At 65.8% G+C, this 115,343-nt stretch carries 100 protein-coding genes, 2 tRNA genes, 3 rRNA genes and 3 pseudogenes (1 of these 108 running past the window's edge); 70 read left to right on the top strand and 38 right to left on the bottom strand.

From position 1 onward, the window contains the following. The 3 genes in view from JQT59_RS03235 to JQT59_RS03225 are tightly spaced (at most 25 nt apart) and all read right to left on the bottom strand, a layout consistent with a single transcriptional unit that may run on beyond the window. Positions 1 to 528, bottom strand: partial view of a type 1 glutamine amidotransferase gene (locus tag JQT59_RS03235; RefSeq protein ID WP_213574523.1) — the 5' portion only. Its footprint begins 183 nt before the window's first position; the window shows 528 of its 711 coding nt (coding positions 1-528); it begins with the start codon at positions 526 to 528; its stop codon lies off the left edge, out of view. Beyond that, complete coding sequence (locus JQT59_RS03230; protein ID WP_109326273.1) at positions 521 to 1,774, bottom strand: Mur ligase family protein; 1,254 nt, start codon at positions 1,772 to 1,774, stop codon at positions 521 to 523. The genes JQT59_RS03235 and JQT59_RS03230 overlap by 8 nt, the downstream gene beginning before the upstream one ends. Positions 1,775 to 1,799: 25 nt before the next feature. Next, positions 1,800 to 2,717, bottom strand: a complete 918-nt coding sequence (locus JQT59_RS03225) for an EamA family transporter (RefSeq protein WP_213574521.1) — start codon at positions 2,715 to 2,717, stop codon at positions 1,800 to 1,802. A 72-nt stretch (positions 2,718 to 2,789) separates the two neighbouring features. Here JQT59_RS03225 and JQT59_RS03220 point away from each other — a divergent pair. After that, positions 2,790 to 3,683 (top strand): annotated as a pseudogene (locus JQT59_RS03220) (LysR family transcriptional regulator). Positions 3,684 to 3,738: 55 nt separating this feature from the next. Here JQT59_RS03220 and JQT59_RS03215 read toward each other — a convergent pair. From JQT59_RS03215 to leuA, 3 genes are all read right to left on the bottom strand, one after another. After that, positions 3,739 to 4,116, bottom strand: a complete 378-nt coding sequence (locus tag JQT59_RS03215) for an SHOCT domain-containing protein (RefSeq protein WP_109326276.1) — start codon at positions 4,114 to 4,116, stop codon at positions 3,739 to 3,741. 153 nt (positions 4,117 to 4,269) lie between these two features. Next, on the bottom strand, positions 4,270 to 9,756 hold the full coding sequence (locus JQT59_RS03210; RefSeq protein ID WP_213574519.1) for an ATP-binding protein: 5,487 nt from the start codon (positions 9,754 to 9,756) through the stop codon (positions 4,270 to 4,272). 445 nt (positions 9,757 to 10,201) lie between these two features. After that, the gene (gene leuA, locus JQT59_RS03205; RefSeq protein WP_213574517.1) at positions 10,202 to 12,010 is read right to left on the bottom strand and encodes a 2-isopropylmalate synthase; all 1,809 of its coding nucleotides are present in this window, start codon (positions 12,008 to 12,010) and stop codon (positions 10,202 to 10,204) included. Between the two features lie 230 nt (positions 12,011 to 12,240). Here leuA and JQT59_RS03200 point away from each other — a divergent pair, with 230 nt between their 5' ends. Both JQT59_RS03200 and JQT59_RS03195 read left to right on the top strand, forming a co-directional pair. Beyond that, a complete protein-coding gene (locus JQT59_RS03200) occupies positions 12,241 to 13,257 on the top strand; it encodes a hypothetical protein (protein ID WP_213574515.1) in 1,017 nt (338 codons plus the stop codon). Between the two features lies 1 nt (position 13,258). After that, positions 13,259 to 13,609, top strand: a complete 351-nt coding sequence (locus tag JQT59_RS03195; protein WP_213574513.1) for a DUF8021 domain-containing protein — start codon at positions 13,259 to 13,261, stop codon at positions 13,607 to 13,609. 60 nt (positions 13,610 to 13,669) lie between these two features. Here the strand turns inward: JQT59_RS03195 and JQT59_RS03190 are convergent, their stop codons facing one another. Both JQT59_RS03190 and JQT59_RS03185 read right to left on the bottom strand, forming a co-directional pair. Next, complete coding sequence (locus tag JQT59_RS03190) at positions 13,670 to 14,635, bottom strand: pirin family protein (protein WP_213574511.1); 966 nt, start codon at positions 14,633 to 14,635, stop codon at positions 13,670 to 13,672. A gap of 156 nt (positions 14,636 to 14,791) precedes the next feature. After that, complete coding sequence (locus JQT59_RS03185) at positions 14,792 to 15,199, bottom strand: DUF732 domain-containing protein (protein ID WP_213574509.1); 408 nt, start codon at positions 15,197 to 15,199, stop codon at positions 14,792 to 14,794. A gap of 261 nt (positions 15,200 to 15,460) precedes the next feature. Here JQT59_RS03185 and JQT59_RS03180 point away from each other — a divergent pair, with 261 nt between their 5' ends. Next, complete coding sequence (locus tag JQT59_RS03180) at positions 15,461 to 16,231, top strand: putative protein N(5)-glutamine methyltransferase (protein ID WP_213574507.1); 771 nt, start codon at positions 15,461 to 15,463, stop codon at positions 16,229 to 16,231. Positions 16,232 to 16,317: 86 nt separating this feature from the next. Then, the gene (ggt, locus tag JQT59_RS03175) at positions 16,318 to 18,303 is read left to right on the top strand and encodes a gamma-glutamyltransferase (RefSeq protein ID WP_213574505.1); all 1,986 of its coding nucleotides are present in this window, start codon (positions 16,318 to 16,320) and stop codon (positions 18,301 to 18,303) included. A gap of 6 nt (positions 18,304 to 18,309) precedes the next feature. On the opposite strand, the gene JQT59_RS03170 is transcribed toward ggt, so the two are convergent. After that, positions 18,310 to 18,465, bottom strand: a complete 156-nt coding sequence (locus tag JQT59_RS03170; protein WP_249354089.1) for a hypothetical protein — start codon at positions 18,463 to 18,465, stop codon at positions 18,310 to 18,312. 146 nt (positions 18,466 to 18,611) lie between these two features. Between JQT59_RS03170 and JQT59_RS03165 the strand changes: the two genes are divergently transcribed. After that, positions 18,612 to 18,845 carry a hypothetical protein gene (locus tag JQT59_RS03165; RefSeq protein ID WP_213574503.1) on the top strand — a complete coding sequence of 78 codons (234 nt, stop codon included), beginning with the start codon at positions 18,612 to 18,614 and terminating at the stop codon, positions 18,843 to 18,845. Between the two features lies 1 nt (position 18,846). Next, positions 18,847 to 19,046: pseudogene (locus JQT59_RS37970) on the top strand (alpha/beta fold hydrolase); the annotation flags it as partial. A gap of 253 nt (positions 19,047 to 19,299) precedes the next feature. Here JQT59_RS37970 and JQT59_RS03160 read toward each other — a convergent pair. Continuing rightward, on the bottom strand, positions 19,300 to 20,142 hold the full coding sequence (locus JQT59_RS03160) for a hypothetical protein (protein WP_249354087.1): 843 nt from the start codon (positions 20,140 to 20,142) through the stop codon (positions 19,300 to 19,302). Positions 20,143 to 20,672: 530 nt separating this feature from the next. On the opposite strand from JQT59_RS03160, the gene JQT59_RS03155 reads away from it, so the two are divergent. From JQT59_RS03155 to JQT59_RS03120, 8 genes are all read left to right on the top strand, one after another. Next, positions 20,673 to 21,542 carry a MurR/RpiR family transcriptional regulator gene (locus tag JQT59_RS03155; RefSeq protein ID WP_213574499.1) on the top strand — a complete coding sequence of 290 codons (870 nt, stop codon included), beginning with the start codon at positions 20,673 to 20,675 and terminating at the stop codon, positions 21,540 to 21,542. A gap of 148 nt (positions 21,543 to 21,690) precedes the next feature. After that, on the top strand, positions 21,691 to 22,860 hold the full coding sequence (locus JQT59_RS03150; RefSeq protein ID WP_213574497.1) for an ABC transporter ATP-binding protein: 1,170 nt from the start codon (positions 21,691 to 21,693) through the stop codon (positions 22,858 to 22,860). Continuing rightward, the gene (locus tag JQT59_RS03145; RefSeq protein ID WP_213574495.1) at positions 22,860 to 24,218 is read left to right on the top strand and encodes an extracellular solute-binding protein; all 1,359 of its coding nucleotides are present in this window, start codon (positions 22,860 to 22,862) and stop codon (positions 24,216 to 24,218) included. The genes JQT59_RS03150 and JQT59_RS03145 overlap by 1 nt, the downstream gene beginning before the upstream one ends. Before the next feature lie 31 nt (positions 24,219 to 24,249). Then, a complete protein-coding gene (locus tag JQT59_RS03140) occupies positions 24,250 to 24,999 on the top strand; it encodes a tyrosine-protein phosphatase (protein ID WP_213574493.1) in 750 nt (249 codons plus the stop codon). 25 nt (positions 25,000 to 25,024) lie between these two features. Continuing rightward, a complete protein-coding gene (locus JQT59_RS03135) occupies positions 25,025 to 25,888 on the top strand; it encodes a phosphodiesterase (RefSeq protein WP_213574492.1) in 864 nt (287 codons plus the stop codon). After that, a complete protein-coding gene (locus JQT59_RS03130; RefSeq protein ID WP_213574491.1) occupies positions 25,888 to 26,841 on the top strand; it encodes a carbohydrate ABC transporter permease in 954 nt (317 codons plus the stop codon). Before JQT59_RS03135 ends, JQT59_RS03130 begins: the two co-directional genes overlap by 1 nt. An 8-nt stretch (positions 26,842 to 26,849) precedes the next feature. Then, positions 26,850 to 27,740 (top strand): carbohydrate ABC transporter permease, encoded by an 891-nt coding sequence (locus JQT59_RS03125; RefSeq protein WP_213574490.1) that lies wholly within the window; start codon positions 26,850 to 26,852, stop codon positions 27,738 to 27,740. A gap of 30 nt (positions 27,741 to 27,770) precedes the next feature. Then, positions 27,771 to 28,613 carry a metallophosphoesterase family protein gene (locus tag JQT59_RS03120; RefSeq protein WP_213574488.1) on the top strand — a complete coding sequence of 281 codons (843 nt, stop codon included), beginning with the start codon at positions 27,771 to 27,773 and terminating at the stop codon, positions 28,611 to 28,613. A gap of 116 nt (positions 28,614 to 28,729) precedes the next feature. Here the strand turns inward: JQT59_RS03120 and JQT59_RS03115 are convergent, their stop codons facing one another. Beyond that, positions 28,730 to 29,740, bottom strand: coding sequence for an LLM class flavin-dependent oxidoreductase (locus JQT59_RS03115; protein ID WP_213574486.1), 1,011 nt, complete (start codon positions 29,738 to 29,740; stop codon positions 28,730 to 28,732). A gap of 110 nt (positions 29,741 to 29,850) precedes the next feature. On the opposite strand from JQT59_RS03115, the gene JQT59_RS03110 reads away from it, so the two are divergent. The 3 genes from JQT59_RS03110 to JQT59_RS03100 all read left to right on the top strand — a co-directional run bounded on the left by JQT59_RS03110 (position 29,851) and on the right by JQT59_RS03100 (position 33,213). After that, entirely contained in the window at positions 29,851 to 30,042 is a 192-nt protein-coding gene (locus JQT59_RS03110; RefSeq protein ID WP_109326290.1) for a hypothetical protein, read from the top strand. Between the two features lie 10 nt (positions 30,043 to 30,052). Next, positions 30,053 to 32,440 (top strand): glutamate--cysteine ligase, encoded by a 2,388-nt coding sequence (locus tag JQT59_RS03105; RefSeq protein WP_213574484.1) that lies wholly within the window; start codon positions 30,053 to 30,055, stop codon positions 32,438 to 32,440. A gap of 473 nt (positions 32,441 to 32,913) precedes the next feature. Further along, positions 32,914 to 33,213, top strand: a complete 300-nt coding sequence (locus JQT59_RS03100) for a DUF4193 domain-containing protein (RefSeq protein WP_109326292.1) — start codon at positions 32,914 to 32,916, stop codon at positions 33,211 to 33,213. A 64-nt stretch (positions 33,214 to 33,277) separates the two neighbouring features. Here the strand turns inward: JQT59_RS03100 and JQT59_RS03095 are convergent, their stop codons facing one another. From JQT59_RS03095 to JQT59_RS03085, 3 genes are read right to left on the bottom strand one after another with little or no spacing between them, the layout of a single operon-like run. Further along, the gene (locus JQT59_RS03095; RefSeq protein ID WP_502939838.1) at positions 33,278 to 34,273 is read right to left on the bottom strand and encodes a crotonase/enoyl-CoA hydratase family protein; all 996 of its coding nucleotides are present in this window, start codon (positions 34,271 to 34,273) and stop codon (positions 33,278 to 33,280) included. Between the two features lie 23 nt (positions 34,274 to 34,296). After that, positions 34,297 to 35,934 carry an acyl-CoA dehydrogenase family protein gene (locus JQT59_RS03090; protein WP_213574480.1) on the bottom strand — a complete coding sequence of 546 codons (1,638 nt, stop codon included), beginning with the start codon at positions 35,932 to 35,934 and terminating at the stop codon, positions 34,297 to 34,299. Beyond that, complete coding sequence (locus JQT59_RS03085; protein ID WP_213574478.1) at positions 35,931 to 36,542, bottom strand: TetR/AcrR family transcriptional regulator; 612 nt, start codon at positions 36,540 to 36,542, stop codon at positions 35,931 to 35,933. The genes JQT59_RS03090 and JQT59_RS03085 overlap by 4 nt, the downstream gene beginning before the upstream one ends. A 79-nt stretch (positions 36,543 to 36,621) precedes the next feature. Here JQT59_RS03085 and JQT59_RS03080 point away from each other — a divergent pair, with 79 nt between their 5' ends. From JQT59_RS03080 to JQT59_RS03070, 3 genes are all read left to right on the top strand, one after another. Beyond that, a complete protein-coding gene (locus JQT59_RS03080) occupies positions 36,622 to 37,413 on the top strand; it encodes a crotonase/enoyl-CoA hydratase family protein (RefSeq protein ID WP_213574476.1) in 792 nt (263 codons plus the stop codon). Between the two features lie 135 nt (positions 37,414 to 37,548). Then, complete coding sequence (locus JQT59_RS03075; protein WP_502939836.1) at positions 37,549 to 38,460, top strand: phosphatase PAP2 family protein; 912 nt, start codon at positions 37,549 to 37,551, stop codon at positions 38,458 to 38,460. 37 nt (positions 38,461 to 38,497) lie between these two features. Continuing rightward, complete coding sequence (locus JQT59_RS03070; RefSeq protein ID WP_213574474.1) at positions 38,498 to 39,646, top strand: alpha/beta fold hydrolase; 1,149 nt, start codon at positions 38,498 to 38,500, stop codon at positions 39,644 to 39,646. On the opposite strand, the gene JQT59_RS03065 is transcribed toward JQT59_RS03070, so the two are convergent. From JQT59_RS03065 to JQT59_RS03050, 4 genes are read right to left on the bottom strand one after another with little or no spacing between them, the layout of a single operon-like run. Continuing rightward, positions 39,643 to 40,320 (bottom strand): TIGR04282 family arsenosugar biosynthesis glycosyltransferase, encoded by a 678-nt coding sequence (locus tag JQT59_RS03065; RefSeq protein WP_213574472.1) that lies wholly within the window; start codon positions 40,318 to 40,320, stop codon positions 39,643 to 39,645. The two genes, JQT59_RS03070 and JQT59_RS03065, sit on opposite strands and share 4 nt — an antisense overlap. After that, positions 40,317 to 40,991 (bottom strand): glycosyltransferase family 2 protein, encoded by a 675-nt coding sequence (locus JQT59_RS03060; RefSeq protein WP_213574470.1) that lies wholly within the window; start codon positions 40,989 to 40,991, stop codon positions 40,317 to 40,319. Before JQT59_RS03060 ends, JQT59_RS03065 begins: the two co-directional genes overlap by 4 nt. Continuing rightward, positions 40,984 to 42,051: an NAD-dependent epimerase/dehydratase family protein gene (locus JQT59_RS03055; protein ID WP_213574468.1), complete on the bottom strand. Its 1,068-nt coding sequence runs from the start codon at positions 42,049 to 42,051 to the stop codon at positions 40,984 to 40,986. The genes JQT59_RS03060 and JQT59_RS03055 overlap by 8 nt, the downstream gene beginning before the upstream one ends. Then, a complete protein-coding gene (locus JQT59_RS03050) occupies positions 42,048 to 42,854 on the bottom strand; it encodes an S-methyl-5'-thioadenosine phosphorylase (RefSeq protein ID WP_213574466.1) in 807 nt (268 codons plus the stop codon). The genes JQT59_RS03055 and JQT59_RS03050 overlap by 4 nt, the downstream gene beginning before the upstream one ends. Before the next feature lie 19 nt (positions 42,855 to 42,873). Between JQT59_RS03050 and JQT59_RS03045 the strand changes: the two genes are divergently transcribed. Beyond that, on the top strand, positions 42,874 to 44,286 hold the full coding sequence (locus JQT59_RS03045) for a hypothetical protein (RefSeq protein ID WP_213574464.1): 1,413 nt from the start codon (positions 42,874 to 42,876) through the stop codon (positions 44,284 to 44,286). A gap of 42 nt (positions 44,287 to 44,328) precedes the next feature. On the opposite strand, the gene JQT59_RS03040 is transcribed toward JQT59_RS03045, so the two are convergent. Continuing rightward, on the bottom strand, positions 44,329 to 45,534 hold the full coding sequence (locus JQT59_RS03040) for a low temperature requirement protein A (protein ID WP_213574462.1): 1,206 nt from the start codon (positions 45,532 to 45,534) through the stop codon (positions 44,329 to 44,331). Positions 45,535 to 45,680: 146 nt separating this feature from the next. On the opposite strand from JQT59_RS03040, the gene JQT59_RS03035 reads away from it, so the two are divergent. After that, positions 45,681 to 46,685 (top strand): ROK family glucokinase, encoded by a 1,005-nt coding sequence (locus JQT59_RS03035; RefSeq protein WP_213574460.1) that lies wholly within the window; start codon positions 45,681 to 45,683, stop codon positions 46,683 to 46,685. Continuing rightward, the gene (locus JQT59_RS03030; protein WP_109326306.1) at positions 46,670 to 47,005 is read left to right on the top strand and encodes a WhiB family transcriptional regulator; all 336 of its coding nucleotides are present in this window, start codon (positions 46,670 to 46,672) and stop codon (positions 47,003 to 47,005) included. The genes JQT59_RS03035 and JQT59_RS03030 overlap by 16 nt, the downstream gene beginning before the upstream one ends. 12 nt (positions 47,006 to 47,017) lie before the next feature. Here JQT59_RS03030 and JQT59_RS37965 read toward each other — a convergent pair. From JQT59_RS37965 to JQT59_RS03010, 4 genes and pseudogenes are all read right to left on the bottom strand, one after another. Then, positions 47,018 to 48,797: pseudogene (locus tag JQT59_RS37965) on the bottom strand (protein kinase domain-containing protein). A 52-nt stretch (positions 48,798 to 48,849) separates the two neighbouring features. After that, entirely contained in the window at positions 48,850 to 49,077 is a 228-nt protein-coding gene (locus tag JQT59_RS03020; RefSeq protein ID WP_109326312.1) for a DUF8691 family protein, read from the bottom strand. 110 nt (positions 49,078 to 49,187) lie between these two features. Further along, the gene (locus JQT59_RS03015; RefSeq protein WP_249354085.1) at positions 49,188 to 51,854 is read right to left on the bottom strand and encodes a winged helix-turn-helix domain-containing protein; all 2,667 of its coding nucleotides are present in this window, start codon (positions 51,852 to 51,854) and stop codon (positions 49,188 to 49,190) included. Between the two features lie 162 nt (positions 51,855 to 52,016). Beyond that, a complete protein-coding gene (locus JQT59_RS03010; protein ID WP_213574458.1) occupies positions 52,017 to 53,135 on the bottom strand; it encodes an AI-2E family transporter in 1,119 nt (372 codons plus the stop codon). A 159-nt stretch (positions 53,136 to 53,294) separates the two neighbouring features. Between JQT59_RS03010 and JQT59_RS03005 the strand changes: the two genes are divergently transcribed. The 5 genes from JQT59_RS03005 to JQT59_RS02985 all read left to right on the top strand — a co-directional run bounded on the left by JQT59_RS03005 (position 53,295) and on the right by JQT59_RS02985 (position 57,982). After that, positions 53,295 to 53,732 (top strand): DUF7144 family membrane protein, encoded by a 438-nt coding sequence (locus JQT59_RS03005; RefSeq protein ID WP_159918950.1) that lies wholly within the window; start codon positions 53,295 to 53,297, stop codon positions 53,730 to 53,732. Positions 53,733 to 53,853: 121 nt separating this feature from the next. Further along, the gene (locus JQT59_RS03000; protein ID WP_213574456.1) at positions 53,854 to 54,822 is read left to right on the top strand and encodes a hypothetical protein; all 969 of its coding nucleotides are present in this window, start codon (positions 53,854 to 53,856) and stop codon (positions 54,820 to 54,822) included. Between the two features lie 95 nt (positions 54,823 to 54,917). Continuing rightward, positions 54,918 to 56,183 carry an aspartate kinase gene (locus JQT59_RS02995; RefSeq protein WP_159918953.1) on the top strand — a complete coding sequence of 422 codons (1,266 nt, stop codon included), beginning with the start codon at positions 54,918 to 54,920 and terminating at the stop codon, positions 56,181 to 56,183. Positions 56,184 to 56,186: 3 nt separating this feature from the next. Then, positions 56,187 to 57,218 carry an aspartate-semialdehyde dehydrogenase gene (locus tag JQT59_RS02990; RefSeq protein ID WP_213574454.1) on the top strand — a complete coding sequence of 344 codons (1,032 nt, stop codon included), beginning with the start codon at positions 56,187 to 56,189 and terminating at the stop codon, positions 57,216 to 57,218. A 98-nt stretch (positions 57,219 to 57,316) separates the two neighbouring features. After that, the gene (locus tag JQT59_RS02985; protein ID WP_213574453.1) at positions 57,317 to 57,982 is read left to right on the top strand and encodes a GAP family protein; all 666 of its coding nucleotides are present in this window, start codon (positions 57,317 to 57,319) and stop codon (positions 57,980 to 57,982) included. Here JQT59_RS02985 and JQT59_RS02980 read toward each other — a convergent pair. Then, complete coding sequence (locus JQT59_RS02980) at positions 57,929 to 58,834, bottom strand: hypothetical protein (RefSeq protein WP_213577382.1); 906 nt, start codon at positions 58,832 to 58,834, stop codon at positions 57,929 to 57,931. The genes JQT59_RS02985 and JQT59_RS02980 overlap by 54 nt on opposite strands. Before the next feature lie 86 nt (positions 58,835 to 58,920). Then, a complete protein-coding gene (locus tag JQT59_RS02975) occupies positions 58,921 to 59,859 on the bottom strand; it encodes a formylglycine-generating enzyme family protein (protein WP_213574451.1) in 939 nt (312 codons plus the stop codon). Between the two features lie 138 nt (positions 59,860 to 59,997). Here JQT59_RS02975 and JQT59_RS02970 point away from each other — a divergent pair, with 138 nt between their 5' ends. The 9 genes from JQT59_RS02970 (at position 59,998) to JQT59_RS02930 (ending at position 69,813) form a co-directional block, all read left to right on the top strand. After that, on the top strand, positions 59,998 to 61,782 hold the full coding sequence (locus JQT59_RS02970; RefSeq protein WP_213574449.1) for a multicopper oxidase family protein: 1,785 nt from the start codon (positions 59,998 to 60,000) through the stop codon (positions 61,780 to 61,782). A 158-nt stretch (positions 61,783 to 61,940) separates the two neighbouring features. After that, on the top strand, positions 61,941 to 62,465 hold the full coding sequence (locus JQT59_RS02965; protein WP_213577381.1) for a TetR/AcrR family transcriptional regulator: 525 nt from the start codon (positions 61,941 to 61,943) through the stop codon (positions 62,463 to 62,465). Further along, positions 62,462 to 63,952: a flavin-containing monooxygenase gene (locus tag JQT59_RS02960; RefSeq protein ID WP_213574447.1), complete on the top strand. Its 1,491-nt coding sequence runs from the start codon at positions 62,462 to 62,464 to the stop codon at positions 63,950 to 63,952. The genes JQT59_RS02965 and JQT59_RS02960 overlap by 4 nt, the downstream gene beginning before the upstream one ends. Next, the gene (locus tag JQT59_RS02955) at positions 63,949 to 65,661 is read left to right on the top strand and encodes a GMC family oxidoreductase (protein WP_213574445.1); all 1,713 of its coding nucleotides are present in this window, start codon (positions 63,949 to 63,951) and stop codon (positions 65,659 to 65,661) included. Before JQT59_RS02960 ends, JQT59_RS02955 begins: the two co-directional genes overlap by 4 nt. Further along, positions 65,645 to 66,307 (top strand): hypothetical protein, encoded by a 663-nt coding sequence (locus JQT59_RS02950; protein WP_213574443.1) that lies wholly within the window; start codon positions 65,645 to 65,647, stop codon positions 66,305 to 66,307. The genes JQT59_RS02955 and JQT59_RS02950 overlap by 17 nt, the downstream gene beginning before the upstream one ends. Positions 66,308 to 66,355: 48 nt before the next feature. After that, on the top strand, positions 66,356 to 66,796 hold the full coding sequence (locus tag JQT59_RS02945; protein ID WP_159918961.1) for a Fur family transcriptional regulator: 441 nt from the start codon (positions 66,356 to 66,358) through the stop codon (positions 66,794 to 66,796). Positions 66,797 to 66,845: 49 nt separating this feature from the next. Then, entirely contained in the window at positions 66,846 to 68,315 is a 1,470-nt protein-coding gene (locus tag JQT59_RS02940; RefSeq protein ID WP_213574441.1) for a catalase, read from the top strand. Positions 68,316 to 68,379: 64 nt separating this feature from the next. Beyond that, positions 68,380 to 68,853, top strand: coding sequence for a Dps family protein (locus tag JQT59_RS02935; RefSeq protein WP_213574439.1), 474 nt, complete (start codon positions 68,380 to 68,382; stop codon positions 68,851 to 68,853). 156 nt (positions 68,854 to 69,009) lie between these two features. Further along, positions 69,010 to 69,813: a metal-dependent hydrolase gene (locus JQT59_RS02930; RefSeq protein ID WP_213574437.1), complete on the top strand. Its 804-nt coding sequence runs from the start codon at positions 69,010 to 69,012 to the stop codon at positions 69,811 to 69,813. A gap of 6 nt (positions 69,814 to 69,819) precedes the next feature. Here the strand turns inward: JQT59_RS02930 and JQT59_RS02925 are convergent, their stop codons facing one another. From JQT59_RS02925 to JQT59_RS02915, 3 genes are all read right to left on the bottom strand, one after another. Beyond that, a complete protein-coding gene (locus JQT59_RS02925; RefSeq protein WP_213574435.1) occupies positions 69,820 to 70,827 on the bottom strand; it encodes an ABC transporter substrate-binding protein in 1,008 nt (335 codons plus the stop codon). 119 nt (positions 70,828 to 70,946) lie between these two features. Next, positions 70,947 to 71,020: transfer RNA gene (locus JQT59_RS02920), tRNA-Pro, on the bottom strand. A gap of 54 nt (positions 71,021 to 71,074) precedes the next feature. Continuing rightward, entirely contained in the window at positions 71,075 to 72,046 is a 972-nt protein-coding gene (locus JQT59_RS02915) for a metallophosphoesterase (RefSeq protein ID WP_159918965.1), read from the bottom strand. A 113-nt stretch (positions 72,047 to 72,159) separates the two neighbouring features. Here JQT59_RS02915 and JQT59_RS02910 point away from each other — a divergent pair, with 113 nt between their 5' ends. Further along, positions 72,160 to 72,627, top strand: a complete 468-nt coding sequence (locus tag JQT59_RS02910) for a GatB/YqeY domain-containing protein (protein ID WP_159918966.1) — start codon at positions 72,160 to 72,162, stop codon at positions 72,625 to 72,627. Positions 72,628 to 72,675: 48 nt separating this feature from the next. Here JQT59_RS02910 and JQT59_RS02905 read toward each other — a convergent pair whose 3' ends face one another. Continuing rightward, positions 72,676 to 75,021 carry a penicillin-binding protein gene (locus JQT59_RS02905; RefSeq protein ID WP_213577380.1) on the bottom strand — a complete coding sequence of 782 codons (2,346 nt, stop codon included), beginning with the start codon at positions 75,019 to 75,021 and terminating at the stop codon, positions 72,676 to 72,678. Between the two features lie 258 nt (positions 75,022 to 75,279). Between JQT59_RS02905 and JQT59_RS02900 the strand changes: the two genes are divergently transcribed. After that, on the top strand, positions 75,280 to 75,603 hold the full coding sequence (locus tag JQT59_RS02900) for a WhiB family transcriptional regulator (RefSeq protein ID WP_005248496.1): 324 nt from the start codon (positions 75,280 to 75,282) through the stop codon (positions 75,601 to 75,603). A 69-nt stretch (positions 75,604 to 75,672) separates the two neighbouring features. Here JQT59_RS02900 and bagB read toward each other — a convergent pair whose 3' ends face one another. Together bagB and bagA are read right to left on the bottom strand one after the other, a co-directional pair. After that, entirely contained in the window at positions 75,673 to 76,812 is a 1,140-nt protein-coding gene (gene bagB / locus JQT59_RS02895) for an ATPase BagB (protein WP_213574433.1), read from the bottom strand. After that, the gene (gene bagA, locus JQT59_RS02890; protein ID WP_213574431.1) at positions 76,809 to 77,825 is read right to left on the bottom strand and encodes an ATPase BagA; all 1,017 of its coding nucleotides are present in this window, start codon (positions 77,823 to 77,825) and stop codon (positions 76,809 to 76,811) included. The genes bagB and bagA overlap by 4 nt, the downstream gene beginning before the upstream one ends. A gap of 54 nt (positions 77,826 to 77,879) precedes the next feature. Here bagA and sp36 point away from each other — a divergent pair, with 54 nt between their 5' ends. Genes sp36 through JQT59_RS02875 form a run of 3 tightly spaced genes read left to right on the top strand, consistent with a single transcriptional unit; the run spans position 77,880 to position 79,321 of the window. Then, the gene (gene sp36 / locus JQT59_RS02885) at positions 77,880 to 78,044 is read left to right on the top strand and encodes a Sp36 family protein (RefSeq protein WP_005248493.1); all 165 of its coding nucleotides are present in this window, start codon (positions 77,880 to 77,882) and stop codon (positions 78,042 to 78,044) included. Positions 78,045 to 78,048: 4 nt separating this feature from the next. Then, positions 78,049 to 78,525, top strand: a complete 477-nt coding sequence (locus JQT59_RS02880; RefSeq protein WP_213574429.1) for a RidA family protein — start codon at positions 78,049 to 78,051, stop codon at positions 78,523 to 78,525. Positions 78,526 to 78,529: 4 nt separating this feature from the next. Then, complete coding sequence (locus JQT59_RS02875; RefSeq protein WP_213574427.1) at positions 78,530 to 79,321, top strand: MBL fold metallo-hydrolase; 792 nt, start codon at positions 78,530 to 78,532, stop codon at positions 79,319 to 79,321. A 58-nt stretch (positions 79,322 to 79,379) separates the two neighbouring features. Here the strand turns inward: JQT59_RS02875 and JQT59_RS02870 are convergent, their stop codons facing one another. Next, on the bottom strand, positions 79,380 to 80,054 hold the full coding sequence (locus JQT59_RS02870) for a Crp/Fnr family transcriptional regulator (protein WP_005256089.1): 675 nt from the start codon (positions 80,052 to 80,054) through the stop codon (positions 79,380 to 79,382). Between the two features lie 209 nt (positions 80,055 to 80,263). Next, positions 80,264 to 80,536 carry a hypothetical protein gene (locus JQT59_RS02865; protein WP_109334827.1) on the bottom strand — a complete coding sequence of 91 codons (273 nt, stop codon included), beginning with the start codon at positions 80,534 to 80,536 and terminating at the stop codon, positions 80,264 to 80,266. An 81-nt stretch (positions 80,537 to 80,617) separates the two neighbouring features. Between JQT59_RS02865 and nth the strand changes: the two genes are divergently transcribed. From nth to JQT59_RS02845, 4 genes are read left to right on the top strand one after another with little or no spacing between them, the layout of a single operon-like run. Next, positions 80,618 to 81,403 carry an endonuclease III gene (gene nth / locus JQT59_RS02860; protein ID WP_159918972.1) on the top strand — a complete coding sequence of 262 codons (786 nt, stop codon included), beginning with the start codon at positions 80,618 to 80,620 and terminating at the stop codon, positions 81,401 to 81,403. 12 nt (positions 81,404 to 81,415) lie between these two features. Continuing rightward, on the top strand, positions 81,416 to 82,072 hold the full coding sequence (locus JQT59_RS02855) for a TlpA family protein disulfide reductase (protein WP_213574425.1): 657 nt from the start codon (positions 81,416 to 81,418) through the stop codon (positions 82,070 to 82,072). Beyond that, positions 82,069 to 82,830, top strand: a complete 762-nt coding sequence (locus JQT59_RS02850) for an NUDIX hydrolase (RefSeq protein ID WP_213574423.1) — start codon at positions 82,069 to 82,071, stop codon at positions 82,828 to 82,830. Before JQT59_RS02855 ends, JQT59_RS02850 begins: the two co-directional genes overlap by 4 nt. Then, positions 82,827 to 84,017 (top strand): MarP family serine protease, encoded by a 1,191-nt coding sequence (locus JQT59_RS02845; protein ID WP_213574420.1) that lies wholly within the window; start codon positions 82,827 to 82,829, stop codon positions 84,015 to 84,017. Before JQT59_RS02850 ends, JQT59_RS02845 begins: the two co-directional genes overlap by 4 nt. 7 nt (positions 84,018 to 84,024) lie before the next feature. On the opposite strand, the gene JQT59_RS02840 is transcribed toward JQT59_RS02845, so the two are convergent. The 3 genes from JQT59_RS02840 to acs form a co-directional block, all read right to left on the bottom strand. Then, positions 84,025 to 84,963 (bottom strand): alpha/beta fold hydrolase, encoded by a 939-nt coding sequence (locus tag JQT59_RS02840; RefSeq protein WP_213574419.1) that lies wholly within the window; start codon positions 84,961 to 84,963, stop codon positions 84,025 to 84,027. Between the two features lie 9 nt (positions 84,964 to 84,972). Continuing rightward, entirely contained in the window at positions 84,973 to 85,497 is a 525-nt protein-coding gene (locus JQT59_RS02835) for a phage holin family protein (protein WP_213574417.1), read from the bottom strand. 270 nt (positions 85,498 to 85,767) lie between these two features. Next, entirely contained in the window at positions 85,768 to 87,732 is a 1,965-nt protein-coding gene (gene acs, locus JQT59_RS02830; protein WP_213574415.1) for an acetate--CoA ligase, read from the bottom strand. Positions 87,733 to 88,017: 285 nt separating this feature from the next. Between acs and JQT59_RS02825 the strand changes: the two genes are divergently transcribed. The 5 genes from JQT59_RS02825 to JQT59_RS02805 all read left to right on the top strand — a co-directional run bounded on the left by JQT59_RS02825 (position 88,018) and on the right by JQT59_RS02805 (position 94,122). Next, positions 88,018 to 89,634 (top strand): peptide ABC transporter substrate-binding protein, encoded by a 1,617-nt coding sequence (locus JQT59_RS02825; RefSeq protein WP_213574413.1) that lies wholly within the window; start codon positions 88,018 to 88,020, stop codon positions 89,632 to 89,634. Positions 89,635 to 89,701: 67 nt separating this feature from the next. Further along, positions 89,702 to 90,628, top strand: coding sequence for an ABC transporter permease (locus JQT59_RS02820; protein ID WP_213574410.1), 927 nt, complete (start codon positions 89,702 to 89,704; stop codon positions 90,626 to 90,628). Continuing rightward, positions 90,621 to 91,598, top strand: a complete 978-nt coding sequence (locus JQT59_RS02815) for an ABC transporter permease (RefSeq protein ID WP_213574408.1) — start codon at positions 90,621 to 90,623, stop codon at positions 91,596 to 91,598. Before JQT59_RS02820 ends, JQT59_RS02815 begins: the two co-directional genes overlap by 8 nt. Continuing rightward, a complete protein-coding gene (locus tag JQT59_RS02810; protein ID WP_213574406.1) occupies positions 91,595 to 93,340 on the top strand; it encodes an ABC transporter ATP-binding protein in 1,746 nt (581 codons plus the stop codon). The genes JQT59_RS02815 and JQT59_RS02810 overlap by 4 nt, the downstream gene beginning before the upstream one ends. A 32-nt stretch (positions 93,341 to 93,372) precedes the next feature. Then, the gene (locus tag JQT59_RS02805; RefSeq protein ID WP_109326370.1) at positions 93,373 to 94,122 is read left to right on the top strand and encodes a Fic family protein; all 750 of its coding nucleotides are present in this window, start codon (positions 93,373 to 93,375) and stop codon (positions 94,120 to 94,122) included. 389 nt (positions 94,123 to 94,511) lie between these two features. Here JQT59_RS02805 and JQT59_RS02800 read toward each other — a convergent pair whose 3' ends face one another. Next, complete coding sequence (locus JQT59_RS02800; protein ID WP_208962821.1) at positions 94,512 to 95,348, bottom strand: HAD family hydrolase; 837 nt, start codon at positions 95,346 to 95,348, stop codon at positions 94,512 to 94,514. A 404-nt stretch (positions 95,349 to 95,752) separates the two neighbouring features. On the opposite strand from JQT59_RS02800, the gene ssd reads away from it, so the two are divergent. The 7 genes from ssd to JQT59_RS02765 are packed head-to-tail and all read left to right on the top strand — an operon-like array spanning position 95,753 to position 100,381. Further along, positions 95,753 to 96,844, top strand: a complete 1,092-nt coding sequence (gene ssd, locus JQT59_RS02795; RefSeq protein WP_213574404.1) for a septum site-determining protein Ssd — start codon at positions 95,753 to 95,755, stop codon at positions 96,842 to 96,844. Next, the gene (locus tag JQT59_RS02790) at positions 96,841 to 98,046 is read left to right on the top strand and encodes a TadA family conjugal transfer-associated ATPase (RefSeq protein ID WP_502939772.1); all 1,206 of its coding nucleotides are present in this window, start codon (positions 96,841 to 96,843) and stop codon (positions 98,044 to 98,046) included. The genes ssd and JQT59_RS02790 overlap by 4 nt, the downstream gene beginning before the upstream one ends. After that, positions 98,043 to 98,834 carry a type II secretion system F family protein gene (locus tag JQT59_RS02785; protein ID WP_249354080.1) on the top strand — a complete coding sequence of 264 codons (792 nt, stop codon included), beginning with the start codon at positions 98,043 to 98,045 and terminating at the stop codon, positions 98,832 to 98,834. The genes JQT59_RS02790 and JQT59_RS02785 overlap by 4 nt, the downstream gene beginning before the upstream one ends. Beyond that, positions 98,831 to 99,412 (top strand): type II secretion system F family protein, encoded by a 582-nt coding sequence (locus tag JQT59_RS02780; RefSeq protein ID WP_213574401.1) that lies wholly within the window; start codon positions 98,831 to 98,833, stop codon positions 99,410 to 99,412. The genes JQT59_RS02785 and JQT59_RS02780 overlap by 4 nt, the downstream gene beginning before the upstream one ends. A gap of 50 nt (positions 99,413 to 99,462) precedes the next feature. Next, complete coding sequence (locus JQT59_RS02775) at positions 99,463 to 99,666, top strand: DUF4244 domain-containing protein (RefSeq protein WP_213574399.1); 204 nt, start codon at positions 99,463 to 99,465, stop codon at positions 99,664 to 99,666. Further along, positions 99,666 to 100,034, top strand: a complete 369-nt coding sequence (locus tag JQT59_RS02770; RefSeq protein WP_213574397.1) for a TadE family type IV pilus minor pilin — start codon at positions 99,666 to 99,668, stop codon at positions 100,032 to 100,034. The genes JQT59_RS02775 and JQT59_RS02770 overlap by 1 nt, the downstream gene beginning before the upstream one ends. Next, complete coding sequence (locus JQT59_RS02765; protein WP_213574395.1) at positions 100,031 to 100,381, top strand: Rv3654c family TadE-like protein; 351 nt, start codon at positions 100,031 to 100,033, stop codon at positions 100,379 to 100,381. Before JQT59_RS02770 ends, JQT59_RS02765 begins: the two co-directional genes overlap by 4 nt. Before the next feature lie 9 nt (positions 100,382 to 100,390). Here the strand turns inward: JQT59_RS02765 and JQT59_RS02760 are convergent, their stop codons facing one another. After that, positions 100,391 to 102,739, bottom strand: coding sequence for a DEAD/DEAH box helicase (locus tag JQT59_RS02760; protein ID WP_213574393.1), 2,349 nt, complete (start codon positions 102,737 to 102,739; stop codon positions 100,391 to 100,393). A gap of 398 nt (positions 102,740 to 103,137) precedes the next feature. On the opposite strand from JQT59_RS02760, the gene JQT59_RS02755 reads away from it, so the two are divergent. The 11 genes from JQT59_RS02755 to rrf all read left to right on the top strand — a co-directional run bounded on the left by JQT59_RS02755 (position 103,138) and on the right by rrf (position 115,287). Next, positions 103,138 to 103,341 (top strand): cold-shock protein, encoded by a 204-nt coding sequence (locus tag JQT59_RS02755; RefSeq protein WP_005248460.1) that lies wholly within the window; start codon positions 103,138 to 103,140, stop codon positions 103,339 to 103,341. Positions 103,342 to 103,488: 147 nt separating this feature from the next. After that, positions 103,489 to 104,073, top strand: coding sequence for a hypothetical protein (locus JQT59_RS02750; RefSeq protein WP_213574391.1), 585 nt, complete (start codon positions 103,489 to 103,491; stop codon positions 104,071 to 104,073). A gap of 136 nt (positions 104,074 to 104,209) precedes the next feature. Beyond that, entirely contained in the window at positions 104,210 to 107,134 is a 2,925-nt protein-coding gene (gene topA, locus JQT59_RS02745) for a type I DNA topoisomerase (RefSeq protein ID WP_213574389.1), read from the top strand. Between the two features lie 52 nt (positions 107,135 to 107,186). Then, complete coding sequence (locus JQT59_RS02740) at positions 107,187 to 108,401, top strand: DNA polymerase III subunit delta' (protein WP_109326390.1); 1,215 nt, start codon at positions 107,187 to 107,189, stop codon at positions 108,399 to 108,401. 31 nt (positions 108,402 to 108,432) lie between these two features. Beyond that, positions 108,433 to 108,505 (top strand) — tRNA-Thr (locus tag JQT59_RS02735). A gap of 142 nt (positions 108,506 to 108,647) precedes the next feature. Further along, on the top strand, positions 108,648 to 109,079 hold the full coding sequence (locus JQT59_RS02730; protein WP_213577378.1) for a DUF2752 domain-containing protein: 432 nt from the start codon (positions 108,648 to 108,650) through the stop codon (positions 109,077 to 109,079). Between the two features lie 41 nt (positions 109,080 to 109,120). Then, positions 109,121 to 109,243 carry a hypothetical protein gene (locus JQT59_RS37625; protein WP_257792467.1) on the top strand — a complete coding sequence of 41 codons (123 nt, stop codon included), beginning with the start codon at positions 109,121 to 109,123 and terminating at the stop codon, positions 109,241 to 109,243. 48 nt (positions 109,244 to 109,291) lie between these two features. Next, a complete protein-coding gene (locus JQT59_RS02725; protein WP_159918994.1) occupies positions 109,292 to 109,489 on the top strand; it encodes a hypothetical protein in 198 nt (65 codons plus the stop codon). Between the two features lie 517 nt (positions 109,490 to 110,006). After that, positions 110,007 to 111,524, top strand: a 16S ribosomal RNA gene (locus JQT59_RS02720). A 360-nt stretch (positions 111,525 to 111,884) separates the two neighbouring features. After that, positions 111,885 to 115,019, top strand: a 23S ribosomal RNA gene (locus tag JQT59_RS02715). Positions 115,020 to 115,170: 151 nt separating this feature from the next. Continuing rightward, a 5S ribosomal RNA gene (gene rrf, locus JQT59_RS02710) occupies positions 115,171 to 115,287 on the top strand. The 16S, 23S and 5S rRNA genes sit together here, the layout of an rRNA operon. Positions 115,288 to 115,343 lie beyond the last annotated feature (56 nt).

Genomic DNA, 115,343 nt, shown 5'->3' with positions numbered 1-115,343 from the left:
GACCCCGTTGCCGACGCCGTGAGTCACGCGGGCGAGGCCGCGCGCGCCGGGGCCGAGAGTCGTTCCGCCGCGGTGATTTTCGAAACCCGTGAGCGGCAGAGTCAGGCCGTCGAGGTGGGGCTTGGTGATCACCTCGCCGATGGACCGGGTGGCCTGCGGGGAGGTGGTGACGTCGAGCATCGACACACCGTCGACGCGTTCACCGCTCGATGTCTCGTACCAGTTGCCCAGTACCTGGATGGCGGCGCAGATCGCGAGCACGGGGGCACCGCGTTCGGCGGCCTTCTGGAGTCCGGGATACTTGGTGAGGTGGCGGGTCGCGAGCCGCTGGGCCGAGTCCTCGGCGCCGCCGAGGGTGTAGGCGTCGAGCGATTCGGGGACCGGGTCGTTCAGCGTGATTTCGACGATCTCGGCGTCGTATCCGCGCATGCGCAGTCGCTGCCGCAGGATGAGCGCATTGCCGCCGTCGCCGTAGGTGCCCATGACGTCGGGGAGTACCAGTCCGATGCGCACCGTGGAGTCAGACATTGCGCGCCTCCTTCGCGATGGCGTTGTTCAGGTCGCGGAATGCGGTGTAGTTGGCGAGTACCTCGACACGTCCCGGCGGGCAGGAAGCGATGGCGCGCAGAGGATTCGGTTCGAGGGTGTGGTCGACGCCCGCGTAGGTGAGGCGCACGGCGAGGTCGGTACCGCGTTCGCCGGCGGCCACCACCTTGACGCCTTCGAAGTGCTCGAAACGCACGTCCCACAACCACGAGAGGTCTTCACCGTCGGGTACCTGACCGTTGACGGCGATCACCAGTCCGTCGACGGTGGGGTCGATCATCGACAGCGCCTCTTGCCAGCCGGCCGGGTTCTTGGCGAGCAGCATGTGGACCGAATGGGGCCCGACTTCGACGGTGCTGTAGCGGCCGGCCACTTCTTGCACGGTGGCTGCGGCGGCGACCGCGTCCTCCGCTTTCGCGCCCATCGCGACTGCGGCGGCCACTGCCTGGGCAGCGTTGCCTCGATTCGCGCGGCCGGGTAATGCCAGCGTCATGGGAATCTTCAGGCCCTCCGGCCCGTAGAGGTTCTCCTCGTCCAGCCACCAGTCGGGGGTGGGGCGCGCGAAGTCGGAACCGGTACTGCGCCAGTGCGGTCCTTCCCAGACGATCGGTTCACCGGTGCGCGGACAGCTGGCGGCGTCGCTGGCCCAACCGCCGCCCGCTGCCACCCAGACGACGTTCTTCGCGTCGTAGGCCACCGACGTGACGAGAACGTCGTCGCAGTTGGCGATGACGGTGGCCTCGGGATGCGCGGCGACGCAGGCGCGGAGTTTCCGCTCGATCATGTTGATCTCGCCGACGCGGTCGAGCTGGTCGCGGCTCAGATTGAGGAACACCAGGACCTCGGGATCGACCGCGTCACTGACATGGGGGACGTGCAGTTCGTCGACCTCGAGTGCGGCGAGGGGTGCGTGCACCCGGTTGCTCAGGGCCGCGACGATCCCGGCGTCCATGTTGGCGCCGTCGGCCTGGCTGGCCACCTCGCCGAGGGTCGAGAGCGCGGCGGCCGTCATCCGGGTTGTGGTCGACTTGCCGTTGGTGCCGGTGATCACCGCGGTGCGGCGGCTACGGCCGAGTTGTTCCATCAGCGTGGGGTCGATCTTCAGGGCGATCAATCCGCCGATCATCGAGCCCTTGCCGCGTCCCGCCTTCTGCGATGCCCAGGAGGCGGCCGCTGCTGCCCGGAGGGCGACCTTGCCGCGTGTCGTGATCCCAGTTCCAGTACTCACTCCGCGAGTTTTGCACAGGGTCCGGTCAGACGCCGACTCGCGCCGGTGGACGGACGTGCGGAGATGGGTCCTGGCGTGCCTTGCCGCTCACCTGGGTGGCTGCCGCACCGGCGATGACCACCGCTCCACCGATCAGCGACACGACGCTCGGTTCCTCGTGCAGCACCAGCCACGCTGCCCCGATGCCGACAACGGGAACGAGGAGGGACAACGGCGCGACGGTGCCGGCCGGATAGCGGCTGAGCAGAGCCGTCCAGAGGCCGGAGCCGGCGATGGTGCCGAGGATCACGATGTAGGCGAGTCCGGCGAGCGCCAGCGGGCCGTCACCGTGCAGCGAAGACGTCAGCGCGTCCCAGCCGGACGAGGGTCCTTCGACCGCGAACGAGAGTGCGAGCATGGGCAGCGGGGGAATGACGCACATCCACAGCATCAGCCGCATCGGCTGGTCGGAGGCCGCCTTCCGGTTTCCGAGGTTGCCCAGCGCCCACGACAGGCCGGCGAGCAACGTCAGAACCACGGGGAGGAGGGCGGCGTGCTGGGACCGGTCCCAGCCGATGAGCGCCATCCCCGACATCGCCACGAGGAGCCCGCCCACCTGCACCGGCCGCAGTCGCTCGCGGAGCAGGATTGCACCCAGTACGACGGTGAACGGCGCCGACGACTGCAAGACCAGTGACGCCAGCCCGGTAGGCATCCCGACGTGCATGGCCCAGAACAGGAACGTGAATTGCCCGACTCCGAAGCCGGTGCCGTAGAGCAGCAGCCATTTGGTGGGGACCTGCGGCCGCGGAACGAACAAGATCACCGGGATCGCGATGAGGAGAAAGCGTACTGCCGCGAAGAAGAACGGCGGGAAGTGATCGAGACCGGCGCGAATGGCGAGAAAGTTGAGACCCCACAACACGACGACGGTAAGTCCGAGGAGCCGATCGCGGGTGGTCATGTGCTCCATCGTGAGTGTGCCGAACCATCAGAACAAGCACTTTATAGTGCATTGTCCATGTAGTTTTACTTTATGGATGCGACCCGCTTGCGAGTTCTGCGTGAGCTGGCGGACCGAGGGACGGTGGCCGCCACTGCCGCGGCGTTGTCGATGACTCCGTCCGCCGTATCGCAGCAATTGAAGATCCTGGGGCGGGAAGCAGGCGTGACCCTGCTCGAACCCGACGGCCGGCGCCTGAGGCTCACCGACGCCGGACAGGCCCTCGTGGTGCGGGCCGACGACGTCCTGGCCGCCCTGGACCGGGCAGCAGCGGAGATGGACGCCTACCGAGGGTCGCCGCGAGGCCGCGTCCGGGTGGCGCTGTTTCCGTCCGGCGCCGCGTTGCTGCTGCCCCGGCTGCTCGACGTCCTCGCCGGAAGCGGCGTGGACGTGCAGCCGCGCGACGAGGATTTGCCGTCGTCGGCAGTGCCGACGCTGCTCGCCGACTACGACGTGGTTCTCACACACCGGGACGAGCGTGCCGTCGACACGTCGTCGCCGCGGGTGACTGCCGAACCGCTCATGCGTGAGCCGATCGATCTGATCCTGCCGCCCGGTCATCGTTTCGCGGGGTAGAACTCGGTGCGACCGGAACAGTTGGCCGACGAGAGCTGGATCAGCGTGCGCGGCGGATTCCCCGTCGACGACGTCCTGATGTCGGTGGCCGCGGCAACCGGAGTACAGCCGCGGGTGGTGATGCGTATCAACGACTTCCGGGTCATCGAGGAACTGGTGGCCGGCGGGCACGGCGTCGCGCTGCTGGCCCGCCATGCCGTGACCCACCCGTCGGTGGTTCGGTTGCCCCTCGCCGGTGTCCGGGCGGCCCGCATCTACGAACTGGCTCGTCGCCCGGCGGCCGATGCCATTCCTGCCGTCGCAACGGTGCTTCAGGCGTTCCGGGACGTCGCGGCGGAGGTCACGGACTGACACGACAAAAGGGACCCGCTCGAAAGCGGGTCCCCCTCGGGAAGTGGGCCAGTGGTCAGCCCAACGCCTTCGCCTTCAACGTCTCGTACTCCTGTTGGTTGATGGTTCCGGCATCGAGCAGAGCTTTCGCGTCCGCGATCTGCTCCGCCGACGACTTGCCTGCGACCTCGCGAATGTAGCTGTCCTGCGCCTGTTTGACCTGTTGAGCCGCGGCCATCGACCGCTGCGCCATGCCGTCGCTCTTGACGATCAGGTACACCAGCGCGGTCAGGAACGGGACGATGAACAGGAAGATGATCCAGATGGCCTTGGCCCAGCCCGACGATTTATGGTCGCGGAACAGGTCGGTGATGATGGAGAACAGCAGGATCAGGTAGGCCACGAAGGCGAACGTGGTGATGATTACCCAGAGGAAGTCCCAGAACGAGTCCATTGCAGCGCTCCATTTCACACAGTCGAAGGAAGTCTGCGCCGACTATCGCAGCTTCCGGCACCGCCCGCGTCATCCGAAACAGGTGAAATGGGTATGGCCCAGTACACGAAACGGCCGCGACACCGGAAGGTGCCGCGGCCGTGTCGCGTCGTTCTAGCTCGCTGATTCCACCGCTCGTCGCATACCGCGCTCGACGGCACCGATGATGTAGGGGCGGAGTTCGACGGCGGGGATGACCGCGTCGACGGAGCCGACCTGCTGCGCGCGCTGGATGTTGTGCACGGCCTCGAACTCGGCGGCGACTTCACCGAGTTTCTCGTTGCGGACCGCAGCCTGCTGGGCGGCCAGCTCGACGCGCAGGTGAGCCTGCTGGGCGTCGGTCTGGGCGCCGGCCAGGTTGGCCTCGAGTTCCCGGATCGTCGGGTCGGCGGCCACCCGCGAGTTGACCTCGCGGGTGAACACCACGGCCGCGGCGGGCGCGCCACCGAGCACCGACGCGAAGGAACCCTCGACGGCGAGGACTTCCATGTTGTCGTTGAGCGCCCCGGAGAACACGACGAACGCGCCGCCGTGGTAGCGGGAGATGACGCAGAACACGATCGGGCCGTCGAAATTGACGATGGCGCGGCCGATTTCGGCGCCGTACTCGAGCTGGATGTGCCGCAGCGAGTCGGGGGACCCGTCGAAGCCGGACAGGTTGGCCAGCACGACGAGGGGACGGCTTCCGCTGGCGGCGTTGATTGCCCGCGCCGTCTTCTTCGACGACTGCGGGAACAACGTTCCGGCGGTCCACTGGTCGGGGCCGTTGGCCGGCGACCATCCCTTACGGGCGATGGCCCGCGACTCGATGCCGATGACACTCACCGGGTAACCGCCCAGGTGCGCGTCCATGACGACGGACGTGTCCGCGTCCGCCATGTCGGCCCACCGCTCCAGCACCTGGTGGTCCTGGTCGACGAGCGCCCGCATCACGGTGCGAATGTCGAACGGCTTCTTGCGTTCCGGGTTCGTCTCTGCCGAGAAGATGTCACCGACCGTGGTGAAGTCGCTCGACGGGTGGACGTGCGGGAAGGTGCGCACGTCACGGCCGATGGGGTCGGCCGTGTGTGCCCGACGCGGGAATCGTTCCCCGGCAACCACATACGCATGGTCGTAGTGGGCGAACAGGATCTGGCAGGCCGCGGGCAGGTTGGGAGCCCAGTACTGCGCCTCGCCGTTGGGTCCCATGACGCGGTCGTAGCCACCGATACCGAAGTTGTCCTCGGCCGAGACACCACCGGAGTAGTCGAGCGAGTTCTTACCGGTGAGCACCATGGCGCTGTCGGGCGTCATCACGAGGATGCCCTTGGTGTGCATCAGCATCGTGGCTTCGGCGTTCCAGTAGGGCTGCGCGCCGACGTTGATGCCGGCCACGATCACGTTGACCTCGCCACCGTTCTGTGTGAACGTGATGATGCGACGCAAGCCGCGGGACACCCAGTCCATGTTCTCGGTGCCGCTGTCCATGGAGATCGTCGCCCCGGACGACAACGCGAACCACTCGACCGGCACACCCAGCTCCTCGGCCAGGTCGACGCCCGCCACGAGACGCGCGCACTCGGCTTCGGCGACGGTGCCCAGCGCCTTGGTCGGATCGCCGAAGAGCGCGACCCGGGTCATGCCCTCGGGGTGCCGTTCGGTGCGGGCGGTGACCAGACCGACGATGAGGCCGGCGCGGTTCTGTCCGTACGGACGGTCCACCGGAACCAGTCGGCCCGACTCGTCCAGGTCGTGCTCGACGAAGGTTCCGTCGCGACCTGTGAGCAGGGGAATCAACTCGTACGGGTAGACGGTGCCGCGGGCGCGGGAACTGCGGACCTTCTGGGTGTACGCGTCGAGCGGCTGCAGCGGCTCGGTCGGCGGGTCGGTGACCTTGACGACGACGCCGCTGCCGGTGCGGTAGGAGAATCGCAGTGCCTTCTCCTGCGACTCCGTTCCGGCCGGGCCCTGGAGCCGGGCGATCACGGTGATCTCCTCGAGTCCGGCGCCCGCGGTGAGCGGGGCCGCGACCCGCGCGAATTCCTGCAGGTCTTCCACCGGAGCGTCGATCTTCGGCCACACGTACAGCACGACGCGGTTGGCGTCGAGCTTGCGCTTGCTGCCACGGGCCGCCTGAGCTCGCCGGATGCCGTCGAGGCAGGACTGGAGCACGCGCTCGGCAGCGGGAACGCCGATCACCTGGCCGTCTTCGTTGCGGACGGGGGTGATGTCGCGGATTTCGGCGAGTGCGATGAGGCGCTCGTCGGTGGGGTTCTCGGGCGACACCAAGTGGAACAGGAACGTGTCCGCCGCCGCGGGCAGGCGGGTGCCTTCGAAGTTCTTCAGGCGCCACAGATCGAAGCGCTGACCGGTGAGCGGGTGCATGTCCCGGATCAGTGTCTCTTCCGCGAGCACACCCGCGTCCGGCCGGTAGGTGAACTTGCGGACGTCGATGCCGACGCCACCGAAGACGGACACCGTGACTCGGCGGCAGGAGGCGATCAGGGGCAGCGTCGCCAGCGTCTTGCGCAGGTCCTCCGACATCGTGTCGGGATCGGCCGGCGGCTCGGACCACGACAGGTACAGGTCGAGGACGAGATTGTCGGGGGTCTCCGAGGCGACGTCACCGATTTCGGTGAGCGCACCGGGCAGTTCGGCGTAGTCGGCGACGGCCGACACGAGGTGCAGACGCTCCCCGAGCAGGTCGAAGTTGCCGGTGACGAAGTGCCGTCCGCCACGATCGAACGCTGCGACGTCTTCTAGCGTGCGGATGTCGTAGTAGCGGCGGGTGACCACCTCGAGCAGCGGGCCCACGGTGGCGCTCTTGCGGGCGATGCGCTGTCCGAGCAGCTCGGTCAGCGACTGCGGGGTGGCGACCAGCGCTTCGAGACGTTCCTGGTAGTCGTCGGCGCCGGGATGCTCGGCGAGGTACTCGAGGCTGCCGCGGACACCGTCGTACACCTGTTCGCGGGCCTTGCGGATCTGCGGCTCGTCGAAGAAGCGGAAGCGGACGTTGCGGGCGACGTTGCCGATCACCGGGTAGCGGACCTGGGTGGCGACGATCAACCGGTCCAGCACCTCACCGAGTCCGCTCGGGGCGCGGCCGGGTGCGTTGCCGTCGTTGAGCCAGCGGTCGAGCAGTGCGGCGATGACGGGAACCTGATTGTCCATCCGCTGCTGCGCGAGGAAGAGGCGGTAGACCGCTTCTTCGAGCTCGGCGGTGCGCTCGAGATCGGTGACGTCGTAGTGGCGCAGAGCGCGCGACAACCGGATCTGGAAGGACTCCGGAAGCCCCTCGAGCTCGACGTCCAGGGTGTGGAGATAGGTGTGGAAATGCTCGCGCGGGCTGTGCACCCGCTCGTCGCCGTCTTCTTCGGCCACTGTCGGACGGTTACGGCCGATCTCGCAGATGTCGGCGAACGTGGTGAGCAGCGCCAGCTCGGCCTGCACGAGGTCGGGATCGCCGGCGATCTGCGCCCGCAGCTTCTCGTACTGGGCGAGCAGCACGCCGGCCCGCTTCGCGCTGACGTCGTACCCGGTGAGCAGCGCGCCGAGCGCATCGATCTGCGCAAGGGCATCGAGGCGCGGGTCACCGTGGGGTGCGGGGGCGCCGAGATCGAATTCGACGCGGGGCGACTGCTGCGCCGTGGACTCGTCGGAGCTTTCCTCCACCCGCAGCAGCGCCGTTCCGGCGTCCACCTGCGAGTTGACCATGGCCAGCACTTCCCGGACGCGGCCGGCGACGGGCGCGCGGACCGCGGTTTCCATCTTCATGCTCTCGAGGACGACCAAGGTGGCGCCGACCTCGACCTCGTCACCGACGGACACCGGCACCGCGACCACGACGGCCGGGGCGGGGGCGCGTACGACGCCGGCCTCGTCCTGGCTGATCTGGTGACTGATGCCGTCGACCTCGACGAGGTACTGGGCGCGTCCCGCGACGGAGACGACGTGGTGGCGGCGGTCGCCGATCACCAGGCGGCTCTCGAACTCGCTGAGCCGGTCCACCTCGACCTCGGTCTCGGGGGCGTCCCCGTCGACGCGATAACGGTGGGCGCCGACCTGCGTGACGGTGAGTCCGTACGCCTGACCCTGGTAGCTGAGCTCGACCTTGCGGCCGATGGCGTGTCCGGCGCGGGGTCGCCCACCGCGGGCAGACGAGAGGAATGCCTGACGCTCGAGCTTCTCCTCGGCGTCGTAGACGTCGATGGCGGCGGCGATCAACGCGACATCAGCGGTGCGGGACGGCACGTTGGACGTGCCCGCGTCGGTGCGGTCCAGCCAGCCGGTGTCGGCGGACGCCGTGATGACCTCTTCGCGGTCGAGCAGGTCGAGCAGGAAGGACTTGGTGGTGGTGCCGCCGCGCAGCACGACCGTGGTCTCTCGCAGCGCCGTGCGCAGCCGGGCCAGTGCCTCTGAGCGGTCGCGTCCCCAGGCGATGACCTTGGCGACCATGGAGTCGTAGTCGGGCGGGATGACGTCGCCCTGCGCGATGCCGGTGTCGACCCGCAGGCCACTGCCGAGCGGGAACTTGAGCAGTTGCACCGCGCCGGGGGCGGGTGCGAATCCGTTGGCGGCGTCTTCGGCGTTGAGCCGGGCTTCGACGGCGTGGCCGAACTCGGGCGGGCAGTCACCCACGAGGGGTTCGCCGCTGGCCACGAGGATCTGCAACTTCACCAGGTCGATTCCCGTGGTGGCCTCGGTGATGGGGTGCTCCACCTGCAACCGGGTGTTCACCTCGAGGAAGGTGAAGGTCTTCTGCTCCGGCTGGTAGAGGTACTCCACAGTGCCCGCGCCGCGGTATCCGGCTGCACGCACGAGTTCGCTCGACACGGTGCGGAGGTGATTCGACTGCTCTGCGGTGAGGAGCGGCGAGCTGGACTCCTCGATGACCTTCTGGTTCTTGCGCTGAATGGAGCAGTCACGCACACCCGGAGCCCAGACGTTGCCGAAGTTGTCGGCAATGACCTGTACCTCGACGTGGCGCGCATCGGTGACCAGCCGTTCGATGAAGACGACGGGGTCGCCGAACGACCGCTGGGCCTCACCCTGCGTGCGCTCGAGCGCGAGTTCGAGTTCGTCCTCGGACCACACCTTGCGGATGCCGCGGCCACCGCCACCACTGCGGGCCTTGATGATGAGCGGGTAACCGATCGCCTGCGCGTGGCGACGTGCGTCGGCGCGGGTGGCGACGGGTCCACCACTCCACGGTGCGACCGGGACCTCCACCTTCTCCGCGAGGAGCTTGGCCTCCACCTTGTCACCGAGCAGACGCATCGCTTCAGCGGGCGGACCGATGAAGGTGATACCCAGCTGTTCGCACACCTCGACGAAAGCGGGATCCTCGGCCACGAAGCCCCAGCCCACCCACACGGCGTCGGCCTTGCTCTCGCGCAGGGCGCGGGCCAGTTCGGCGTGGTCGAGGTAGGCCGTTCCGCTCTTGACTGTGCGCAAGCACACACCTTCATCGGCCTGGCGCACGAACATCGCGCGGCGCTCCGCCTCGGTGTGCAGTGCAACTGTCGTGATGCCGTAGTTGTGCTCGGCATTCAGTTCACGCACGGCTCGAATCAGGCGGACCGCAGCCTCGCCGCGATTGACAATCGCTATTCGCTTGAACATCAGTTAGCGCTCCGTTTCCGTAAAACTCATTGATCCGCAGAGTGTTTCGATGGCCAAGGCCATATCCGCCGTGGACTGGGTGCCGCCTTCGCGGACACACGCACCCCTGCACAACCCACTTGTCCCCTCCAGAGGTGCCCCGAATGCGATCATCGGGTCCTGCCACTCTGCAGGACCCGATGCCCGGGAACTGGAGCATAACGTCGATTTTTTGTACCCGCGCGTAACTTCAGCGAGGGTCACGTTCGGTTTGTCAAGTGTTCAAGAAGTTACCTGTAACGCATTGTCACGTCGTGATTTTCGGGGCGGACGACGAAAACGTCACGCCGCAACGCACTTTCACGTCAAGTTACCGAGCGGTTCGGTCCGCCGGCGCAGAGGCCCGGAAAAACGCGAACGCCGCGAGCGCGCTCGGGGCGCACTCGCGGCGATACGGACGAATCGGTCAGTGAGCGCGATTGACCGCCGAGACGACGGCGCGCAACGACGCCGTGGTGATCGACGTGGCGATACCGACACCCCACACCACCGTGCTCCGGCCGTCGGGCGCGGTAACGGCGCACTCGACGTACGCAGCGGCCTGGGCGTCGTCACCTGCCGACATCGCGTGCTCGGAGTAGTCGAGCACCCGGACATCGAAGTCGATGGTGGCGAGCGCGTCGACGAACGCGGCGAGCGGGCCGTTGCCCGAACCCGAGATCTCCTGTTCCTTGCCGTTCACCTTGACCGTTGCGGTGATGGAGTCGGTGCCGCCGTCCTCTTCGGACGCGGTGACCTTCTGCTTCATCCGCTCCAGTGGGGTGATCGGAGCGAGGTACTCCTCGTGGAAGACGTCCCACATTTCCTTCGGGGACACCTCGCCGCCCTCGCCGTCGGTGATCCGCTGGACCGCCTGGGAGAACTCGATCTGCAGCCGGCGCGGCAGCACCAGCCCGTGGTCGGCCTTCATGATGTACGCGACGCCACCCTTGCCCGACTGCGAGTTGACGCGGATGACTGCCTCGTAGGTGCGGCCCACATCCTTGGGATCGATCGGCAGGTAGGGAACCGCCCACTGGATGTCGTCGACGTCGGCGTCCTGGGAGTCGGCGTCGATCTTCATGGCGTCGAGGCCCTTGTTGATGGCGTCCTGGTGGCTGCCGGAGAAGGCGGTGTACACGAGGTCGCCGCCGTACGGGTGGCGCTCGTGGACGGGCAGCTGGTTGCAGTACTCCACCGTGCGGCGGATCTCGTCGATGTTCGAGAAATCGATCTGCGGGTCGACGCCGCGAGTGAACAGGTTCAGGCCGAGCGTGACCAGGCAGACGTTGCCGGTGCGCTCACCGTTGCCGAACAGGCATCCCTCGATGCGGTCGGCGCCCGCCTGATAGCCCAGCTCCGCGGCCGCGACACCCGTGCCGCGGTCGTTGTGGGGGTGGAGCGAGAGGATGACGGAGTCGCGGCGGGCCAGGTTGCGGTGCATCCACTCGATCGAGTCGGCGTACACGTTGGGCGTGGCCATCTCGACGGTGGCCGGCAGGTTCAGGATGACCGGGTTCTCGGGGGTGGGCTGCAAGACCTCGGTGACGGCGTCGCACACCTCCTTGGCGTACTCGAGTTCCGTACCGGTGTACGACTCGGGCGAGTACTCCCAGCGCCACTGCGTGTCGGGGTACTTCTTCGCCTCTTCCAGGGCCAGAGCGGCCGCATCGGTGGCGATCTTCTTGATGACGTCGCGCTCGGCCTTGAATACCACTCGGCGCTGCAGGATGGAGGTGGAGTTGTAGAAGTGCACGATCACCTTCTCGGCGCCCTCGCACGCCTCGAACGTGCGCTTGATCAGCTCGGGGCGCGACTGCGTGAGCACCTGGATGGTGACGTCAGCCGGGATGGCGCCGTCCTCGATGATCTCGCGGACGAAGTCGAAGTCCGTCTGGCTGGCCGATGGGAATCCGACCTCGATCTCCTTGTACCCCATCCGCACGAGCAGTTCGAACATGCGCCGCTTGCGGGCGGGGCTCATGGGATCGATCAGGGCCTGGTTGCCGTCGCGGAGATCGACCGCACACCATTGCGGGGCGCGGTCGATGGTCTTGTCGGGCCAGGTGCGGTCCGGCAGCGACACCGGTTCCACTTCTTCGGAGAACGAGCGATACCGGAACGTCGGCATCGACGAGTTCTTCTGGGTGTTCCACGCCGGCTGGTCGGCGGGAGCAGGCTTGGAAGGCGGCGTGATGGTGCGCGTTCCGGTGGTGAAAGCGTCAGCGGGGGACATGGGATTGATCTCCAGATTCGTTGCGGACTTTGTGAGTCCAACGGCTGTGTCGACCGGCGCACGAGAACCCCGCGACGGGAAGCCAGTCTGGATCAGACCCCGTCGCGGCAACCAAGGAGAAGTGCGCGATGCATAACGAGCACTCTACTCCTGAGCCTATTCTCCGTGTGTAGGGGTTCGGCACGTTTCCGGATGTGTCGCCGTTCGACACGTCGAGCGAGGGAGGTGCAGTGCGTCACATCTCGCGGGTCACTCCGGTGGTTCTCGTCATCGTTTTCGCAGCGTGTGCCCTGTCCTGCGGGGTGAACGTGGACGGCTCGCCGCGTGTCGTCGGGGTGGGTGCACCGGTCTACGGCCGGCCTGTCAGCGACTTCGTCCGCGCAGAGCTCGCGGTGGCTGCGGCGGCCAGAGCCGTCGAACCGTGCGGATTGCTCGACGCGGCCGGGGTGGCGTCGTTGGGCGTCATCACCGCATACGGTCCGGCAGGCGACCTGTCGACGTGCCATGCCGAGGTGATCCCGCCCGGCGGTACACCGGTCGATCCGTCCTGGATCGAAGTCGTGGTGGGGGAGCGTGAACCGTCCGAGGGAGTCGGCCGCGGCCCCGCCGCCAGTGGCATCGAGGTGCGCCCGGCGCTGTCGCCGCTGCCCGGTACGTGCACGCTCTACTTCTCGCTGCCGCCGGTTCCGGGAGTCGCCGCGCCGGCGCGCTGGGGTCACGTCTCCTATCTCGACGGAGCTGCCGGTGTGGTGAGGCCGGCTGCCGGTGACGACTGCGCGGAGGCGAGCGCCGTCCTCGCGGCGGTGACGGCCAGGCTGCATGCGGCTCCGCGGGGTACCACGAATATTCCACTGGCGCAGCAAGACCCGTGCCGGGTGGTCGAAAACGTGACCGAACCCGAGATCGCGACGTTCGCCCCGGGCAGTCGGCCGTACGAGTGCCGCCTGACCCTCGGACGCGGTGACGAGGCGTCCGTGCGGTTCGCCCTGTCCACCCCACCGCCGCGGACCGGGGGACCGGAGGCGGTCGAGATCGACGGAGAGTCGTTCGCCTTCTTCGAGGACGCGCTCGAATGCCATTACTACTTCTATCCCGGGGACGTTGTCGACACCAACGTTCCACACAGCCCGATGAGCGAAATTGTCCGACGCGGCAACAGACTGACCGCCTCGGTGGCGGCAACGGCGCGTGACTGCGAAGACGCGCAAATGCTGGTGCTCGCCGCGGCCGAAATGTTCGACTACTGACATGAACACTCAGGTCGAGGTGGCCCAGGCGTACCTGGATGCGTTGGTCGGTCACGATGGGAACGCGGTGCCCCTCGATCCCCGGGCAGTCCGCTACGAGGCGGGAATCAAGACGGCGTTCTCCGGAAACCATCTGCGCCGCAGTCTGTCCCGAGGTCCGCAGTTCCGTCTGATCCGCGCCGTTCGTGAGGTGGCGTGGTCGGTGGCCGGGGACGAGGTCACAGCCGATTATCTCCTGGACGCCGGACTGTTCGGCCGAACCCTCGTGACCGTGCGGGTGATCGAGACCTTCCGCATACCGCAGAACGATCTCCGAATCCGCCGCATCGACGCGAGGATCCGGCGTCCCTGAAGACGTGGTGAACACCGCAGCCCGGCGTTCACCTGCCTGGATCGCCGCGACGGGCCGGACCTAGCCCAGCGTCTCGTGCGCCGCGGGAATGGATCCCAGGCGACCGGCCTGGAAGTCCTCGAACGCCTGCATTACCTCGGCCTTCGTGTTCATCACGAACGGTCCGGCCATGGCCACCGGCTCGCGGATCGGCTTGCCGCCGAGGATGAAAACCTCCAGCGAGGAGGTGCGCGAGTCCTGGGTGTCTGCCGCGGCGATGGTGAGGGTGTCGCCGCGTCCGAAGACGGCGGTCTGCCCCATCCGGAACGGCCTGCGCTCCGAACCGACCAGACCATCACCGGCGAGGACGTACGCAAGGGCGTTGAATTCCGGATTCCACGGCAGCGTCAGGCTCGCTCCGGGGGCAACGGTCGCGTGGACCAGGCTGATCGGGGTGTATGTCGAGCCGGGGCCGGAGTGTCCGTCCACCTCGCCCGCGATGACCCGCACCAGGGCGCCGCCGTCGGCGGAGGACAGCAGGGCCACCTTCTGCCCGGTGATGTCCTGATAGCGGGGTGCGGCCATCTTGTTGTCGCGGGGCAGGTTCACCCACAATTGGACGCCGTGGAATAGCCCACCACTCATGACCAGGTGCTCGGGCGGGGTCTCGATGTGGAGGATGCCACCACCGGCCGTCATCCATTGCGTGTCGCCGCCGCCGATGGTGCCGCCGCCCCCGTTGGAGTCCTGGTGCTCCATGATTCCGTCGATCATGTAGGTCACGGTCTCGAACCCACGATGCGGGTGCCACGGGGTTCCCTTGGGCTCGCCGGGCGCGTAGTTCACCTCACCCATCTGGTCCATGTGGATGAAGGGGTCCAGCGCAGCCAGATCGATGCCGGCGAAGGCGCGGCGAACGGGGAAGCCCTCGCCCTCGTACCCGACCGGAGCCGTGGTCAGGGAGCGGACCGGCCGGTCGACGGCGCTTGGAGCAGGGGCGTCGATACGCGGCAGGGCAAGGATGTTGTCGACAGTCACGGCAGGCATCGGGTGTCTCCTCGTACTCGTGTAATTGATTCTTCAACTACCATACGAGGTGTAACACCGGCGGTGTGCAGGTATTCCCACAGTGGCGGCTCCGCCGCCCGTGAGTGGTTGACGAGTGCAGAGACTCGTTAACCACTCACGGGGCGCGAAGCGCCCTCAGTTGAGGACGCCCTCGTGGTCGGGGCAGTACCTGGTGATGGCGCCGATGATGTAGTAGTAGACGCCGTCGGCGGAGAGCATGGGTGTCCACTCGTCGCGCACCCGGTCTAGGGGTTTGCCTGCGTCGAGGGCGGTGCAGATTTCGCCGGCCTGGTGCACCGCGGTCTCGTCGTTGGCGACGTTCTGGTTCATCGACCTCAGGTAGGTCAGGTAATCGGCGGCGGTGGCGGGGTCGTCGGCGACCGCGAAGATGCGCTTCCCCGGTGCGGAGGCGGCGGTGGTCCTGGCAGCGGCGGAGGTCGTGCTCGACTCCGGTGCCGCGGAATCGGCGCTGTCCCCACCGCAGGCGGCCAGGAATGTCGCGGAGCAGAGGGTGAGGGCGGTCAGAGCAAGAGTGCGGCGCATGTGGTGACGGAGTCCTTTCGAGGGCTGGTGCGGCGACGATCGTATCGTCCGTGCGGCGAGCGCACGCGGTGTGTGTTCGCGGCGTTCGCCTGTTCGCCTGGGTGCCCGGCAGGTAGTGTTGCCCTCTCCAGTTGGAGTGGTTCGAGGAGGTGAGACCCGTGTTCGTCAGTTCAGTCCGGGTGCTCTCACCCCGCGACCGCGCGGTGGTGCCGACCTAAGGTGGCCGAGAGAGCGCCCATCGGCAATCCGAAAGGCACTCTCATGTCAGTTTCCCTCGAAGATGCTCTCGTTCATGAATTGCGCTCTGCCGGCTGCGTTTTCGCCGAAGATGAAGCGCGGTTGATCCTCGCGGCCGCGAGTGATCAGATGAACCTCGTGTCGATGGTCCAGCGGCGCGTTTCCGGTGTGCCACTGGAACACGTGCTCGGCTGGGCCGAGTTCTGTGGTCTGCGAATAGCGGTCGACGCCGAGGTGTTCGTGCCTCGCCGTCGTACCGAATTCCTCGTCGACCGAGCGGCGGCTTCGATGCATGATGGCGCTGTGGTGGTCGACCTGTGCTGTGGGTCGGGAGCGGTCGGGGCTGCGCTCGCCGCCCTCATCGACTCCCCCGAGTTGTATGCGGTCGATATCGACCCTGCCGCGGTCCGCTGCGCTCGTCGTAACATGCCCGCGGAGCGCGTATTCGAGGGCGACCTCTACGACCCGTTGCCTGCTTCGTTGCGCGGACAGGTCCAAGTTCTGGTGGCCAACGCCCCGTATGTGCCGACCGAGGAGATTCGGTTGATGCCCCCCGAGGCGCGACTGCACGAGCCGCGCGTGTCACTCGACGGTGGTGCCGACGGCCTGCACATTCAGCGGCGAGTGGCGGCCGGGGCGCAGCACTGGCTCGCCCCCGGCGGTCACCTCCTGATCGAAACAAGTGAGAGCCAGGCAACACGGACCGTCCAGGCCCTCACCGACGCGGGGTTGAGCGCGCGAGTCGAGTCCGCCGCCGAGCTCAGCGCCACCGTCGTCGTCGGAACGCGGGCGTGAGCGCTCCAGCACAATGCTGGACCGACCTCGCGGGGCGCAGCTGCGTTCTGCTCTCCCGAGGCCGGAGTTTTCGTTAGGGTCTCGAGATGGGTCGTGGCACAGGAGTCGGCATCGGAATCCGGGCAACGCTGGCGGCAGCACTCTGCGCCGGCATGGTGGCGGCGTGTTCGTCGAACGAGGCGCCACCGAGCGACCCCGCGGCCACCTGTGCCGATGTTCCCAACGGCACGACGTCCGCAGCGCCGCCCGCCGGGCAAGCTCCGCCGCCGGCAGGCACGCCGCCGACCACTCAGAACCTCGCGACCAATCCGGAGATCGCGACGGTCTACCGCTCCGGGATGGTGCCCGTCGACACCGCGTCGTATGCGGTGTCGACCGCCAACCCGATTTCGACACAGGCGGCGTGCGACGTTCTGCGCGAAGGGGGCACCGCGGCCGACGCGTTGGTCGTCGCGCAAACGGTGCTCGGCATCGTCGAACCGCAGTCGTCGGGAATCGGTGGTGGTGCGTTCCTCCTCTACTACGACGCGGAGAAGAACAGTGTCGAGGCGTACGACGGACGCGAGGTCGCACCGATGGCGGCGACGGAGAATTATCTCCGCTGGATCAGCGACACGGACCGCACCGAACCGAAGCCCGACGCGCGTGCGAGTGGGCGGTCGATCGGAGTGCCCGGCGTCGTCCGGATGCTCGAGCTGGCACATCGTGAACATGGCAGGAATGAGTGGCGGGAACTGTTCGATCCCGCAGTCTTCCTGGCGGATCAGGGTTTCGAGATCAGCCCCCGCATGGCCGGACAGATCGCCGCGTCGGCTCCCGACCTGGCAATCGACGACGCGTCGAAGGCGTACTTCCTGAACCCGGACGGCAGCCCCAAAGCGGCGGGCACCAAGCTGACGAATCCTGCGATGGCCAAAACGCTCGGGGCCATCGCTTCGGGCGGTGCCGATGCCTTCTACACCGGTGCGATCGCCCAGAGCATCGTCGACTCCACGGCGACGACCTCGGGAGGACGGACCCCGGGGCAGATCACGCTCGACGACCTCGCGAACTACCAGGCGAAGAAGCGCACGGCCCTGTGTACGACGTACCGTGACCACGAGGTCTGCGGAATGCCGAACCCGTCGTCCGGGGGGACAGCGGTGGCGGCGACCCTCGGGATCCTGGAGAACTTCGACCTGTCCGCCGTGGGGCCGACGAACCTCGACGCCAATGGTGGAAAACCGACCGCAGAGGCCGTGCATCTCATCGCCGAGGCGGAGCGGTTGGCGTATGCGGACCGGGACAAGTACGTGGCCGACTCGGATTTCGTTCCGCTGCCCGGTAATTCGGTGGACACCCTGCTGAACGACGACTACCTGAAGCAACGTGCCGACCTCATCGATCCCGGCAAGAGCATGGGCACCGCGAAGCCGGGTGACTTCGGTCCGGTGCCGCTCGGGGTGCAGCCGCAGGACAAGGAGCACGGAACCAGTCATATTTCGATCGCGGACAAGTACGGCAACGTCGCGTCGATGACCACCACGGTGGAGTCGGCGTTCGGAGCTTTCCACATGACCGAAGGTTTCGTGCTCAACAATCAGCTCACCGATTTCTCGGCGCAACCCGTCGGACCGGACGGTGTGCCGCTGGCCAACCGGGTCGAGCCGGGGAAGCGGCCCCGCAGTTCGATGGCCCCGACACTGGTCTTCGGTCTCGGTGACGACGGCGCGCGAGGTGACCTCGAATTCGTGACGGGCTCACCCGGTGGCTCGGTCATCATCCAGTTCGTCGTGAAAACATTGGTGGGCATGCTCGATTGGGGCATGAACCCGCAGCAGGCCGTCTCGGGAGTCGACTTCGGCGCCGCCAACACCCCGGTGACCGGGGTGGGCGGTGAACATCCGAACATCAACGCTGCCCGGGACGGCGCCGATGACCCGATGATCGCCCAGTTGCGGGCGATGGGCCACCAGGTCTCGGTGGCTCCGCAGTCGAGCGGGCTCAGTGCACTGCAACGCGTCGACTCCGGGTGGGTCGGCGGCGCCGATCCCCGACGCGAGGGTGCAGTGATGGGTGACGGTACCGGCTAGCGCACATCACGCCTGGCCGACGAGTGGCGCGACCTTGGTGCCGAGGAGTTCGATGGCGCGCATCACCTTGTCATGCGGCAACGGCCCGACGCTGGGGTGCAGCATGAAACGCTCGATGCCGAGGGTCTCGCGCAGCAGGCGCGGGCGCCGCGAACCACGCACCGCCTCCCGACGCCCCGGACGTAGTTTCTCCGAGCGCCAAGTCCTCGAGTGGATTACTTTGCAGCGATCCGCTGCTCAGATGTTGCACGCTATACTTCGGTGGCGGCCACAGCGATTGAGCCCGAGTAGACCCACTGCGGTGTAGTGTGATTCCTTCGCCTGAGCCGACGCTATATGGCGGCCTTGACGATTTCGGCCAACGGGCCGACCGGGTCAGCCTCGCCGAGGACTTGAATGGCAACGTGGTCGGCGCCGGCGGTGAGGTGCGCGAATATGCGCCTGGGACTTTGCGCGAGAAATTCTTCGGCAGCGGCCCCCGCCTTCCCGAATGGCATCCGGCTGCGCAGTACCGTTCGACGAGGAAGGTTGCGGTCCAGTGATAGTAGAGCTGTACCAACCACTACGAGATCAGAGGCGATCCTCGGGACCGTGTCGGACAGGTCTTCGAGAGCAGCGTTCCTTGCATCGACCCGTCGGTCGTCGGACTGCGTGGGCAGACGGTCAGCGCCAAGCAACATTTCTCGAGGTTCGACACTCTTCCAGCGCCGCTGGTGTGGGGTGGCAGTGACCGGATGATTCCCCTGCTCGACCACTTCCTCGGACAGGCCGTGGTCCGACCCTGACCCTCACGAATCGGTCGGATCGGTCGGAGGGTGGCGGATCTCGCTACCGCTCGAGCGCAGGCAACGGCGGCTCGGGAACGAGGCGACGAACTGCGCACGAACTCGCCGAGGCACGCAGCGCAGCTCGACCGTCGCAGACGACGGGCGGAGGTGAGCGTTGACGGGCCGCCCTATGAGGTTGATTTCCGCAGCTACGCCAAAACCGTTTGCGCTACCGATCACCTTTCGGCGTTGTTGCGGTCGACGGCGACTGCTCACGAATCGTCGAGCGGATGTGTGTCATCCGCCGCAGATGCGCCCAGCCCCTGGACGGCTGTGGTTGGTTTTCGTCCTCGCCCGTGGTCGCGTTGTGCGGTTTCCCCTCGTCTCGTACGTCCGTCGGAGGCTTGTGCGCCTTGGCCGTTCCCTTCCTACGTGCGGTTGTGTCTGGTCGTGCTTTCGGTGCGGATTCGTCCCGGGACTCTTCCGCCGAGTCGTTGGGTGTCGTGATCCGTGGTTTGCGCCGTCTGCGTGGCTTCGGCTGTTGTTCTTCTTGGACCGAGTGAGACGAAGTTGTTCCCGTGCTCGAGCGTCCCCGGGTCGCCCGCCGCGCAGGCGTGACGGGTTCGGCGCTCGTCGGGGCGTCGAATTGTGCGTCCTCGTCTTCTCCGTGATCCGGTTTCTCGTCGACGGTGGAGTTCTCGGCGTCCCGCGGGTTGGCGTGCCCGCGACGGCCGATTCTCTTCACCCTGGTGACCAGGTGCCCGCCGCCGGCCACGACGTGCGAGCCGCGCGACCGGAGGCGGTCACGGAACGAATCGGCGTGCTCGCTGGTGGCCTCGGCCGTGGCGGCCGTCGTGTCGAGTAGGTCGCCGCGAACCGAGTCGCCGAGTTCTGCGATCGCCGGAGACGAGGCGAGGAACTCGGATCCCTGTGCGAGCAGATCCTCAGGCGCCATCGGGGATTGTCCGCCCGCTCCAGCGATCTTCATTGCCATCTTCAACTGGTGTGTGCGCCCCAGTAGGTAGCCGGCGCCGACCGCTGCGGCAACCTCAACTTTTGTTTTGGTTTTCATGATTTTCATGATCGTTCCCACTTGCTGTGTGTTGTCGCCACGCACTGCGTCGGGCGTCGAGAGCATGTGGAACTATGGCGCGTCGGTGCGCGCGAGGCGTATACCGTGACTACCCCGTGTCTCCGGTCCCCAATCGCACAACTCCATCGGAAGCCCGCTGTGCGGAGGTGACACCGCCGCCGGAGACTCGGTGGCACGCTATCGGTATGTGCGGTCGCTATGCATCGACCGTAGATCATGGAGCAAATGAAGATGGCCAGAGCTCCAGGACGGACGTAGCCGACCGAGGGCGTCGCGGGCGTCGTTGCCCTGGCCGTGGAACACCCGGTCTCCGCAGTGGCCGCCCCTGACACCGGCCGCGACATCCGCGGGCAACGACGATCGGACCCGCGAGCCGCAGCGCGGACAGCGGCAGGAGCGCAGGGTCGAGAACGTGCTCACCGATCAGATCCCGATCATCTGGAGTGTCCCACTCAACCGAGGCTGCCGCCGTAGGTCCTTCGTTCACCACTGTGTGTTATTCAAGGTCCATGACAGCGTCACCGATCGATCCGCCTGTGGGGGCCACCCTCTCAGCCATCCGAGCCGTTGCACCCAAGCTGGCGCCGAGTGAGCGTCGGGTGGCGGATGTCTGCGTGGAGCGCCCGCAGGATGTTGCCTGGTGGTCGGCGGCCGACGTCGCGGAACACGCAGGGACGTCGACTGCCACCGTCATCCGTGCGTGCCAGAACCTGGGTTTCAAGGGGTTCCAGCACTTGCGGATGTTGCTGCTGAGGGATCTGGGGTCGGCCGATCCCGAGTCGGGGGGAACACCCGCCGCCGAAGAGAACGGCACCGGATTGGTGCGGGCGGTGTTCGCCGAAGTGGCGACGGATCTCGCCGGCGCCCTGGCACCGCTCGACGAAGACTCGTTCGAGCGGGCGGTGACGGCGCTCGCAAAGGCGGAGCGGGTGCTCGTGGTCGGCAACGGCGCCTCGGGACCGTCGGCGGCGGCCGTCGCTGTGCGGTTCATCCTCAACGGCCGCCACGCCGAAGCGCCGACCGACGCCGTGATCCAACAATTGACCGCCGGACACCTGACCTCCCGGGACGTGTGCCTCGCGGTGAGCGACAGCGGGTTGAACTCGGTCACCCTGCGGCCGGTCGAGGCCGCCCGGACGGCCGGGGCCACGGTCATCGGCGTCACCAGCTACGCCCGTTCGACTCTCGTGGAGAAATCTGACATCGGGCTGGTCATCGGCGGCGGGAGCGGACCATGGGGCGGACTGGGCGCATCGGCGACGGTGGTGCAGCTCGCGTTCCTCATCAGTCTGCAGATCGCTGTCTGCCGGGCGCGGGGCGGCTCGGCCGAGGCCGCAGCCGAGACGTTCAAACAGATTGTGCCGCTGATCCATCCATGATGACATTCTGCTCCAGCCGTTGCGCGAAGCATCACCGATGATTGGACGGCCATTCGCCCACCATTAACCTGACCCTGGCTAACTACCGATGTAACGAAATTCCCGATCTCACCGAGGTTGGGTAACGTCATTTCATCGGGAGAGGCCAATGGGCAGGATTCGGATCGAGAATCTGAGTCGGAAGTTCGCAGATTTCACCGCGGTCGACAACATCGACCTCGACATCCGGGACGGCGATTTCCTGGTCCTTCTCGGGCCCAGCGGGTGCGGAAAGACCACGCTGCTGAGGATGCTCGCGGGCCTGCTCGAGCCGACCAGCGGACGGATCCTGCTCGACGATGACGACATCACCACGGCGCCCGCCCGGCGCCGGGACGTCGCGATGGTCTTCCAGAGCTACGCTCTGTACCCGCACCTCAGCGTCGCGAAGAACCTCGCGTTTCCATTGCGCGTGAAGAAGATGCGCAAGTCGGAGGCCGCCGAGCGCATCGAGGCCGTCGCGCAGCAACTCGACATCGCGCATCTGCTCGGCCGCAAGCCGAAGGAACTGTCCGGTGGCCAGCGGCAACGTGTCGCGGTCGGGCGCGCGATCGTGCGCAATCCGAAAGCGTTCCTGATGGACGAGCCGCTGTCCAACCTCGACGCGAAGCTCAGGACCGCGACGAGGCGCGAGCTCACCGAACTCCATCGCCGGCTCGGGGCCACGTTCGTGTACGTCACCCACGATCAGGTCGAGGCGATGACGATGGCGACGCGGATCGCCCTGCTGAACAACGGCGCCCTCGAACAGGTCGGAACACCGGAGGACGTCTACGACCGGCCGGCGTCCGTGTTCGTCGCCGGTTTTCTCGGCAGTCCTGCGATGAATCTGCTCGACGCACGCGTCCACACCGTGGACGGCACTGTTGTCGCGTCCGGCGAGGGCGTGACCGCACGACTGTGGCGTGGACAGGCCGACGGCCGCGACGTCGTCCTGGGTATCCGGCCGGAGCATCTCCGCGTCGTCGAGCCTGCGGATCATCCAGGGGTGCGGCTGTCGGTCGGCGTCACATCCGTCGAGAATCTCGGCAGCGAGCAGGTTGCGTACTGCGAGGTCGGCGGCGCCACGGTCTGCGTGCGAGCACCGCGACCGATTGCACTGCGCGCCGATCGATCCGCCTTCCTCACCGCGGATCTCACCCACGTGCACCTCTTCGACCGCGCGACCGGACGCCGCCTCGAATGGGTCGACGTCCCCGAACTCACCGACTTCGACTCCGCGGCCCCCACGGCTGTGGACCAATCTTCCGAAGTACTTTCCGCAACAGGAGCAACGTGATGCGTAGACCGACATTCTCTGCCGTCGTAGTGGCGGCTGTGGCCGCCGCTCTGACCGGCTGTGCCACCGGCGGGGCCGCGCCGGACGCCTCGGGCACCGGCGCACCGGTTCCGGAACTGGGCCCCGACCAGCAGGTCGACATCGTCTTCGAGTCGTACAACCTTCAACAGGCCGGGCTCTGGTCGGACACGATCAACGGCCTCGTCGCCGACTTCGAGGCGCAGCACCCGAACATCGACGTGAAGGCCCAGCCGCCGCAGGGCAGTGGCACGGCCGGTGCGGGAACCGCGAGTAGCGTACAGACGCAGTTGCTTGCCGGATCTCCGCCCGATGTGGCCCAATTGACGTTCGACACTCTTGATTTCGCCGTCAACGAACTCGGCGCCCAGTCTCTCGACGGACTGTTCGGCACCGAGGCCGTGGACGCGACGTTCGGCGGGGAACACCCGTTCCATCCGCGGGCCGCGACCCTTGGCGACTGGGACGGCGAAACGTACGGCATCCCGTACGTGTTCTCCACACCGACCCTCTTCTACAACGCGACCGCGCTCACGAAGGCCGGGCTGCCCGCCGACGCCGACCTGTCGACGTGGCCGAAGGTGGCGGCTGCCGCCAAGGCCGTGACCGCGGCGACCGGAAAGCCGGCGCTGTCCGTGTCGTGTTCGGTCAAGGGCGGCAATTGGTGCATGCAGGCGCTGTTCCGCTCGGCAGGCGGCGATGTGCTGTCGCAGGACCGCAAGACCGTCGAATTCGGTGAGCCCGGCGCGGTCTCGGCGGTGACCGCGTTGCGGCAGATGTACGACGACGGCGTCCTCGCCAACCTCGACTCGACCACCCAGTACGAGAGTTTCGCGAAGGGGGACGTGGCGATTCAGCTACAGACATCGGCTCTGCAGGGGATGTTCATGAAGTCGGCGGCGACCGGCGGCTGGGACCTGCGCGCCGCACCGATGCCCGCCTTCGAGGGTCACGCCGCCGTGCCGACCAACTCGGGATCCGCTCTGTTCACGTTCTCCCAGGATCCGGCGAAGCAGCGCGCGTCGTGGGAGTTCATCAAATTCATGACGAGCGACCATGCGTACACCCAGATCTCCAGCAAGATCGGCTATCTTCCGCTGCGCCCATCCCTCATCCAGGAGCCGGCATCGCTGAAGGGATGGGCCGACAACAACCCCCTTCTGGCACCCAATCTCGGCCAGCTCGACAAGCTCGAGGCCTGGAAATCCTACCCCGGCAATAGCTATGTGCAGGCCGACGACATCCTCGGGCAGGCGGTGGAGGACGCGGTCTACTACGGCAAGGACCCGGCCGCCACCATGCAGGCGGCGCAGCAGCGCGTGCAGGAACTCATCCAGTAACCACTTCCGAAGAGGACGAAACACCGACACCATGACCAGCACTCTGCCTGCGTCGACGAATCATCGACGCCTGAACCTGACCGGCACCTACAACTTCCGCGACCTCGGCGGATTCCCGACTGATACGGGGACCACCAAGTGGAACAAGCTGTTCCGGTCGGACGCGCTACACCAGCTCGACCAGCCGGCCCGCAACCTGCTCCGGAAACGGAGACTTGCGCTGGTCATCGACCTCCGCGAACAGCAGGAGCTCGACGATAGCCCGAGCGCACTCGACGGCGTCGGCCACCGGGTGGAACACCTGCCGGTGTACGAGGGCGAGATCGACCTCGACGGCACGAACTTCGACCTCGCGGTCGTCTACCACATCATGGTCGAGAACTACGGACATCGTTTGACCCGAGCCGTCCGCGCCATCGCCGCCTCGGGCGACGACCCGACCGTCGTGCACTGCACCGCAGGAAAGGATCGCACCGGGCTGGTCGTCGCTCTCACCCTCGCGGCGGTGGGTGTCGATCAACGCGACATCGTCGCCGACTACGCGATGTCCGAGACCCTGCTGGCCGGCGACTGGGCGATCGGCATGGCCGAGAAGATGCGCGCCCGCGGCCTTCCCGACGACGTGGACGTCGATCACCTGGTCGGCGCCAGCCCGGCCGCGCTGATGCGCACGACCCTCGACTCCATCGCAGCCGCGCACGGCGGCGTCCGCGACTACCTCCTCGGCCACGGCATGACCGAGCGTGAACTTGACGACCTGCGCGGCGCACTCGTCGCCTGACACCCACTTCCACAGGAGAAACCTCATGTCCCAGTACGGGGAACCCGATCATTACATCCTGCATGTGAGCGACACCCACTTCGTCACCGACGGCGCCCTGCTCCACGATTGCGTCGACAGCGACGCCAACCTCTCCCGGCTGTTCGAGCGGCTCGAGAAGGCCGGCCGACGGCCCGAGGCCATCGTGTTCACCGGTGACCTCGCCGACAGGGGCGAGCCCGAGGCGTACGTGCGGCTGCGCCGGATCGTCGAGCCCGCCGCGGAGCGCCTCGGCGCGAGGGTGATCTGGGTGATGGGCAACCACGACGCGCGGCCCGCCTTCCGAAGCGGCCTGCTCGACGCCGAACCGACCCAGGACTCGGTCGACGCGGTCGTCGATGTCAACGGATTGCGGATCATCGTGCTGGACAGCACGGTTCCGGGTTTTCACCACGGTCTGATCAGTGACGAGCAGCTCACCTGGCTGACGGACGTCCTGGCCGAGCCGGCGCCGCACGGCACCCTGCTCGCCCTGCACCATCCGCCGGTACCGGGCCTGCTCGACGCCATCGAGTCGGTAGAGCTGAAGGAACAGCACCGGCTCGAGACGGTGCTCGCGGGCACCGACGTCCGCGGAATCCTCGCCGGACACCTGCACTACTCCACCACGTGCACGTTCGCGGGCATTCCGGTGTCGGTGGCATCGGCGACCTGCTACACGCAGGATCTACTCGTCGACGAGGGCAGCATCCGGGGTCAGGACGGTGCGCAGGGTTTCAACATGGTGCACGTCTACCGCGACCGCGTGCTGCACACGGTGGTCCCCCTCGACGGGACCCCCGCCGTGTATGAAATGACTGCGGAGGAGATTCGGCAGTCGATCGAGCAGCTCACGGCGCCTGGCGTCTGATGTTCGTCGAAGTTCCCGCCGAAGCCTCCGCCGGCTACGCCGAGACACCGTCGGTACCGTCTCGGGCCGGTCGGGTACGGCGCGGTCTCGCGCCGTACCTGTATCTCCTGCCCGCCGTGGTTCTGCTGGTCGTGTGGATCTACAAGCCGCTCGGGGAGACCATCGGACTGTCGTTCTACAAATGGAACATGGTGCCCACCAGCCCAAAGGTTCCGGTGGGCATGGACAACTACGTTCGCGTACTGTCGCTGCCCGAACTCCATCAGGCACTGCGGAACACAATTGTGTACGTCCTCGCGTTCATGGTGTTCTCGTTGCTGCTACCGATGGTCGTCGCGCTGCTGTCGAACCGGGTCGCCGGACGATGGAAGACGCTCTACCAGGCCCTGATCTTCGTCCCATTCCTCATCACCCCGGTGGCAGGCAGCGCGATCTGGCGATGGCTGTTCAATCCCGAGGGCGGCACGATTCCCCGGATGGCCGCGACCCTGGGGTTCGACTTGGGCAACGTCTTTCGTGAACCCGGACTCGCGATGCTCGGTGTCGTGCTGATCGTCGGGTGGCAGATGCTCGGCTTCGGTGTGCTCGTCATCTCCGCCGGACTGGCCGGAATCAATCCCGACTACGCGTCGGCCGCGGCCCTCGACGGCGCGTCGCCAGCGACCATCACCCGCAAGATCACCCTGCCGCTGCTGTCCCCGACGCTCGTGTTCCTCGGCCTCATGACGATCCTGCTGGGCGCGCAGTGGGCGTACCCGATCATCGACATCGTCACGCAAGGCGGCCCGAGCGGTTCCTCCACCAACATCTACTACCTGCTGTACCAGTTCGGATTCCAGAATTTCGACGCAGGATTGTCGGCTGCTGCGGGAACCCTGTTCTTCCTCGGCTTCGGGCTGATCGCCGTCGTGTTCGTTCGTGTGTCGGACCGGCTGAGCTTCTACGACAACTAGGACCCCCCATGGCATTTGCACTCGTCGATGCGCCGGCCCGATCGACCGCCGCCGCCCCGGCCCGCGATCCCGGCGACGCCCCGGTCGCCACCGGTTCCCGCAGACAGGTGGCGGCCGGCCACGTGGTTCTCGCTGCCGTCACTGTGTTCAGTATCTTCCCGGTGTACTGGATGTTCGCCACCGCGTTCCGTCGTCCCGAGGACTCCCTGTCCGTCAGCCCCGTGCCCTCTCCGTTCAGTCTGGACAGCTTCCGCTACGTGTGGGAGACCATTCCGATGGCATCGATGCTCGTCAACACGTTCGCCATGGCGTTGGCGATGTCCGTCAGCCAGCTTCTGGTCGCGATCCTGGCCGCCTACGCGTTCGCGCGGTGGACCTTCTTCGGAAAGCAGGTGCTGTTTCTGCTGTTCGTGGGATCGTGGCTGGTGCCGTTCCAGGTCACCATGATTCCGAACTACCTTCTCATCTCACAGATGGGTCTACTCAATACCGTTGCCGGGATCGTGATCCCGAATCTGTGCTCGGCGTTCGGTGTTCTGCTGATGCGCCAGCACATGGAAGCGTTTCCGCGAGAGTTGCTCGATGCCTCCCAGATCGATGGCCAGAACTCGTGGGCCACCCTGTGGAAGGTAGTGCTGCCCAACATGCGGCCGGCGCTCGCGGCACTGGGCATCATGTTGTTCATTTCGGCGTGGAACGAGTACCTGTGGCCGTCACTGGTCATGCGGCAGTCTAACGCGGTTATCCAGATCGGAATTCGCGGTTTCCTCGGCGCGGAAGGCAACAACTGGGGTGCGGTGATGGCGGCGTCCGGCCTCGCCTGCCTACCCATTTTCCTGATCTACCTGTTCCTCCAGCGCTACGTGCGTGACGCATTCGTTCGCTCGGGTCTCAAATAGTGCTTGGCCAACATAATTCGAAGGAGCTACATGAAGATCGTCCAGATCAGTGACACGCACCTGTCCGCCCGCGGCGGGCGCACCCAGCAGAACTTCGAGCGCATCGTCGACTACGTGAACAATCAGGTCCGCCCCGACCTGATCGTGCACTCCGGCGACATCGTGATCATTCACCCCGATGATGCCCACGACCGCGCCCACGCCCACGAACTTATGCAGCGGTTTACCGCTCCGGTGCTTGTCGTGCCCGGCAACCACGACATCGGTGAGCCGGGCTCCTCGCCGTGGAAAGGAATCGGCGTGACCGATGACCGGATCGCCGCCTTCGAGGAGGTGTGGGGTCCCGATCACTGGCGCCACGACATCGACGACTGGACAGTGCTCGGACTGAACAGCGAGCTCTTCGGTTCAGGTCTCGACCGGGAGACCAGGCAGTGGGCCTGGATCGAAGACGTGGCCGCGGACGTCCCCGACTCGCAGCGGGTGATCGTATTCCTGCACAAGCCGATTTGGAGTGCCCTGGACGAGCCGGTCGGGCACGCCGTCGACATCGGGGAATCCCGTACCCGGTTGCTCGCGACTCTGGGAAAGATGTCACTCGCTGCTGTCGGCAGTGGGCACCTGCACTGCTACCGGCAGACCGTCCGCAACGGGGTACTCGAGGTCTGGGCACCGTCCACCGGATTCGTGGCCGGCGAGGGCGAATCCCTCCCCGGGCCGCTCCATCAACTCGGCATCGTCGAATACGACTGCACCGGCGGTGTGGTGCGCGCCGGCTACCGGTCCGTGCCAGGCCTCGAAGACGTCACGGCTACCGACGTGCCCGAGGTGACACAGGCCATCGACGCATTGGGCCACAGCCCGGTTCGCTGAGGTCGAGGGGGCGGCGGTCGCGATCGGCCCCGACTCGCGAGCCGCGCGGTACGCGGACCTCCTTCTCGCCCGGAGTGAGGAGTTCCGGGATGGGCGACGGTACCGGCTAGCGCACATCACGCCTGGCCGACGAGTGGCGCGACCTTGGTGCCGAGGAGTTCGATGGCGCGCATCACCTTGTCGTGCGGCAACGGCCCGACGCTGGGGTGCAGCATGAACCGCTCGATGCCGAGGGTCTCCCGCATGTCGACGATCTTCTCCGCCACCTGCTCGGGGTTCCCGAGGACCAGTGAGCCGCCGGGGCCCCGCATGGCGTCGAAGGACTGGCGATCCATCGGCGCCCACCCGCGTTCGCGACCGAGTCCGGTCATGGCCGCGGCATAGGACGGATAGAAGTCGTCGGCGGCTTGCTCGGCTGTGTCGGCGACATAACCGTGGGCGTGGACGGCGATCGGCTGCGGTTCGTGACCGCCCTCCGAGACCGCACGCCTGTGGAGGTCGGCGAGCGGGGCAAAGCGTGCCGGCCGGCCTCCGATGATCGCGAGCGCCATCGGGAGACCGAGCAGCCCGGCACGGACCACGGACTCCGGGTTGCCGCCGACTCCGACCCACACGGGCAGGGGACGCTCGGGCCTCGGGTACACCGGCTGATCGGTCAAGGCCGGACGGAATCGTCCTGACCACGACACCGATTCGGAGTCGCGGAGTGCGAGGAGCAGCCCGAGCTTCTCGACGAACAGGTCGTCGTAGTCGGCGAGGTCGTACCCGAACAAGGGGAACGATTCGGTGAAGGATCCTCGACCGGCCATCACCTCGGCGCGACCGTCGGAGATGAGGTCGAGGGTGGCGAACTCCTCGAACACCCGCACCGGGTCATCGGAGCTGAGCACGGTGACCGCGCTGGTCAACGCGATGTGGGAAGTCTTCGCTGCTGCGGCGGCGAGCACGACGGCGGGCGCGGACGCGGCGAAGTCGGCTCGGTGATGCTCCCCGACGCCGTAGACGTCGAGACCGACCTGCTCGGCGAGAACGACCTCCTCGAGCAGGTTCTTCAGGCGCTGCCGTGGTGAGACGGTTTCGGTCTCACCGGGGCCGACCTCGGCGAATGTCGTCAACCCGAGTTCCATGGCTGCACTCCTTCTAGATAGTTGAACTATCAATCAGTGTGGTAACGGTGGGAGCCTGCCGGATATTCCGACCTTGGTTCGGATCGGTGCGCTCGGGGAATACCGACACCATGGCGACTTATCGAGTAATCGACCCCAAAGGTGACGTGGTAGAGACCCGAGAGATCGACGCAGCCGACGACGCGCACGCGTGGTTCGTCGATGTCCGGGCCGACAACAGCGAACTCGGGTGGCGGATGGAAGTCGAGCACGACGGCGAATGGTCGTTCTTCGATGACACCGAGGGCGTATCGAAGCAGTAGAGACCCCACCGTGCTCGCCAGCAGCCCAAGGAAATTGGGCGTCGAGGAAGAATTTCACCTCATCGACTTGAAGACTCGGCGCCTGACGACCCGTGCGCCGGAACTGCTGGCGCGACTGCCCGACGAGGCCTACGTCGACGAGCTTCAGCGGTGTGTGGTGGAGGTCAACAGTGGTGTGTTCACCGACCTTGCCGATCTGAGGTCCGACCTGGCCTGGCACCGCTCCTTGCTCGTCGACGCGGCCGAGGGGCTCGGTGTCGGGGTGGCGGCCGCCGGAGCGATGCCACTCGCCCTTCCGACGGAGATGCAGGTGACAGGGTCGCTGCGCTACCAGCGCATGCTGGCCGACTATCAGATGCTCGCCCGCGAACAACTGATTTGCGGCACCCAGGTGCATGTCGATGTGCCCGACCGGGACGAGGCCGTCCAGGTGGCCAACCGCATCGCTCCGTACCTGCCGGTTTTCCTGGCGCTCAGTGTGAGTTCCCCGTTCCGGGCCGACGGTTCGGACACCGGTTACGCGAGCGCGCGGACCCTGCTGTGGTTGCGGTGGCCGAGTACCGGTCCGGCGGCGCCCGTCTCCTCGGCCGCGGAGTACGACACCCTTATCGACGACCTGGTGTCGAGCGGCGTGATCAGCGACCCCGGCATGGCGTACTTCGACATCCGCCCCTCGGCCAAGCTTCCGACGCTGGAACTGCGGGTGTGTGACAGCTGCCCGCGACTCGACACAGTCATCCTTGTCGCGGCCCTCTTCCGCGCCCTCGTCGAACGGGAGGTCCAAGGGTTGCGGGCCGGCGACAAGGGTCTGAAGATCGTCCCGACAATGACCCGGGCGGCGCTCTGGCGGGCTGCGCGTTCCGGCCTGGAAGCGGACTTGGTAGACGTCACGGTTCCGCGCTCGCGTCCCGCCGCGGACATCGTTGAGGACTTCGTGCGCTCCTTGAGGCCCCAGCTCGAGGAGACAGGTGACTGGGACACCGTCCGCGAACTGTCTGCCGCCGCCCTCGCGACGGGAAGCTCGGCTGCCCGTCAGCGTCAAGCATTCCAACGACGGAATCGGTTGACCGACGTCGTCGACCAGCTTCTCGCCGAGACTGCCGACCGGGTGTCACCGCTTCCCGAGGGCGAAACCCTGGTGCCGAGCGTGCACGCGGAACGCTCGCACTCGAGCGTGGCGACCCGCCCGCGGAGGCACTGGGCCGCGCGATTCGCCCGGCGGGGCAGCGAATCCGAGCTGACCTGGACCGGGTCAGGAGAACTCGACGAACAGCAGCTGCTCGCGTGGCGTAGAGATCTCCACGCCCATCCCGAGCTGTCGTTCGAGGAGCGACGAACAACTCGGGTCGTGCGCGATCACCTTGCGAGTCTCGGTGTGGAGCCCGTCCTCATGCCCGGTGGAACCGGACTGTGGTGCGATATCGGACCCGAGACGGAACACTGCATCGCCCTGCGCGCCGATCTGGACGCGTTGCCGATTACCGAGGCGACCGGTCTCGAATTCCAATCCACTGTGCCCGGGGTTTCGCACGCCTGCGGCCACGACGCGCACACCGCAATGCTGATGGGCGCCGCCGCCGTCCTCGTCAAGTACCCACCGACGTGCCGAGTGCGATTGATCTTCCAGCCCGGGGAAGAAACCACGCCAGGCGGTTCGGTCGACACGATCGCCGCCGGCGCACTGGAGGGGGTCTCCAAGATCTACGCCCTGCACTGCGACCCGAACCTCGAAGTCGGGAAGCTCGCCACCCGGAGCGGTCCCATCACCTCGTCGAACGCATCGGTGACCGTGCGCCTCTGGTCGCAGGGCGGACACACCGCGCGCCCACACCTGACGGGCGATCTGATCCACGCCGGTGCGGTACTCATCACCGGGCTGGCCTCTGTGCTCGACCGCCGCATCGACGCCCGTACGGCGACGGTCCTCACCTGGGGGAAGGTGTCCGCCGGTCAGGTCGGCAATTCCGTGCCGGAGTCGGGGGAACTCGTCGGGACCCTCCGCAGTGCGTCCCACGAAACCTGGGCCAACCTCGAGCCCCTGGTCACCGACACGATCGGGGAACTACTCGCCCCCTACCACGTGCGCTACGAGCTCTCCTACCTGCAGGGCGTGCCACCCGTGGTCAACGACCCCGACTGCACGGCGGACCTACGGGAAGCGATCGAGTCCGTGGTCGGGTTCGATCACCTCGCGGAAGCCGAGCAGTCGAGCGGCGGGGAGGACTTCGCGTGGTACCTCGAGCAGGTTCCCGGTGCGATGGCCCGCCTCGGCGTCTGGGACGGCGTCGGCGAACGTCAGGAACTGCACCAGCCCGGTTTCCGGCTCGACGAACGCGCGATGATGCACGGTGTGCGCACGCTGGTCGCGCTGACACGGCTCGGCGATCAGACCGAGTGAGACTTACATCTGCGGCGGGTACGGCGGCATCGGGTCGGGTGGCTGGGGTCCGGGTGGCTGGGGTCCGGGTGGCTGGGGTCCGGGTGGCTGGGGTCCCGGTGGTTGCGGTCCGGGTCCGGGTTCGGGTGGCCGCTCGGGTTCGGGCGGACGTTCCGGTCCGGGCTCCGGCGGGAACGGATGAGGCGGCGTCGGAGTGGGCGGTATCGGCGGCTGCGGTTCCGGCTCGGGAGGTTCAGGCCCCGGTGGCACCGGTCCCGGATCGCGGTTCAGGGGCTCGTCACGGTGGCTCGTCATCGCCTCGATCACTTTCCTGTCGGTTGATTGAGGAGTACCCCGATCGGGCATACCACAAGCGGCATGACATTGACCGGTGGTTGGGGAACAAAATCGGGAGCCGGTGCGTTGTCTAGCAACCATGCCCCGCAAGCGCGGGAATGTCCGGCAGGGGAGACCCGAGCCGAAGGGAGGAAGTCATGGCAACCGACTACGACGCACCACGGGTTACCGTCGACGACGAACTCGCGGAGGACTCGCTCGAAGAACTGAAGACGAGAAGGAACGAGTCGCAATCTTCCGTCGTCGACGTGGAAGAGGCCGACACCGCGGAGTCCTTCGAACTGCCCGGCGCAGACTTGTCCGGTGAGGAACTCACGGTACGGGTCGTTCCGAAACGGGCCGACGAGTTCACCTGTAGTAGCTGCTTCCTGGTGCACCATCGTTCCCGACTCGCCTCGGACGAGGGTGGCCAGCTGATCTGCCGCGACTGCGCGTGAGACAGGTGAGTGCCGAAGTGCCGTACTTCGGCACTCACGTTCGTTGTTCGCGCGGGCACAGCGCCTACGGCTGATCGAACTGTCGCCGCTTGTGGTCACCGAACGGTTCGTCCCGTTCCCGAACGGCCTCGCGGAATCCTGCGGTGGCCGAACGCAACTGAAACGCGTATCCCTCACGCGTGTGCCGGGACACGCCGTCGAACACGGTGCTGATCATGCCCGAGTTGGCCACCCCCTGGGCGAGGAGAGCGCTGTTCAAGGCGAGCTTGACCATCATCAGCTGATTGATCGGCATCTGAGCGATCCGGCCGATGAGGTCCTCGGTGCGCCGGTCCAATTCCTCGGCGGGCGCAGACTCCACCGCCAGCCCCCACTCGGCTGCCTGCTTTCCGCTCAGGCAATCACCGGTCAGCAGTAGTCGCTTGGCCCGTTGATCGCCGAGGCGGTGCGCCCACATCCCGGCGGCAGGCACCCCCCACACCCTGGTCGGGGGGTAGCCGATCTTCGTGTCGTCGGCCGCGATGATCTGGTCGCAGTACAGGGCGATGTCGGTGCCGCCCGCCACGCAGAAGCCGTGCAATTTCGCGACGGTCGGTTTGTTCGAATGCAGCAGACTCGCGAACCCACGATTGAAACGGCTCATCATCGCGTAATCCGCCATCGGATCCCAGTGGCCGAACGGATTGTGATTGCGCGCCTGCACCATCGGATCGAGCACCGTGCCGGTGGTCCTGTCCGGTCCGTCTCCCGGATTGCCGCCGCTCTCAGCGAACACTCCGAGGTCGTATCCGCCGCAGAACCCCTTCCCGCGTCCCGACAGCAGAATGACGTGGACGCGGGGATCGAGGTCCGCTCGTTCGACGGTGGCGGCGAGCTCGAGCGGGGTGTCCGCGGTGATGGCATTGCCGTGCTCCGGCCGGTTGAAGGTGATCCGCGCAATCCGCCCGGTCACCTCGTAGGTGAGTGTGCGGTACTCGGTGTGGTCCTCGGCCTGTTCCCGGTCCGCGAACAGCGAATCGGCTCCCTCGTCCCAGCCTTCCCGCCACGCGCCGGGACGCATGCCGGCGTGGTTCTCGTAGTCGGTCACGACCCGACCTTGGGGGTGGCGCGGTCGATGATCGCCGCGGTGTCGATGCCCGTCGGGAGTGTCCCGAACACGGTGCCCCAGTCTCCCGACAACCTGCTGACGCAGAAGGCGTCGGCCACCGCCGGATGTCCGTGGCGGACGAGGAGTGAACCCTGCAGGGCGAGTGCCATGTCGCCGACGACCCGGCGGGCGCGGTGCTCGAGGCTGTCCAGGTCGCCGAAACTCGACTTCAGCTCGGCGACCGCGGTATCGAGCCGGGAATCGACTCCGGCAGTGGAGTCGAGTTCGTCGAAGAACACCTGTAGCGACTCCGGTTGTTTCGCCATCGCCCGTAGGGTGTCGAGGGCGGCGACGTTGCCGGAGCCCTCCCACACCGACAACAAGGGCGCCTCCCGATAGAGCCGCGGCATCCGCGACTCCTCGACGTAACCGTTGCCGCCGAGGCATTCCAGGGCTTCCGCCGCATGGATCGGCCCGCGTTTGCAGACGAAGTATTTGCTCACCGACAGGGAAATCCGGCGCAGCATCGTCGCCTGTTCGTCACCGGCCGTCGCGCGGTCGGTGAGTGCGGCCAGCCACAGTGCGACCGTGGTGGACGCCTCCGACTCCACCGCCAGGTCGGCGAGCACATTTCGCATCAGGAGCTGATCGACCAGATGGGCGCCGAACGCGCTGCGGTGCACGGCGTGGTGCGCTGCCTGCGCGGTGCCGACCCGCATGCCGGTGGCAGTCCCGATCGTGCAGTCGAGGCGGGTCATGTTGACCATCTCGATGATGGTCCGAACACCACGGCCTTCCTCACCGACGAGCCACGCCACGGCCTCGTCGTACTCCACCTCACTACTCGCGTTCGAGTGGTTGCCGAGCTTGTCCTTGAGGCGCTGCAGGTGCATTCGGTTCCGGCCACCGTCCGGGAGGACGCGGGGAAGCAGGAAACACGACAGGCCGCCCGGGGCCTGAGCGAGGACCAGGAACAGGTCCGACATCGGCGCGGAGGTGAACCACTTGTGCCCGGTCAGCAGGTAGCTGCCGTCGGACTGTGGCACCGCGCGGGTGGTGCCCGCGCGGACGTCGGAGCCGCCCTGCTTCTCCGTCATCGACATTCCGGCGATCAGCCCGGCCTTGGTGAGGGGCGGACGCAACACCGGGTCGTAGACGCGGGAGGTGAGCAGGGGTTCGTATCGTGCGGCGATTTCGGGGTTGTGACGCAACGCGGGAACGACGGCGTAGGTCATGGAGATCGGGCAGCCGTGCCCGGCGTCGACCTGTCCCCATACCGCCATCTTCGCCGCTCTGATCAGGTGAGCATGCGGATTCGGATCCGCCCACGGACTGCCGTGTAACCCCATCTCGACAGCGGTGGTCATCAGCCGGTGATACGACGGGTCGTACTCCACCTCGTCGATGCGGTGACCGTAACGATCGTGCGTGCGCAGCACGGGTGGGTGCGCTTCGGCGAGGTCGCCCCACCGCTGCGCTTCCTCGCTGCCCGCCAACCGCCCGAGGTCGTGGAGTTCCTCGAGCGCGTCGTGTGCGCCCTCCCGTTGCAGCGCTTCGAGTATCGGCGGGTAGTAGGCCGCATCGAAGTCGGTGAGGGGTGGCACCTGATTGAAAACCTCGTGCGTGACGGTCATGTCGGGCTCCCGAGAGATCGAAGGGTGAAGGTGAGCAGGGCGGGGATGATGGTGGAGTCGCCGGCTCCGCGGGCCAGCGGCAGGATCAGGGCCTCGCCGATGGCCCCGACGATGCAGGCTGCGGTCACCGACGCATCCTGATCCGGGATTTCCCCGGCCTCGACGGCGGCGGCGATGGCGACTGCCAGCGCATCGCGGAACGATTCACGGAACAGCAGTCGCTCCGTGTCCACCTGGGGGTCGACGGGTTCGACGAGCAGTGCGTAGGCGAGTGTCGGTGCGCGCAGGGCGCGTTCGGCGAAGGTGTGCACAGAGGCCGACACTGCTGCGACATAGCGCCCTTCGGTGGATTGCGCGGAGTTGCCGGCCTGGACCGCAGCGCTCACCTCGCGGCTGCACACGATCCGGAAGACCTCGGCGAACAATTCGCCCTTGTTCGCGAAGTGGCGGTAGACGGTGCCGGTGCCCACTCCTGCCTCGGCTGCGACGGCCGAGATGGAGCACCCTGCGTAGCCGTGCCGGGCGATCAACCCGAGTGCGGAGTCGATCAGGGTGGTACGGAGGGCGTCCAGTCTTTCCTGGACCGCAGGAGTGCGTCGATAGGCCATATCGAAGAAGTGAACACCCGTTCCGTTCTTCCGTCAAGGGTGCTAACGTCGGCCGGACCAGCGAGGAAAGGCGCACCCGATGGCTTCCGACGTGGTACTCGTCCGACGGGACGGCCCGGTCACGACGATCAGTCTCAACCGGCCGGAAGTGCGCAACGCGGTAGACAGGCCCACCGCCGAGGCACTCGCCGACGCCTTCCGCGACTTCGACCGCGACGAAGACGCCTCCGTCGCAGTTCTGCACGGTGAGGGCGGGACGTTCTGCGCAGGGGCAGACCTGAAGGCGATCAGCGCAGGCCGGGGTAACCGGGTCGCCCCGGACGGTGACGCCCCGATGGGGGTGTCCCGCATGAGGCTGTCCAAGCCCGTCGTCGCCGCGGTCGAGGGTCATGCCGTGGCCGGTGGACTCGAATTGGCACTGTGGGCCGACATGCGGGTCGCCGACGAGACCGCGATCTTCGGGGTCTACTGCCGTCGCTGGGGTGTCCCCCTGATCGACGGGGGAACGGTTCGCCTCCCGCGGCTCATCGGTGAGAGTCGCGCGATGGATCTGATTCTCACCGGCCGTTCCGTCGGCGCCGATGAAGCCCTCCTGATCGGGCTGGTCAACCGGAAGGTCCCGGCCGGTGACGCGCTTTCGGCGGCGCAGCAACTCGCCGCCGACATCGCTGCCTTCCCGCAGGTATGCATGCGGCAAGACCGGCTGTCGGTCCTCGAACAGCACGGCCTTTCCGAGGAGATCGCGCTCCTGGCGGAACTACGCCACGGCGCAACCTCGTTGGCGAACGGAACAGTCGAGGGTGCGTCGCGGTTCGCCGCCGGGGCGGGGCGGCACGGATCGTTCGACACGCCCGAGACGGATCGCTCCTGACCGAGCCCGGTGACGATGACAGGTGCGTAGCATCGATTAACCGGGCTCGAAGGTGGGGTGCACGTGAACGACTGGGTAAAGGAGCAGTTCTTCCGGGCCGCACCGACCGAGGCCGAGGAAACGTCGCGGCGCAGGATCCGACTGCGGCAGGTGGTGTGGTTCTCGTACCTGTCGGCGCTGGTGCTCGTCGTCTGGTTCGTCGGCCTGCCCACCGATCGTCTCTATCAGGCCGCCTGGATCATCGCCGGGCTGATCGCCTTCACCATCGACCGCAGCTGGCGTGAACACCTGAAGGTACTGACCGATTGGCTCCCGCTCATTGCCGCGCTGGTGGTGTACGACCTCAGCCGGGGGGTCGCCGACGAACTCGGAATGCCCATCCGCGTCACGGAACTGGTCACCGCGGAGAGCTGGCTGTTCGGCGGCACGATCCCAACGGTTTGGTTGCAGGACCATCTTTTGGGGCCGCACGGTGTGCCACCGTGGTGGACTCTGCTCACCGGCATCGTCTACACCAGTCATTTCCTGGTGCCGTGGCTGGTGGCGGCGGTCTTCTACGCATACTCCCGGCCGATCTGGGCGAAATACATGAGGCGGGTGCTGGTGCTCTCGTACCTCGGATTGACCACCTACATCCTGCTGCCGGCCGCGCCGCCGTGGTTTGCGGCCGAGGTGGGCGCGATCGATGATCCCGTAGGCCGGGTCGCCGGTTTCGGATTCGGCATCGTTCCGCTGGACGTGAGCACGCGGTGGCTGGAGGCACAAGGCAATCCGGTGGCGGCAATGCCCTCGCTGCACGCCGGTTTCGCTTTCCTGGTCGCGATCGCATTGTGGCCGCTGACCACCAGGTGGTGGCTGCGTATTCCACTCGTGCTGTACCCACTGGCGATGGCGTTTGCGCTCGTCTACGGCGGCGAACACTATGTGGTGGACGTGCTCGCCGGCTGGGCCTGCGTCGGACTCGCCATCGTCCTGTGCAGGATGTGGGAAGGGCGGGCCGGGCTGCGCGGGGCAGGGGAACGCACGGACGTCTCCGTCGCTGCGTGATCACTGTCGATAACCGGCACGCGTATCGTCGGAAGAGATGCAACAGTACGTCCCTCGCCCCCCGTCCACCGTCGGCGACTGGAGTGATGCCCGACGGAAAATGCAGTTGCGCCGATCCCGCCCGGGACACTCGTGGCGCCGCTTCGGCCGCACTCGCCGGATTCTGATGTGGCTCGGACTGTCGATGGTGCCCGTGCTCATCGTCGGTGGGCAATATTGGGTCCAGGACGTGCATCCTGAGAGGGAGCGGCTGGCCCAGACCGTGCCCGCCGTCCACGACGTCTACGAGGCGAAGAATCCGGCCGATCAGAAAACAGCCGTGGTCGACATGGTCGGGCTGGGCAACGTCGACGCCACGGATACGGCACGGTCGCTCGGGGCCTACACCGAGCTCGGGCAGGTGTGGGCAGTGGAATATGACAACAGCGGTATCGACACCAAGGTGATCAGCGACCTGATCGTCGACCATGCCGCCGCCACGGGAACCGACAACATCATCCTGTCGGGGCACAGCATGGGTGGGGTGGTCGCGCTGGAGGTGGCTCAGCACATCTACGAGGACTCCGACACCGTGCTGTCAGGGGTCGTTCTGGACTGCACACCGGTCGACCTGCACGCGGTGCGGGGAGATGCGCGCGACGCCGGGGAGGACATGCTGCGGTGGATCGGCTGGTTGCCGGGCGCGCGGGAGAGCAGGAGCCTTCGTGTGCTGGTCGAAACAGCCGCCCGCAAGGACCGCTTCCTCGACAGCAACTCCTGGTATCCGCGTGTCGACCTGTCCGCGTTCGGCAGCGTCGTCGAGGAGGTCCTGCACGACAAGGTGTTCTCGGATGATGCCGCCAGCAACGGCTTGATCGAGTCCCAGTTCACGGTGATCGTCGCCTCCGGTGCCATCGACAATCTGAAGTCGCTTGCCGTGGAGCGGGATGGGAAGCCCCTGCCGGCAGTCGTTTTCGTTCGCCCGCGGGACGGTCGTTTCGATCCTGTGGTCGACGTCGACTACACCCAACGCATACTCGTGGAGCAGTCCGGCGGCGTGGACGGCACGCTGCTCGTCGCGAAGCTCGACGGGATCGGGCACGCCAATCCCATCCAGCAACCTGCCGCCTACAACGCGGCCATCGAGAACCGGATCGCACCGTTCCTCAGGCCGCTCCTCTCGTCCCCACCCGTGAGTACTTATTAACCGCGGAATGTTAATAAGTACTCACAGGTGCGGAAGCGGCTTCCCAGTGCACATTGCGCGGCGACGGGTCCGAGATCGGCGGCGTGATCGACGTCGCGCAAGGTCGGTAGCAGGCGCACCGACGCGCCCGCGGCGATCAGCGCCTCATAGGTCTTCCGTCCGGTTTCGGAACTCGACGTCGGCACCGGGAGGATCACTTCCGCGACCCCGGGGTCGGGTACGCCCAGAGCCCACCAGCCGCCGTCCTCGGCGGGCCCGAGCACGCACGTCGGTGTCTCGTCGGCAAGTAGTGCGGCCGCGTCGGTGAGCAGATGCGCGGTGACCTGCGGCGTGTCCATCCCGATCTGCAGAACCGGTGAGTTGGTCATCGTGAAGGTGTCGGCGTGGGCATTGACCAGGCGTTCCGCGAAACTGCCGCCGCGCTGTTCGAGGACGGTGACGCCTTTCAGCGCTGCCTTGATTTCTCTGCTCCGCGTCGCCCGTGCGAGATCACCGGTCAGGGCCACGACACGATGGGTCACTTCGGTCGAGGTGACCGCGTCGAGAGTGTCCAGTAGTGACGCCGCCGCCAGGTCTGCGGCCGCGGCGTTTCCGATCTCCCGGGCGAGGCGAGTCTTCGCGAACCCCGGTACCGGGGCCTTCGCGACCACGAGAACGGCCACGCCGACGCTCACCGCATCACCCTCCAGAAGTCGTGGACGGCGCGCAGCGTGCCCTTGACCGACCCCGACACCTTCGACGAACCCGCGGTGCGCGGTCGGTAGGTGATGTCACATTCGGTGATCCGCCAGTGCGCGCGGCCGGCGAGGATGAGGAGCTGCAGTGGGTAGCCCGAACGCCGGTCGCCGACACCGAGGTCGAGAAGTGCTTGCCGCCGAACGACTCTCATCGCACCGAGGTCGCGGACGGGGATGCCGTAGCGGCGTCGTAGGCGGGCGGCGACGACGGCGTTGCCGATCCGGCTGTGCAAGGGCCAGGTGCCACGTTCGACCGGGCGGCGGCGCCCGACGGCGAGATCCGCACCGGATTCCACGGCCGCGACGAGTGTGGGGAGTTCGCGTGGGTCCATCGAACCGTCGCCGTCGAGCACACACACCACCGGTGTCCGTGCGGCCTCCATGCCCGCGTCGACGGCGCTGCCGTACCCGGGCCTGGTTTCGGCCACGACGGACGCACCGTGCGCCCGGGCGACGTCAGCGGTTCCGTCGGTGGAATTGTTGTCCACCACCAGCACTCGGTAACCCGGTGGGATCGCGGCGAGTACGCCCGGCAACGATCCCGCCTCGTTCATGCAGGGAATCACGACGGTGACGTCCGCGGGAGAGATGGTGTCGCCCTCAGACATGGGGAGAACCGACCGACCGGGCGTTGCGCAGCGGTGCGTGGGCGAAGGCGGTGAGTCCGTCGTGTGGCCGGATCCGGGCCCGGAACCCCAGCACCTGCTCGGCTCTTCGCGGATCGGCAACGATGTGCCGGACGTCCCCGGGGCGATACTTCCCGGTGACGACAGGCTCGGGCCCGCCGCAGGAACGAGCCAGTGTCGTGGCCACCTCACCGATCGTGATCGGCTGACCCGAACACACGTTGAACGCCGCAAATTCCGGTAACTCCGCGTCGAGTGCCGCGATGTTCGCCGCCGCGACATCCCGGACGTGGACGAAGTCTCGTGTCTGCCGTCCGTCCTCGAACACCCGAGGTGGGTCGCCGGCGTCGAGAGACGACCGGAACATCGCCGCGACACCGGAATACGGCGTGTTGCGAGGCATCCCGTCGCCGTACACGTTGTGGTAGCGCAGCGCGGTGACGGATCCGCCCGTGGCCAGCGACCAGGCAAGTGCGTAATTCTCCTGGGCCACCTTGCCGGCGGCATAGAGGCTACGCGGACGCAGCGGCGCATCCTCGTCCACGAGAGCCCACTCGAGCGGCTCCCCGGTGTCGGGATCGACGTGGTCGAACACTCCCGAGTCGAGATCGGTCCTACGGCGTGGTGCCGGTTCGACATCATCGCCGCGCCGGTTGCGATAGCGCCCGACGCCGTACACCACCATCGACGACGCGAGGACCATTCGGGTGCACTTGGTCTCGTACATCGCGGCCAGGAGTACTGCCGTTCCGAAGTCGTTGTGACTGGCGTATGCAGAGGCGTCGCGCGCGTCCACTCCTGCCCCCACGACCGCGGCCTGGTGGCACACCACGTCGATGCCGTTCAGCAGTCGGATCATGGCTGCCTGGTCGCGGACATCGATGTGCCGGACACCGTCCGGAACGTCCGCGTCGGCGCCGTGCGCGGACGGCAACAGTGCGTCCACCGCCACCACCTCGTGTCCCGCATCCTGCAGAGCCGTGGAGACGTGACTGCCGATGAATCCTGCTGCGCCCGTGAGCAGTACCCGTCGAGATGTCATGGCAGTTCGATCGGCAAGGTCGCGCCCTCGTGCACGCGACAGGCGTCGCACGGACCTTCCGGCGCAGCGGCGATCGCCTTGTGAACCAGTGATGTCAACGAACCGAGGTTGCGTTCGAATTCCGCGAACACATCCACGGCGCGCACACCGTCCCCGGCGTCGATCCCGGCATCGAGGTCGGTAACCAGAGCGATGGTGGCGTAACACATCTCGAGCTCCCGGGCCAGAACGGCCTCAGGGTGTCCGGTCATGTTCACCAGTGACCAGCCCTGCCGTGCGAACCACTGGCTTTCCGCCCGGGTCGAGAAGCGTGGGCCCTCGACCACCACCAGCGCCCCACCGTCGACCGTGCCGGTCCGCAGGGCCGCCTTGCGCAGGTCGGCGCAGTACGGATCGGCGAACTGCACGTGGATGGCGCCGCCATCGAAGTACGTCTGGGTGCGGCCACTGGTGCGGTCGACCAGCTGGTCGGGGATCACCAGCGTTCCGGGGCCCCAGTCGGTGACGAGGCTCCCGGCGGCGCACGGTGCGAACACCCGCTGCACACCCAGCGTGCGCAGCGCCCACAGATTGGCGCGATACGGGATCGTGTGGGGAGCGAACTCGTGTCGCCGACCGTGCCGCGGCAGGAAGGCAACCCGCCTGCCGTCCACTTCGCCCACCGTGATGGGGGCGCTCGGGCTGCCATAGGGGGTGACGAGCTCGACCTCCGCTGCTCCTTCGTCGAAAAAGGAATAGAAGCCACTCCCGCCGATGACGGCAACCTCCGCACGGGGGCGTTCGGTGGAACTCATTGCGGTCATAGAGACATCCTCCGTCGTTATGCTGGGCGCGAGTGCGACTTTCGCCGAAGGAGATGACGTCATCGGACCCGAGCAGCGAGCAGCGGAACGGCGCTTCGCGTACCGGGATCTGACGGCTGCCGGGATCGCGCTGCTCCTCGTCGCCGCGGCGTTCGTCGTCCCGCGCCTGGGCAACGAGACGATGACAGCGATTGTTCACCGGTCGGCGGAGAGCGTGCGGGACTTCGCGGACGCCGCTCCGCTGTTCGGGTTCCGCGACGTGCACGTCGGCTGGGGGACCCCGGTGGCGATCGTGCTCGCGGTGGCGGTCGCGATGTGGGGTCCGGGCCTGGCCTCGCGGCTGTCGTGGCGGCACCTCACGCTGGGAGCGTGGCTCGTCTCCGCCTCATGGGCGATGTCGCTGGCGATGGTGGACGGCTGGCAGCGCGGGTTCGTTCGCAGATTGACGTCCGAGGACGAATATCTGCACGAGGTTCCCCGGATCACCGACATCCCGGCGACGCTGGACGGCTTCACCGAACGGATTCTGGACAACCGACTCGACTCGTGGACCACCCACGTGTCGGGGCATCCGCCGGGTGCGCTCCTGACGTTCGTCTGGCTCGACCGGATCGGCCTCGGCGGCGGCACCTGGGCCTCGGCGTTGTGTGTCGTGGTCGGGGCGAGCGCGGCCGCTGCCGTGATCGTCACCATCCGGGCGCTGGGCGACGAGTCGATGGCTCGGCGCGCGGCCCCGTTCCTCGTGCTCGCGCCCACCGCGATCTGGGTGGCGGTGTCCGCGGACGCCTTGTTCGCGGGAGTGGTGGCGTGGGGGATCGCCTTGCTCGCCCTGTCCGCCCGGCGCGCGGTCCGGTTCCCGGCCACAGCCGGGGTCGGTGGCGGTGTGCTGCTCGGATTCGGGATCTATCTCAGTTACGGGCTGGTTCTGATGGCGCTGCCCGCGTTGGCCGTCCTGGTGATCGCCCGCACGGCGCGGCCGCTTGCCGGCGCCTTGGTCGGTGCCCTTGCGGTGGCGGCAGTGTTCACTGCGTACGGCTTCTGGTGGTTCGACGGCTATGTGTTGGTGCAGGAACGCTACTACGAGGGCATCGCGTCGGATCGGCCATTCCGGTACTGGGCATGGGCGAACTTCGCCTCCCTCGTGTGCGCCGTCGGAGTGGCGGTACCGGCCGCCCTCCCTCGGGTGTTCACATGGCCGCGGCTGAAGGAGCTGTCCCCGGTCAACGTGCTGGTGGTCGCCGCCCTGTTTGCCGTGGTGATCGCGGACCTCAGCGCGCTGAGCAAAGCCGAAACCGAACGCATCTGGCTGCCGTTCGCGGTGTGGCTCCTCGCCGCCCCCGCGCTGTTGCCGCGGCGAAGTCACCGGTTCTGGCTTGCGCTACAGGCACTCGGCGCACTGGCCGTCAATCACCTGTTCTTCACGAACTGGTGACAGCCCGTGCGTACATATCCACCGCGGAGTGTTAACAAGTGCTCACGGGTGGGCGTGACGAATCTGGTCCCGGGGCTCGTCGTAGCGGATCATCTCGAAACCGATCAGCGCGAGGAGGACCGCGGTGAGAATCCCCAGCGTCGCGAGGGCGGGAACGTGCCAGACGAGCGGGATCAGTGCGAGCAGGATGACCGCCGCGACCACCCGGGGCACCGTCACCGACCCGGTGGCGTACGCCTTGAACCACACCAGCGCGAACAGGTAGAGCGCGGCGCCACCGAACAGTGCGATCAGCGGCCAGCCGTACAGAGGGTCTGTCAGCCGGTGATCGTTACCGTCGCCGACATACGACAGGATCTTCTTCAGCCCCAGCGACAGCATCACGACACCGATCACCATCGGAAGATGCAGGAAGCTGTAGCAATTGCGGGCGATCCGGATCTGACGGGCACCCGTCGCCCGTTCGAATGCGTGCTCCACGGCCAGGGACGTCACGTCGAAATACGACCACCACAGCAGCCCCGACACCGCGAGGCCGAGCAGCGACGCCACGATGATGGCCCAGGAGATCGGGAGGTCCGCGACGCCGATGCCGATGGACACGATCGATTCACCCAGAGCGACGATGATGATGAGTCCGTGCCGTTCCGCGAAATGGGCGACCGATCGTAGCCGCCACCCGGTTCCCCCGATGAGGGTGCCGATGTAGTCCCCGGCGAGGGCCAGGAACCACATCACTGTCTGCGCGGTCCCGGTGAGCTGCGAGGCGATCAGGAGGCATGTGGTGCCGATCAGCATGCTCGGCGTGAATCGGAGCACCTGTCCGCGGAGCTGGGAATCGTCGCGGCTGATCACCCAGAACATCAGCAGATGTAGGGACCGCACCACGAAGTAGCCGAGGGCGAAGACGACGGGGCCGTCCAGCCCACCGGCCAGATCGTCGAATGCTTCGGGGATGGTCAGCGCGGTGATGAAGACGCCACCCATCGCACCGAACATCACCACCCGCACGACCCCTTCGTCGGCACGCACGAGGTTGCAGATCCACGCGTATCCCACCCAGCTCCACCACAGAACGGCGATCACCAGCGAGCCGCGCAGCAGATTGACCCCGGTGGGGTCGTCCGCCATGAAATCGGTGACGCGGGTGATCGCGAACACGAACACGAGGTCGAAGAACAGCTCGAGCGTCGAAACCGACTCGCGCTCCTGGACGAGGCGCGGACGCAGACGATGGGCGAAGGTCACGGATGAATGGTGCCACCTCCCAGGAGACCGCGGAAGTCGGGCCAGATCGGCTTTGTTCGCAGAAAGACGGAAGTATGTATTGATGTCGGTCGTAAGTTCCTCTACTGTCAGCGTGACACCGCTCACTCGTATGGAGGACAGGAACCATGGCTCTGACGATCGGCATCGACGTGGGTGGCACGAAAATCGCGGCCGGAGTCGTGGACGGCGACGGAGTCATCCACCGGATGGAGCGTCGGCACACCCCGTCCCACGATGCGCGGGAAGTCGAAAACGCCATCGCCGAGCTCGTGCGTGAACTGGCGGCCACGTATCCCGTGCAGGCGGTCGGTATCGGCGCGGCAGGTTTCGTGGCCGCCGACCTCAGCACCGTGCTCTTCGCCCCGAATCTCGCCTGGCGCAACGAGCCTCTGGGTGAAGTCGTCCAGGCCTCCTGCGGATTGCCGACCATCGTCGAGAACGACGCCAACGCCGCCGCCTGGGGCGAGGCGCGATTCGGGGCCGGACGCACCGGTCGTACCGTTGTCGTGCTCACGGTCGGAACCGGGATCGGCGGCGGGATCATCGTGGATGGCGTTCTGCACCGCGGACGCTTCGGTGTGGCTGCGGAGTTCGGTCACCTCAATGTCGAACCGCACGGCCGCCGCTGCGGTTGCGGGAACAACGGATGCTGGGAGCGCTACGCCAGTGGACGCGCGCTCGTGCGGGAGGCGCAGGACCTCGCGGTGGTCTCACCCGAATTCGCCGCGGAACTCCTGGCCCGCGCAGGTGGACGCGCCGAGGCTATCACCGGACACCACGTGACCGCCGCAGCACAGCACGGCGACGCAGCGGCGCTCGAGTGTTTTCGGGTGATCGGCTCCTGGCTGGGACACGGCATGGCGGACATCGCCGCGTTCTTCGATCCCGACCTCTTCATCATCGGCGGAGGGGTGTGTGAAGCGGGCGAACTGCTTCGGGCCCCTGCCGCCGCCGCGTTCGAGAACCGCCTCACCGGACGCGCACACCGGCCTGTCGCCGAAGTCCGGCTGGCCGAACTCGGCGCGAACGTCGGCATCGTCGGCGCCGCCGACCTGGCTCGCGAGCACCTGCTCGGGCTCGCTCATGACGGCTCACAAGTATCTGGAGGAGTGCAATGTCCAATCGGCTGAGTCTTCCCGTTCCGGTCGCCGAAGTGTGGGACTGGCAACGAGACGCCGCCTGCCGCGGCTACGAATCGTCACACTTCTTCCATCCCGACCGCGAACGCGGCCGGGCACGCGAACTGCGTGACTTCCGCGCCAAACAGACCTGCCGCGGCTGTCCCGTGCTGGTCGAGTGCCGCGAGCATGCACTCAGGGTCGGCGAACCGTATGGAATCTGGGGTGGGCTCGCCGCGCACGAACGCGAAGAACTCCTCGCCAACCACCAGGGCCGGGTGGACGACGCCGTCGCAGAATCGTTCGGCCTCGACCTGGCGCGCCACGCCTGACGCTCTTCGGCCTCAGTTGCCGGCCGGAAGCATGAGCACCCGGCCGTTGTCGGTATCCGCGACATAGACGTCACCACGGTTCGACACGGCGATGCCCTCGGGTTCGCTGAGTCCGGTGAACGGCAGAACTTCCTGTTCGTCCGAGCCGGCCCGAAGTCGCAGCACGCGGTGGTGGTTCTGGTCGATGGCGTACACCGTCCCGTTGTCGTCGACGGCCACCCCGCCCACACTCTGCAGGTCGGTGAGGGGCAGAAAGCTCTGCGCGCGGGTGGCCGCGTTCCACGCCAGAACCTTGTTCGGGGTGCCCACATAGAGGTCGCCCTGCTTGTCGACGGCCACGGTGAACGGGCCGATCACCGTCAGCGGTACGTCGACGGGGCTCGCCGTGACGTCGTGCAGTGACACCACCCGGTTGTTCAGCGTGTCGGCGACATACACGGTGCCGTCCGGCCCCACCGCGACGCCGAACGGCTGGTTCAGGCCGGTGAACGGCAGTGGCAATGCGGTGTCGTCGTGCAGCAGTGTCACCGTGTTGGTCACCAGATCGGAGACGTACACGTCACCGGAAGCACTGACGGCGACGCCCTGCGGCACCGCGAGTCCGGTGAACGGGAGGACGGTTTGCTGTCCGGAGCCGGCGTGAACCCGCACAACCTGCTGGGCCGAGCTGTCCGCGATGTACAGGTCCCCGGCGTCGCTGACCGCGAGTCCCGCAGGACTCGCCAGGCCGGTGATCGGAAGGACCACCTGCTCGTTCGTCGGCTGTTCGTCCGGCCATGCGAAGAAGGCGACACCGGCCAGGATCACGGCGCCGGCCAGGACCGCGGTCACCGCCACCGGCTTGCGCCACCACGGCCGGCGCCTCGGCGCCGGGACGGTCCCGGTGAGCGTCCCGCCGCTCACATGGGTGGTTGCCGCGGGATCGACGGGCCGGGACGGGCCGGGGGAGGGCGGGTGCGCTGCGTGATGCGGCGTCGATCGCGTCGCTGAACTCACGGCAACTCGAATACCGGTCGTCACGGTCCTTGGCCATCGCCCGCGCGACGACATCGTCGAATCCGGCGGGCAGATCCGGCCGCACCTTGCTCGGCTTCGGGATCGGACCGTTCAGATGACCGTGCATCACCGCGGAGGCCGTGGTGCCCGGATACGGCGGTTCGTTGGTCAGAAGGTGGAAGAACGTGCATCCCAGCGCGTAGATGTCGACCCGGTGATCGAGTGTCGCACCCTCGATCTGCTCGGGTGCGGCGTAATGCAACGTCGCGACGAGCATCCCCGTCCGGGTCAGCTGATGTGTTTCGTCCAGCGCCTTCGCGGTGCCGAAATCGGCCAGCAGGACCCGTTCGGGATCACCTCCGGCCAGCAGGATGTTGGCGGGCTTCACATCGCGATGCAAAATTCCGGCCCTGTGTGCATGGTCGAGTGCGTTCCCGGTCTCGGACACGATGCGCATCGCCCGCGCGACTTCCAGTCCGCCGGACGCGAGGGCTTTCCGCGCATCGACGCCGGGAACGTACTGCATCGCGATCCACAACCGGCCACGCTCCCGGCCGCGGTCATGGATCGTCACGATGTTGGGGTGCTCGAGTTTCGCGGCGTGGTCGGCCTCCGACTCGAAGCGTGAGCGGACGTACTCGTCGCTCGCCCACACCGAGTCCAGCAATTTGAGGGCGACCTTGCGTGGCAGGTTCGGATGCTGAGCGAGGTACACGGTGCCCATGCCGCCTCGTCCCAGAACCCGTTCGATCACGTAGCCGGCAAACACCGTGCCCGGTTCGAACTCGCCACTCACATCGGCTTCACCGCCTCCCGGGTCCCTCCAACCATTGAACCCCGACCCCTGGTCAGTCCGGTAGCCGCCGCATCTCGATGACGGTCAATCCCAGCGCGTCGAAACGGGCCAGCATTCCCCGTAGGTCCGTCGGGCTGTCGACCCGCCCGTACAGCGTGGTGTCACCGGTTGTCACACCCGAAACGTCCAATTCAGGGAATGCCGCGATGACCCGCTCGGACAAGGTGCCGCTGATCAGGAAGGCGTACCTGACATTGTCGGGCCAGGTCGATTGCTCCACGGCGGCTCCTTCATTCGCGGATGGGCAGTCCTTCGACAAGCGGTCAGCCAGTGAATACAGGGTGACTCGAAAGACAGCGGCGCGCCTCACCCGCAAGTGGTGAATCGCGCTCAGAGCAAGCCGGCCTGTTGCGCCGCCGCGATGGCGTCGCGTCGGGAGGTGACCCCGAATTTGCGGTAGATCCCGCGCAGGTGCGTCTTCACGGTGTTCACAGACACGCACAGGTCGGTGGCGATCTGCTCCGCCGTGCGCCACGACGGAAGCTCCACGAGCAGTTCCAATTCGCGGGGAGTCAGCATGTCGGACGCTGCGGTTCCGGACCGTGGAAACGACGCGCGTAGCCGCTCCGCGAAAGTCTCGAGCACACCGAACCGCCCGGTGCTCCGGATCAGTAGATCTCGGATCTGCGGTCCGCAGTCGTGGAACGGACGCAGCACCGAATCGGGCTCGGCCAGGCGGAGCGCCTCGGTGAGGGCACTGTGCGCCCGCGAATCATGCTTACGGGCAAGCGCAATCGCCGTGTCGACCAGCCACGCCGCAATCAGATTGGTGCCCGCCGCGCACACCACTGTGCCGTCCAGCACGGGTTGCAGGGTTTTGCGGGCCTGATCGAGACGGTGGGAGTGGACGTGAACGATGGCGTCGAGGACTGCCGTGTCACCGGTCGATCCGATCAGGGTCCGCGCGTCCGCCGCGAGTTCGTGTGCCCACCCGACCTCGCCGGCGGTGAGGTACGCGTACTGGATCGCCGGCAGCAACACCGCCCGGATACCCGGCGGCACGGGGATCGACGACGACACAGGGCTGTGCGCATGGAGTGTGGTCACCGCACTGTGCCGATGGTCCGACCCGTCCAGTCCGAACAGCACCGCGGCGCCGTCCGCGAACGTTGCGGTCCCGGCGTTCTCACGGTGCAGAACTGCGGCCGATTCGGCGGCGATTCGCGCGGCGTCGTCGTCGAGACGGATGTAACGGCACCATGAATCGACCAATCGCACCAGGTGGAACGTCGGAGATTCCGTGGCGGACTGCTCCGCTCCGATTCTGAGCGACTCGCTCACGAGGGCGGCGGCACGAACTACCTCACCCCTCGACATGGCGAGGGCCGCGAGAGAGCCGAGGCAATACATGACGGTGAGCGACGCATCGGCGAGGCGGGCATGAGCCAGCGCCTTCCCGAGCACGTGCTCCGACTCCTCGGTTCGGCCGAGGAAGAGTAGCGCCCTGCCTTCCTGAAGAAGTACGAAGGCGTCCAGTTCTGATTCGCCGGTCGATTCCGGTCCCACCGACCGCAGCCGGGTCAGCGCGTCGTCGATATCGCCGGTCTGAACGGCGGTCTGCACGCGGAGCGACTCCCGAAGCAGTATGTGCCGTCGCGGATCCGTTTCGTCGATCGCCTCCTCTGGCCGTGTGCGGTCGAGAACGTCGAGCGTAGACCGCGCCACGGGAACGTTGCCCGCGGCCAGCGCCGCCGCCGCGCGGATCAACCGCGCCGACGGATGCTCTTGGGTGGTGCGCGGCGCCCGCGTGAGGAGACGATCGACCGCCTCACCGTGACCCCCGACGATCAACGACAGCGACGTCCGGGAGAGCAGCGCGACAATCGCATCGTGGTCGCCCGAGTTGACCGCATGTTCGAGCGCCACCAGCGCATCCCCGAACTCCGCGTGCCAGTGCGCGGCGGCGAGTTCGAGATGCTCCACCTCGACGTGTCCGACGCGGCTGATTTCCGCTCGCAGATAGCTACGCAGCAGCGGGTGGTACCGATACTCCGTCGGGGAGCCGTCGATTCGGTTGATCAAGAAATTGTGGTGTTCGAGCCAATCCACCTTGTCGTGCGCGTCGGTGCAGCCCGTGAGGATCTCCGCGAAGTGGGTTGTGAACGATGCGGGCACGGAGGTGCGGAGGAGAAAGTCGCGCATCTCGTCGGTCTGGCCGGCGAGAACTTCCTCGATGAGATAGTCGGCGACCGCTCGTCGGTTACCGGAGAACTCGGCGATCAACCGACTGGGATCTGTATGGCCTTCCAAAGACATTCCTGCCAAACGAATTCCGGCTGCCCAACCCTCGGTGCGCTCCATCAGGGCGTCGAGATCGCCGGGATCGAGCCGCACATCGTGCTCGGTGAGCATCGCGGCAGCCTCCTCGGCGGTGAAGGCGAGATCGCGTGCCGTGACGGTGAAGAGCTTGCCGTCCAGCCGAAGTCGCTGCAACGCGAGTGGCGGCTCGAATCGTCCGCAGATGATCGTCCGGAGCATCGGCGGTTGCCAGCGCATGAACGACTCGAGGTCGGCCAGTATTTCGGTGTGGAGGAGCAGATGAGCGTCGTCGATCACCATCCAGAGGTTCTCCCCGAGTTCACCCAGATCCGCGGACATTTGCGCACCGAGGTCGGGGGAATCGGGGTCGAGGCGGTCACACAACGCACGCAGCCGAGGATTTCCGGTTTCGTTCAGTGCCCGGAGAATGGCGCGGTGGATGACGCCGATGTCGTTGTAGCGTTCTTCGATCGTGATCCACGCGATGATCGGTGAATCCGCGCCTGCCAGAACTTCGGATGCCCAGTCGGCGGCCAGTCGGGTCTTGCCCGACCCGGCGGGCGCACACACGAGGACGACGGGATAGAGGTGATCTTCACTGGTCAGGGCATCTGTAAGGAGGTTGTGCAATCTGGTGCGGGTGACCGTTCGGCCCACCGCACCCGAAGGTATTCGGATGCTCGAATGAAACTCGCCGAAATGTACTGCCGTCACGCCGACCCCCAATTCTCGCTGCACCGAGAAACGATCTTCGACCAACGCCAATCTCCGACGCCGTGGGCCGGTGCCGTGATTTTAGCGAGAAACCGCTGTTGGTGTGGGTGAACGGCAGGGCGCTCCGCGCCCCGTGCGCCTTCTTGGTTGTCCCGGCCACCAGAGAGGCGCACGAGCCCGAAGGGCCTATTTCTTCTCGTGGCGCGGTGGGTCCGGGGATGCAGCCGGTTCTGGGGGCGGGGGAGCGTCGCTGAGAATTGTGTTCACCCACCAAGTGGACGGGTCGATATCGATCAGCAGCGCCTTCGCCATCAGTGTCAGCGGAATCGCGAGAATCGCGCCGAGGGGACCGAGTATCCACGTCCAGAAAACCAGCGACAGGAAGGTGAAGGTTACGGACAGGCCGACCGCGTCGCCGACGAACTTCGGTTGGATCACCGACTGGATGATGACATTGATGACGCTGTACACGACGATGACCGTCAGCATCAGTCCCGGCCCGCCCGCGAGTAACGCGAGCAGAGCCGGTGGAACGAGCCCGAGGACGAAGCCGACGTTCGGGACGTAGTTGGTGATGAACGACAGCAGTCCCCACAGGATCGGCAGCGGAATTCCCAACGCCCACAGAGCCGCGGTGTCGATGACCGCGACGATCAGTCCGAACACCGTGGACACGATCAGGTACTTGCGCGTACCGGCCGAGAAGGCGGTGAGGGCGGTGGCGATGTCGGGGCGCATCTGCGTGACGATGGACATCCGCGAACCGTAGGAGCTGCCGTCGACGGCCATGAACAGCAGGAGTGCGAGGACGAACAGCAGGTTCGAGAAGACACCCAGCATTGCCTGCAGAATTCCCTCGACCAGTCCGAAGACCTTGCCGTAATCCACCTGGGAGAGCAGCGTCTGGGCGTCGGTGGAGTTCACTCCGTTGCTGTTCAGGAAACTCTGGGCGTCATCGATCAGGCCGGTGAAGTCGTCCGCGTATTCCGGTAGGAGCGTGGCGAGTTGCGCGACAGACAAGGCCAACGACAGCACGAGGACGAGAAGAATGCTGTTGACCACCACGATCGCCGCGATTGTCGCGAGCCAACCCGGGACACCCTTCCTGTAGAGCCATTCGGGCAGCGGGTGCACTGCGACAGTCAGCATGAGAGCGAGGAAGATGGGGCAGACAATCGACGCAGCCACCTGGATCCCCGCCACGGTGACGACGAGCGCGGCCAGCCCGAGAATGACGATCAGACCACGCGGCATCGACCATTGGGTCTCTGCCGGTTTACCGGACCGGTCCTGAGGTTCCGTCATCGCGTGTCCCCTTCGCAAAGGTCGGCCGGATCGACTCTCGCATTCGATGCGCCGACGCACATCATCCGTTGCAGATGAGGATCACCCGGCGCGGATGATGTCCACGGCCGAACGAGGCCGGACCATTCAACTGTTCGCAAACACACTTTCGAGAAGGGCATGGACATGACGACCAATCCCGAGTCCAGAACGAACAGCCCGGTAAAGCAGGGTTTTGCAGCGGGAACGTCCCTGGCAGCGGCGATTCTGCTGCTGACAGTCGGCGTGATTTCGTTCTTCCAGGGAATTGCCGCAGTCGCTTCCGACGACCTGCTGGTCATCGGCGTCGAGTACACCTATCAGTTCGACACCACCACGTGGGGGTGGATTCACATCGTTCTGGGTCTCGTCCTGATCGCCAGTGCCGTAGGTCTGATGACGGGCGCTACCTGGGCGCGAATCGTGGCCGTCTGTATTGCTGCACTGTCCATCCTCGCGAACTTCCTGTGGCTTCCTTACTACCCGCTGTGGTCGATTCTCATCATCGCCCTCGACGTGGTCGTGATCTGGGCAGTCACCACCTGGGACACCAGCAAGTACGACACCGCCACGTACTGAGACGAGGGCGTGCGCGAAAGGCGCTTCGCGCCCGTGAGTGGTTAACGAGTGCAGGGACTCGTTAACCACTCACGGGTGGCGGAGCCGCCGGTAGTGTTCGGCCCGATTCGAGGGGGGTCGAATGAAGAGAATTGCCGCGGTGCTCCTGTGCGCCGTCATTACGTCCGGGTGTGCGCACAACGTGTCGGGGACTGCGGGGGCGTCTCCGCTGGACGAGTTGAGTCCAGGGCAGCAACGTCACATCGACGTCGAGGACGCCCTGCGCGCCGCCGATCCGTGCGCGCTTCTGGACGAGGGCGTGGTGCGACAGTTCGGGACGGTTCAGCAATTCGGATCCGCTGTGCAGTTGCCGGTGTGTTCGGCGCTGATTGCCCGGCCCGGCGGCGCGACGACCTACGTGGACGTGTCTGTGCTGCCATCGATGCTGTCGGACGCAGCGCTGACCCGGCCGGACACGGTGGACGGGGTCACTGTCTACCGCGGCGCGGGCGCGGACCTCGCGCGCGGGACATGTGAACGCGTCTTTCGGCTGAACCTCGGAACGCTGGAGGAACGCGCGAACCCCCAGCTCGCGACCGTCCGCGTCGGAACTGTCGCCGGGGAGGACGCCTGCCCGCTGGCCGACGCGGTGCTGGACTCCGCGATCGACAGCATGCGGTCGGGACTGCCCGCGCGTGACGCCGCGGCCCGCAATCAGGTGGCACTCGCGGTCCACGACCCGTGCGAAGTCCTCGACGTGCTGGGCAACGCCGGCGGACGCGTCGTCGATCCGGACGCACCGCCGACGCCGTTCGACTGCGTCCTGTTACCGGACCCGAAGCGGGTGCCCGGAAGTGAGGTGACTGTGTCGTTCACCGTGTCGCCGGTCAAGGAAAACCGACCAACCGTTCCCGCCGGACCGGAGACGATCGGCGACCGGTGCCGTTGGACGAGCCCGATGGGTGAGCCGATCGACATCACGCGGCCCGGAGCCGAGGTCGACCAGTTCACCCGCAGGCTCGGTTCCGCGGGTGCAGTCGTCACTGTTCACGGGGCGAACTGCACCGAAGTCTCGAGGGTCGCGGAGGCCGCGACCACGGTGTTCGGATAGGCGGCCCGACGGACTCACCCGGGATCACATTGGACTGCGCCGGTAAGCTCGACAGCTGGACCAGTACAGATTCTTCGACCTGGAGGTAGAAACGCGTGGCTCTCGTCGTCCAGAAGTACGGCGGATCCTCGGTGGCAACCGCCGAGCGAATCCGACGAGTGGCTGAACGGATCGTCGAGACCAAGAAGGCCGGCAACGATGTCGTCGTCGTGGTTTCAGCGATGGGGGACACCACCGATGAGCTGCTCGATCTGGCTCAGCAGGTGTGCCCAGCCCCACCCGCCCGCGAAATGGACATGCTGCTGACCTCCGGTGAGCGCATCTCCAACTCTCTCGTCGCGATGGCGATCCATTCGCTCGGTGCCGAAGCCCGTTCGTTCACGGGCTCGCAGGCAGGTGTCATCACCACCGGTGCGCACGGCAACGCCAAAATTATCGACGTCACACCCGGTCGCGTTCGCGACGCGCTCGACGAGGGTTCGATCGTCCTCGTCGCCGGATTCCAGGGCGTCAGCCAGGACAGCAAGGATGTGACGACGCTCGGACGCGGCGGTTCCGACACCACCGCCGTGGCTCTCGCGGCTGCCTTGAAGGCGGACGTCTGCGAGATTTACACCGACGTCGACGGCATCTTCAGCGCGGACCCGCGCATCGTTCCCGACGCGCAGCGTCTCGAGACGGTGTCGTTCGAGGAGATGCTCGAACTCGCGGCGTGCGGCGCAAAGGTGCTGATGCTGCGCTGCGTCGAGTACGCCCGCCGTTACAACGTGCCTGTGCACGTCCGCTCGTCATACACGACCAAGCCGGGCACCATCGTGTCCGGATCGATGGAGGACATCCCCGTGGAAGAAGCAATTCTCACCGGAGTCGCGCACGACCGCAGCGAGTCCAAGGTCACTGTCGTCGGCCTCCCCGACACCCCGGGTTACGCCGCGCAGATCTTCCGCGCGGTCGCCGACGCGGAGATCAACATCGACATGGTGCTGCAGAACATTTCCAAGGTCGAGACCGGGAAGACGGACATCACGTTCACCCTGCCGACGGCCGACGGGCCGCGCGCCGTCGAGAAGCTGTCCAAGCTACAGGGCGAGATCGGTTTCACCCAGATCGTCTTCGACGATCACATCGGCAAGGTGTCCCTGGTCGGAGCCGGCATGAAGAGCCACCCCGGCGTCACGGCCACCTTCTGTGAGGCGCTCGCCGAGGCCGGGATCAACATCGACCTCATCTCCACGTCCGAAATTCGCATCTCGGTGCTCGTCAAGGACACCGATCTGGACAAGGCTGTGAAGGCGATCCACGACGCATTCGAACTCGGCGGCGACGAAGAAGCTGTCGTGCACGCAGGAACGGGACGGTAAATCATGACCACCATCGCTGTCGTCGGTGCCACCGGTCAGGTGGGCATCGTCATGCGCACTCTCCTCGAGGAACGAAACTTCCCCGCGGACACGGTGCGGTTCTTCGCGTCGGCGCGGTCGGCGGGCAAGAAGCTGCCGTTCCGCGGCGAGGAAATCGTCGTCGAAGATGCGTCCGCCACCTCCGACGAGGACCTGAAGGGCATCGACATCGCCCTCTTCTCGGCCGGTGCGACGCTCTCGCGCGAGCAGGCCCCACGCTTCGCCGCTGCCGGCGCCGTCGTGGTCGACAACTCGTCCGCGTTCCGCAAGGACCCCGACGTTCCCCTGGTCGTCAGCGAGGTCAACCCGGAGGAGGCGAAGAACCCGCCGAAGGGCATCATCGCCAACCCCAACTGCACCACGATGGCCGCGATGCCGGTCCTGAAGGTGCTGCACGACGAGGCCGGTCTGCAGCGCCTCATCGTGTCCAGCTACCAGGCGGTGTCGGGCAGCGGTATCGCCGGCGTCGAGGAACTGGTGAGCCAGGCGCGCGCCGTCATCGACAATGCGGAGAAGCTGGTCCACGACGGCAGCGCCGTCGACTTCCCCGCCCCGAACAAGTACGTCGCGCCCATCGCGTTCAACGTGCTCCCGCTCGCCGGCTCCCTCGTCGACGACGGCAGCGGTGAGACAGACGAGGATCAGAAGCTCCGCAACGAGAGTCGCAAGATCCTCGGCCTGCCCGACCTCCTGGTGTCGGGTACGTGTGTGCGCGTACCCGTCGTCACCGGTCATTCGCTGTCGATCAACGCCGAGTTCGAGCGTCCGCTGTCGGTGGAACGCGCGAAGGAGATTCTGTCGAAGGCACCCGGGGTGCAGCTCGTCGACGTGCCTACCCCGCTGCAGGCCGCGGGAAGCGATCCGTCGCTGGTCGGGCGCATCCGTCAGGATCCGGGTGTCCCCGAGGGCCGCGGTCTGGCGCTGTTCGTATCGGGCGACAACCTGCGTAAGGGTGCGGCGCTCAACACCATTCAGATCGCCGAACTGCTGGTGTGATCTCCCCACGTGAGTGGCGGAGCACGCTCTGCCACTCACGTGCGGTTCACCCGGCACGTGCGAGGCGCACACGAGTTCGCCGGCCCTAGGGTTCGGGCATGGGCTCAGTTCTCGGAGAAATGCTGCCGCTTGCAGTCGGTGTCGCCATTTCACCGATCCCGATCATCGCGGTCATTCTGATGTTGTTGTCGAAGCGCGCCGGCGGTGCGAGTGCGGGCTTCGGCATGGGGTGGATCGCGGGAATCCTTGTGGCTACCGGCATCGTCCTGCTCTTCGCCGCCGGTATCGATACCACCGACTCCGATGGTCCGTCGGCGACAACGTCATGGGTCAAGATCGTCCTCGGCGTGCTCCTGCTCGTGCTCGCCGGACGGCAGTGGAGAAGTCGCAATGCCGACGCGGAACAACCGAAGTGGATGCGGGCAATCGATGACCTGAACATCGTCAAGTCGATCGGACTCGGATTCGTCCTGGCGGCAATCAATCCGAAGAACCTTCTGCTGTGTGTCTCCGCGGGCGTGGTGATCGGCTCGTCCGGTGTGAGTGGCGGTGAGCAGGCGATCGCGCTGGCGGTGTTCACCGTGCTGGCCGGGTCGACGGTGATCGTTCCCGTGGTCGCCTACGCAGTCGCCGCCGACAAGATGCGCGGCACCCTCGACAACCTGAAGGTCTGGCTGCAGGCCAACAACACCGCGGTGATGAGCGTGCTGCTACTGGTGATGGGAGCCGTCGTTCTCGGGAAGGGACTCGGCGGAGCGTTCTGACGCGACCGCGTCCGGCCCGCGGAGGTACCGACCGATGTAGGCCTCGTCCAGCGCGAGCGCCTTGGTGATCACCGCTGCTCCCACGATGACGACGGACATCACGAAGAGCCAGCTGATCGCGGTGAACACCAGGCCGAGTGACCCGAACTGATGCTGTGCAGAGGCGGTGATCCGGGGGAGAAGGATACGTCCGCCGACGTGGAGAGTGGTCAGTGCTGCGGCGGTCAGCGCCCCGGTGGCCCAGAGCACGCGGCCCTCGAGGGTGCCCATCGTCAGCAGGTACGGGCTGAGAGTCCAGACGGCCATCCACACCGCGAACTCCCCGGCGACTGCGAGTGGTGGTCCGATGAACCGGACGCTCGTGAGCTCACTCGCCAGGCCGATCGCTGTACTCGACAGCGCAACGGCGAACAGGACCACGAGCCACCGCCAGGCGTCCCGGAGATTGATCGACGGGACGTTCCAAATTTTTCCGTAGATCCGGGCGAGGGCCCGGGCAAACGACGTGCCGCTGATCGCGATCATCAGCAGGCCGACCACCCCGAACGCCGCGAACGACGGGTCTGTGGTGTCCACGGCGCCGGACGTGGAGGACAACTCCGCGGGGTCGAAACCGAACTGGGTCTTGATGGTGCGGGCGGTCAGGTGCCAACTGCTCAACGTCGAGGCCGCAATCATCACGGGCAGCACCGATGTGAAGATCCGCGCGGCAAGCGTCATCGACCGGTCGACGAGCTCGATCTCGATCAGCCCGTCGATGACCCGTCGAACCGTGCGGCCCGGAGGAGTGCCCTGCATCCAGCCGTTGGCCGATTCGGTCCGCGCCGCGAGAGCTTCCCGAGCCAGCATCACTGACAACTTGGTCGACCGCACCTTACTTACTCAACCGCAGTGAACGCGGTCTGTCTTCATCCCCGTCAGGTGAGCCCGGCACCCGTTCACTCGCGGACGATGCATCGGAAACCGATGTGGCAGGTCGACGTCTCCTCCGTGTCGCCTTGCCGAGCCGACGGCCGGTAACGAAGGCAGTAATTCGGTGCGCAGAGGTGTGAACCACCCTTGATCACTCGCCGCGCATAGGGTTCGCCGGGGTTCTCGGTGCGCGCGGTGTCGACGCGCGGGTTGGCCGGGATGCAGCAGGAACTGGTCGGCGCGACATTTTTCCCGCTCGCGGAATGATCAGCGGTGAAATGGTCGGTGGTCCACTCCCACACGTTGCCGGCCATGTCGCTGAGCTCGTATCCGTTGGGCCGAAAGTGACCCACCGGCGACGTGCCGGCGAAGCCGTCCGCGAGTAGGTTCTCCCAGGGGAACTGGCCCTGCCAGACATTTCCGCCGGGCCTGCCACCTGGCTCGTGCTCGTCACCCCACACGAACGGTTGCCGGTCCAACCCGCCGCGCGCCGCGAATTCCCACTCCGCTTCCGTCGGCAGATCTTTGCCTGCCCACTCCGCGTACGCGCGGGCATCGAACCACGACACATGGGTGACGGGATGGCGTTCACGTCCGCCGACGTTGCTGCCCGGACCCTCCGGATGACGCCAGTCCGCTCCCGGCGTGAACGACCACCAGCGGGTGTAGTCGTCGAGCGGCACCGGTCCCGGTGCCGGGGTGAACACGAGCGAGCCGGGGACCAGCAACGACGGGTCCGCGTCCGGGTACTGCGCGGGGTCGGGGGCGACCTCGGCGGTGGTGACGTGACCGGTGTCTTTCACGAACCGCCGGAACTCGGCGACGGTTACCGGGTGCGAGTCCATCCAGAACCCGTCGACCGTCACCTGGTGGACCGGGCGCTCCTCGGGATAGAAGTCCTCCGATCCCATCCAGAATGTGCCACCCGGAATCCATTCCATGTTCTTCGGTACCGCTCGAGTCATGGGGCCAGCGTGGCATGGTCGGCGCGCGGGTGCGACAGAATCCCCGGCGCCGAAACCGGACTGAGGGGTACCCCACTCGAGGTACCGTCGGCTTTCCGAGTCGCAACAGGGTATTCATCGTGCAGGGGGCGCCGGCGAATGGATGGACGAATTCCGCGCAGGTCGTTCGTTCGTGGACTGGCGCTGACGGCCGGGCTGGGCGCCGTAGGGGTTGGCTCGGCAAGCGCCTTCCCCTTCGGTATCGACCCCCTGCGACCCTTCGTTTTCCGGTCACCGCCGCTCGAACCGTTTCGGGACCCACTTCCCCTGCTGCCGACACTCGGTGGCACTTCCGTCGAGGTGCACGCGAGCAGCACCATGCACACGTTCCACTCCGACCTTCCCGCCTCCCCGGCGCTCGCGTACGGCGGTGTCGACTACCTGGGACCGACGATCGAGGCCCGGGTCGGCGAACGGACATCGCTCGTCTACCGCAACGACATCGCGAGTAATCCCCTCGCTGCCGATGTGGACACCAGGTTGCACGGCGTGACCGAAGCGGACCGCACCGACGTGGCGACCGCGCTGCACCTGCACGGGGGGTCCAATCCGCCCGAGTTCGACGGGCACCCCGAGCACACGCTGCGGCGCGGGCAAGGGCTGGTGTACGAGTTTCCGAATCAGCAGGACGCGTGCACACTCTGGTATCACGACCACGCGATGGGGGTCACCCGGCTCAACATTTTCGCTGGACTGGCCGGTCTCTACCTGCTCCGCGACGAGTTGGACACCGGTACCGTGGGCAATCCGCTCGGGCTGCCCGCCGGCGAGTTCGAGGTTCCGCTGATTCTGCAGGACAAGAATTTCACGGAGGACGGCAGGCAGAGCGTCCGCTCCAACCCGCTGAACCCGCAAGGCAGCTGGGAAGCGGCGACCCCCGGCGACACCGGAGTGGTGAACGGCAAGGTGTGGCCGGAGATGGCCGTGGCGCGCGGGCTGTACCGCCTGCGCATGGTGAACGCCGCCTCGTTCAGCGTGTGGAACCTCTTCTTCGACAATCGAATGCGGTTCTGGGTCATCGGCGCCGAAGGCGGATTGTTCGACGCCCCGGTCCCCGTCGACCATGTTCGCCTCGGACCGGGTGAGCGCGCCGACCTGCTTGTCGACTTCGGCGCTCTGGCGCCCGGGGCAACCGTCGAGCTGCGCAACGACGAAGCGATTCCCGACCAGGTGGCCCAGCGCGGGGTCGTGCCCATGCCGCGTTTCTGCCGTTTCCGCGTGGGAGCCGCGGCGGGGTTCACCGGCCCGGTGCCGCAGACCCTGCGCGGCGGCCGGCGGCAACCGCCTCTGCTGGCACCGGTCGCGCAACCTCAGGTGGTGCGCAACGTCTCGGTACTCCAGATCGGACAGGGCCTCGGGCAACCGTCACCGCTGATGTCCCTCAACAACCTGCGCTACACCACCGACGACATCGAAATGCCGCGGCAGGGCACTGTCGAGCAGTGGAACATCGTCAACGCCACCCCGGAGCCGCACCCGATTCATCTGCATCTGGTGAGGTTCCGCGTACTCGGGCGGCAGGCGGTCGATACGGCCGCAATGATGTCGGCGTCGCCGCTCCCCGCGGTCGGGACACGGTGGACGCCGTCTCCTGATCCGTACACCCGGGGACCGGTGCTGTCGCCGCAGCCGTGGGAGTCAGGTTTCAAGGACACCGTGATCGCCGACGCCAATTCCGTCACCCGGGTCGTCGTGCGGTTTCCGACAGCCGAGGAACTGGGCTTCGATCCCGACGCGGCCTTCGGCATGTCTGCCCATACGTCGGACCACTCGGGCGGACACACCGGGCAGGCGCCCCAACCTCTACGGGGTTACGTCTGGCACTGCCACATGCTCGATCACGAGGACCACGACATGATGCTGAAGTACCGCCTCGCCCCGTGAGTACTTCTTAACCTCCCGTTGTTGACAAGCACTCACAGGCACTTGCGCAATTTAAAAGCAGTCTGGACTGTTTTGATTTTTCGGCCTACAGTGCAGATGTGACCTCCGACATAGCAGTCGCCAAACCGACCCGTACGCAGGCCGAGCGCACCGCCGCGATGCGCACACGATTGCTCGAGGCCGCGGTCGACTCGCTGGTCGAGCTCGGCTACGCGGGCACCACCACCCAGGGCATCGCCCGCCGGGCGGGTGTGTCGCGGGGAGCCCAGCTCCACCATTTCCCCACCAAGGAGTCGCTGGTGGTGGCGGCAGTGGAGTACCTCGTCGACAAGCGGATGGCGGAGATTCTCGCCGCCGAGGTGGACACCGACCGCGGCATCGACGTGCTGGCCGACGCCTTCTCCGGCCCGTTGTTCTATGCGGCACTCGAGTTGTGGGTGGCCGCCCGCACCGACCCCGCCTTGTTCGAGGCGATGGTTCCGCTGGAGCGGAAGGTCACCGAGGCCCTGCGACACGGGTCTGCGGAGGTGTTCGGTGATCGGTACGACGCCGACACCATCGAGATCGGCATCGAATTGGTTCGCGGTCTCGCGGTGTCGGCATTGTTCCGGACGCCCGAGGCCGATCGCTCACTACGCGCGCGGCTGCTGCCGGCGTGGGAATCGAAGGTGAAGAAGTCGTGAGTCTTCCGCAACATGTACACACGCTGGTCGTAGGAGCCGGTTTCGCAGGAATGGGTCTCGCGGCGCGGATCCTGCGGTCCCGTCCGGAGGCCGACGTCCTGATCATCGAGCGCGGCCACGATGTCGGCGGAACCTGGCGCGACAACACCTACCCGGGGTGTGCGTGCGATGTCCCGACGTCGCTGTACTCGTTCTCCTTCGCGCCCAGCGCCGACTGGAGTCACACCTTCGCCCGGCAACCGGAGATCTACCGGTACCTGAAGAAGGTCGCGGCCGACACCGGCATTCTGTCCCGGGTCGTGACCGACTGCGCCCTGGAGCAGGCAGACTGGGACGACGCCAAGGCTGTGTGGCATGTGCGCACGAGCCGTGGTTCGTTGACCGCCGATGTGGTGGTGGCGGCCACCGGTGCCTTGTCGACCCCGAGCATCCCGGATATGCCGGGACTCGATACGTTCGGCGGCACCACGTTTCACTCCGCGACGTGGAATCACGATCACGACCTCACCGGTGAGCGGGTAGCTGTCATCGGCACGGGTGCCTCGGCGGTGCAGTTCGTTCCGGAAATCGCGCCCCGCGCGAAGCATGTGACGGTCTTTCAACGTACGCCGGCGTGGGTCATCCCGCGGCTCGACCGAGTGCTCTCCGATCCCGAAAAGCGTCTGTATCGGCGGATACCTCTGGTGCAGAAGGCTGTCCGTGGTTCTGTCTACAGTTTCCGGGAAGCGCTCGGCGGAGTCCTGGCCCATGCCACCGGACTGCTGCCGTTGTTCGAAATGGTGGCCAGGGCACATCTGCGTCGGCAGGTGCGCGACCCGGAACTGCGACAGAAGCTGACCCCCGATTTCACGATCGGCTGCAAGCGCATGTTGTTGTCGAACGACTGGTTGCGGACGCTCGATCGACCGGACGTCACACTCGTCGACGCAGGCCTGGCGGGTATCACCGAGGATGGTGTGGTCGACGCGGTCGGCAACGAACACAAGGTCGACACCATCATCTTCGCCACCGGCTTCACTCCCACGGAACCTCCTGTCGCGCATGCACTCCGGGGCACCGACGGGCACACGCTGGCCGAGCACTGGAAGGGCAGTCCGCACGCCTACAAGGGGACCACGGTTGCCGGATTCCCCAACCTCTTCCTGATGTACGGACCCAACACCAACCTCGGGCACAGCTCCATCGTCTACATGCTCGAATCGCAGTCTGCGTACATCACCGACGCGCTCGATGCCATGCGCGACAACGACATCGCGGCGTTCGAGGTCACCGAGGAGGCGCAGCGACGGTACAACGCGCGGATTCAATCCGGCTTGCAGAGCACCGTCTGGAACAAGGGTGGTTGTTCGAGCTGGTATTACGATGCGGAGGGCCGTAACTCGGTGCAGTGGCCGACGTTCACCTTCAGATTCCGTTCGCAACTGCAGCGCTTCGACAGGGAGAACTACGTGGCGCGTCGGAGGTCGGAGAAGGAGGCCGTCGCGTGACGCACTACGACGTGGTGGTGGTCGGCTCGGGTTTCGGCGGCAGTGTGGCTGCGCTGCGGCTCACCGAGAAGGGCTACAAGGTCGGAGTGCTAGAGGCAGGACGGCGTTTCGCCGACGACGAAATGCCGGAGACCAGCTGGAGATTGCGTCGCTATCTGTGGGCCCCGTGGATGTGTTGCTATGGCATGCAACGTATCCACCTACTTCCCGATGTGCTCGTGATGGCGGGTGCCGGCGTCGGCGGTGGATCGCTCAATTACGCCAACACCCTGTATCAGCCGCCCCGGCGCTTCTTCGAAGACAAGCAGTGGGCGCACATCACCGACTGGCAGTCGGAGTTGGCGCCGTACTACGACCAGGCCAAGAGGATGCTGGGCGTGCGGACCAACCCGCTGTTCACCCCGGCCGACGCGATCATGCGCGAGGTGGCGGAAGAGATGGGCGTCGGTGAGACGTTCACATCCACGCCGGTCGGTGTCTTCTTCGGCGAGCCCGGAGTCGCGGTCGCGGACCCGTACTTCGGCGGCAAGGGCCCTGATCGGGCCGGCTGCACCGAGTGCGGTGGCTGCATGACCGGGTGCCGCGTGGGGGCCAAGAACACGCTGGTCAAGAACTACCTGTACCTGGCGGAACAGGCCGGTGCGCGGATCCATCCGCTCACCACGGTGAAGGAACTACGTCCACGCCAGGGCGGCGGATACGAGGTGCGTACTCGTCGAACGAACGGTATCCGTAAGCGGGAGAGCACCTTCACCGCCGACCAGGTGGTCGTGGCTGCCGGCACGTACGGAACGGCCCGGCTGCTCCTCGCGATGAAGGAGGCCGGGACCTTGGCGCGGTTGTCGCCGCGGCTCGGAACGGTCGTCCGGACCAATTCGGAGGCCGTACTCGCGGCCACCGCGAAGAACCGGAGCACCGACTTCACGCGCGGTATCGCTATCACGTCCTCATTCCACCCCGACGACCACACCCACATCGAACCTGTCCGATACGGCAAGGGCAGCAATGCGATCGGGCTGCTACAGACCGTCCTCAGTGATGGCGGCGGCCGGACACCTCGACTGCTGAAGACCGTCGGTGTCGCACTGCGCCGACCCGACGCCTTCCTGCGCAGTCTGTCGGTGCGGCACTGGTCCGAGCGGACGGTCATCGCGCTGGTGATGCAGACCGACGATAATTCGTTGGAACTCACCAAGGGGCGGGGCCGCTTCGGGCGTGCGGTCACCAGTCGGCCCGGTCCCGGCGCTCCGCCGCCGGAGTGGATACCTCAGGGGCACACGGCTATCCGCAAGGTCGCCGACAAGATCGACGGTGACCCCGGTGGTTCGCTGGGCGACGTGGTGAACATCCCGATGACCGCCCATTTCCTGGGTGGCTGCGCGATCGGCGACTCGCCCGACACCGGAGTCGTCGACCCGTACCTGCGGGCCTACGGGCACGACGGACTCCACGTGGCGGACGGATCCGTGGTCAGCGCGAACCTGGGCGTCAATCCGTCGCTCACCATCACGGCGCAAGCGGAGCGGGCCTTCGCGTTGTGGCCGAACAGGGGAGACCTGGACCCCAGACCTGATCCGGGTGAGCCATACGTACGTACCGACCCGACGCCACCGCGCTTCCCGGTGGTACCGGCCGACGCGCCGGGAGCCCTGCGACTCCCGCTCACCGTGACGACCCGAAAGGAGGCCGTCGATGTGGAGCGTGCCTGAATCGACCACCGACCGCACCGAATGGCCCGAGAGCGCGCCGCCGCCGTGGCCGGCCGGGGTGCGTGCAACGCTGTGGTGGCATCGCGCGACCGCCGCCGCCCGTGATCTCGGACCCGAGGGTGCGGTGCTGCCGGTGACCCTCGCCATGATGGTCGACTACCTCGACTCGCCCGTCGGGCCGTATCGCGAGATCCTGGCCAGCCCGGTGCTGCGGGCGCCCGGGCGTCGTAGCGGTCCCTTGCCGCGCATGGCCGTGCCGTTCATCGCGGTCGACTCGGAACCGTCCGTCTACGGCGGACGCGTGCACTGGAGCCTGCCCAAGGTCCCGGCCGCGTTCGACGGCGACGTCCACGGTGTGTTCGAGGCGTCATCCGCGTCGTCCTTCGGGGCGTGGCGTGTGTCGACGACGGCGCACCCGCGCGGTCCGCGGCTGCCGATCGCGGGCGCATTGGGGTTCGCCCAGCCCGCGGAGTCGGGCGAACGCCTGGTGACGGCGTCGGCCCGCCTGCGCGGGCACTTCCGGTACGCCCGGGTGAGCGTTCGGGCAGAGGGTCCCACTCTGGCCGACTGGCTGGTGGCCGGAACTCATCATGGTGTCGTGATCACGGACGGCCGTATGACCACCGGGCCGGCAAAGCTGCGCTGAGCGATCGCTTTTCTTGACTAATTCCAAAAAAGGGCCATACTGGAACACATGCGACACGACCACGATCCCCGAGCGCAATTGCGTGACGTGGGCCTCCGTGTCACTGCACCTCGGGTGGCGGTGTTGAATGCGGTTGCCGCGCAGCCGCATTCCGACGTCGACGACATCGCTGCCGTGGTGCGCGACCAGCTGGGTTCGGTGTCCACGCAAGCCGTGTACGACGTGCTGAAAGCGTGTACGGCCGCCGGTCTCCTTCGCCGTATCGAACCCGCGGGGTCACCCGCACGGTTCGAGACGCGAACCGGAGACAATCACCACCACCTCGTGTGTCGATCGTGCGGCACCGTTGCAGACGTCGATTGTGCCGTCGGTGAGGCGCCGTGCCTGGAGCCGTCGCAGTCGCACGGTTTCCAGATCGACGAGGCCGAAGTCGTCTTCTGGGGTCTGTGCGAACAGTGCCGGCCCGGGCCGACGGCATCCCAGTCCTGACCCGTCTTCATCTACCACCCTCACAATGAAGCACTCTGGAGGCTTTGCCATGCCTGAAACACAGCGCGCTACCACCACCAACGCCGGAATTCCTGTCGTCAGCGACAACGAATCGCTCACCGCGGGACCGCAGGGTCCCATCCTTCTGCACGACCACTACCTCGTCGAAAAGCTCGCCCAGTTCAACCGCGAGCGTGTCCCGGAGCGGGTGGTCCATGCCAAGGGCGGCGGTGCCTTCGGTGAGCTGGTCGTCACGCACGACGTGAGCCGGTACACGAAGGCCAAGCTCTTCCAGCCGGGAGCGAAGGCCGAGTCGCTCGTGCGCTTCTCCACGGTGGCGGGCGAGCAGGGTAGTCCCGACACGTGGCGTGACCCCCGCGGATTCGCGGTGAAGTTCTACACCGAGGACGGCAACTACGACCTCGTCGGCAACAACACGCCGGTCTTCTTCATCAAGGACCCGATCAAGTTCCCCGACTTCATCCACTCACAGAAGCGTCTGCCGGGTTCCGGCCTGCGCGACCACAACATGCAGTGGGACTTCTGGACCCTGCGGCCCGAGTCGGCACACCAGGTCACCTGGCTGATGGGTGATCGCGGGATTCCGAAGACGTGGCGTCACATGGACGGCTTCGGCTCCCACACCTATCAGTGGGTCAACGCCGAGGGAGAGCGGTTCTGGGTGAAGTACCACTTCAAGACCGACCAGGGCATCGAGTTCCTCACCCAGGCGGAGGCCGACGAGCTGGCCGGCACGTCGCCCGACCACCACCGAGCCGACCTGTACGACTCGATCACCCGCGGCGAGTTCCCCAGTTGGACGCTGAAAGTCCAGGTCATGCCGGTCGCCGAGGCGGAGGGGTACCGATTCAACCCGTTCGATCTCACCAAGGTGTGGTCCCAGAAGGACTACCCGCTGATCGAGGTCGGCAAGTGGACCCTGAACCGCAACCCCGACAACTTCTTCGCGCAGATCGAGCAGGCCTCGTTCGAGCCGTCGAATGTGGTTCCGGGGATTGGCTTCTCGCCCGACAAGATGCTGCTCGGGCGTGTCTTCTCCTACGCCGACGCGCACAGGTACCGGATCGGCGCGAACTACGCTCAATTGCCGGTCAACGCACCGAAGAACCAGGTCAACTCCTATTCGCAGGACGGGGCGATGCGGTACGCGACCAACTCGCCGGAAACGCCGGTGTACGCGCCCAACTCGTACGGCGGTCCCCACGCGGACGCGTCCCTCGCCGGGGACGAGGGCCTGTGGGCCTTCGACGGAGAGTCGGTGCGCGCCGGCTACATCCAGCACTCCGAGGACGGCGACTTCACCCAGGCCGGCACGCTCGTACGTGAGGTTCTCGGCGACGACGAGCGCGAGCGGTTGGTGAACAACATCGTCGGGCACGCGCTCGATGGCGTCAGCGAACCGGTTCTGCTGCGCGTCTTCGAGTACTGGAAGAACGTCGACGCCGACCTCGGCAAGCGCGTGGAAATCGGTGTCCGCGAAGGACAGAACAAGGCCTGAGGCGCACCACCGGCGTCGGTGTCGATGCGCCCGCAACGAAACACGACCACTGAGGAAATACATCATGAGTAATCCCATCACCAGCACGTTGGATCCCGCTCAGCAGAAGACTGCCGGCGACGCACTACAGGCCACCGTCGTGGATCTGATCGACCTCACCCTCATCGCCAAACAGGCGCACTGGAATGTGATCGGCCAGAACTTCCGATCGGTGCATCTCGCGCTCGACGAGCTCGTGAGCGCGGCCCGCGACTTCACCGACGAGGCGGCGGAACGCGCTACCGCGATCGGCGTCAGTCCGGACGGCCGCGCGGCCACGGTCGCACAGGATTCCGGGGCCAAGGGCATCGGCGAAGGGTGGACCAAGGATGCCGAGATCACCGCGTCGATCGTCGGTAACCTCGCCGCCCTGATCGACCGACTCCGCGAGCGTATCGCGGCCACCGAAAACGCCGACCCGGTGACGCAGGACCTGCTGATCTCCATCACCGCGCGGCTCGAGCAGTTGCATTGGATGTGGCAGGCGCAGGGCGTCTGAGCACTTCGGGTCCGGACGTACTTCGTCGCCGCCGACGGTGCCGGAGTACGTACGGCGTGTGACTGGAGTGTCGGATGGTGTTGCTAGGTTGAGCGGTGTCAGGACACCGGCTCGGATGACCGTGTCCCGGGTCGGGTTCGAAAGGTGCGTTCTTCCATGGTGATGGGTCCCACCCACGCAATGTCCGGTGCTGCCGTCGGTTTGGCGACGGCAGATCTGCTCCCGCTGGAATGGGGTGGGCCTACCTCGACGGCCGAGACGTTCACGTTCGCGGCCGTATGCGCAGGCGCGGCGTTGCTACCCGACCTCGACACCAACCAGTCGACCGTTTCGCGGTCCTTCGGCCCCGTGAGCAGTATCGCGGCCAAGGGAGTCGACGCGGTGTCGCTCGGCTTCTACACGGTGACCAAGGGCAAACGAGACGGTAAGCGCCGCGGCGGGCACCGCACGCTCACGCACACGGCATTGTTCGCCGCCGGGCTCGGAGCAGGCGTGTCGGCGCTCGTGGTGCAGTTCGGCAAGCCGGCCATCATCGCCACGCTGTTTCTCTGCCTGGGGCTGGCACTCCGCGGCCTGGCCGGTGAGTTCGCCAAAGAAAAAGGCTGGCTGGCCGTTTCGGCCGTGGCCGCGGTGTTGTCGGCGCTCACCTGGCAGTCGTATCCCACGGAGGCCGGTTCCACCGGGCTCGGAGTCGCGGTGGCCCTCGGCTGCGCCACCCACTGCCTCGGCGATGCCATCACCAAAGAAGGCGTGCCCTTCCTCGCCCCGTTCCTGCCGCTGGGCAGGGAGCGGTGGTGGGAGTTCCGGCTGCCGTCCTTCCTCTCCATCCGGGCGGGCGGGCCCTTCGAGAAACTCGTTCTCGGGCCCGCCCTCACCATCGCCGTCGGGCTGATGATGATCTGGGCAGTCGACGGTGCACCGGAGGCGATCTACGACGCGTTCATGCCCGTAACCCAGTAGGACGCGTCAGGCTGCGAGCATCTTCTCGAGGTCGTCGAGTACCAGCATGGCACCGGTGGGACCGAGCGCCAGGAACCAGGTTTCGTCGCTGACGTGCACGGCGTGGCCGTCCTTGACCGCCTGAAGCTGGTTCCACAGCGGTCCACCGACCACAGCGGACTCGTCGGTCGTCTCGGGCGCGCCATAGCTGGAGTAGAAGATTCGGTCGGCATCGGCCTGCGAGATGGTCTCCTGGCTGACCTCGACCGCGAGTTCGTCGACGTCCTGCACCTGCGGGCGGGGCAGCCCCACATCCTCGAGAATGACACCGATGAACGACAGGTTGCCGTACAGCCGGATCTTGCCGGACATGAAGCGCACCAACGAGATCGTGGGCTCGCCGGTGATCGCGTCCCGGACCTCCCCGGCCCGGGTCTGATATGCGTTGAGCACCTCTTCGGCCTGCGCTTCCTCACCGAGCGCGTCGGCGGCCAGGAGGAAGTTCTCCTTCCACGGGAAGCCGGGACGGATACTGAACACCGTCGGTGCGATCGAGGAGAGCTGCGGGTAGAGCTTGTCGGCCCGCAGCTTGCTGCCGAGGATCAGATCGGGCTGCAATGCGGTGATCGCCTCGATGTTCAGGTTGTTGGTCGTTCCCACGTCGGGCACACCCGCCAGCTTGTCGGCAAGATACGACGGCTGACCCGCCGCGCTCTCCGGACTCGCCAATCCCACGGGGGTGATTCCCAGCGACAGGACGTCGTCGAGTTCGCCGCCGTCGAGGACGACGACCCGTTCCGGCTTCTTCTCGATGACCGTCTCGCCCAGTGCGTGCGTGACGGTGCGCGGGAATGCGCCGGGTTCGGCATCACTACCCAGTTTGGCGGTCTCCTCGTCGGCGGTGGCGAACAGCCGTCCGCCGGTGGCGACGTCGGTGTTGCCGGAGCTGGACCCGGTGTCGGTGGTGCCGCAGGCGGCGAGAAAGACGGTGGCCAAGGCGACGAGCCCGGCCTTCAGGGGAGACCTCGTAGACATGAGGGCAGGCTAGCCTACCGACCTGGCGGCGGGCGTCCGGGAGTCGTTGGCACCGGGTCCGGGGATGAGAAAGACCCCCTCCGCCTGAGCGGAAGGGGTCTCACATCAATCCCACACTGTCGGGGTGGCGGGATTTGAACCCACGACCTCTTCGTCCCGAACGAAGCGCGCTACCAAGCTGCGCCACACCCCGTGTCGAACCTCGGCTAGCTTACAGCACAGAGTCAGCCGCGATTAAATCCGCAGTTCAGCGGCGTATAACCGAGCTTTCCGAGGGCTGCGTCCGACCTTCGCCCGCACCGCTGTCCGAGCCGCCACGCTTGGCAGGTACCAACGTCAGCAGCGTCGCCTCGGGACGGCAGCAGAAGCGGGCCGGAGCCCACGGCGACGTGCCGATACCAGCGGACACGTGCAAGCGGGTGTGGGCACCCCACTTCGACGGACCCTTGACCCGAGAACGGTCGATCTGGCAATTGGTGACCAGTGCCCCGTAGAACGGCAGGCACAGCTGTCCGCCGTGGGTGTGGCCCGCCAGCACCAGGTCGTACCCGTCGTCGGCGAACCGGTCGAGCACCCGCGGTTCGGGGGAGTGGGTGAGGCCCAGACGTAGATCCGCCAACGGATTCGGCGGCCCGGCGATGGTGTCGTAACGGTCGCGTTGCAAGTGGGGATCGTCCACCCCGGCCGACGCGATCCGGACCCCCGACACCTCGAGGTCGCGTCGCACATGTGTGACGTCGAACCAGCCCCGCTCGGTGAAGGCAGCGCGGAGATCGCCCCACGGCAAGGGGTCACCCAGGACGCGCTTGTGCTCCCTGCTGAAGTACTTCAGCGGGTTCTTCGGCTTGGGCGCGAAGTAGTCGTTGCTGCCGAACACGAACAGGCCCGGGCGCGCGAGCAGATTCCCCAGCGCCTGGACCACCGCGGGGACGGCCCGCTGATGGGACAGATTGTCGCCGGTGTTCACCACCAGATCGGGTTCGAGGTTGTCCAGCTCACGCAGCCAGTTCTGCTTCAGGCGCTGGCCGGGCATCATGTGCAGGTCGCTGATGTGCAGCACCCGCAGCGTGGACGACCCGGGCGCCAGCACCGGCATCGTGACCTCACGGAGCGCAAACGCGTTGCGTTCGATGAGGGAGGCGTAGCCGACACCGAGGGCGGCGGCGCCCGCTGTACCCAGCGCGGCACGGGTCAGGGTGGTGCGGAACTCGTTGGACACCCTTTCAGGATACGGGTGCGTGCGATCGAGGTGCAGGGTACAAAAGGGATGCTCCGCATTCCCGTGCGTGGGACGCGGCATTCTCGTGCGTGCGAGCGCGTAGCGTTTCGGCCATGCCAGATTCACTGAAAGCAAGACTGCGCTCCGACATGACGGCCGCCATGAAGGCGAAGGATTCGCTGCGCACCGCCACTATTCGTATGCTCATGGCCGCCGTGCAGACCGAGGAGGTCTCCGGCAAGGAAGCCCGTGAACTCACCGACGACGAGGTGCTGAAGGTTCTCGCGAAGGAGTCGAAGAAGCGCGGAGAGTCCGCCGAGATCTACACCGAGAACGGCCGCGGGGAACTGGCGGCGCAGGAACGCGCCGAAGCCCAGATCATCGACGAATACCTGCCGACCCCGCTCAACGATGCGGAACTCGTGGACGTCGTCGACACGGCCATCGCTCAGGTGGCGGAGGAGATCGGTGAGCGCCCCGGTATGCGCCAGATGGGTCAGGTCATGAAGGCGGCCACCGCACTCGCCGGCGGCAAGGCCGATGGCTCGAGGTTGTCCCACGCCGTCAAGTCGCGCCTCTGAACCGACGTGCGTGGGAAGTGTGTGTTCGCACTTCCCACGCACGCATGGTCACCGCGGTATGGGCGGCAGCTGGATCGGCGGCAGACCGGGCAACTGGATGGGCGGTAGGGGGATGCCCTGGCCGGGTAGCTGCTGCGGCGCCGCCCGCACCGATCCGTCGCTGACGTAGATCGTGATGGTCGAACCGGGGATGGCCGATCCGGAGGGCGACGCGCCCGTCACCGTTCCCTTGGCCGCCTGAGCTTGCGTGGTCACTGCGTTGACGGTGAAGCCCGCTGCCTGCAGCCGCGAGGTGGCGGCCGACTGGCTGAGTCCGACGACATCCGGGACCTGGCCGTTCTGGGATCCCCGCACATATTTCTGGTCGACCGGCGGCAGGGTCGTCGGGCCGAAGTTGTTGACGATCGGGTTCATCGCCGCGTACCACGTGCGGGCCGGTTCGTTACCACCGAAGAGGTTGCCGTCACCGCAGGGGCGTAGCGGGCTCGAGCAGATCTCGCCCGGTGTGGGGGAGTCACCGAACACGTACACGGCTGCCGCGAGGTTGTTGGTGAACCCGAGGAAGCCCGAGGACATGTGCGACTCGGTGGTGCCGGTCTTACCGGCCATGGGGAGCGTCCAGCCGACGCTGCCCGCCGCGGCCGCAGAGGTGCCACCGGGCTTGTCGTCCTTGCTCATCGCGTTGGTGAGGGTATCGGCCAGTCCAGGCTCGACAACTTGCTCACAGGCCTGCTGGGTCACCGAAACGGGCTTGCCTTCGCGGTCGAACACCGAGTCGATCGGGGTGGGCGGGCACCACTTGCCGTGCGAGGCGAGCGTCGCGGCGACATTCGACAGTTCGAGGGGGTTGATCCAGGTGGGCCCGAGGGTGAACGACCCCAGATTCTGATCCTTCTGGAAATCGGCCATGCTGCGCTCGTCGAAGCCGGAAGTGCCGGGCTGGGCGTAGGAGCGCAGTCCCAGACGCACCGCCATGTCGACAGTCGGGGCAACGCCGGTGGCCTGGATCAACTTCACGAACGCCGTGTTCGGCGACTGCGCCAGCGCATCGGTCACCGACAGTGCCGCCGGATACCGGCCCGCATTCTCGACGCAGTAGGTGGCGGCAGGGCACCCCCGCGCGCCACCGCTACCCATGCCGCGGGCCTCGAATCGACCGGGAACGTCCAGGACGGCACTGGTGCCGAGGCCCTTCTCCATGGCAGCGGCCGTCGTGAAGATCTTGAAGATCGATCCGGCGCCGTGACCAGCCAGTGAGTACGGCTGCGCCTGGACGGTCTCACTGGCGTTGGCGTCGAGCCCGTAGGTGCGGCTACTGCCCATCGCCAGGATCCGATGCGAGTCCTGTCCGGGCTGGACGACGTTCATGACGTTCGCGATGCCGTCGAGATTCGGCCTGGCATTCGCGGTGAGAGCCGCCTTGGTCGACGCCTGCACGGCCGGGTCGAGCGTGGTCTTGATCAGGTAGCCGCCCTTGTCGATCTGCTCGCGACTGATTCCGGCGTTGGCCAGATACTGCAGGGCGTAGTCGCAGAAGAAGCCGCGATCACCCGCGGCGATGCACCCGCGCGGCAACCGGTTGGGCTCGGGCAGCACCCCGAGTGGGGTCTCCTTGAGGGCCCGGAACTCCGAGGCGCGGTCGGGGATGTTGGCAATCATCGTGTCGAGGACGACGTTGCGGCGCTCGAGCACGCCCTCCGGATTGGTGTACGGGTTGAGTGCCGAGCTCGATTGCACCATGCCCGCGAGCATCGCGGCTTGGCCGGCGTTCAGTTCGGACGCGTCGATGCCGAAGTATGTCTGCGCGGCGTCCTGAATTCCGAACGAGGCGTTGCCGAAGGGAACGAGGTTGAGATACCGGGTGAGGATCTCGTCCTTGGTGAGCTCCTTGTCGAGCGTGAGCGCCATTCGGATCTCGCGGATCTTCCGCGCCGGAGTGGTCTCGATCGCCGCGCGGCGTTCGGCGTCGGTCTTCGCGACGACGAGCAGCTGGTAGTTCTTCACATACTGCTGGTCGAGCGTGGACGCGCCCTGCTGCACCTCACCACTGGTCGTGTTGGTGAGGAAGGCGCGCATGGTGCCCTGCCAGTCGACGCCCTTGTGCTCGGGGAATCGGCGGTCCTCGACCGAGACGATCGCGAGTTTCATCTCGTTGGAGATCTTCTCGCTGGGGACTTCGAACCGTCGCTGCTCGTACAGCCAGGCTATGGGGTTGCCCGCGGAGTCGACCATCGTCGAGACGGCCGGCACGGTGCCCTCGACCAATTCGGCGGAGACGTTGTCGACGGTGTCAGCCGCTCTGTTGGACATGAAACCGAAGCCGCCGGCGAGCGGGAACATCACGCCGGCGAGCAGTACACCTGCCAGGGCAGAGGATCCGGCGAGCTTCCCCACTGTTTTTGCAATCGACACGATCTACAGACTACGTGGGCTCCGCGGGTGCCCTGGTTGGGCGCGGATTTCGACGAAGAAACTGCCCTGAGCACGGGGTATGGACGGGCGTACCAAAAAAGCGTCTTCCCCGTCTTGCGCGTTGCGGTTTCTTTACTTAAGTTGTTGGAACAGTGTGATGGAGGTAACACTCTATTGCGAATGTGGTGCAGCTCTTCCGTGATAAGTGCTGGGCTGCGCAGACTCGAAAAGGGGAAACGAATGCACATGACCACCCCAACCAGCCGTCTGGACGTCGAGCAAGCAGAAGCCCGAATCGCCTGGGTTACGCAGGCCCGTTGCCGGGAAGTCGATCCCGATCAACTTTTTGTACGTGGCGCAGCGCAGCGCAAGGCTGCGACGATTTGCCGGCATTGCCCGGTGTTGATGCAGTGTGGAGCCGATGCTCTCGACAATCGTGTCGAGTTCGGGGTGTGGGGCGGCATGACGGAACGTCAGCGTCGGGCGTTGCTCAAGCAGCATCCCGAGGTCGAGTCGTGGTCCGACTTCTTCGAAGCGCAGCGGCAGCACCAGTCCGCCGTCTGACCTCCCACTTCGGGTGGGCTGACGGAAGAATTTCGCGAGGTGGGTGAGCCGTTTATCCGGCGGAGCTGATCAGCTCCTGCGGGTGAGCTGATCACCCACCGCTCTCAGCGCCTCGAGATCCGACACCTCGAACGGCAACGAGGGAACGCCGACGATCGGCACTCGAGGGTGGGCGGCCGTGAACCGGCTCAGCAGTTGTACCTCTCGCTTCGCTATCACTGCTCGGTGGGCATGAATCCGCAGGACAGCGGCGGTGAGGGGATCCTGGTCCCCCAGTTGATCGGCGGCTGTGACCGCATGATCGGCGGGCAGGGAACTGAGGGTGGGATGCGTCCGATTCAAGACCAGGCCCGCGAGCGGCATGCCGTCGCCCGAGAGCCGGTCCACGAAGAACGCCGCCTCCCGCAGGGCATCCGGCTCCGCCGCTGCGATCACCAGAAAGCTGGTGCCGGGCTGTCGGAGCAACTCGTAAGTACGCGTTGCCCTTTCGCGGAAACCGCCGAACATCGAGTCGAGTGATTGCACGAAACTCGATGCGTCGGACAGCATCTGACTACCGACGATGGTGGACACGCCGCGTAGCGCCAGGCCCATCGCGCCGGTCACGAGCCGGGTGAGGCCGCGTCCGGGCGCGGTCAGCAACCGGATCATGCGACCGTCGAGGAAGGCGCCGAGACGCTGTGGCGCGTCGAGGAAGTCCAGCGCGTTGCGGGACGGCGGGGTGTCGACCACCACGAGGTCCCATTCCTTGCTGGACGCGAGCTGGCCCAGCTTCTCCATCGCCATGTACTCCTGCGTTCCCGAGAACGAGGTGGCGACGGTCTGATAGAAGGGATTGGCGAGAATCTGCTGCGCCTTTTCCGGCGTGGAATGCTCGATCACCATCTCGTCGAACGTGCGGCGCATGTTGAGCATCATCGCGTGGAGTTCGCCGGTGGCACCCGGTCCGAGCTGCACCGGCTGCGGCGAGTTGTCGAGTTCTTGGACCCCGAGCGCCTGGGCGAGCCTGCGGGCCGGATCGATGGTCAGCACGACCACCTTCCTTCCGCGTTCCGCCGCCCGCAGCGCCAGCGACGCAGCCGTCGTTGTCTTACCGACACCACCGGCTCCGCAGCACACCACGATCCGGGTGGCCGGGCTCGCGAGAATGCCGGCCATGTCGAGGGCGGGAGCGGTTCGCCGCCGCTCGTGTTCCATCGTCTGGGTCATCGGACACCCTGTTCCGTCAGAAATTCCGCGAGTTCGTACAACCCGCCCAGGTCCACACCGTCGGCGAGGGAGGGAAGGTGCAGCCGCGCCCCGTCCACTTCGCTGAGCTGTCCGGCACTCTCCTGCTGGGCTTCGAGTACCGAGGCGTGCTCGATGGTCTCGGTCAGCAGACCGGCAAAGTCCTCGTCGTTCACCGTCACTCCGCTCTTCTCCAGCCCCGCACGAACGGCGTCCGCGTCGATGCGTCCCTTCGCGACCTCGGCCAAGGTCTCGTCCGGAAGGAACTGCGGGCTCGTTCGGTTCACGACGATGGTTCCCAAGCGGAGATCGGCCCGGGCGAGCTCTTCAGCCGCGTCCGCTGTCTCCTGCACAGGCAGTGCCTCGAGCAGCGCGACCAGATGCACCACGGTGTCGTCCGAATGAAGCAGCCGCACCACGCCTTCGCTCTGCGAGCGAACAGGGCCGCCCTTGGCGAGGTCCGCCATTGCCTTGGTGACGTCGAGGAAATTGCTGATGCGACCCGTCGGGGGAGCGTCGACGACCACGGAGTCGTAGACCCGCCGTCCGGACTTGTCGGTGCGCACGACGCATTCCTTGATCTTGCCCGTCAGCAGCACGTCGCGAAGTCCGGGCGCGATGGTGGTGGCAAATTCGATGGCACCGAATCTGCGCATCGCCCTGCCCGCGAAGCCGAGGTTGTAGAACATTTCGAGATACTCGAGGAAGGCTGTCTCGATGTCGATGGCCAGCGCCATCACCTCGCCGCCTCCTTCGGCCGCCGCGACCTTCGTCTCCTGCGGCGGTAGTGGAGGCACGTCGAAGAGCTGGGCGATGCCCTGCCTACCCTCGACTTCGACCAACAGCACACGACGCCCGCCCTCCGCCAGTGCGAGGGCCAACGCGGCGGCGACCGTGGACTTTCCGGTGCCACCTTTTCCGGACACGAAGTGCAGCCGCGCGCGCGCCGCCTTCTCTGGCCATGTCGGGGTGAACTGCTCTGGGGATGCAACCACGCGTCGAGCCTATAAGTCTGGGAGCCGGGATGTGCGGGGGATAGGCTCACCGGCATGAGTGAATTGACTTCCTGGGAATACGCCACCGTTCCGCTGCTCACACACGCCACCAAGCAGATCCTCGACCAGTGGGGAACCGACGGCTGGGAACTGGTCACAGTTCTCCCCGGACCCACCGGTGAGCAGCACGTTGCGTACCTGAAGCGTCCGAAGGGCTGAGAGCGTGACGGAAACACAGAACTGGTCGGCCCGCCTGACCGAGCTTGGCGTGACGCTGCCGCCCGTCGTGCCACCGGTCGCCGCCTACGTCCCGGCCCTGCGCACCGGCAACTACGTGTACACCTCGGGACAGCTGCCGATCGTCGACGGCAAGCTGACCACCAAGGGCAAGGTCGGCGCCGACGTGTCGGAAGACGACGCCAAGGTGGGTGCGCGCACCTGTGCACTCAATGCGCTGGCGGCAATCGACGCGCTGGTGGGCATCGACTCCGTGGTGCGCATCATCAAGGTCGTCGGCTTCGTTGCGTCCGCCGAGGGATTCACCGGTCAGCCCGGTGTCGTGAACGGCGCATCCGAGTTCTTCGGTGAGATCTTCGGTGAGGCCGGCGCGCACGCCCGGTCCGCTGTCGGTGTCGCGGAACTGCCCCTCGGTGCACCCGTCGAGGTGGAAGTCATCGCCGAAGTGCGGACGGAAGCGTAAAACAATGACGCTTGCTCATCCCGCCTACGGCCAGGTCCGTGCGGTCACCCCGATCGTCTCGGTCCTGCTCGAGAACAATCCCGGCATGATGACGCTCGACGGCACCAACACCTGGATTCTGCGAGCACCGGGTCGGGACGAGTGCGTGGTGGTGGATCCGGGCGATCAGGACGAAGAGCACCTCGCCCGGGTAGCCGCACTCGGTCCCGTCGCCGTGACGTTGATCACCCATCGTCACGTCGATCACACCGGCGGGGTGCAGCGTTTCTTCGAACTGACCGGAGCCCCGGTGCGTTCGGTCGACCCCGAGTTCCTCCGCGGAGGCGGGGAGCCGCTCGTCGACGGCGAGATCATCGACGTCGCCGGGCTCACCATCAGTGTTGTCGCGACACCGGGTCATACCCGTGACTCGGTGTCCTTCACGGTCGAAGGCGAAGGCACGGTTCTCACTGGGGACACGATCCTCGGGCGCGGCACCACAGTCCTCGACGACTCGGACGGCGACCTCGGCGACTATTTGTCTTCGCTGCGTCGTCTCCTCGAGCTCGGGCCCGGTCACAGCGTCATGCCCGGGCACGGACCCGAGTTGCCCGACTTGCACACCGTCGCCCGGCAGTACCTCGATCATCGTGAGGAGCGTCTCGCTCAAGTTCAGGCAGCGATCGCGGACCTGGGCGAGGAAGCCACGGCCAGGGAGGTGGTCGAGCACGTGTACTCGGACGTCGACCCGCAGCTGTGGCCGGCGGCCGAGAAGTCGGTCAACGTGCAGCTCGCGTACTTGCGGGCACCCAACTGAGAAACGCTTCGGCCACCCCTGATCGCAGGGGTGGCCGAAGCGTTGTCGAGCGCGAAAGCTACCGGGCGCGACGCGCCAGACGCTCGGAGTCGGAGATCAGCACGCTCTTGCCTTCGAGACGCAGCCAGCCGCGGTGTGCGAAGTCTGCGAGCGCCTTGTTGACCGTCTCGCGGGAGGCGCCGACGAGCTGGGCGATCTCCTCCTGCGTGAGGTCGTGCGTGACGCGCAGCGAACCGGCTTCCTGCGTGCCGAACCGCTGAGCGAGCTGCAACAGGGCCTTGGCGACACGGCCGGGAACATCCGTGAAGATCAGGTCGGCAAGGTTGTTGTTGGTGCGCCGAAGACGGCGCGCGAGCACCCGGAGGAGCTGTTCGGCGATCTCGGGACGATGGTCGATCCACGCCTTGAGTGCTTCGCGATCCATGCTCACGGCGCGAACCTCGGTCACCGTGGTCGCGGTGGACGTACGCGGGCCAGGGTCGAAGATGGACAGTTCGCCGAACATGTCCGACGGCCCCATGATCGTGAGCAGGTTCTCGCGGCCGTCCGGTGAGCGGCGGCCGATCTTCACCTTGCCCGAGACGATGATGTACAGGCGGTCACCGGGCTCACCTTCGTTGAAGATGACATGTCCGCGGGGGAAGTCGACAGGCTGCAGCTGCTTCGTCAGCGCCGCTACTGCTGAGGGCTCGACTCCTTGGAAGATGCCGGCTCTTGCCAGGACGTCGTCCACGTGCGCTCCTTGGGAATATTCGTTCGTCTGTAGTCATATTGTGCGCGATTTGCTGCACGGCGACGGCGCCCCGGTCATCGGCGGCGTGTCGCTGTGCAACAGGTACGGCTCTGAAGTCTACGTTGAGACGGCTCGGTCTGAGTGACCGATACCACGCAAGTCGGAAAAGTTAACCGTACGTACGTGCTCCGAAACACAGTCTCCGGTGGTCAGCTGGCGCGACGTGAGCCGACTTCCGTCACCGCAGCGTCGTCGCTGTCGAACCGCGAGTGCCCTCTGCGCCGCCGGTGGAAGCGGGCAAGGGCATGCGGGAATCCCTCGTGTGCCAGGGTGGCCACTTCGTCGTGACTTGCCTGGTCGAGAAACTCTTCCACCTCTTGCTGCCGAACGGTGAGCCGGCGGAGCCGGAACTCCACACGTTCCATGGCCAGCGCAAACAGCATCAGCAGCACTGGGAAGAGGACCACAGCGAGACCTTGCATACCGGGTAGTAAACACTGCGAATGTCTCAGATGCGACACAGCGGCGATTCGGATTGCGGCCGTGTCCGTAGAGTTGGACCCGTGCATGTGACCCCCAGTGACGGCTCCAGTCTGCGTGGACGCGCCCGTTCCCGGGCCGCGAATCAGGAGGAATCCCGGCTCGGCCTCGTGCGACGCGCCCGGAGGATGAACCGCCGCCTCGCGGAGGCTTTCCCGCACGTCTATTGCGAGCTCGACTTCACCACTCCACTGGAACTCGCGGTCGCGACCATCCTCTCCGCGCAGTGCACCGACGTCCGGGTCAACATGACGACGCCGGCGTTGTTCGCCCGCTATCCGGATGCGAAGGCGTATGCGGAAGCCGACCGCACGGAGCTCGAGGAGTACATCCGGTCCACCGGTTTCTACCGCAACAAGGCGACGTCGCTGATCGGGCTCGGGCAGGCTCTGCTCGAGCATCACGACGGAGAGGTTCCGAACACCCTGAAGGAACTGGTGAAGCTCCCCGGTATCGGCCGCAAGACCGCCAACGTGATTCTGGGCAACGCCTTCGATGTCCCGGGAATTACCGTCGACACTCATTTCGGTCGGCTGGTCCGGCGCTGGCAATGGACCGACGAGGAGGATCCCGTCAAGGTCGAGCACGCGGTCGGGGCAATCATCGAACGCAAGGAATGGACTTTGCTGTCCCACCGGGTGATTTTCCACGGCCGGCGCGTCTGCCATGCCCGCAAGCCGGCGTGTGGCGTGTGTGTTCTGGCCAAGGACTGTCCGTCGTACGGTCTGGGCCCGGTCGACCCCGACGTCGCTGCCGAGTTGGTGCGCGGACCGGAGACCGAGCATCTGCTTCGTCTGGCCGGCCGGTGAGGATCGATACGAGTGTCTAGTGCAGCGCGGTGGAGTGTGGCCGCCCTCGTCGTTGTTGCAGCTCTCGTCGTCGCGATCTGGCCGCGCGGGAACGATGCGCAGGCACCGTCGTACGAGGACCGTTTCGGTCCGGGCGGAAGTACGCCGATGTCCGTCGGCGCCGATCCCGGCGCCCTCTCCGCGCTGCGTTCGGATGCGGCGCTCGAGCCCTGTCCCGCACCCTCCTCGGCGCCCGCTGCCGACTCGGTATTTGCCGGCATCACGCTCGAATGCGTGGGCGACGGCAGCGGGGTCGATCTCGCATCCGCTCTCGCCGGCCGGCCTGCGCTATTGAACCTGTGGGCGTACTGGTGTGGTCCCTGCGCGGAGGAGCTGCCCTACATGCAGCAGTTTTCCGATCGGGCCGGTGACGCCGTTACCGTCCTTACCGTGCACACCGATCCCCAGCAGGCCAGCGCATTGTCGCGGCTCGTCGACTACTCCGTCACCTTGCCCGGTGTGCAGGACGCTGACGGGCGGGTCGCCGCCGCGGTGGGGGCGCCCGCGGTCCTGCCTGTGTCCGTGCTGATCCGGCCCGACGGCAGCGTGGCGAAAATCCTGCCGCAGCCGTTCCGCAGTGTCGAGGAGATCGCCGCCGCCGTCGAGCAGAACCTGGGGGTTGCGGCATGACCGCGTCCGTCGACGGCGCAGCCGTTCCGACCTGGTTGCGTGAGGTCGTGCGGCGCACACCGGCCGACCCGCATCGCATCAATCCGGTCCTGAATCGGCGTGCCCCCAGCGGGGCGGCCACGCGCGAGGCTGCGGTACTCGTGTTGTTCGGCGGTCCTGCCGAGGCAGACCCCCTGATGTCCGGGGGACTGCCCGCGGGCGCCGACGTCCTGCTCACCCAGCGCGCGGCCACCATGCGTCAGCACAGCGGGCAAGTCGCGTTTCCGGGCGGTGCCAGCGATCCCGGCGACGACGGTCCCATCGCGACCGCCCTGCGCGAGGCGCAGGAAGAGACGGGGCTGGATCCGGCCGGGGTGCAGCCGCTCGCCGTTCTGGAACAGATTTTCGTCCCGCCGTCCGGCTTCGAGGTCACCCCGGTTCTTGCGTACTGGGAGAAGCCGAGCGCAGTGGGAGTCGTCGATCCGGCGGAGGCGGCGCGGGTGGCACGGGTTCCGCTGCACACCCTGATCGACCCGCGGAACCGGTTCCAGGTGCGCCACCCCGCCGGTTACCAGGGTCCGGCATTTTCGGCCGATGGCATGCTGGTGTGGGGATTCACGGCGGGCATCCTGGCGGCGTTGTTCGCGATCTCGGGCTGGGAACAGGAGTGGGACCGTCGGGACATCCGGGACCTCGACACCGTCCTGGCCGAAATGGAGAACGACATCGACGACGACCATCTGCCTCACAAGCACGGACATCGGGTGGTTGAGCGATGACGGGGTCGCGCTGGATCGATCTGGCGATCGTGTTGATCGCGCTCATAGCGGCCAGCTCCGGTTGGAGGCAGGGTGCGGTGGCGTCGGTACTCGCCTTCGTCGGTGTGCTGCTCGGTGCGGTCGCAGGCATCCTCATCGCCCCGCACGTGCTGGTGCACGTCGACGAGGGACGCGGCCGGGTGCTCGTCGGAATTGCGTTGATCGTGGTGCTGGTGATCATCGGGGAAGTGGCGGGGATGGTCCTGGGCCGTGCCGCCCGCGGGAGCATGCACAGTCCGGTGGCGCGCTCCGTCGACAGTGTCATCGGTGCCTGTGTGCAGGCGGTCGCGGTATTCGTGGCGGCGTGGCTGTTGGCCATCCCGCTGACGTCCTCGTCTCAACCGCAACTCGCAGCCGCGGTGCGCGGGTCGAGCGTGCTCGAGACCGTCGACAACCTTGCACCGGCGTGGATGCGACAACTCCCCACCGAGTTCTCCGCGCTACTCGACACCTCCGGACTTCCGGACGTCATCGGTCCGTTCGGACGCACCCCGATCACCACGGTCGATCCGCCCGACGCCGGCGTTCTCGAGAGCCCGGTGGCGTCCTCCCTGCAGTCCAGCGTGCTCCGTGTCCGGGGTGTGGCGCCCAGTTGTCAGCGTGCGCTCGAAGGGTCCGGCTTCGTGGTCGCGCCGGAACGGGTGATGACCAACGCGCACGTCGTGGCGGGCACGGCGGGAATCGTCGTGGACACCGCAGACGGACCCATGGACGCCGAGGTGGTGCTGTTCGACCCGTCGACTGACGTGGCCGTTCTCGAGGTACCGGGCCTCGACGCTCCCGTGCTGAACTTCGCGCCGGAGCCGGGACGAACAGGTGACAGTGCGCTGGTTCTCGGATACCCGGGCGGCGGGTCCTACACGGCCAGTGCCGCGCGGATACGCGAGATCCTCGACCTCAGCGGTCCCGACATCTACCGGGCCGGAACGGTTCAGCGTGAGGTGTACACGGTGCGCGGTTCCATCCGGCAGGGCAACTCGGGTGGACCGCTCGTCGACGGTGAGGGCATGGTGCTCGGGGTGGTCTTCGGCGCCGCGGTCGACAACAGTGACACCGGCTTCGTTCTCACCGCCGCCGAGGTGTCGCGTCAGCTGGAGACGGCGTCCGGCGCGACCGCCGCAGTGGACACCGGAGGCTGCATCCTCTGAGCGGGCACTACACGCGGCGCGTCGAGACCAGCCCCTGCAGGGCGGAGTTCACCCGCTCGGGCGCTTCCCAGTGCGCGTAGTGCCCGACGCCGGGAATCGTGTCGAGCTGCTGTGTGGGGGCGAAGCGACGGCTGCGCCGCACGGTATCGGCGAGCACGTAGGGGTCGAGGTCACCGTGGAGGTGGAGTACGGGTATCCGCAGCGTCTGATCCATCGAGGCCATGAACCGGCGGCCGTCCGGGCGGAACTGGCTACGGAACGCCCATCGCTGGTATTCCAGCGTGCAGTGCGCGGTGCCGGGAATCTGGATCGCCGACCGCATCCGGGACATCACGAGGTCGAATTCCGGAGACTTCGGCCACGCCGGCCCCGACCGTTCGACGATCACACGCTCGACTTCGGCCCCACCGTCACGCGTGAGCCGTCGTTCGGGCCGCCACGGCAACTGGTAGGACACGAACGGGGGCAGAACGGCCTTGCGTTGGTGACGGTCGCGGAGAACCGCCTGCTTCAGGGCGATCGGGTGTGGGGAGCTGATCAGTGCGATCGACCGCACCAGACGCGCGTGGAGCACCGCGGTAGCCCAGCAGACCAAGCCGCCGTCGGCGTGCCCCACCAGCGTGGCCTCGCTGTAGCCCATCGCCCGGATCAGGCCCGCGATGTCACCGGCCAGGGTCCAGCCGTCATAGCCGCGGGGAGGTTTGTCGGAGTCGCCGTAACCGCGGAGGTCGACGGCCACGGCGCGGACACCCTGGTCGGACAAGGCGATCAGTTGATGTCGCCACGACCACCAGAAGTCCGCGAATCCGTGCAGCAGGACGACGAGCGGCGCATCCGGTGCGGATGCGCCGACCTCGACGGTGTGGAAACGGATTCCGTTGGCATGGATGTCACGGTGAATCCACGGGCCGTCGAAACGGACGGTTGACGGATCGGGTGGTGCCACCGGACGGAACTATCGTGCGTGTCGTCCGCTGGGAGACGCGAGGTGGGCCTCCGCATCGGAGTACGACGTCGGGAGCACGGTTCTGGCCTGCTTGAGGGAATCGATCGTCTTCTCCGGTGCACGTAGTTTGCGGACCCGCAGATAGCCGAGCAGACCCAGAATCGCCGTGACGACGACCATGATCAGGAAGACGATGAGGAAGGCCAGCCAGCGTGCGATCCAGACGTCGAGGAGTTCGGCGAGGAAGAAGAAGAAGAAGAACGAGCTGAACAGCAGCACGGTGAACGCGAGAATGAAGAACAGACTGCCCTGCAGGCCCTTCTTGACCTCGCCGGTCACCTCGGCCTTCGCGAGCTCCACCTCGGCGCGCACGAGCGTGGAGACCTGCGCGGTTGCGTGCTTGACCAGTGTGCCAAGGGTCACCTCGCCGGACGGTGAAATGTCCGCGTCGGTGAGCGGGATCGACGACACCGTGTTCGGCACCCCGTCTCCCGTGTAACGCGGGCTGTCTCCCTTGCCGTGAGTGATGCTCACTTGTCGACCCCTCCAGGTAGCTCTTGCACGTCCGAGTCTTCGTTCTGGCCATGTGTGCCCGACATCGTCGTCACAGTAACTGCCGACGATGTCACGAGCAGCCCGACCGTCACCATGTCGGCCGTGCTGCCGTCACCGATTCCCGCGTTTGCGAGATTCGCTACGAGAAGGCTAGCGGTCAGTGGGCTGCCCGGGTGTAGGCGGCTCCGCCGCCCGTGCGCCTTTCTGGTAGTGGGAGCTACCAAAAAGGTGCACGGGGCGCAAAGCGCCCTACTTGCCGCGGATGGCGTCGAAGACTTTCGGGTCGACCAGGGTGGAGGTATCGCCGAGGTCGCGGCCTTCGGCGATGTCCTTGAGCAGGCGACGCATGATTTTGCCGGAGCGGGTCTTGGGTAGTTCCGGGACGACGGTGATCTGCCGCGGCTTCGCGATGGGGCTGATTTCCCGCGCGACCTCGGCTTTGAGTTCGGCGATCAGGTCGTCACCGGTGTTCTCGACGCCTTCGCGGAGGATGACGAACGCGACGATGCCCTGGCCGGTGGTCTCGTCGGCGGCTCCGACGACGGCGGCTTCGGCGACTCCGTGGTGTCCGACGAGGGCGGATTCGACCTCGGAGGTGGAGATGCGGTGGCCGGAGACGTTCATGACGTCGTCGACGCGGCCGAGGACCCACAGGGCGCCGTCTTCGTCGTATTTGGCGCCGTCACCGGCGAAGTACCAGCCCTGCTCGGGGTAGCGGGACCAGTAGGTGTCGCGGTAGCGGTCCATGTCGCCCCAGATACCGCGGAGCATCGCCGGCCACGGCTTGTCGAGGACGAGGTAGCCGGAAGCGCCGTTGCCGAGCTCTCTGGCGTCGTCGTCGACGATCTTGGCGGAGATGCCGGGCAGCGGTGCCATGGCGGATCCGGGTTTGGTGGCGGTGATGCCGGGGAGCGGGGAGATCATGATCGCGCCGGTCTCGGTCTGCCACCAGGTGTCGACGATCGGTGCCGTGTTGCCGCCGATCACCTCGCGGAACCACTTCCACGCCTCGGGGTTGATGGGTTCGCCGACGCTGCCGAGGAGCCGGATCGAGGACAGGTCGTGGGCGTCGGGGATCTCCCGGCCCCACTTCATGAAGGTACGCACCAGGGTGGGAGCGGTGTAGTAGATGCTGACACCGTACTTTTCGATGATCTGGAAGTGGCGGTGCTCGTCGGGGGAGTTGGGGGTGCCTTCGTAGACCACCTGGGTGACGCCGTTGGACAGCGGTCCGTAGACGATGTAGGTGTGCCCGGTGACCCAGCCGATGTCGGCGGTGCACCAATACACGTCCTGTCCGACTTTGTGGTCGAAGACGTTGTGGTGGGTGTACGAGGCCTGGGTGAGGTAGCCGCCGGAGGTGTGGATGATGCCCTTGGGCTTTCCGGTGGTGCCGGAGGTGTAGAGGATGAACAGCGGGTGTTCGGAGTCGAACGGCTTCGGCTCGTGGGTGTCAGAGGCTTTTTCGACGGTGTCGTGCCACCACAGGTCCCGGCCCTCCGCCATGTCGACGTCGATGCCGGTGCGTTTGACGACGAGCACGTTCCTGACGGATTCGGCGCCCTCGACAGCGTCGTCGACCGAGGGTTTGAGGGGGGCCGCCTGGCCTCGGCGCCATTGGCCGTCGACGGTGACGACGAGTTTGGCTTCGGCGTCGTCGATGCGGGAGCGCAGGGCGCTGGCGGAGAAACCGGCGAAGACGACGGAGTGGGTCAGGCCCAAGCGTGCACAGGCGAGCATGGTGACGATGGCCTCGGGGATCATCGGCATGTAGATGGCGACGCGGTCGCCGGGGACCAGTCCGAGGTCGCTGAAGGTGTTGGCCGCCTTGCTCACTTCGGTGAGGAGGTCGTGGTAGGTGAGGTCGCGGGTGTCGCCGGGTTCGCCCTCGAAGTGGATCGCGACGCGGTCGCCGTTGCCTTCGAGGACGTGGCGGTCGACGCAGTTGAATGCGACGTTGAGCCGGCCGCCGACGAACCACTTCGCGACGGGGGCGTCGGACCAGTCGAGGACTTCGGTGAATGGTGCGTGCCAGTGCAGTCGTTGCGCCTGTTTCGCCCAGAATGCGAGTCGATCGGCATCTGCCTCGGCCTGGAGTTCGGGTCCGGCGTTCGCGGTCGCGGTGAACTCGGGGCTCGGCGGGTACACCTGCGGGACGGCATCCGGCTGTGCGGATTTCTCCGTCGATCCGTTCGCCTGTGCTGCACTGGTCATTGTGGCCCGGCCTTCTTTCCAGTCTCGAAAACGGCAGTTCTAGCACGTGTGAGGGTAGTCACAAGGGCTCGGGAGCGCACCGTTGCACGAGGTTGCATGCGCGTGTTCTGCGACGATCGGTCCTTTCGGCGCGCCGGACGGTATTCCTCGGCGGCCGAACGGCGGAACTGTCCCGGTCGAAGGTTCGCCGAGACGGCATTTCGACGAGATTCTGCGTCTCCGGCCCCGCGGAGCCGTAACGTGACTATCGTCGTCCCATCATTCCACCGGGGCTGGAGGAACGTTGTGCGTAGGACACGCGTGGCAACTGCTGTTCTGGCGGTGGGCATTGCAGCGGGAATGCTGTCCGCCTGCTCGTCCGGTGAATCCTCGGGCGGAGGAGGAAGCGGGATCGTCAATGCTTGGGCGGGTGAGCCGCAGAATCCTCTGATCCCCACCAATACGAGCGAGAACCAGGGCGGCCGTGTGATCGATGCCCTGTTCGCCGGCCTCGTCTCGTACGACGCCCACGGTGCAATTACCAACGAAGTGGCCGAGTCCATCGACACCACGGACGGTAAGACATTCACCGTGACGCTGAAGGACGGCTGGACCTTCACGGACGGGTCACCCGTCACGGCATCGTCGTTCGTCGACGCATGGAACTACGGCGCGCTGTCCACCAATGCGCAGCTCCAGGCATCCTTCTTCGACCCGATCCAGGGCTACGACGAGGTGGCGGCCGAGAACCCGTCGGCCCAGACGATGTCCGGACTGAAGGTGGTGGACGACACCACCTTCACGATCGAGCTGAAGCAACCGGAGTCGGCGTTCCCCGATCGACTCGGATTCGCCGCGTACTTCCCCCTGCCCCAGGTGGCGTTCGAGGACATGGCAGCGTTCGGCGAGAATCCGGTCGGAAACGGGCCGTACAAGCTGGCCGGACCCGGTGCTTGGCAGCACAACGTGCGGATCGACACCGTCACCAACCCCGATTACGACGGGAATCGGAAGCCGAAGAACGACGGTGTCGACTTCATCATGTACAACAGCCTCGACACCGCCTACACCGATCTGCTGGCCGGCAACGTCGATGTCCTCGACCAGGTTCCGCCGAGCGCAGTCACCACCTTCGAGTCGGATCTGCCGGGTCGCACCGTGAACCAGCCGTCCGCGACCATCGAGACCTTCACCATTCCGGGGCGCCTGCCGCACTTCAGCGGTGAAGAAGGCACCCTCCGTCGTCAGGCCATCTCGATGGCGATCAACCGCGACCAGATCACGGAACAGATCTACAACAACACCCGTACTCCGGCTCTCGACTTCACCAGTCCGGCCATCGAGGGGTGGTCGGATTCGCTCGCCGGTAACGGCAATCTGAAGTTCGACCCCGAGGCTGCGAAAAAACTGTGGGCGCAGGCCGACGCCATTGCGCCGTGGACCGGCAGTTTCGAGATCGCGTACAACGGGGACGGCGGGCACAGGGAATGGGTGGATGCCACGGCCAACAGTATCCGCAACACGCTGGGAATCGACGCGAAGGGCAAGGAATACCCGACCTTCGCTCAAATCCGGACCGAGGCCACCAACCGCACGATCCCGTCCGCATTCCGTTCGGGATGGCAGGGCGACTACCCACAGCAGTACGGCTTCCTTGCGCAGAACTACCAGACAGGCGGCAGCTCGAACGACGGCGACTACTCCAATCCGGAGTTCGACCGGCTGCTGCGCGCATCGGCCGGCGAGGTCGATCCGGGTAAGGCTCAGGATCTGCTCGACCAGGCGCAGGAAGTTCTTCTGAGGGATCTTCCCGCTGTTCCCACGTGGTACCGCAATGCCGCGAGCGGCTGGTCGGAGAACGTGTCGAACGTGACGATCGACTGGAAGGGTATCCCGATGTATTCGGACATCGAGAAGAACTGACACCGGAGTCGCCGACGGGGTGGGGCGAGCTTCCGCCGTCACCGGCCTGCGGAGAGGAAGGGACCCGATGCTCTGGTACATCGGCCGCCGTGTGCTCCAGATGATTCCTGTGTTCCTCGGGTCGACCTTCCTGATCTACGCGATGGTGTTTCTCCTGCCCGGTGACCCGATCGCCGCGCTCGCCGGCGACAAGGCGCTGAGTCCCGCCGTCACAGCCCAGCTCCGCGCCCGGTACCACCTCGATCAACCGTTTCTGATGCAGTACTTCCGCTATCTCGAAGGCATCTTCACGCTCGACTTCGGCACATCCTTCTCGGGTCGTCCGGTCAGCGAGGTTCTGGCGCAGGCATTTCCGATCACCATCAAGCTGTCTCTGATGGCGCTGGCCATCGAAGGGCTCTTCGGGATCGGCTTCGGACTGTTTGCGGGACTGCACAAGGGCGGCCTCTTCGACAGCACCGTGTTGCTGGTCAGCCTCGTGATCATCGCGGTCCCGATCTTCGTTATCGGGTTCCTTGCCCAGTTCTTCATCGGGGTGAAGTGGGGATGGGTACCGCCGACGGTGGGGGGCAATACCAGCTTCGTCAATCTTCTGCTCCCGGCCTTCGTCCTCGGGTCGGTGTCTTTCGCGTACGTGCTGCGGCTCACCCGCACCTCGGTGGCCGAGAATCTGACGGCCGACTACGTGAGAACAGCTACCGCCAAGGGGCTTTCGCGGCGCAGAGTCGTGCAGGTGCATGTACTGCGGAACTCGCTCATCCCCGTCGTGACCTTCCTGGGTGCCGACCTCGCCACCTTGATGGGTGGGGCGATCGTCACCGAGGGCATCTTCAACATCAACGGAGTCGGCGGCACGATCTACCAGGCGGTCACCCGGGGCGAGGCGCCCACGGTCGTTTCGTTCGTCACCGTCTTGATCGTCATCTACCTGCTGGCCAACCTGATCGTCGATCTCCTGTACGCCGCACTCGATCCGAGGATCCGTTATGTCTGAGAAAGTGGTCAACGACGAGTCGCCCCGGACCGGAGACCGGAAGATTCGCCAATCACACTTCGTCGCTCCCGAGGAGGTCGCGCCGCCGGGGGAGACCGACACCGTGTCCCTCGATCAGCCGCCCGCGAGTGTGTGGTCGGATGCCTGGCGCGATCTGCGCCGACGTCCCCTGTTCGTGGTCGCGTCCGTCATCATTCTCATCGTCATCGCCGTAGCCGCCTTCCCGAGCCTGTTCACCGGCACCGACCCACGGTTCTGCGACCTCGCGTTCAGCATGCGCGGCCCGTCCTCCGGCCACTGGTTCGGTTTCGACAAGCAGGGATGTGACATCTATTCCCGCACTATCTACGGGGCCCGCGCGTCGGTGCTGGTCGGCGTGGGGGTCACCTCGATCGTCTTACTCATCGGCGTCGTGTTCGGCTCCCTCGCCGGATATTACGGAGGCTGGGCGGATTCGTTGCTGTCGCGGGTAGCCGACATCTTCTTCGGTGTCCCGCTCATTCTCGCTGCGATCGTTCTCATGCAGTTGTTCGCGAATCGCACTATCTGGACGCTGATCGTTGTACTCGCCCTCTTCGGCTGGCCCCAAATGGCGAGAATCGCTCGCGGGGCGGTCCTCTCGGCCAAGAACAACGACTATGTCATGGCGTCGAGGGCGCTCGGCGTCTCGAACTTCCGGACGCTGCTACGTCATATCCTGCCGAATTCACTGGCGCCGATCATTGTGGTCGCGACCATCTCGCTGGGTGTCTACATCGTGGCCGAGGCCACGCTGTCGTTCCTGGGTATCGGCCTCCCGTCCTCCGAAATCTCGTGGGGCGGAGATATCAGCACTGCGCAGGTGACACTCCGTCAAGGGTCGGCGATTCTGTTCTACCCGGCTGCCGCGCTGGCGATTACGGTGCTCGGCTTCATCATGATGGGCGACGCTCTCCGGGACGCGCTCGACCCCAGGGCGCGGAAGCGGTGAGCGTGATGTCCCCGAACGAAACCACCGGACCGATTGCTACGGCCGACGAGGCGCCGCTGCTCGATATCCGAGACCTGGAGGTCACGTTCGCGTCCCGTTCGGGTTCGGTTCCGGCGGTGCGGGGGGTGAGTCTCACCGTGTATCCAGGGCAGACGGTGGCGATCGTCGGTGAGTCGGGGTCGGGAAAGTCCACGATTGCTCACGCCGTCATCGATCTGCTGCCCGGTACGGGGAAGGTCACCGGCGGCCAGATTCTCTTCGCAGGACGTGACCTGGCGGGTGCCCCGGAGCGAGACTTCGTCGCCTTGCGTGGACAGAAGATCGGCCTCGTTCCGCAGGACCCGATGTCCAACCTCAATCCCGTGTGGAAAGTGGGGTTCCAGATCCGGGAGGCACTGTCGGCCAACGGGATCGCACAGGGGAAGGCTGCGAGGATCCGCGCGGCCGAACTCCTCGAAGAGGCCGGGCTCGCCGATGCCGAAGACCGGTTGGGGCAGTATCCGCACGAGTTCTCGGGTGGCATGCGACAGCGGGCGCTCATCGCCATCGGACTGTCGGCCCGCCCGCAGTTGCTCATCGCCGACGAACCGACGTCTGCCCTCGACGTCACCGTCCAGCGACAGATACTCGATCACCTGGACGGGCTCACCAGCGAGCTGGGGACGGCAGTACTCCTCATAACCCACGACCTCGGTCTCGCGGCCGAGCGGGCGGAGCATCTCGTCGTGATGAGCAAGGGCCGCGTCGTGGAATCCGGGCCTGCCCTCGAGATCCTGCAGCGCCCGCAACACCCCTATACGCAGAAACTCGTCACCGCAGCGCCCTCGCTGGCCTCCCAGCGACGCAGCTCTTCGCTCGCGCGGGCCGACATCCGGGATCAGGCACTCGAGGTGGTCGGTGAGGCGGAGCAGCACGGTGCGCTCGAGGGCGAGTTCGGTGAGGTCACCGATGATGTGGTGGTGGTGACCCGACTGAACAAAGTCTTCACCATCCGTCACGGCTTACGGAGATCCACCGAGTTCAAGGCCGTCGACGACGTCTCGTTCGCGGTCCGCCGGGGAACGACGACCGCCCTCGTCGGTGAGTCCGGGTCGGGCAAGTCGACCGTGGCGCACATGGTGCTCGGACTGTTGGCCCCGACATCGGGGCACGTGGTCTTCGACGGTAAGGATGTCGCGACGCTCGACCGGAGGGAGACGCTGGCTTTCCGGCGCCGCGTACAACCCATCTTCCAGAATCCGTACGGCACCCTCGACCCGATGTACTCCATCTTCCGCACCATCGAAGAACCTCTGCGCACGCACAAGGTGGGTACCCGCAAGGAGCGGGAGGCCCGGGTACGGGACCTGCTGGACAAGGTCGCGTTGCCTGCGTCGGTGATGCGGAGATTTCCGAACGAGCTTTCCGGCGGGCAGCGCCAGCGTGTGGCGATCGCCCGCGCGTTGGCGCTGCAACCCGAGATGGTGGTGTGTGACGAGGCGGTGTCGGCGCTGGACGTGCTGGTGCAGGATCAGATCCTCACCCTGCTCAACGACCTGCAGGCAGAACTGGGGTTGACGTACCTGTTCATCACTCACGATCTCGCGGTGGTGCGGCAGATCGCCGACGACGTCGTGGTCATGTCGGCGGGCGCCATCGTAGAGAAGGCCACTACCGACGAGGTGTTTCGCTCGCCCAAGGCGGCCTATACGCGGAAACTGCTCGCGGCCATCCCGGGTGGATCGATCCGGCTCGGCGCCTGAGGACGACTCGGCGCCGGGTAGCGTTCTCAGGCGTGAGTGACCCGTTGCAACCCCTCGTCGACCTTCCCGGTGTCCGCGACGCCGCCGACCGTGCGCGCGACGCGCTCGGGGAGGTGCATCGCCACAAGACCAACCGGCGTGGTTGGCCGACCACGGCGGCGGAGGCAGCCGTCCGGGCTGCTCGCGCGTCGGCCTCACTCGACGGTGGGCGCACGGAACTGCCGGCGCCGGGCGAGGTCGCGGATCCGATCCTTTCGGGTGCACTGCGTGTCGGTCAGGCGCTCGACGGGGATGCGCTTGGTCTACTGCAGTCGACGTGGCAGCGTGCTCCGCTGCAAGCGCTCGCGAGGCTTCACCTCCTCGCCGCCGCAGACCTCGTGGAGGATCCGGAGCTACTGGGCAGGCCCCGCCCGGCTGCCGGCGTGGCAGAACGGTTGGACGGTCTCGCGCAACTCGTCACCGGAGGGACCACGGCGCCGGCGCCGGTCCTTGCCGCGGTAGTGCACGGCGAACTGTTGGCGTTGAAGCCCTTCGGTGTCGGCGACGGTGTCGTCGCCCGAGCGGCATCACGGTTGGTGTGCGTGTCCAGCGGCCTCGACCCCCACAACCTCGGTGTGCCGGAAGTGAGCTGGTTTCGCCGCCAGCAGGCGTACCGCAACGGGATCGGCGCCTTCGCATCCGGTGCCGCGGAGGGGGTCGGCAGCTGGGTGATCCTGTGCTGTGGGGCGCTGGAGGCAGGTGCGCGGGAGGCGATGTCCATCGCCGAGGCGGCAGCGACCTGACCCGAGCGCCACACGAAACGGGCGGCGCTGCCGACTCTCGTCGACTTCGCCGCCCGTCAGCGCGGACTACCGGTTACCAAGCGTGCTCGGTGGGTTGTGTGGATGGCCTCGGCGAGAGTTCGACGATCGTCGGGTCGTCCCTGCAACCGGTGCAGGGTCCTTGCCGATGAAACTCGAGTCTCGCAGGCCCACAACGCTTCTGCCCTTATAGTGGCTTGTGCTCCGCGTGGGTACCTAGTGCCCGTGCCGGGAATCTCGGTCGGGAGATCGATCCTTCTCTTCCGGGTCGATCTTGGCCTTCCGTTCTTCCGTAACTCCTTTGTACCCCGTGACCCACCTCACAGCAAGTGTCAAATTCGGTTTGTGGCCGTGTCGGGTGTTGTCACCCGTCAGCGCTTGCGGCGCATTACTCCGTAGGTGAACGCGCCGGCCACGAGGGCGCCGATGCTGACCGCTGCGGTGGTGGCGACCGTCGTCGCCGACGGGGACTGGAGGCGTGCTCGGAGGGACACCGGATTGGAGAAAGTCAGTATGGGCCAACCGTTTCCGGCCGCTACTTTTCGTAGGGCGCGGTCGGGATTGACAGCGGTCGGGTGCCCCACCGCCGTCAACATGGGGAGGTCGGTGACGGAGTCGGAATAGGCGTAACAGGACGACAGGTCGTAGCCGTTCTTCTCGGCCAGTTCGACGATGGCTTCCACTTTTCCTTCGCCGTAGCAGTAGAACTCCACCTCGCCCGTGTAGAGCCCTTCCTTCACGGCCATGCGCGTGGCGATGCTGCGGGTAGCTCCCAACGCTTCGGCGATCGGTGTCACCACCTCCTCGCCCGACGCCGACACCACGACCACGTCGTGGCCCCGCAGCTTGTGATCCGCCATGAGGTCGGCGGCCTCGGCGAACACGAGGGGATCGACGATGTCGTGCAGTGTCTCGGCGACGACGGCCCGGACCTGTTCCACATTCCACCCCGTGCACATGCTCGTCAGGTAGGCACGCATGCGCTCCATCTGATCGTGGTCGGCCCCGGACAGAAGGAACAGGAACTGGGCGTAGCTGCTCTTCAGGACGGACCGCCGGTTGATGAGACCTTGGTCGAAGAACGGCCTGCTGAACGCGAGGGTGCTGGATTTGGCGATGATCGTCTTGTCGAGGTCGAAAAATGCGGCCACTCGACCCGTCTCGGTGTGTCGACCTGTCTTTGCACTTATCTGTGGCTTCACGGTCACAGCTGCCAGGATATGCGCTGTTCGGGAGGGAAGCTGTGTTCCGGACGCCACCGCGAGTGGCCTCGAAAGATTCGCGCGACACGGCACAATCGTTCGACAGTTGAACTTGCAAATACACATCCAGGGAGGTGTACTATCAAAGATGTCCGGATTTGATTCGGACATGTTCAGCCCGACCCCCCGGGGCTGAACACCGACGACCCTCGCCTCCTCCCCCCCTGGCGAGGGTCGTCCTCTGTGTGCGGCAGGTGCGGTTCTGCGCGGCAGACGTAGGTCGGATCCTCGGCCTCCTCGATACCCTCAAAATGGTACGAACGTACCTATTTCTATCCACAGGGTCGAAGTTGTCCACAGATCGCTCTGTGCCCCTTTCGCGGGTATGCCGGGCCGGGCACGCTCACTGCATGGACACAGACATCGGTGGTGAAGTGCTGGTTCTGGTCGAAGACCCTGCACTGCTGCACAGCATTCGGCGGGTCGCCGCCGCGGCGGACCGCAGGATCGACGAAGCCGAGGTCGCCGATGCGCACCACACCTGGGGGAGTGCTCCCCTCGTCGTACTCGACACCCGGGCCGCCATCGCGTGTCACCGCCTCCCTCGCCGACGTCGGGTGGTGTTGCTGTGTGACGGAACGCCGGGGATCGACGAATGGCGGATCGCGACCGCGATCGGTGCGGAGCACGTCCTCGCGGTACCGGAGGACGAAGCCACTCTGGTCACGGTGCTCGGTGAGCAGCCTCAGAAGCCGGAGGCGGACGGCAGCGTCGTCGCTGTCGTCGGAGGCTGCGGTGGTGCCGGTACGTCCACCATGGCAACGGCGGTAGCCCTGTGTGCCGCCACCGGTGCACAAGCGGAAACGACACTGCTGGTGGACACCGACGCGTGGGGGTCGGGTCTGGACGTGCTCCTCGGTCTCGAGGACGTTCCCGGCCTGAGGTGGTCGGGCCTGTCGATCGAGGGTGGACGGATTTCGTCCGACGCACTCCGAGACGCGCTCCCCGCACGCGGCGAGCACTTACGGGTTCTGTCCTGCAGTCGCAGCGGCCACGGAAGCTCGGGGCCCACGCCGGCAGCGGCACGCGCAGTGATCGAGGCGAGTCGGTACGCCGGGAATCTCGTCGTATGCGACGCGTCGAGATTTCCCGGACCGGTCACCGAAACGGTCCTCGAACTGGCAGATCTGGTAGTCCTCGTCGTGCCGGCGACCGTCCGTGCCTGCATCGCTGCCGGCAAGGTCGCGCAGTGGATTGCCGAGCGAAACCCGAACCAGGGTGTCGTGGTGCGCGGCCCGGCGCCGGGAGGTCTGCGGGGCGCGGATGTGGCGGAGGTGCTCGAACTGCCCCTGATCGCGTCCATGCGCGCCGAGCGCTCCCTCACCGCAATGCTCGAACACGGCGGCTTGAAACCCGGCCGGCGCTCAGCGCTCATCGCTGCAGCATCGGCGATCCTCGACACGGCGGCCGAGAGGCCGCGTTCGCGGGAGTGGGCGGCGTGAGTTCCCTCGTCACGCCCGACCTCCTCGACCGGGTCCGTGAACGCCTCGCCCACACCTCGGGGGAGCCGACCCCGGCAACGGTCGCTGCCGCCATCCGGACCGAGTCCGGTGGTGTACTGGGTGACACGGATCTTCTCGGTGCGTTGCGCGTGCTGATGACCGAGCTGACGGGTGCCGGTCCCCTCGAGTCCCTGCTCACGCGTCCCGGCGTCGCGGATGTCCTCGTCACCGCTCCCGAGGAGGTGTGGGTCGATCAGGGTCGCGGTCTCGAACGCACCGACGTACGGTTCGCCGACGAGGCGGCGGTACGCAGACTCGCTCAACGCCTCGCCCTGTCAGCCGGTCGCCGGCTCGACGACGCGCAGCCCTGGGTCGACGGGCGCCTGCGCGGGGTGGGCAATGGCTCGTTCGGAGTGCGGCTCCACGCCGTGCTCGCCCCTGTGGCGCACGGTGGAACCTGCCTGTCGCTGCGTGTGCTGCGGCCGGCCACTCAGGGCCTCGACGCGCTGCTCTCGGGCGGTGCGCTCACCGACGAAGCCCACGCGCTGCTCGGAACAGTGATGCGCGCGCGGCTCGCCTTTCTGGTCACCGGGGGCACGGGCGCCGGAAAGACCACGCTGCTCGCCGCGCTGCTCGGCGCCGTCGATCCGGCCGAACGCATCATCTGCGTCGAAGACGCCGTCGAGCTGGCGCCCAGACATCCGCACGTGGTCCGGCTGGTGGCGCGGGCGGCCAACGTCGAAGGAGTCGGCGAGGTGACCGTCCGGGATCTGGTGCGCCAGTCCCTGCGCATGCGTCCTGATCGAATAGTTGTGGGGGAGGTGCGCGGCGCGGAGGTCGTCGACCTTCTCACGGCTCTCAATACCGGCCACGACGGCGGTGCGGGAACCGTCCATGCCAACTCGCCCGAGGAAGTGCCCGCCCGGCTCGAAGCCCTCGCCGCGCTGGGCGGAATGGACCGCAGCGCCCTGCACAGTCAGCTGGCCGCTGCGGTCCAAGTGATCTTGCACGTGCATCGGTCCTCGAATGGAACTCGGAAGCTGATGCAGATCGGTGTGGTTACCAGTGACGACCGGGGATACGTCTCCATCGTCCCGGCTTGGACTTTCGGCACCGGGTCGGACGCGGGCGCCGCGGTCCTGCAGCAACTCTGCGCCCGCCGCATCGGAGAAGAATCTGCCGAACGTGTGGTGGCGACGTGATCGCAAGTCTCGTGGTGCTGGCCTGCGCTGTCCTCGCGATGCCCTCGGCGTTGTCCCGTACTCGGTTGCTCGCGGTTGTCGGGCGGCGGCCACCCCGGACGCGCGCCAGGGTGTCCGGCATGATTCCGGCTGCTCTCCTCGTCCTTCCCGTTTCCTACGAACTGGGCGGGGTCGCCGTCGTACTCGCGGCGATCATTGCTTGCGCCACAGTTCGTTTCAGATATGCACGGCGGCGAGCGGCTCGGGCGCGAGATGCCGACCTGCGTGTGATCCTGTCGAGTCTCGAGGTGGTGACTGCCGAACTTCGCGTCGGTGCGCATCCTGCGACGGCGTGTGAGACGGCCGCAGACGAGGGTTCCGGTGTCGTGTCGGTGGCCTTCCGGTCCGCATCGGCACGCGCGCGTCTCGGGGGTACTGCAGCAGATGGACTGCGTATCAACGACTCCCGAGTCGGAGTGGAGCTGGCGCGCATTGCCGACATCTGGGACGTCGCGGAGAAGCACGGTCTTGCGCTCGCCGAGTTACTCGAGGCGGCGCGCGCTGATCTGCTCGGTCGACGGCGATTTCGTGGGCGCACCGAGGCGGGGCTGGCGGGCGCGAGGGCAACGGCGAGCGTGCTGGCTGCTCTTCCGGTCCTGGGCATCGGCCTCGGCCACATGATGGGTGCTTCGCCACTCGAAGTGTTGCTCGGCGGCGGACTGGGCGGTGGTCTGGCCGTGCTGGGGACGGGCTTGGTGTGTGCGGGACTGCTGTGGACCGACCGCATCACCGCGCAGGTAACACAATGACCTGGATCATGCTGTCGCTCATGGCCGGTGCACTTCTCATCCTTCCGGGTCGCCGGCCTTCACGCGCGCGCCTGCAGGGCGAGCGTGGCCCACTCGTGCAGAACGACGGCGACGATCGACACCGGCGCGAGGACCCGCTCGCCGTCGCAGCCACCTTCGACTTGCTTGCCGCGTGCCTACGCTCGGGGCTCCCTGTCGCGGTCGCCGCCGAGGCGGTGTCGCTCACGGCCCCAGCGCCGCTGTCGGAGTCGTTGCGCCGAGCGGCGGATCTACTGTCCCTGGGAGCGGACGCGGCCACCGCATGGGAGTCGGCGGCGTCGGATCCGGCCACCGAATCACTTGCCCGAATGGCTCGTCGCTCGGCCAGGTCAGGATCGTCGTTGGCAGGCTCGATGACCGAGTTGGCAACAGAAAGTCGCTCCCAGGTCGAGGATTCGGCGGCGGCTTCGGCCGAACGCGCCGGTGTGCTGATCAGCGGTCCCCTGGGTCTGTGTTTCCTGCCTGCCTTCATCTGCCTCGGGATCATTCCCGTCGTCGTCGGTCTCGCCTCCCGGGTTCTCGATGGTGGACTGCTCTGACTTCACACTCCCGGTGCAGATCCACTGCGCCGGTACAACAAGGGGGAAACATGATGGTGAACACGATGCGCGCTCTGACGGCTCGCCTGACACTGCTTGCGGTCGAGGAGGACGGGATGTCGACCGCCGAGTACGCAATCGGCACGATCGCCGCGGCGGCGTTCGGTGCGGTGCTCTATTCGGTGGTCACCGGTGACAGCATTGTGACCGCGCTGACGAATATCATCGACAAAGCACTGAGTACCACGGTCTGATGACACAGTCGAGGGGGCTGCGGCGCTCGGATGCGGGGGCGGTCACGGTGGAGGCGGCCATTGCGATCGCGTCCATCGTGGTGGTGGTCGTCCTGTGCATCGGAGTGATCACGGCGGCGACGCACCATGTTCGCTGTGTCGACTCGGCCCGCGAAGCGGCTCGTCTCGCTGCTCGCGGGGATCGGGAGTCGGCGATGTCCGCAGCGGCGAGGGTGGCTCCTGAGGGCGCCGACGTGGTGTTGCGCGAGGAGGGGGATCTCGTCGTCGCCACCGTACGCGCCCGCAGTCCGCTCCTTCCGCTCGTGCATATCTCGGCGGAAGCGGTCGCGGTACGCGAGCCCACCGCCGCAGGGTGGGGTGGGCGATGAATGCTCGCGACGAGTGTGGTTCCGCCACAGTGCTGGCATGTTTCGGGCTCGCGGCGCTGGTGGTGATAACGGCGACTCTGCTGCACCTCGGTTCGGCGGTCTCGGTGCGGCACCGGGCTCAGTCCGCGGCGGATCTTGGGGCCCTGGCCGCCGGAGTGGGACTCGACCGAGGCAGCGAGTCCGCGTGTGCTGCGGCGCGGGCCGTGGCGGAGCGGATGCACGCCGAGGTGGTCGACTGCACAGTCGACGACTGGGATGTGGTGGTGACGGTCACGGCCCCGATGTTGCTGTCCTCGCTGGGCATTCGAGATGCCCGGGCAGTGGCTCGGGCCGGACCTGCGGAATGAGACGGCCGCTCATCCGAGCGCGTCGAGCACCGCCGCGAGGACTCGGATAGCACCGTCCTTGTCGAGGGGGTCGTTTCCGTTTCCACATTTCGGTGAGTACACACAGGAAGGGCAACCGGAGGTGCACTCGCAGGAAGTGATCGCGTCCCGGGTCGCGCCCAGCCACCGCGCGAGCTCGGCGTGGCCCCGGTCGGCGAATCCGGCACCGCCGGCGTGTCCGTCGTAGACGAACACGGTGGGCAAGCCGGTGTCGGCATGCAACGCCGTCGAGACGCCGCCGACGTCCCCGCGATCGCACACCGCGACCAGGGGTAGGAGTCCGATGGCTGCGTGCTCAGCGGCGTGGAGGGATCCGGGCACACGTTCGGCCGCGACACCGGCTCGGGAGAGCAGCTCCGGGGTCATCGTGTACATCACGGCACGGGTGCAGAGGGTCTGCTCCGGCATGTCCAACTCCACCGAGTCGAGTACTTCACCGGACGGCAGTCTGCGCAGGTACCCGATCACCTGGTGCGTTACCTCTACCTCGGCGAGTGCCACTTCGACGTCACCGAAAAGTTTCTGCTCCAGCACAGCCGTCACGGTGATCTCGGTGGTTTCCCGGGCCGAGGTCGTCCAATCGGGGTCCTCGGCGTGAACCAGGGCAAGACCTTGATCGAGATCGAGTTCGTCGATGACATACGACTCCCCCTGATGGATGTGTACGGCGCCGGGATGGACGGTCGCCGGGGCGCGACCGGTGTCGACGGTTCCCAGCAGACGTCCGGTTTCCGACACCACTATTGCTACTTGTGTACCGATTCCACCCCGGATATCCAGTGCGCCATGCGGATTTGTTCCCGCAGTCACGAACCAGCCGTGGGCGCGCCTGCGAATCAAGCCCTGTTCGGACAGCTTTGCGAGGACGTCGAGACCGCCGAATTTTTCCGCTTCGGCATCGGAAAGCGGCAACTCCATTGCTGCGCACAGCAATTGTGGACCGAGGACGTACGGATTGGACGGGTCGGTGACGGTGGCCTCCACCGGCTTGTCCAAGAGTGCGGACGGGTGGTGCACGAGGTAGGTGTCCAGCGGATCGTCGCGGGCTACCAGGACGACGAGCGATCCTTCACCGCGCCGGCCGGAGCGGCCTCCCTGCTGCCAGAACGAGGCGACCGTCCCGGGAAATCCCGCCACCACCACGGCGTCGAGTCCGGCGATGTCGACTCCGAGTTCGAGCGCGTTTGTCGTTGCCGCACCGAGCAGCGTGCCGTCGGCGAGGGCAGCCTCGAGCGCGCGTCTGTCTTCGGCCAGGTAGCCGGCGCGGTACGACGCGACCCGTGTGGCAAGGTCGGGATCGACCTCCGCGAGTAGGCGTTTGGTGGCCATGGCAGTCAGCTCGGCGCCGCGCCGCGAACGGACGAAGGTGAGAGTACGTGCCCCCTCGGTCATCAGGGTGGCCATGATGCGTGCGGCCTCCGAACCTGCAGGCCTGCGGACCGGACTCCCGTTCTCTCCCGTCACCTCCCGCATGAGGGGTGGCTCCCAGAGGGCGATGGTCCGCGGGCCGTGGGGCGACCCGTCGTCCACTATCTCGGCGCACGGGGCCCCGATGAGGCGGGACGCGGCGGAGCCGGGTTCCGCTGTGGTGGCGGAGGCGAGGACGAAGACAGGGTCGGCCCCGTATCGCGCCGCGATGCGTCGGAGTCGGCGCAGGACGAGAGCCACATTGGAGCCGAAGACACCACGGTAGGAGTGGCATTCGTCGATTACGACAAACGCCAGATTGCGGAAGAAGTGCGACCACCGTTGATGGGTCCGGAGAAGGGAGATGTGCAGCATATCGGGGTTGGTGAAGAGCCACCGTGAGTTCTCGCGCGCCCACTGACGCACCTCCGACGGGGTGTCACCGTCGAACATGCAAGGGCAAGCGCCCCGAAGGTCGTCCGTAGCGTCGATGATCGAGGTCACCGCCCGCAACTGGTCTGCGCCCAGGGCTTTGGTCGGTGACAGGTAGAGGGCGGTCGCCCGCGGATCCATTGCCAGAGTGGTGAGTACCGGTAGCTGGTAGGCGAGCGACTTTCCCGATGCCGTTCCGGTCGACACCACCACGTTCGTGCCCTGGTGGGCAAAATCGGCGGCAGCCGCTTGATGGCTCCACGGGCGGGCGATCCCGTTCTGCTGGAGGGCCGAGACGACCGAGGGGTGCGCCCACGTGGGCCAATCCGTCAGTGCCGACGTCCGAGCAGGCATTTCGGCGGCAAATGTCAATGGCGTTTCGTTCGGCGGGACGCCGTCGAGCACCCTGTCGAGCAACTCGCGACCGTATGTTTCGCCAGTATTTCCACTGTCGTCACGGGGCGAAAACGGTGTGCTCACTGATCTCTCCGGGCTGTCGATGGAGCGGGGCGAGGAGCTTCTACACCGCCACGACCTGCATATATGATGATAGCGAGTCGACTCTTCAGGATGTTTCCGGGGGTACGGCACGTGCCGACCGGATGCGTCGATTCGCGGCTGTTCGCTACAAGATCAACATTTTGTGTGAATTGTTCCGTTTTCGACTGTTGCGTTCGCGGAGTTCATGGTTGACTACATCTTGGTCGCAGCTTCTGTGTTCGTGGGCTTGAAAGAGTGAGCGTTCGCAGGATCGATGTTGCGAACGCGGTGCTCTGCTTTTCCTGAGGGGGAAATCAAGAAGTACAGCGGTCGGAACCGGCCCGGCGGACTGTACGTGCTGTCCGCCGAATCCGGTGGTTAGAAAGAGAAGGAAAAGCATGGCACAGGGCACTGTGAAGTGGTTCAACGCGGAAAAGGGCTTCGGCTTCATCGCACCCGAGGACGGCTCCGCTGACGTCTTCGTTCACTACTCCGAGATCCAGGGCAGCGGTTTCCGCACTCTCGAGGAGAACCAGCGCGTGGAGTTCGAGGTCGGCCAGGGCACCAAGGGCCCCCAGGCAACCGGCGTTCGCGCAGTCTGATTCTGCCGTCCATTCCGTGGACACGAAAATCAGATAGGCGGGATCTCGCGATTCCGTCCGAATCGTCCCCCATCGCCCGAGGCGGTGGGGGACGATTCGTTTTTCCATGCTGGCGGCCACAGTGACGTGGCAGAAGGGGGTACGTCGATGAGTCAGCTCTCCTTCTTCTCTTCAGAGGCACTTCCACCGGCGGTTGCGGATCTGGGTGGGCTTCTCGCAGCGTCGGGCCAGGTGGTCTCCGGCGGCGGCCGCGCGCGGATTTCCATAGTGGTGGATGCGCTGTGGCGGGCGGAAGGAATCGCCGAGATGATCGCGGAGGCGGGGCTGGAAGCCGAGATCACCCGGAGCGACGAGGGCAGCCCGCTCGTGCGCACCGCTTCGGTAGTCGACGTGCGGCCCCTCGCGGAGCAGTGGACGAGGGGCGCGGTGAAGGCGGTGCCGCCGGGCTGGGTGCCGTCCGGGAGGCAGCTGCGGTTCTGGGCTCTGGCTGCGGGCCACGGCGAAGCGGACGGGGAACGCTTCGTTCTCGGACTCGATCCGCACGCCCCGGACACCCACGCGCCACTGGCTCAGGCCTTGATGAGGGCGGGTATGGCGCCGACGTTGATCGGCACGCGCGGGTCGGGTCCCGGCCTCCGAATATCGGGTCGGCGTAGGCTCGGCAGACTGGTCGAGAGTATCGGCGAAGCACCCGCAAATATGGACGATCGTACCGGTTGGCCCCACGTGTAGGACCGGGTAGGCAGTACTGATCTGCGAGGACGGGTCGCGGGTATGTCACTCTAGTAATAGGCGAACCCGGTATAAACGGTTTGTCTGCACAACTATCGGGTGGCAGCGATCGACTTCAGGAAGGCTCGGGCAACAGGTGGCAAAAGGTGACAACGGCAGTGCACAGGATGCGGCGGGAGCGTCCGGCCAGCCTCGCCGCCTCGTGATCGTCGAGTCGCCGACCAAGGCCCGCAAGATAGCTCCGTACCTCGGAAAGAACTACGTCGTCGAGGCATCGGTGGGGCACATTCGTGACCTTCCTCGCGGGGCCGCCGACGTTCCGGCCAAGTACAAAGGCGAGCCGTGGGCCCGACTCGGTGTCGACGTCGATCATGATTTCGAGCCGCTGTACGTGGTCAGTCCAGAGAAGAAGTCCAAGGTCACGGAACTGAAGGGCCTCCTCAAGGACGCCGACGAACTATTCCTCGCCACCGACCCCGACCGTGAGGGCGAGGCCATCGCCTGGCACCTGCTCGAAACTCTCAAGCCGAAGATTCCGGTTCGGCGGATGGTCTTCCACGAGATCACCGAGCCGGCCATCCGAGCGGCTGCCGACGACACCCGGGAACTCGACACCGACCTGGTGGACGCCCAGGAAACTCGGCGCATCCTCGACCGTCTCTACGGTTACGAGGTCAGTCCGGTCCTGTGGAAGAAGGTCATGCCGAAGTTGTCGGCGGGCCGAGTGCAGTCCGTCGCCACCCGTGTCATCGTTCAGCGTGAACGCGAGCGGATGGCATTCCGGTCCGCGTCCTACTGGGACATCTCGGCCACCCTCGACGCAGGCGCCGACGCGAGCCCGCGCAGCTTCGGGGCACGTCTGGTGAGTGTCGACGGTTCACGGGTCGCGTCGGGTCGCGATTTCGGCTCGGACGGCCAGCTGAAGACCGGCACGGTCACGGTTCTCGACGAGGCCCGCGCACAGAGGCTCGCCGAATCCCTCGCCGGTGTCGACCTCACCGTGTCGTCCGCGGAGAGCAAGCCGTACACGCGCAAGCCCTACCCACCATTCATGACGTCGACGCTCCAGCAGGAAGCGGGACGCAAGCTCCGATTCACGTCGGAGCGGACGATGCGCATCGCCCAGCGGTTGTACGAAAACGGCTACATCACCTACATGCGTACCGACTCGACGACGTTGTCTGCATCGGCCATCGCCGCAGCGCGCGCGCAGGCCACCGAGTTGTACGGCGCAGAGTACGTTCACGCGTCGCCGCGCCAGTACACCCGCAAGGTGAAGAACGCCCAGGAAGCGCACGAGGCGATCCGTCCTGCGGGTGACGTCTTCCAGACTCCGGGGCAGCTGCACTCACGGCTCGACACCGACGAGTTCCGGCTCTACGAATTGATCTGGCAGCGCACCGTGGCGTCCCAGATGGCCGATGCCCGCGGCACCACGCTCACCCTGCGGATCTCGGGTACGGCAGGTACGGGCGAAGAATGCACGTTCTCCGCGTCGGGCCGCACCATCACGTTCGCCGGCTTCCTGAAGGCATACGTCGAAAGTGTCGACGAAGAAGCCGGCGGCCAGTCCGACGACGCCGAGTCGCGCCTGCCGGTGCTCGTCGAGGGCCAGGCGGTTACCGCGACCAAACTCGATCCGGACGGTCACACCACCAATCCACCGGCCCGGTACACCGAGGCGAGCCTGATCAAGACCCTCGAAGAGCTGGGCATCGGTCGCCCGTCCACCTATTCGTCGATCATCAAGACCATCCTCGACCGTGGATACGTCTACAAGCGCGGTAGTGCGTTGGTGCCGTCCTGGGTCGCGTTCGCCGTCATCGGTCTCCTCGAGATGCACTTCGGTCGGCTGGTCGACTTCGACTTCACCGCCGGGATGGAGGACGACCTCGACGCAATCGCCGGTGGCCGGGAACAGCGCGGCAACTGGCTGAGCAGTTTCTACTTCGGCGGTGATCACGGCGCCGAGGGTTCCGTCGCCCGCGAGGGTGGCCTGAAGAAGATGGTCGGTGTCAATCTCGAAGAGATCGACGCCCGCGAGGTCAACTCCATCCGACTCTTCGACGACGCCGAAGGCCGCGAAGTTCACGTCCGTGTCGGACGCTTCGGTCCTTATCTCGAGCGGATGGTTCGCAACCCGGACGACCCCGAGGGTGACCTCATCTCGCAGCGGGCGAACCTGCCCGACGACCTTCCGCCGGACGAGCTGACACCCGAGTACGCCGAGAAGCTGTTCTCGACCCCCCAGGAGGGTCGCAAGCTCGGTGTCGATCCACTGACCGGGCACGAGATCGTAGCGAAGGAGGGCCGGTTCGGCCCTTACGTCACGGAGATTCTTCCCGAGCCGGAACCCGAGCCCGAACCGGCCGTGGTGCCGGTCATCGAGCCGGAGCCTGCCGAGGGCACCACCAAGACCAAGACGGCTGCGAAGAAAGCCCCTGCCAAGAAGGCGGCGAAGAAGACAGCGGGCCCCAAGCCGAGAACCGGTTCGCTTCTCAAGTCCATGGATTTGGCCACTGTCACCCTCGACGACGCCCTGAAGTTGCTGTCGTTGCCGCGTGTGGTGGGTATCGATCCCGAATCGAAGGAAGAGATCACCGCCCAGAACGGCCGATACGGTCCCTACCTCAAGAAGGGCACCGATTCGCGGTCACTCGCCACCGAAGACCAGATGTTCACGGTCACGCTGGAAGAGGCCTTGAAGATCTACGCGGAGCCCAAGCGCCGCGGACGGCAGGCATCGGCGACGCCGCCCCTGCGGGAGCTGGGCGTCGACTCGGTCAGTGAGAAGCCGATGGTGATCAAGGACGGCCGGTTCGGACCGTATGTAACGGACGGCGAAACCAACGCCAGCCTTCGCAAGGGCGATGAAGTGGAAAGCATCACCGACGCTCGGGCGTCGGAACTGCTGGCGGAGCGTCGGGCGCGCGGACCTGTCAAGAAGAAGGCTCCCGCCAAGAAGGCACCGGCCAAGAAGGCTGCGGCGAAGAAGACTGCTGCCAAGAAGGCACCGGCGAAGAAGGCTGCTGCGAAGAAGGCTGCGGACAAGAAGGCGTGAGCCGGTACGGCGGGGCGTCGGGGGTGTCGCAGGTGCGGGATAGTCTGACGTCGTGACCGTATTCGACCGGTTGGTGGGCCAGGCAGACGTCGAGGCCGAACTGACGGCCGCTGCTACGGCGGCCCGTCTCGGACTCGGCTCAATGGGGTCGTCGATGACGCATTCGTGGCTTTTCACGGGCCCCCCAGGCTCGGGCAGGTCGGTGGCCGCACAGTGCTTCGCTGCGGCCTTGCAATGCACCAGTGACGGCGTCCCTGGCTGCGGTGCGTGCCACTCCTGCACCACTGCAATGGCAGGCACCCACGGTGATGTGCGGCGGGTGGTTCCAGAAGGACTGAGCATCAGCGTGAGGGAGATGCGGGCCATCGTGCAGACGGCCTCCCGCAGGCCCAGTACCGGTCGCTGGCAGATCGTCGTTGTGGAGGACGCAGACCGTCTCACCGAGGGCGCGGCCAACGCTCTCCTCAAGGTTGTCGAGGAGCCGCCGGATCGCACCGTGTTCTTGCTGTGCGCTCCTTCCGTCGATCCCCAAGACATCTCGGTGACCCTGCGGTCGCGCTGCCGGCACGTCGCCCTCGTCACTCCGTCGGCGGACGCGATCGCTCAGGTTCTGCGCGAGAGGGATGGTGTGGAGCCCGAAGAGGCGCGCCTTGCCGCGTCGATCAGTGGCGGTCATGTCGGGAGGGCACGGCGACTGGCGACCGACTTGAATTCCCGCATTCGTCGCAAGGAAGCCCTGGACCTTGCGGTCGCGGCATTGCGACCCGCGACTGCGTTCGCGGCTGCCGAGGAGTTGGTGCGCTCAGCCGATGCCGAAGCAAAAGAGATGAGTGCGGCTCGAGACGAGCAGGAGACGGAAGAGTTGCGCACTGCCCTCGGTGCAGGAGGCACCGGCAAGGGCGCTGCCGGGGCCATCCGAGGATCGGCCGGTGTACTCAAGGATCTGGAGAAGCGGCAGAAGTCGAGGGCTACCCGCACGGGTCGTGATGCGCTGGATCGCGCTCTCATCGATCTCGCGGGTCTCTACCGCGACGCCCTCGCCGCCACGTGGGGATCGGCAGCCGCAGCAAACCATCCCGACATGGCCGACCGAGCTGCGGAACTCGCGTCGAGAACCTCGCCGGAAGGCCTGCTGAAGTGCATCGAAGCGGTACTCGAATGCCGTGAGGCGATCGCTGTCAACGTCAAACCACAGTGGGCTGTCGACGCCATGGTGGCCAGCCTCGGCGACGCGTTCAGGGAGCCGTTTTCGCATACTCGGGGTTGAGGCGCTAGACTCGCCACCGCCGAAAGGCACCGCTGCCTTAGCTCAGTCGGTAGAGCATTTCACTCGTAATGAAAAGGTCGAGAGTTCGATTCTCTCAGGCAGCTCAGCGGTTCTCTGGCCCTTCCCGATTCCTCGGGGAGGGCCAGAGTCGTATTCGGATCCGACACGTCGAGGACGGGGATCTGTGTCGTTCGCAGTCCAGACCCGCCACGGCGGGGAAAGATCCGGAAGACTGGAAGCGTGGACATGGAGAATCGGGCCCGTACCTCACAGGTGGCGGGTCTACGTGCGCTCGGTGCGCCGGCGACGGTTGCTGCAGGGGCGGCCGCCGCCGTCGCTCTCCTGCACTTTCGCGATCCACATCAGTCGGGTGCGTACGGCTTCTGCCCCGTGTACGCATTGACGGGCTGGTGGTGTCCGGCCTGCGGGGGCCTTCGGGCTGTCCACGACCTCACCGATCTGGACATCGGGGCCGCGTTGTCGAGCAACGCCTTGATCGTTCCGTTGCTCGCTGTCTCGGTGTACCTGTGGGTGCGGTGGGCGCAGCGTCGCTGGGCGGGAGCGCGAGCTCGATCGATCGTCATCCGTCCATATGTGATGGTGGGTGTGCTGATCACTCTCGCGGCGTTTACGGTCACGAGGAATACATCTTGGGGAAGCTGGCTGGCGCCGGCTTGACGACGGTCGCCGCCGGCATGAAACAGAGAGTCGGTTCACAGATGGCAATGCAGGTTTTCTCGTTGATTGCGATCCTCGGAGCATTGATCGTGCTCATTCCGACAGCGCTCCGAGTCTTCGGTAAGAGCGACAACGTGAAGGCACCCGACGACGCCGAAGAGTGACCGGGCGCTGCTCTCGACAACCCTCCGTCCCACGGTCATGATTCGTGTATGAGTGATTCGCTGAAGGACCGGGTCCGGGAGAAGTTGCTCCGCCAGCTCGCCGAAGACGGGGGCCACCCGGTCCAGGAGGCGGAAGGTGACGATCCCCGGCTGGTGTCGATCGATGCGGATCTTGCCGCGCTGGAGCAGGCAGCCGACGGCGATGTGGTCATCGAGGAACTCGCCGCGAAGTACTGGGTTCCGTAAGAAGGCGCTCCAGCAGCCTGACCAGGCAATTTGGCGTAGCGGGTGTTCGTCGCGTAACTTATTCGAAGTCAGAGCGACACGGACACCGACCTGCCTGCAAGGGCCGGAGACACGAGGTTGGACGAAGGCGCCTGAACTTCCCGAAGATGCTGATTTCGATTGGTGTGTTCGAGATGTCCTGGAGGTTCCCGTTTGCATCGGGAGGTGGCAGGAGTTAGGCTGGAGCGGTTGCCCCGGAGCGGCTAGCGAGTGTGCTGGTGGTGATGGTGTGTGCGTGTTCTTTGAGAACTCAACAGTGTGTCGATGAATGTCAGTGCCAAATGTTTTTGGTACTCCGCATCACGGATGATCGGCTGGGCCTTTGGGTTTGGTTGTGAGTGGTGTGGGTATTTGCTGGCTCTTTCTCCTTCTTCCGTCGGAGGGGGGGTCAGTGTGATTGAGCTAGTTTGAGTTTTTGATCGCTAGTGATTTGACTCGATGTCTATGACTGATTGGGGTTCGCCTCTTTCTAGAGTCTTCAACGGAGAGTTTGATCCTGGCTCAGGACGAACGCTGGCGGCGTGCTTAACACATGCAAGTCGAGCGGTAAGGCCCTTCGGGGTACACGAGCGGCGAACGGGTGAGTAACACGTGGGTGATCTGCCCTGCACTTCGGGATAAGCCCGGGAAACTGGGTCTAATACCGGATACGACCTTCGGCTGCATGGCTGGGGGTGGAAAGGTTTACTGGTGCAGGATGGGCCCGCGGCCTATCAGCTTGTTGGTGGGGTAATGGCCTACCAAGGCGACGACGGGTAGCCGACCTGAGAGGGTGACCGGCCACACTGGGACTGAGACACGGCCCAGACTCCTACGGGAGGCAGCAGTGGGGAATATTGCACAATGGGCGAAAGCCTGATGCAGCGACGCCGCGTGAGGGATGAAGGCCTTCGGGTTGTAAACCTCTTTCAGCAGGGACGAAGCGAAAGTGACGGTACCTGCAGAAGAAGCACCGGCTAACTACGTGCCAGCAGCCGCGGTAATACGTAGGGTGCAAGCGTTGTCCGGAATTACTGGGCGTAAAGAGTTCGTAGGCGGTTTGTCGCGTCGTTTGTGAAAACTCACAGCTCAACTGTGAGCTTGCAGGCGATACGGGCAGACTTGAGTACTGCAGGGGAGACTGGAATTCCTGGTGTAGCGGTGAAATGCGCAGATATCAGGAGGAACACCGGTGGCGAAGGCGGGTCTCTGGGCAGTAACTGACGCTGAGGAACGAAAGCGTGGGTAGCGAACAGGATTAGATACCCTGGTAGTCCACGCCGTAAACGGTGGGCGCTAGGTGTGGGTTCCTTCCACGGAATCTGTGCCGTAGCTAACGCATTAAGCGCCCCGCCTGGGGAGTACGGCCGCAAGGCTAAAACTCAAAGGAATTGACGGGGGCCCGCACAAGCGGCGGAGCATGTGGATTAATTCGATGCAACGCGAAGAACCTTACCTGGGTTTGACATATACCGGAAAGCCGTAGAGATACGGCCCCCCTTGTGGTCGGTATACAGGTGGTGCATGGCTGTCGTCAGCTCGTGTCGTGAGATGTTGGGTTAAGTCCCGCAACGAGCGCAACCCTTGTCTTATGTTGCCAGCACGTAATGGTGGGGACTCGTAAGAGACTGCCGGGGTCAACTCGGAGGAAGGTGGGGACGACGTCAAGTCATCATGCCCCTTATGTCCAGGGCTTCACACATGCTACAATGGCCAGTACAGAGGGCTGCGAGACCGTGAGGTGGAGCGAATCCCTTAAAGCTGGTCTCAGTTCGGATCGGGGTCTGCAACTCGACCCCGTGAAGTCGGAGTCGCTAGTAATCGCAGATCAGCAACGCTGCGGTGAATACGTTCCCGGGCCTTGTACACACCGCCCGTCACGTCATGAAAGTCGGTAACACCCGAAGCCGGTGGCCTAACCCCTTGTGGGAGGGAGCCGTCGAAGGTGGGATCGGCGATTGGGACGAAGTCGTAACAAGGTAGCCGTACCGGAAGGTGCGGCTGGATCACCTCCTTTCTAAGGAGCATCTCCAGTCATGTACCGCTGAACAGTCAGTGGATGATGGTCTGGCAGAGGCCATTTCGGATGCGTATGTCATCCGGTGGTTGCTCATGGGTGGATCGCTGACAAGTATTGGTTCTCAACTGCCGGCCTGTGTGTTGGTGGGAGAGCGAATTATATCGACATACTGTTGGGTCCTGAGAGAACACGTGAGTGTTTTTTCTTTCAGGAAAGTGACGACAGGCAAGCACTGCAGGTCAAACCGCAGGTGGGTGTGCCCCTTTTTTTGGGGGTGGATTCGTCTGGTCTGGTGTCTGCGTTGGGTGTTTGGTTGTGTGTTGTTTGAGAACTGCACAGTGGACGCGAGCATCTTTGTTGTAAGTAATGAAGAGCGTACGGTGGATGCCTTGGCACCAGGAGCCGATGAAGGACGTAGGAGGCTGCGATAAGCCTCGGGGAGCTGTCAACCGAGCTGAGATCCGAGGATGTCCGAATGGGGAAACCCAGCACGAGTGATGTCGTGTTACCCGCATCTGAATATATAGGGTGTGTGGAGGGAACGTGGGGAAGTGAAACATCTCAGTACCCACAGGAAGAGAAAACAATAGTGATTCCGTGAGTAGTGGCGAGCGAAAGCGGAAGAGGCTAAACCATGGATGTGTGATAGCCGGCAGGCGTTGCATTCGTGGGGTTGTGGGGTTCATCTTGTCAATGCTGCCGTGTTGGCCGACAGTAAGAAATCATGGTGTTAGTGGAAGTGGTCTGGAACGGCCTGTCGTAGAGGGTGAGAATCCCGTACACGAAAACATTGTGACTGTCGTGATGGAAACCCAAGTAGCACCGGGCCCGTGAAATCTGGTGTGAATCTGTCGGGACCACCCGATAAGCCTGAATACTCCCTGGTGACCGATAGCGGACTAGTACCGTGAGGGAAAGGTGAAAAGTACCCCGGGAGGGGAGTGAAATAGTACCTGAAACCGTGCGCTTACAATCCGTCAAAGCCTTCGAACACTTCGGTGTTGGGGGTGATGGCGTGCCTTTTGAAGAATGAGCCTGCGAGTTAGTGGCATGTCGCGAGGTTAACCCGTGTGGGGTAGCCGTAGCGAAAGCGAGTCCGAATAGGGCGTTCATAGTGGCATGTTCTAGACCCGAAGCGGAGTGATCTACCCATGGCCAGGTTGAAGCGACGGTAAGACGTCGTGGAGGACCGAACCCACTTAGGTTGAAAACTGAGGGGATGAGTTGTGGGTAGGGGTGAAAGGCCAATCAAACTCCGTGATAGCTGGTTCTCCCCGAAATGCATTTAGGTGCAGCGTCGCGTGTTTCTCACCGGAGGTAGAGCTACTGGATGGTCTAGGGGGCCCACAAGCTTACCGAAATCAGCCAAACTCCGAATGCCGGTGAGTGAGAGCGCGGCAGTGAGACTGCGGGCGATAAGGTTCGTAGTCGAGAGGGAAACAGCCCAGATCGCCAGCTAAGGTCCCTAAGCGTGTACTAAGTGGAAAAGGATGTGGGGTCGCGAAGACAACCAGGAGGTTGGCTTAGAAGCAGCCACCCTTGAAAGAGTGCGTAATAGCTCACTGGTCAAGTGATCCTGCGCCGACAATGTAGCGGGGCTCAAGTACACCACCGAAGCTGCGGCATTCACACAATGCACCCCCATTTTCCTGCGGGAGGGTGGGCAGTGGTGTGGATGGGTAGGGGAGCGTCGTGTGGCCATGGAAGCGGCGGGGTGACCCAGCCGTGGAGGCCACACGAGTGAGAATGCAGGCATGAGTAGCGAAAGACGAGTGAGAAACTCGTCCGCCGAATGACCAAGGGTTCCTGGGCCAGGTTAATCCGCCCAGGGTGAGTCGGGACCTAAGACGAGGCCGACAGGCGTAGCCGATGGACAACGGGTTGATATTCCCGTACCCGTGTGAACGCGCCCCTGGTGAATCAGTGATACTAACCACCCTGAAACCGCGTGTGAACCTTCGGGTTCGCAGGTGGCGGATGCGTGGGACCTGATCTGGTAGTAGCCAAGCGATGGGGTGACGCAGGAAGGTAGCTGAGCCAGTCAGTGGTAATACTGGTGTAAGCCTGTAGGGAGTGACCTAGGCAAATCCGGGTCACACATATCCTGAGAGGTGACGCATAGCCGAATGAGGCGAATTCAGTGATCCTATGCTGCCGAGAAAAGCCTCTAGCGAGCTTTCACACGGCCCGTACCCCAAACCGACACAGGTGGTCAGGTAGAGAATACTAAGGCGATCGAGATAACTATGGTTAAGGAACTCGGCAAAATGCCCCCGTAACTTCGGGAGAAGGGGGGCCTCGTCTGGTGATCACTCTTGCAGTGTGAGCTGGGTGGGGCCGCAGAGACCAGTGAGAAGCGACTGTTTACTAAAAACACAGGTCCGTGCGAAGTCGTAAGACGATGTATACGGACTGACGCCTGCCCGGTGCTGGAAGGTTAAGAGGACCGGTTAGCCATTTCGGTGGCGAAGCTGAGAATTTAAGCCCCAGTAAACGGCGGTGGTAACTATAACCATCCTAAGGTAGCGAAATTCCTTGTCGGGTAAGTTCCGACCTGCACGAATGGCGTAACGACTTCTCAGCTGTCTCAACCATAGACTCGGCGAAATTGCATTACGAGTAAAGATGCTCGTTACGCGCGGCAGGACGAAAAGACCCCGGGACCTTCACTACAGCTTGGTATTGGTGTTCGGTTCGGTTTGTGTAGGATAGGTGGGAGACTGTGAAGCGCTCACGCCAGTGAGTGTGGAGTCGTTGTTGAAATACCACTCTGATCGTATTGGACCTCTAACCTCGGACCATGATCTGGTTCAGGGACAGTGCCTGGTGGGTAGTTTAACTGGGGCGGTTGCCTCCCAAAATGTAACGGAGGCGCCCAAAGGTTCCCTCAGCCTGGTTGGCAATCAGGTGTCGAGTGCAAGTGCACAAGGGAGCTTGACTGTGAGACTGACAAGTCGAGCAGGGACGAAAGTCGGGACTAGTGATCCGGCACCGGCAAGTGGAAGCGGTGTCGCTCAACGGATAAAAGGTACCCCGGGGATAACAGGCTGATCTTCCCCAAGAGTCCATATCGACGGGATGGTTTGGCACCTCGATGTCGGCTCGTCGCATCCTGGGGCTGGAGTAGGTCCCAAGGGTTGGGCTGTTCGCCCATTAAAGCGGCACGCGAGCTGGGTTTAGAACGTCGTGAGACAGTTCGGTCTCTATCCGCCGCGCGCGTTAGAAACTTGAGGAAGGCTGTCCCTAGTACGAGAGGACCGGGACGGACGAACCTCTGGTGTGCCAGTTGTTCCACCAGGAGCACCGCTGGTTAGCTACGTTCGGAAGGGATAACCGCTGAAAGCATCTAAGCGGGAAGCCTGTTCCAAGATGAGGTTTCTCACCCCCTCGAGGGGGTAAGGCCCCCGGCAGACCACCGGGTTGATAGGCCAGAACTGGAAGCCCAGTAATGGGTGTAGGTGACTGGTACTAATAGGCCGAGGACTTACCACAAAGAAGCTACGCGTCCACTGTGCAGTATCTGAAACAACACACAGATACCCGATTCCTTCACGGAACCCCCGAAGTTCCGCACCCCACCGGGTGCGTGGCCCCAGGGGGAAACCGGACAAGGGATGAAGGGTGTGTGACAGTTTCATAGAGTTACGGCGGCCATAGCGGAGGGGAAACGCCCGGCCCCATTCCGAACCCGGAAGCTAAGCCCTCCAGCGCCGATGGTACTGCACTCGACAGGGTGTGGGAGAGTAGGACACCGCCGAACATCCGTTACCGGAAGCCCCCCAACACCTGTTGGGGGGCTTCCGGCATTCCACAACA

The organism is Rhodococcus sp. USK13 (assembly GCF_018343855.1).
GTDB classification, from domain to species: Bacteria; Actinomycetota; Actinomycetes; order Mycobacteriales; family Mycobacteriaceae; genus Rhodococcus_F; species Rhodococcus_F oxybenzonivorans.
Note: the sequence above shows the minus strand (reverse complement) of the source record. Positions and strands in the feature narration are given on the sequence as shown.

Coding starts and splice junctions, on each gene's coding strand:
- sp36 (WP_005248493.1), top strand. CDS start 77,880: ATGAGTGAATTGACTTCCTGGGAATACGCCACCGTTCCGCTGCTCACA.
- JQT59_RS02925 (WP_213574435.1), bottom strand. CDS start 70,827: ATGTCTACGAGGTCTCCCCTGAAGGCCGGGCTCGTCGCCTTGGCCACC.
- JQT59_RS03045 (WP_213574464.1), top strand. CDS start 42,874: ATGCTGGGCGCGAGTGCGACTTTCGCCGAAGGAGATGACGTCATCGGA.
- JQT59_RS03120 (WP_213574488.1), top strand. CDS start 27,771: ATGAAGATCGTCCAGATCAGTGACACGCACCTGTCCGCCCGCGGCGGG.
- JQT59_RS02930 (WP_213574437.1), top strand. CDS start 69,010: ATGGTGATGGGTCCCACCCACGCAATGTCCGGTGCTGCCGTCGGTTTG.
- acs (WP_213574415.1), bottom strand. CDS start 87,732: ATGACCAGTGCAGCACAGGCGAACGGATCGACGGAGAAATCCGCACAG.
- JQT59_RS03055 (WP_213574468.1), bottom strand. CDS start 42,051: ATGACATCTCGACGGGTACTGCTCACGGGCGCAGCAGGATTCATCGGC.
- JQT59_RS03190 (WP_213574511.1), bottom strand. CDS start 14,635: ATGCCTGCCGTGACTGTCGACAACATCCTTGCCCTGCCGCGTATCGAC.
- JQT59_RS02990 (WP_213574454.1), top strand. CDS start 56,187: ATGACCACCATCGCTGTCGTCGGTGCCACCGGTCAGGTGGGCATCGTC.
- JQT59_RS03130 (WP_213574491.1), top strand. CDS start 25,888: ATGTTCGTCGAAGTTCCCGCCGAAGCCTCCGCCGGCTACGCCGAGACA.
- JQT59_RS03135 (WP_213574492.1), top strand. CDS start 25,025: ATGTCCCAGTACGGGGAACCCGATCATTACATCCTGCATGTGAGCGAC.
- JQT59_RS03195 (WP_213574513.1), top strand. CDS start 13,259: ATGAACACTCAGGTCGAGGTGGCCCAGGCGTACCTGGATGCGTTGGTC.
- JQT59_RS03210 (WP_213574519.1), bottom strand. CDS start 9,756: ATGTTCAAGCGAATAGCGATTGTCAATCGCGGCGAGGCTGCGGTCCGC.
- JQT59_RS03005 (WP_159918950.1), top strand. CDS start 53,295: ATGGACATGACGACCAATCCCGAGTCCAGAACGAACAGCCCGGTAAAG.
- JQT59_RS37625 (WP_257792467.1), top strand. CDS start 109,121: ATGGCAATGCAGGTTTTCTCGTTGATTGCGATCCTCGGAGCATTGATC.
- JQT59_RS03185 (WP_213574509.1), bottom strand. CDS start 15,199: ATGCGCCGCACTCTTGCTCTGACCGCCCTCACCCTCTGCTCCGCGACA.
- JQT59_RS02765 (WP_213574395.1), top strand. CDS start 100,031: ATGAATGCTCGCGACGAGTGTGGTTCCGCCACAGTGCTGGCATGTTTC.
- JQT59_RS02970 (WP_213574449.1), top strand. CDS start 59,998: ATGGATGGACGAATTCCGCGCAGGTCGTTCGTTCGTGGACTGGCGCTG.
- leuA (WP_213574517.1), bottom strand. CDS start 12,010: ATGTCCCCCGCTGACGCTTTCACCACCGGAACGCGCACCATCACGCCG.
- JQT59_RS02730 (WP_213577378.1), top strand. CDS start 108,648: ATGGAGAATCGGGCCCGTACCTCACAGGTGGCGGGTCTACGTGCGCTC.
- JQT59_RS03125 (WP_213574490.1), top strand. CDS start 26,850: ATGGCATTTGCACTCGTCGATGCGCCGGCCCGATCGACCGCCGCCGCC.
- JQT59_RS02985 (WP_213574453.1), top strand. CDS start 57,317: ATGGGCTCAGTTCTCGGAGAAATGCTGCCGCTTGCAGTCGGTGTCGCC.
- JQT59_RS03145 (WP_213574495.1), top strand. CDS start 22,860: ATGCGTAGACCGACATTCTCTGCCGTCGTAGTGGCGGCTGTGGCCGCC.
- JQT59_RS02940 (WP_213574441.1), top strand. CDS start 66,846: ATGCCTGAAACACAGCGCGCTACCACCACCAACGCCGGAATTCCTGTC.
- JQT59_RS03215 (WP_109326276.1), bottom strand. CDS start 4,116: ATGGACTCGTTCTGGGACTTCCTCTGGGTAATCATCACCACGTTCGCC.
- bagB (WP_213574433.1), bottom strand. CDS start 76,812: ATGACCCAGACGATGGAACACGAGCGGCGGCGAACCGCTCCCGCCCTC.
- JQT59_RS03090 (WP_213574480.1), bottom strand. CDS start 35,934: ATGACCGTCACGCACGAGGTTTTCAATCAGGTGCCACCCCTCACCGAC.
- JQT59_RS03115 (WP_213574486.1), bottom strand. CDS start 29,740: ATGGAACTCGGGTTGACGACATTCGCCGAGGTCGGCCCCGGTGAGACC.
- ssd (WP_213574404.1), top strand. CDS start 95,753: ATGGACACAGACATCGGTGGTGAAGTGCTGGTTCTGGTCGAAGACCCT.
- JQT59_RS03060 (WP_213574470.1), bottom strand. CDS start 40,991: ATGTCTGAGGGCGACACCATCTCTCCCGCGGACGTCACCGTCGTGATT.
- JQT59_RS02775 (WP_213574399.1), top strand. CDS start 99,463: ATGATGGTGAACACGATGCGCGCTCTGACGGCTCGCCTGACACTGCTT.
- JQT59_RS02770 (WP_213574397.1), top strand. CDS start 99,666: ATGACACAGTCGAGGGGGCTGCGGCGCTCGGATGCGGGGGCGGTCACG.
- JQT59_RS03160 (WP_249354087.1), bottom strand. CDS start 20,142: ATGAAAACCAAAACAAAAGTTGAGGTTGCCGCAGCGGTCGGCGCCGGC.
- JQT59_RS03095 (WP_502939838.1), bottom strand. CDS start 34,273: ATGCGTCCCGGCGCGTGGCGGGAAGGCTGGGACGAGGGAGCCGATTCG.
- JQT59_RS03100 (WP_109326292.1), top strand. CDS start 32,914: ATGGCAACCGACTACGACGCACCACGGGTTACCGTCGACGACGAACTC.
- JQT59_RS02965 (WP_213577381.1), top strand. CDS start 61,941: ATGCGCACACGATTGCTCGAGGCCGCGGTCGACTCGCTGGTCGAGCTC.
- JQT59_RS03000 (WP_213574456.1), top strand. CDS start 53,854: ATGAAGAGAATTGCCGCGGTGCTCCTGTGCGCCGTCATTACGTCCGGG.
- JQT59_RS02910 (WP_159918966.1), top strand. CDS start 72,160: ATGCCAGATTCACTGAAAGCAAGACTGCGCTCCGACATGACGGCCGCC.
- JQT59_RS02935 (WP_213574439.1), top strand. CDS start 68,380: ATGAGTAATCCCATCACCAGCACGTTGGATCCCGCTCAGCAGAAGACT.
- JQT59_RS03030 (WP_109326306.1), top strand. CDS start 46,670: ATGTCCAATCGGCTGAGTCTTCCCGTTCCGGTCGCCGAAGTGTGGGAC.
- JQT59_RS03150 (WP_213574497.1), top strand. CDS start 21,691: ATGGGCAGGATTCGGATCGAGAATCTGAGTCGGAAGTTCGCAGATTTC.
- JQT59_RS03155 (WP_213574499.1), top strand. CDS start 20,673: ATGACAGCGTCACCGATCGATCCGCCTGTGGGGGCCACCCTCTCAGCC.
- JQT59_RS03010 (WP_213574458.1), bottom strand. CDS start 53,135: ATGACGGAACCTCAGGACCGGTCCGGTAAACCGGCAGAGACCCAATGG.
- JQT59_RS02950 (WP_213574443.1), top strand. CDS start 65,645: ATGTGGAGCGTGCCTGAATCGACCACCGACCGCACCGAATGGCCCGAG.
- JQT59_RS02755 (WP_005248460.1), top strand. CDS start 103,138: ATGGCACAGGGCACTGTGAAGTGGTTCAACGCGGAAAAGGGCTTCGGC.
- JQT59_RS03140 (WP_213574493.1), top strand. CDS start 24,250: ATGACCAGCACTCTGCCTGCGTCGACGAATCATCGACGCCTGAACCTG.
- JQT59_RS03080 (WP_213574476.1), top strand. CDS start 36,622: ATGGCTTCCGACGTGGTACTCGTCCGACGGGACGGCCCGGTCACGACG.
- JQT59_RS03085 (WP_213574478.1), bottom strand. CDS start 36,542: ATGGCCTATCGACGCACTCCTGCGGTCCAGGAAAGACTGGACGCCCTC.
- JQT59_RS02850 (WP_213574423.1), top strand. CDS start 82,069: ATGACCGCGTCCGTCGACGGCGCAGCCGTTCCGACCTGGTTGCGTGAG.
- JQT59_RS02900 (WP_005248496.1), top strand. CDS start 75,280: ATGCACATGACCACCCCAACCAGCCGTCTGGACGTCGAGCAAGCAGAA.
- JQT59_RS02845 (WP_213574420.1), top strand. CDS start 82,827: ATGACGGGGTCGCGCTGGATCGATCTGGCGATCGTGTTGATCGCGCTC.
- JQT59_RS02780 (WP_213574401.1), top strand. CDS start 98,831: ATGACCTGGATCATGCTGTCGCTCATGGCCGGTGCACTTCTCATCCTT.
- JQT59_RS02725 (WP_159918994.1), top strand. CDS start 109,292: ATGAGTGATTCGCTGAAGGACCGGGTCCGGGAGAAGTTGCTCCGCCAG.
- JQT59_RS02865 (WP_109334827.1), bottom strand. CDS start 80,536: ATGCAAGGTCTCGCTGTGGTCCTCTTCCCAGTGCTGCTGATGCTGTTT.
- JQT59_RS03070 (WP_213574474.1), top strand. CDS start 38,498: ATGCAACAGTACGTCCCTCGCCCCCCGTCCACCGTCGGCGACTGGAGT.
- JQT59_RS02875 (WP_213574427.1), top strand. CDS start 78,530: ATGACGCTTGCTCATCCCGCCTACGGCCAGGTCCGTGCGGTCACCCCG.
- JQT59_RS03180 (WP_213574507.1), top strand. CDS start 15,461: ATGTCAGTTTCCCTCGAAGATGCTCTCGTTCATGAATTGCGCTCTGCC.
- JQT59_RS03225 (WP_213574521.1), bottom strand. CDS start 2,717: ATGACCACCCGCGATCGGCTCCTCGGACTTACCGTCGTCGTGTTGTGG.
- ggt (WP_213574505.1), top strand. CDS start 16,318: ATGGGTCGTGGCACAGGAGTCGGCATCGGAATCCGGGCAACGCTGGCG.
- JQT59_RS03035 (WP_213574460.1), top strand. CDS start 45,681: ATGGCTCTGACGATCGGCATCGACGTGGGTGGCACGAAAATCGCGGCC.
- JQT59_RS03050 (WP_213574466.1), bottom strand. CDS start 42,854: ATGACCGCAATGAGTTCCACCGAACGCCCCCGTGCGGAGGTTGCCGTC.
- JQT59_RS02945 (WP_159918961.1), top strand. CDS start 66,356: ATGCGACACGACCACGATCCCCGAGCGCAATTGCGTGACGTGGGCCTC.
- JQT59_RS02975 (WP_213574451.1), bottom strand. CDS start 59,859: ATGACTCGAGCGGTACCGAAGAACATGGAATGGATTCCGGGTGGCACA.
- JQT59_RS02750 (WP_213574391.1), top strand. CDS start 103,489: ATGAGTCAGCTCTCCTTCTTCTCTTCAGAGGCACTTCCACCGGCGGTT.
- JQT59_RS02820 (WP_213574410.1), top strand. CDS start 89,702: ATGCTCTGGTACATCGGCCGCCGTGTGCTCCAGATGATTCCTGTGTTC.
- JQT59_RS03110 (WP_109326290.1), top strand. CDS start 29,851: ATGGCGACTTATCGAGTAATCGACCCCAAAGGTGACGTGGTAGAGACC.
- JQT59_RS02815 (WP_213574408.1), top strand. CDS start 90,621: ATGTCTGAGAAAGTGGTCAACGACGAGTCGCCCCGGACCGGAGACCGG.